The organism is Roseateles sp. FW305-36, from assembly GCF_058787015.1.
The window spans coordinates 111,717-221,513 of record NZ_JBYSZK010000005.1 but is presented as its reverse complement, the minus strand read 5'-3'; the positions used below and the strand labels follow the sequence as shown (position 1 = coordinate 221,513).

General features: G+C 68.5%; 104 protein-coding genes, 1 tRNA gene and 1 pseudogene (2 of these 106 running past the window's edge). 50 read left to right on the top strand and 56 right to left on the bottom strand.

What is annotated here, in order from left to right; translation table 11 throughout:
• Window positions 1-1,674, top strand: the 3' portion of a protein-coding gene (locus AC3WOE_RS11645) for a methyl-accepting chemotaxis protein (protein ID WP_492690593.1). It extends 96 nt beyond the left edge of the window; the window shows 1,674 of its 1,770 coding nt (coding positions 97-1,770); the start codon falls outside the window, past its left edge; the stop codon is at window positions 1,672-1,674.
• A gap of 16 nt (window positions 1,675-1,690) precedes the next feature.
• Here the strand turns inward: AC3WOE_RS11645 and ampC are convergent, their stop codons facing one another.
• From ampC to AC3WOE_RS11610, 7 genes are all read right to left on the bottom strand, one after another.
• Window positions 1,691-2,842, bottom strand: a complete 1,152-nt coding sequence (ampC, locus tag AC3WOE_RS11640; protein ID WP_492690592.1) for a class C beta-lactamase — start codon at window positions 2,840-2,842, stop codon at window positions 1,691-1,693.
• 5 nt (window positions 2,843-2,847) lie between these two features.
• The gene (locus AC3WOE_RS11635; protein ID WP_492690591.1) at window positions 2,848-3,993 is read right to left on the bottom strand and encodes an FAD-dependent oxidoreductase; all 1,146 of its coding nucleotides are present in this window, start codon (window positions 3,991-3,993) and stop codon (window positions 2,848-2,850) included.
• 2 nt (window positions 3,994-3,995) lie between these two features.
• Window positions 3,996-5,726, bottom strand: coding sequence for a M56 family metallopeptidase (locus tag AC3WOE_RS11630; protein ID WP_492690590.1), 1,731 nt, complete (start codon window positions 5,724-5,726; stop codon window positions 3,996-3,998).
• 73 nt (window positions 5,727-5,799) lie between these two features.
• Window positions 5,800-6,189 (bottom strand): BlaI/MecI/CopY family transcriptional regulator, encoded by a 390-nt coding sequence (locus tag AC3WOE_RS11625; protein ID WP_492690589.1) that lies wholly within the window; start codon window positions 6,187-6,189, stop codon window positions 5,800-5,802.
• A 52-nt stretch (window positions 6,190-6,241) separates the two neighbouring features.
• A complete protein-coding gene (gene rapZ, locus AC3WOE_RS11620; protein WP_492690588.1) occupies window positions 6,242-7,156 on the bottom strand; it encodes an RNase adapter RapZ in 915 nt (304 codons plus the stop codon).
• Entirely contained in the window at window positions 7,153-8,844 is a 1,692-nt protein-coding gene (recN, locus tag AC3WOE_RS11615; RefSeq protein ID WP_492690586.1) for a DNA repair protein RecN, read from the bottom strand. Before recN ends, rapZ begins: the two co-directional genes overlap by 4 nt.
• Window positions 8,845-8,858: 14 nt before the next feature.
• Window positions 8,859-9,725: an NAD kinase gene (locus tag AC3WOE_RS11610; RefSeq protein ID WP_492690584.1), complete on the bottom strand. Its 867-nt coding sequence runs from the start codon at window positions 9,723-9,725 to the stop codon at window positions 8,859-8,861.
• A 67-nt stretch (window positions 9,726-9,792) separates the two neighbouring features.
• Between AC3WOE_RS11610 and hrcA the strand changes: the two genes are divergently transcribed.
• Window positions 9,793-10,800: a heat-inducible transcriptional repressor HrcA gene (hrcA, locus tag AC3WOE_RS11605; RefSeq protein ID WP_492690583.1), complete on the top strand. Its 1,008-nt coding sequence runs from the start codon at window positions 9,793-9,795 to the stop codon at window positions 10,798-10,800.
• Between the two features lie 44 nt (window positions 10,801-10,844).
• Window positions 10,845-10,921 (top strand) — tRNA-Ile (locus AC3WOE_RS11600).
• A 400-nt stretch (window positions 10,922-11,321) separates the two neighbouring features.
• On the opposite strand, the gene AC3WOE_RS11595 is transcribed toward AC3WOE_RS11600, so the two are convergent.
• Window positions 11,322-12,290: a substrate-binding periplasmic protein gene (locus AC3WOE_RS11595; RefSeq protein WP_492690581.1), complete on the bottom strand. Its 969-nt coding sequence runs from the start codon at window positions 12,288-12,290 to the stop codon at window positions 11,322-11,324.
• A 49-nt stretch (window positions 12,291-12,339) separates the two neighbouring features.
• Here AC3WOE_RS11595 and AC3WOE_RS11590 point away from each other — a divergent pair.
• A pseudogene (locus AC3WOE_RS11590) lies at window positions 12,340-12,606 on the top strand (integrase core domain-containing protein); the annotation flags it as partial.
• Here the strand turns inward: AC3WOE_RS11590 and AC3WOE_RS11585 are convergent.
• From AC3WOE_RS11585 to mgtA, 3 genes are all read right to left on the bottom strand, one after another.
• A complete protein-coding gene (locus AC3WOE_RS11585; RefSeq protein WP_492690580.1) occupies window positions 12,603-13,202 on the bottom strand; it encodes a GNAT family N-acetyltransferase in 600 nt (199 codons plus the stop codon). The pseudogene AC3WOE_RS11590 and the gene AC3WOE_RS11585 sit on opposite strands and share 4 nt — an antisense overlap.
• Window positions 13,203-14,126 (bottom strand): sensor histidine kinase, encoded by a 924-nt coding sequence (locus tag AC3WOE_RS11580; RefSeq protein ID WP_492690579.1) that lies wholly within the window; start codon window positions 14,124-14,126, stop codon window positions 13,203-13,205.
• Window positions 14,127-14,269: 143 nt separating this feature from the next.
• Window positions 14,270-16,978 carry a magnesium-translocating P-type ATPase gene (mgtA, locus tag AC3WOE_RS11575; RefSeq protein ID WP_492690578.1) on the bottom strand — a complete coding sequence of 903 codons (2,709 nt, stop codon included), beginning with the start codon at window positions 16,976-16,978 and terminating at the stop codon, window positions 14,270-14,272.
• Window positions 16,979-17,168: 190 nt separating this feature from the next.
• On the opposite strand from mgtA, the gene AC3WOE_RS11570 reads away from it, so the two are divergent.
• From AC3WOE_RS11570 to AC3WOE_RS11555, 4 genes are read left to right on the top strand one after another with little or no spacing between them, the layout of a single operon-like run.
• Complete coding sequence (locus AC3WOE_RS11570; protein ID WP_492690576.1) at window positions 17,169-17,819, top strand: BON domain-containing protein; 651 nt, start codon at window positions 17,169-17,171, stop codon at window positions 17,817-17,819.
• A gap of 13 nt (window positions 17,820-17,832) precedes the next feature.
• Window positions 17,833-18,336 (top strand): DUF1269 domain-containing protein, encoded by a 504-nt coding sequence (locus AC3WOE_RS11565; protein ID WP_492690574.1) that lies wholly within the window; start codon window positions 17,833-17,835, stop codon window positions 18,334-18,336.
• Window positions 18,337-18,377: 41 nt separating this feature from the next.
• Window positions 18,378-19,343, top strand: coding sequence for a DnaJ C-terminal domain-containing protein (locus AC3WOE_RS11560; protein WP_492690572.1), 966 nt, complete (start codon window positions 18,378-18,380; stop codon window positions 19,341-19,343).
• 2 nt (window positions 19,344-19,345) lie between these two features.
• Window positions 19,346-19,693, top strand: coding sequence for a chaperone modulator CbpM (locus tag AC3WOE_RS11555; protein ID WP_492690571.1), 348 nt, complete (start codon window positions 19,346-19,348; stop codon window positions 19,691-19,693).
• A 69-nt stretch (window positions 19,694-19,762) separates the two neighbouring features.
• Here AC3WOE_RS11555 and AC3WOE_RS11550 read toward each other — a convergent pair whose 3' ends face one another.
• From AC3WOE_RS11550 to AC3WOE_RS11540, 3 genes are all read right to left on the bottom strand, one after another.
• Window positions 19,763-20,158: a hypothetical protein gene (locus AC3WOE_RS11550; protein ID WP_492690570.1), complete on the bottom strand. Its 396-nt coding sequence runs from the start codon at window positions 20,156-20,158 to the stop codon at window positions 19,763-19,765.
• A 130-nt stretch (window positions 20,159-20,288) separates the two neighbouring features.
• On the bottom strand, window positions 20,289-20,849 hold the full coding sequence (locus tag AC3WOE_RS11545) for a DUF1439 domain-containing protein (RefSeq protein WP_492690568.1): 561 nt from the start codon (window positions 20,847-20,849) through the stop codon (window positions 20,289-20,291).
• A 55-nt stretch (window positions 20,850-20,904) separates the two neighbouring features.
• Window positions 20,905-21,540: a TetR/AcrR family transcriptional regulator gene (locus tag AC3WOE_RS11540; protein WP_492690566.1), complete on the bottom strand. Its 636-nt coding sequence runs from the start codon at window positions 21,538-21,540 to the stop codon at window positions 20,905-20,907.
• Between the two features lie 123 nt (window positions 21,541-21,663).
• On the opposite strand from AC3WOE_RS11540, the gene AC3WOE_RS11535 reads away from it, so the two are divergent.
• The 7 genes from AC3WOE_RS11535 to AC3WOE_RS11505 are packed head-to-tail and all read left to right on the top strand — an operon-like array spanning window position 21,664 to window position 28,215.
• Window positions 21,664-22,983 (top strand): NAD(P)/FAD-dependent oxidoreductase, encoded by a 1,320-nt coding sequence (locus AC3WOE_RS11535; RefSeq protein ID WP_492690565.1) that lies wholly within the window; start codon window positions 21,664-21,666, stop codon window positions 22,981-22,983.
• Window positions 22,980-23,756, top strand: coding sequence for a DUF1365 domain-containing protein (locus AC3WOE_RS11530; RefSeq protein WP_492690564.1), 777 nt, complete (start codon window positions 22,980-22,982; stop codon window positions 23,754-23,756). Before AC3WOE_RS11535 ends, AC3WOE_RS11530 begins: the two co-directional genes overlap by 4 nt.
• A gap of 2 nt (window positions 23,757-23,758) precedes the next feature.
• Window positions 23,759-25,018: a class I SAM-dependent methyltransferase gene (locus AC3WOE_RS11525; RefSeq protein ID WP_492690563.1), complete on the top strand. Its 1,260-nt coding sequence runs from the start codon at window positions 23,759-23,761 to the stop codon at window positions 25,016-25,018.
• Window positions 25,015-25,587 (top strand): chalcone isomerase family protein, encoded by a 573-nt coding sequence (locus AC3WOE_RS11520; RefSeq protein ID WP_492690561.1) that lies wholly within the window; start codon window positions 25,015-25,017, stop codon window positions 25,585-25,587. The genes AC3WOE_RS11525 and AC3WOE_RS11520 overlap by 4 nt, the downstream gene beginning before the upstream one ends.
• Before the next feature lie 12 nt (window positions 25,588-25,599).
• Complete coding sequence (locus AC3WOE_RS11515) at window positions 25,600-26,877, top strand: MFS transporter (RefSeq protein ID WP_492690559.1); 1,278 nt, start codon at window positions 25,600-25,602, stop codon at window positions 26,875-26,877.
• Entirely contained in the window at window positions 26,874-27,419 is a 546-nt protein-coding gene (locus tag AC3WOE_RS11510; protein ID WP_492690557.1) for a DUF3833 domain-containing protein, read from the top strand. The genes AC3WOE_RS11515 and AC3WOE_RS11510 overlap by 4 nt, the downstream gene beginning before the upstream one ends.
• Window positions 27,420-27,423: 4 nt before the next feature.
• Window positions 27,424-28,215 carry an SDR family NAD(P)-dependent oxidoreductase gene (locus AC3WOE_RS11505; RefSeq protein WP_492690556.1) on the top strand — a complete coding sequence of 264 codons (792 nt, stop codon included), beginning with the start codon at window positions 27,424-27,426 and terminating at the stop codon, window positions 28,213-28,215.
• Window positions 28,216-28,429: 214 nt separating this feature from the next.
• Here the strand turns inward: AC3WOE_RS11505 and AC3WOE_RS11500 are convergent, their stop codons facing one another.
• Window positions 28,430-29,500 carry a glycoside hydrolase family 53 protein gene (locus AC3WOE_RS11500; protein WP_492690554.1) on the bottom strand — a complete coding sequence of 357 codons (1,071 nt, stop codon included), beginning with the start codon at window positions 29,498-29,500 and terminating at the stop codon, window positions 28,430-28,432.
• Between the two features lie 120 nt (window positions 29,501-29,620).
• On the bottom strand, window positions 29,621-32,218 hold the full coding sequence (locus AC3WOE_RS11495; RefSeq protein ID WP_492690553.1) for a TonB-dependent receptor: 2,598 nt from the start codon (window positions 32,216-32,218) through the stop codon (window positions 29,621-29,623).
• 226 nt (window positions 32,219-32,444) lie between these two features.
• On the opposite strand from AC3WOE_RS11495, the gene AC3WOE_RS11490 reads away from it, so the two are divergent.
• The 4 genes from AC3WOE_RS11490 to AC3WOE_RS11475 all read left to right on the top strand — a co-directional run bounded on the left by AC3WOE_RS11490 (window position 32,445) and on the right by AC3WOE_RS11475 (window position 36,815).
• Entirely contained in the window at window positions 32,445-33,137 is a 693-nt protein-coding gene (locus tag AC3WOE_RS11490) for a hypothetical protein (RefSeq protein WP_492690552.1), read from the top strand.
• A 229-nt stretch (window positions 33,138-33,366) separates the two neighbouring features.
• Entirely contained in the window at window positions 33,367-35,472 is a 2,106-nt protein-coding gene (locus tag AC3WOE_RS11485) for a dockerin type I domain-containing protein (protein WP_492690550.1), read from the top strand.
• A gap of 40 nt (window positions 35,473-35,512) precedes the next feature.
• Window positions 35,513-36,079, top strand: coding sequence for a cohesin domain-containing protein (locus tag AC3WOE_RS11480; protein ID WP_492690548.1), 567 nt, complete (start codon window positions 35,513-35,515; stop codon window positions 36,077-36,079).
• 100 nt (window positions 36,080-36,179) lie between these two features.
• Entirely contained in the window at window positions 36,180-36,815 is a 636-nt protein-coding gene (locus tag AC3WOE_RS11475; RefSeq protein WP_492690546.1) for a response regulator transcription factor, read from the top strand.
• Here AC3WOE_RS11475 and AC3WOE_RS11470 read toward each other — a convergent pair.
• From AC3WOE_RS11470 to AC3WOE_RS11455, 4 genes are all read right to left on the bottom strand, one after another.
• Entirely contained in the window at window positions 36,801-38,507 is a 1,707-nt protein-coding gene (locus tag AC3WOE_RS11470) for a sensor histidine kinase (RefSeq protein WP_492690544.1), read from the bottom strand. The genes AC3WOE_RS11475 and AC3WOE_RS11470 overlap by 15 nt on opposite strands.
• Before the next feature lie 88 nt (window positions 38,508-38,595).
• A complete protein-coding gene (gene chrA / locus AC3WOE_RS11465; RefSeq protein WP_492690543.1) occupies window positions 38,596-39,930 on the bottom strand; it encodes a chromate efflux transporter in 1,335 nt (444 codons plus the stop codon).
• Entirely contained in the window at window positions 39,927-40,799 is an 873-nt protein-coding gene (locus tag AC3WOE_RS11460) for a sugar phosphate isomerase/epimerase family protein (RefSeq protein ID WP_492690542.1), read from the bottom strand. Before AC3WOE_RS11460 ends, chrA begins: the two co-directional genes overlap by 4 nt.
• Window positions 40,796-41,191, bottom strand: coding sequence for a VOC family protein (locus tag AC3WOE_RS11455; protein ID WP_492690540.1), 396 nt, complete (start codon window positions 41,189-41,191; stop codon window positions 40,796-40,798). Before AC3WOE_RS11455 ends, AC3WOE_RS11460 begins: the two co-directional genes overlap by 4 nt.
• Window positions 41,192-41,339: 148 nt before the next feature.
• Between AC3WOE_RS11455 and AC3WOE_RS11450 the strand changes: the two genes are divergently transcribed.
• Both AC3WOE_RS11450 and AC3WOE_RS11445 read left to right on the top strand, forming a co-directional pair.
• On the top strand, window positions 41,340-41,927 hold the full coding sequence (locus AC3WOE_RS11450; RefSeq protein ID WP_492690539.1) for a TetR/AcrR family transcriptional regulator: 588 nt from the start codon (window positions 41,340-41,342) through the stop codon (window positions 41,925-41,927).
• Between the two features lie 90 nt (window positions 41,928-42,017).
• The gene (locus AC3WOE_RS11445) at window positions 42,018-42,506 is read left to right on the top strand and encodes a hypothetical protein (protein WP_492690537.1); all 489 of its coding nucleotides are present in this window, start codon (window positions 42,018-42,020) and stop codon (window positions 42,504-42,506) included.
• A 6-nt stretch (window positions 42,507-42,512) separates the two neighbouring features.
• On the opposite strand, the gene AC3WOE_RS11440 is transcribed toward AC3WOE_RS11445, so the two are convergent.
• The gene (locus AC3WOE_RS11440) at window positions 42,513-43,667 is read right to left on the bottom strand and encodes a serine hydrolase domain-containing protein (protein WP_492690535.1); all 1,155 of its coding nucleotides are present in this window, start codon (window positions 43,665-43,667) and stop codon (window positions 42,513-42,515) included.
• Between the two features lie 424 nt (window positions 43,668-44,091).
• On the opposite strand from AC3WOE_RS11440, the gene AC3WOE_RS11435 reads away from it, so the two are divergent.
• Window positions 44,092-44,961 (top strand): TauD/TfdA dioxygenase family protein, encoded by an 870-nt coding sequence (locus tag AC3WOE_RS11435; protein WP_492690534.1) that lies wholly within the window; start codon window positions 44,092-44,094, stop codon window positions 44,959-44,961.
• Between the two features lies 1 nt (window position 44,962).
• On the opposite strand, the gene AC3WOE_RS11430 is transcribed toward AC3WOE_RS11435, so the two are convergent.
• Entirely contained in the window at window positions 44,963-47,569 is a 2,607-nt protein-coding gene (locus AC3WOE_RS11430; protein WP_492690532.1) for a carbohydrate-binding protein, read from the bottom strand.
• 328 nt (window positions 47,570-47,897) lie between these two features.
• On the opposite strand from AC3WOE_RS11430, the gene AC3WOE_RS11425 reads away from it, so the two are divergent.
• Window positions 47,898-48,056, top strand: coding sequence for a DUF3309 family protein (locus AC3WOE_RS11425; protein WP_492690531.1), 159 nt, complete (start codon window positions 47,898-47,900; stop codon window positions 48,054-48,056).
• Window positions 48,057-48,094: 38 nt separating this feature from the next.
• Here AC3WOE_RS11425 and AC3WOE_RS11420 read toward each other — a convergent pair whose 3' ends face one another.
• Window positions 48,095-48,673 carry a Rossmann-fold NAD(P)-binding domain-containing protein gene (locus AC3WOE_RS11420; RefSeq protein ID WP_492690530.1) on the bottom strand — a complete coding sequence of 193 codons (579 nt, stop codon included), beginning with the start codon at window positions 48,671-48,673 and terminating at the stop codon, window positions 48,095-48,097.
• A gap of 215 nt (window positions 48,674-48,888) precedes the next feature.
• Between AC3WOE_RS11420 and AC3WOE_RS11415 the strand changes: the two genes are divergently transcribed.
• Window positions 48,889-49,641 carry a Crp/Fnr family transcriptional regulator gene (locus AC3WOE_RS11415; RefSeq protein WP_492690529.1) on the top strand — a complete coding sequence of 251 codons (753 nt, stop codon included), beginning with the start codon at window positions 48,889-48,891 and terminating at the stop codon, window positions 49,639-49,641.
• Window positions 49,642-49,913: 272 nt separating this feature from the next.
• Here AC3WOE_RS11415 and AC3WOE_RS11410 read toward each other — a convergent pair whose 3' ends face one another.
• Together AC3WOE_RS11410 and AC3WOE_RS11405 are read right to left on the bottom strand one after the other, a co-directional pair.
• Window positions 49,914-51,968: a PAS domain S-box protein gene (locus AC3WOE_RS11410; RefSeq protein ID WP_492690528.1), complete on the bottom strand. Its 2,055-nt coding sequence runs from the start codon at window positions 51,966-51,968 to the stop codon at window positions 49,914-49,916.
• Between the two features lie 157 nt (window positions 51,969-52,125).
• Entirely contained in the window at window positions 52,126-52,857 is a 732-nt protein-coding gene (locus AC3WOE_RS11405; RefSeq protein WP_492690526.1) for a winged helix-turn-helix domain-containing protein, read from the bottom strand.
• A 106-nt stretch (window positions 52,858-52,963) separates the two neighbouring features.
• Between AC3WOE_RS11405 and ggt the strand changes: the two genes are divergently transcribed.
• From ggt to AC3WOE_RS11365, 8 genes are all read left to right on the top strand, one after another.
• A complete protein-coding gene (gene ggt, locus AC3WOE_RS11400) occupies window positions 52,964-54,685 on the top strand; it encodes a gamma-glutamyltransferase (RefSeq protein ID WP_492690525.1) in 1,722 nt (573 codons plus the stop codon).
• 61 nt (window positions 54,686-54,746) lie between these two features.
• Window positions 54,747-55,226, top strand: coding sequence for a hypothetical protein (locus tag AC3WOE_RS11395; RefSeq protein WP_492690524.1), 480 nt, complete (start codon window positions 54,747-54,749; stop codon window positions 55,224-55,226).
• A 10-nt stretch (window positions 55,227-55,236) separates the two neighbouring features.
• Window positions 55,237-57,261 (top strand): alkaline phosphatase, encoded by a 2,025-nt coding sequence (locus AC3WOE_RS11390; RefSeq protein WP_492690523.1) that lies wholly within the window; start codon window positions 55,237-55,239, stop codon window positions 57,259-57,261.
• 23 nt (window positions 57,262-57,284) lie between these two features.
• Window positions 57,285-57,848, top strand: coding sequence for a TVP38/TMEM64 family protein (locus AC3WOE_RS11385; RefSeq protein ID WP_492690521.1), 564 nt, complete (start codon window positions 57,285-57,287; stop codon window positions 57,846-57,848).
• Window positions 57,849-57,892: 44 nt separating this feature from the next.
• The gene (locus AC3WOE_RS11380; RefSeq protein WP_492690520.1) at window positions 57,893-59,032 is read left to right on the top strand and encodes an MFS transporter; all 1,140 of its coding nucleotides are present in this window, start codon (window positions 57,893-57,895) and stop codon (window positions 59,030-59,032) included.
• 58 nt (window positions 59,033-59,090) lie between these two features.
• Window positions 59,091-59,861, top strand: a complete 771-nt coding sequence (locus AC3WOE_RS11375; RefSeq protein WP_492690518.1) for a class I SAM-dependent methyltransferase — start codon at window positions 59,091-59,093, stop codon at window positions 59,859-59,861.
• Window positions 59,862-60,024: 163 nt separating this feature from the next.
• On the top strand, window positions 60,025-60,828 hold the full coding sequence (locus AC3WOE_RS11370; RefSeq protein ID WP_492690517.1) for a DUF2520 domain-containing protein: 804 nt from the start codon (window positions 60,025-60,027) through the stop codon (window positions 60,826-60,828).
• A gap of 126 nt (window positions 60,829-60,954) precedes the next feature.
• The gene (locus AC3WOE_RS11365) at window positions 60,955-61,509 is read left to right on the top strand and encodes a protein phosphatase CheZ (protein ID WP_492690515.1); all 555 of its coding nucleotides are present in this window, start codon (window positions 60,955-60,957) and stop codon (window positions 61,507-61,509) included.
• On the opposite strand, the gene AC3WOE_RS11360 is transcribed toward AC3WOE_RS11365, so the two are convergent.
• Window positions 61,506-62,327: a M90 family metallopeptidase gene (locus tag AC3WOE_RS11360; protein ID WP_492690513.1), complete on the bottom strand. Its 822-nt coding sequence runs from the start codon at window positions 62,325-62,327 to the stop codon at window positions 61,506-61,508. The genes AC3WOE_RS11365 and AC3WOE_RS11360 overlap by 4 nt on opposite strands.
• Window positions 62,328-62,406: 79 nt before the next feature.
• Between AC3WOE_RS11360 and AC3WOE_RS11355 the strand changes: the two genes are divergently transcribed.
• Entirely contained in the window at window positions 62,407-63,570 is a 1,164-nt protein-coding gene (locus AC3WOE_RS11355) for a YbfB/YjiJ family MFS transporter (RefSeq protein ID WP_492690512.1), read from the top strand.
• Between the two features lie 7 nt (window positions 63,571-63,577).
• Here the strand turns inward: AC3WOE_RS11355 and AC3WOE_RS11350 are convergent, their stop codons facing one another.
• Window positions 63,578-63,823 carry a hypothetical protein gene (locus AC3WOE_RS11350; protein WP_492690511.1) on the bottom strand — a complete coding sequence of 82 codons (246 nt, stop codon included), beginning with the start codon at window positions 63,821-63,823 and terminating at the stop codon, window positions 63,578-63,580.
• Window positions 63,823-64,080, bottom strand: a complete 258-nt coding sequence (locus tag AC3WOE_RS11345; RefSeq protein WP_492690509.1) for a hypothetical protein — start codon at window positions 64,078-64,080, stop codon at window positions 63,823-63,825. The genes AC3WOE_RS11350 and AC3WOE_RS11345 overlap by 1 nt, the downstream gene beginning before the upstream one ends.
• A 244-nt stretch (window positions 64,081-64,324) precedes the next feature.
• On the opposite strand from AC3WOE_RS11345, the gene AC3WOE_RS11340 reads away from it, so the two are divergent.
• Both AC3WOE_RS11340 and AC3WOE_RS11335 read left to right on the top strand, forming a co-directional pair.
• Window positions 64,325-64,501, top strand: a complete 177-nt coding sequence (locus tag AC3WOE_RS11340; RefSeq protein WP_492690508.1) for a hypothetical protein — start codon at window positions 64,325-64,327, stop codon at window positions 64,499-64,501.
• 5 nt (window positions 64,502-64,506) lie between these two features.
• Window positions 64,507-64,839, top strand: a complete 333-nt coding sequence (locus tag AC3WOE_RS11335; RefSeq protein WP_492690507.1) for a hypothetical protein — start codon at window positions 64,507-64,509, stop codon at window positions 64,837-64,839.
• Here the strand turns inward: AC3WOE_RS11335 and AC3WOE_RS11330 are convergent.
• The 9 genes from AC3WOE_RS11330 to ylqF all read right to left on the bottom strand — a co-directional run bounded on the left by AC3WOE_RS11330 (window position 64,836) and on the right by ylqF (window position 75,201).
• Window positions 64,836-65,531, bottom strand: a complete 696-nt coding sequence (locus AC3WOE_RS11330) for a hypothetical protein (protein WP_492690506.1) — start codon at window positions 65,529-65,531, stop codon at window positions 64,836-64,838. The genes AC3WOE_RS11335 and AC3WOE_RS11330 overlap by 4 nt on opposite strands.
• Window positions 65,532-65,542: 11 nt before the next feature.
• The gene (locus AC3WOE_RS11325; protein WP_492690505.1) at window positions 65,543-67,822 is read right to left on the bottom strand and encodes a TFIIB-type zinc ribbon-containing protein; all 2,280 of its coding nucleotides are present in this window, start codon (window positions 67,820-67,822) and stop codon (window positions 65,543-65,545) included.
• Window positions 67,823-67,852: 30 nt separating this feature from the next.
• On the bottom strand, window positions 67,853-68,539 hold the full coding sequence (locus AC3WOE_RS11320) for a hypothetical protein (protein ID WP_492690504.1): 687 nt from the start codon (window positions 68,537-68,539) through the stop codon (window positions 67,853-67,855).
• Between the two features lie 20 nt (window positions 68,540-68,559).
• A complete protein-coding gene (locus tag AC3WOE_RS11315) occupies window positions 68,560-69,585 on the bottom strand; it encodes an SPFH domain-containing protein (RefSeq protein ID WP_492690503.1) in 1,026 nt (341 codons plus the stop codon).
• A 246-nt stretch (window positions 69,586-69,831) separates the two neighbouring features.
• A complete protein-coding gene (locus tag AC3WOE_RS11310) occupies window positions 69,832-71,034 on the bottom strand; it encodes an acetyl-CoA C-acetyltransferase (protein WP_492690502.1) in 1,203 nt (400 codons plus the stop codon).
• 16 nt (window positions 71,035-71,050) lie between these two features.
• A complete protein-coding gene (locus AC3WOE_RS11305) occupies window positions 71,051-72,205 on the bottom strand; it encodes an acyl-CoA dehydrogenase family protein (RefSeq protein ID WP_492690501.1) in 1,155 nt (384 codons plus the stop codon).
• Between the two features lie 12 nt (window positions 72,206-72,217).
• Window positions 72,218-72,769, bottom strand: a complete 552-nt coding sequence (locus AC3WOE_RS11300) for a HutD/Ves family protein (protein ID WP_492690500.1) — start codon at window positions 72,767-72,769, stop codon at window positions 72,218-72,220.
• A 9-nt stretch (window positions 72,770-72,778) separates the two neighbouring features.
• On the bottom strand, window positions 72,779-74,170 hold the full coding sequence (locus tag AC3WOE_RS11295) for a wax ester/triacylglycerol synthase domain-containing protein (protein WP_492690499.1): 1,392 nt from the start codon (window positions 74,168-74,170) through the stop codon (window positions 72,779-72,781).
• 65 nt (window positions 74,171-74,235) lie between these two features.
• A complete protein-coding gene (ylqF, locus tag AC3WOE_RS11290; protein ID WP_492690498.1) occupies window positions 74,236-75,201 on the bottom strand; it encodes a ribosome biogenesis GTPase YlqF in 966 nt (321 codons plus the stop codon).
• A 109-nt stretch (window positions 75,202-75,310) separates the two neighbouring features.
• On the opposite strand from ylqF, the gene AC3WOE_RS11285 reads away from it, so the two are divergent.
• Entirely contained in the window at window positions 75,311-75,709 is a 399-nt protein-coding gene (locus AC3WOE_RS11285) for a cold-shock protein (protein ID WP_492690497.1), read from the top strand.
• Window positions 75,710-75,798: 89 nt separating this feature from the next.
• Here the strand turns inward: AC3WOE_RS11285 and AC3WOE_RS11280 are convergent, their stop codons facing one another.
• From AC3WOE_RS11280 to AC3WOE_RS11255, 6 genes are all read right to left on the bottom strand, one after another.
• Window positions 75,799-76,116, bottom strand: coding sequence for an energy transducer TonB (locus tag AC3WOE_RS11280; RefSeq protein WP_492690496.1), 318 nt, complete (start codon window positions 76,114-76,116; stop codon window positions 75,799-75,801).
• Between the two features lie 29 nt (window positions 76,117-76,145).
• Window positions 76,146-77,693, bottom strand: coding sequence for a methyl-accepting chemotaxis protein (locus AC3WOE_RS11275; RefSeq protein ID WP_492690495.1), 1,548 nt, complete (start codon window positions 77,691-77,693; stop codon window positions 76,146-76,148).
• 212 nt (window positions 77,694-77,905) lie between these two features.
• Window positions 77,906-79,189, bottom strand: a complete 1,284-nt coding sequence (locus tag AC3WOE_RS11270; protein WP_492690494.1) for a c-type cytochrome — start codon at window positions 79,187-79,189, stop codon at window positions 77,906-77,908.
• Window positions 79,186-79,881 carry a c-type cytochrome gene (locus AC3WOE_RS11265; protein WP_492690493.1) on the bottom strand — a complete coding sequence of 232 codons (696 nt, stop codon included), beginning with the start codon at window positions 79,879-79,881 and terminating at the stop codon, window positions 79,186-79,188. The genes AC3WOE_RS11270 and AC3WOE_RS11265 overlap by 4 nt, the downstream gene beginning before the upstream one ends.
• A gap of 45 nt (window positions 79,882-79,926) precedes the next feature.
• Complete coding sequence (locus AC3WOE_RS11260) at window positions 79,927-81,339, bottom strand: aminotransferase-like domain-containing protein (RefSeq protein WP_492690492.1); 1,413 nt, start codon at window positions 81,337-81,339, stop codon at window positions 79,927-79,929.
• Window positions 81,336-82,010 carry a YggS family pyridoxal phosphate-dependent enzyme gene (locus AC3WOE_RS11255; protein WP_492690491.1) on the bottom strand — a complete coding sequence of 225 codons (675 nt, stop codon included), beginning with the start codon at window positions 82,008-82,010 and terminating at the stop codon, window positions 81,336-81,338. The genes AC3WOE_RS11260 and AC3WOE_RS11255 overlap by 4 nt, the downstream gene beginning before the upstream one ends.
• 27 nt (window positions 82,011-82,037) lie before the next feature.
• Between AC3WOE_RS11255 and AC3WOE_RS11250 the strand changes: the two genes are divergently transcribed.
• From AC3WOE_RS11250 to AC3WOE_RS11240, 3 genes are read left to right on the top strand one after another with little or no spacing between them, the layout of a single operon-like run.
• Window positions 82,038-83,081: a type IV pilus twitching motility protein PilT gene (locus AC3WOE_RS11250; protein ID WP_492690490.1), complete on the top strand. Its 1,044-nt coding sequence runs from the start codon at window positions 82,038-82,040 to the stop codon at window positions 83,079-83,081.
• Window positions 83,082-83,102: 21 nt separating this feature from the next.
• Window positions 83,103-84,239, top strand: coding sequence for a PilT/PilU family type 4a pilus ATPase (locus tag AC3WOE_RS11245; RefSeq protein ID WP_492690489.1), 1,137 nt, complete (start codon window positions 83,103-83,105; stop codon window positions 84,237-84,239).
• Window positions 84,240-84,241: 2 nt separating this feature from the next.
• On the top strand, window positions 84,242-85,132 hold the full coding sequence (locus AC3WOE_RS11240) for an NAD(P)-dependent oxidoreductase (protein ID WP_492690488.1): 891 nt from the start codon (window positions 84,242-84,244) through the stop codon (window positions 85,130-85,132).
• Window positions 85,133-85,158: 26 nt separating this feature from the next.
• On the opposite strand, the gene AC3WOE_RS11235 is transcribed toward AC3WOE_RS11240, so the two are convergent.
• From AC3WOE_RS11235 to AC3WOE_RS11225, 3 genes are all read right to left on the bottom strand, one after another.
• Entirely contained in the window at window positions 85,159-85,773 is a 615-nt protein-coding gene (locus tag AC3WOE_RS11235) for a BON domain-containing protein (protein WP_492690487.1), read from the bottom strand.
• A 19-nt stretch (window positions 85,774-85,792) separates the two neighbouring features.
• Entirely contained in the window at window positions 85,793-86,371 is a 579-nt protein-coding gene (locus AC3WOE_RS11230; RefSeq protein WP_492690486.1) for an SIS domain-containing protein, read from the bottom strand.
• 104 nt (window positions 86,372-86,475) lie between these two features.
• On the bottom strand, window positions 86,476-86,868 hold the full coding sequence (locus AC3WOE_RS11225) for a YraN family protein (protein ID WP_492690485.1): 393 nt from the start codon (window positions 86,866-86,868) through the stop codon (window positions 86,476-86,478).
• On the opposite strand from AC3WOE_RS11225, the gene rsmI reads away from it, so the two are divergent.
• Entirely contained in the window at window positions 86,861-87,790 is a 930-nt protein-coding gene (gene rsmI / locus AC3WOE_RS11220) for a 16S rRNA (cytidine(1402)-2'-O)-methyltransferase (RefSeq protein ID WP_492690484.1), read from the top strand. The genes AC3WOE_RS11225 and rsmI overlap by 8 nt on opposite strands.
• On the opposite strand, the gene AC3WOE_RS11215 is transcribed toward rsmI, so the two are convergent.
• Both AC3WOE_RS11215 and AC3WOE_RS11210 read right to left on the bottom strand, forming a co-directional pair.
• Window positions 87,768-88,949 carry a PQQ-dependent sugar dehydrogenase gene (locus AC3WOE_RS11215; RefSeq protein WP_492690483.1) on the bottom strand — a complete coding sequence of 394 codons (1,182 nt, stop codon included), beginning with the start codon at window positions 88,947-88,949 and terminating at the stop codon, window positions 87,768-87,770. The two genes, rsmI and AC3WOE_RS11215, sit on opposite strands and share 23 nt — an antisense overlap.
• A gap of 115 nt (window positions 88,950-89,064) precedes the next feature.
• On the bottom strand, window positions 89,065-89,418 hold the full coding sequence (locus AC3WOE_RS11210) for a hypothetical protein (RefSeq protein ID WP_492690482.1): 354 nt from the start codon (window positions 89,416-89,418) through the stop codon (window positions 89,065-89,067).
• Between the two features lie 134 nt (window positions 89,419-89,552).
• On the opposite strand from AC3WOE_RS11210, the gene tldD reads away from it, so the two are divergent.
• Window positions 89,553-91,016, top strand: a complete 1,464-nt coding sequence (tldD, locus tag AC3WOE_RS11205; RefSeq protein ID WP_492690481.1) for a metalloprotease TldD — start codon at window positions 89,553-89,555, stop codon at window positions 91,014-91,016.
• Window positions 91,017-91,084: 68 nt separating this feature from the next.
• Window positions 91,085-91,213 carry a hypothetical protein gene (locus AC3WOE_RS11200; RefSeq protein WP_492690480.1) on the top strand — a complete coding sequence of 43 codons (129 nt, stop codon included), beginning with the start codon at window positions 91,085-91,087 and terminating at the stop codon, window positions 91,211-91,213.
• Between the two features lie 4 nt (window positions 91,214-91,217).
• Here the strand turns inward: AC3WOE_RS11200 and AC3WOE_RS11195 are convergent, their stop codons facing one another.
• Window positions 91,218-91,997 (bottom strand): fumarylacetoacetate hydrolase family protein, encoded by a 780-nt coding sequence (locus AC3WOE_RS11195; RefSeq protein WP_492690479.1) that lies wholly within the window; start codon window positions 91,995-91,997, stop codon window positions 91,218-91,220.
• Window positions 91,998-92,256: 259 nt separating this feature from the next.
• Here AC3WOE_RS11195 and AC3WOE_RS11190 point away from each other — a divergent pair, with 259 nt between their 5' ends.
• Window positions 92,257-93,381 carry a 3-deoxy-7-phosphoheptulonate synthase gene (locus AC3WOE_RS11190; protein WP_492690478.1) on the top strand — a complete coding sequence of 375 codons (1,125 nt, stop codon included), beginning with the start codon at window positions 92,257-92,259 and terminating at the stop codon, window positions 93,379-93,381.
• Between the two features lie 14 nt (window positions 93,382-93,395).
• The gene (locus AC3WOE_RS11185; protein ID WP_492690477.1) at window positions 93,396-93,707 is read left to right on the top strand and encodes a hypothetical protein; all 312 of its coding nucleotides are present in this window, start codon (window positions 93,396-93,398) and stop codon (window positions 93,705-93,707) included.
• On the opposite strand, the gene AC3WOE_RS11180 is transcribed toward AC3WOE_RS11185, so the two are convergent.
• A complete protein-coding gene (locus AC3WOE_RS11180; RefSeq protein ID WP_492690476.1) occupies window positions 93,704-94,324 on the bottom strand; it encodes a 2OG-Fe(II) oxygenase in 621 nt (206 codons plus the stop codon). The two genes, AC3WOE_RS11185 and AC3WOE_RS11180, sit on opposite strands and share 4 nt — an antisense overlap.
• A gap of 105 nt (window positions 94,325-94,429) precedes the next feature.
• On the opposite strand from AC3WOE_RS11180, the gene htpG reads away from it, so the two are divergent.
• Together htpG and AC3WOE_RS11170 are read left to right on the top strand one after the other, a co-directional pair.
• Window positions 94,430-96,310 carry a molecular chaperone HtpG gene (htpG, locus tag AC3WOE_RS11175; protein WP_492690475.1) on the top strand — a complete coding sequence of 627 codons (1,881 nt, stop codon included), beginning with the start codon at window positions 94,430-94,432 and terminating at the stop codon, window positions 96,308-96,310.
• A gap of 140 nt (window positions 96,311-96,450) precedes the next feature.
• Window positions 96,451-97,230: an alpha/beta fold hydrolase gene (locus tag AC3WOE_RS11170; protein ID WP_492690474.1), complete on the top strand. Its 780-nt coding sequence runs from the start codon at window positions 96,451-96,453 to the stop codon at window positions 97,228-97,230.
• 19 nt (window positions 97,231-97,249) lie between these two features.
• Here AC3WOE_RS11170 and AC3WOE_RS11165 read toward each other — a convergent pair whose 3' ends face one another.
• A complete protein-coding gene (locus AC3WOE_RS11165) occupies window positions 97,250-98,194 on the bottom strand; it encodes a patatin-like phospholipase family protein (RefSeq protein WP_492690473.1) in 945 nt (314 codons plus the stop codon).
• A gap of 36 nt (window positions 98,195-98,230) precedes the next feature.
• On the bottom strand, window positions 98,231-98,974 hold the full coding sequence (locus AC3WOE_RS11160; RefSeq protein ID WP_492690472.1) for an SDR family oxidoreductase: 744 nt from the start codon (window positions 98,972-98,974) through the stop codon (window positions 98,231-98,233).
• Window positions 98,975-99,093: 119 nt separating this feature from the next.
• Here AC3WOE_RS11160 and AC3WOE_RS11155 point away from each other — a divergent pair, with 119 nt between their 5' ends.
• Both AC3WOE_RS11155 and AC3WOE_RS11150 read left to right on the top strand, forming a co-directional pair.
• Window positions 99,094-99,990: an AraC family transcriptional regulator gene (locus tag AC3WOE_RS11155; protein ID WP_492690471.1), complete on the top strand. Its 897-nt coding sequence runs from the start codon at window positions 99,094-99,096 to the stop codon at window positions 99,988-99,990.
• 194 nt (window positions 99,991-100,184) lie between these two features.
• Window positions 100,185-100,745: a GNAT family N-acetyltransferase gene (locus AC3WOE_RS11150; protein ID WP_492690470.1), complete on the top strand. Its 561-nt coding sequence runs from the start codon at window positions 100,185-100,187 to the stop codon at window positions 100,743-100,745.
• A gap of 9 nt (window positions 100,746-100,754) precedes the next feature.
• Here AC3WOE_RS11150 and AC3WOE_RS11145 read toward each other — a convergent pair whose 3' ends face one another.
• Genes AC3WOE_RS11145 through AC3WOE_RS11135 form a run of 3 tightly spaced genes read right to left on the bottom strand, consistent with a single transcriptional unit; the run spans window position 100,755 to window position 106,379 of the window.
• Window positions 100,755-102,251 (bottom strand): M81 family metallopeptidase, encoded by a 1,497-nt coding sequence (locus AC3WOE_RS11145; protein WP_492690469.1) that lies wholly within the window; start codon window positions 102,249-102,251, stop codon window positions 100,755-100,757.
• 1 nt (window position 102,252) lies between these two features.
• Window positions 102,253-104,151, bottom strand: coding sequence for a serine hydrolase domain-containing protein (locus AC3WOE_RS11140; RefSeq protein ID WP_492690468.1), 1,899 nt, complete (start codon window positions 104,149-104,151; stop codon window positions 102,253-102,255).
• Window positions 104,152-104,165: 14 nt separating this feature from the next.
• Window positions 104,166-106,379, bottom strand: a complete 2,214-nt coding sequence (locus AC3WOE_RS11135; protein ID WP_492690467.1) for a TonB-dependent receptor — start codon at window positions 106,377-106,379, stop codon at window positions 104,166-104,168.
• A gap of 183 nt (window positions 106,380-106,562) precedes the next feature.
• Here AC3WOE_RS11135 and AC3WOE_RS11130 point away from each other — a divergent pair, with 183 nt between their 5' ends.
• Window positions 106,563-107,282 carry a helix-turn-helix domain-containing protein gene (locus AC3WOE_RS11130; protein WP_492690466.1) on the top strand — a complete coding sequence of 240 codons (720 nt, stop codon included), beginning with the start codon at window positions 106,563-106,565 and terminating at the stop codon, window positions 107,280-107,282.
• Here the strand turns inward: AC3WOE_RS11130 and AC3WOE_RS11125 are convergent.
• Window positions 107,269-108,564, bottom strand: a complete 1,296-nt coding sequence (locus tag AC3WOE_RS11125; RefSeq protein ID WP_492690465.1) for a peptide MFS transporter — start codon at window positions 108,562-108,564, stop codon at window positions 107,269-107,271. The genes AC3WOE_RS11130 and AC3WOE_RS11125 overlap by 14 nt on opposite strands.
• A 116-nt stretch (window positions 108,565-108,680) precedes the next feature.
• Here AC3WOE_RS11125 and AC3WOE_RS11120 point away from each other — a divergent pair, with 116 nt between their 5' ends.
• Window positions 108,681-109,797, top strand: the 5' portion of a protein-coding gene (locus AC3WOE_RS11120) for an NAD(P)/FAD-dependent oxidoreductase (RefSeq protein ID WP_492690464.1). It continues 32 nt past the right edge of the window; the window shows 1,117 of its 1,149 coding nt (coding positions 1-1,117); it begins with the start codon at window positions 108,681-108,683; its stop codon lies beyond the right edge, outside the window.

Genomic DNA, 109,797 nt, shown 5'->3' with positions numbered 1-109,797 from the left:
ATGCTCGCCAAATCCATCAACTACTACGCCGAGTACTACCCCAACAACATCCTGCCGTCGCTGCGCATCATTCACATCATCGATGGCGGCATCTCCGATGCCCGCAGGTTCGAGCAGCAGCACATCCTGACGGACGACGACAAGGAAAAGAAGGCGATCGGAGCCCAGATCGCCAAGGCCCGTGATGACGTCAGGCAGCGCCTCAAGGACTATGAGCTGCTGGCCGCCGACGACGAGGACCGAGGCCTGCTGAAGGTGGTGCGCGAAGGGGCCGAGGTCTATTTCGCCGGGGAGGAAAAGATCCTCAAGGCCTCCGATGAAAGTGCCGCCGACCCGACCCAGGGAACGGCCGCGCGCGAGATGAACCTGGCAGCGCGCGCCGTCTTCCTGCCGCTGCGGCAGAACGTCGCCAAATGGTGGGACTACAACGAGAAGCTGGCCGCCGCGACGACTGAAGCTGCCGAGAGTGCCTACCGCCGCGTGTTGGTCATCTTCGCCATTGCCTCGGCGGTGGCCCTGGCCATCGGCGTCTTCGCGGCGCTGTGGATCACGCGCTCCATCACCGGCCCGGTGCAGCGCGCCTCCGCGGCTGTCAGTGCCGTGGCGGGGGGGGACCTGACCCAGCGCCTGCACAGCAGCTCGCGCGACGAGCTTGGCCAGCTGCTGAGCAACCTGGACGACATGACGCAGAACCTCGCGCGCATGGTGTCCGGTGTGCGCACGGGCTGCGACCAGCTGAACGTTGCGGCGGCCGAGATCGCCCAGGGCAATGCCGACCTGTCGGCACGCACCGAGAGCCAGGCCTCCAGCCTGGAGGAAACCGCCGCCTCCGTCGAACAGATGGCGGCGCAGATCAAGGCCAATGCCGACAATGCCCGCCAGGCCGACCAGCTTGCCAACCACGCGTCCGAGGTGGCGGGTGCTGGTGGCGTGGCCGTCGGCGAGGTGGTCACGACCATGGATGCGATCTCGACGTCCAGCCGCAAGATCAACGACATCATCGGCACCATCGACGGCATCGCTTTCCAGACCAATATCCTGGCCCTGAACGCGGCCGTCGAGGCGGCACGAGCCGGTGAACAAGGCCGTGGCTTTGCCGTCGTGGCCGGCGAGGTGCGCCTGCTGGCCCAGCGCAGTGCCGAGGCGGCCAAGGAGATCAAGAGCCTGATCGGCGACAGCGTCTCCAAGGTCGAGAGCGGCAGCAGCCAGGTGCTGGCGGCGCGCGAGACCATAGCCCAGATGGTCAACGAGGTGCGCAAGGTGACCGACCTGGTCGGCGAGATCACGGTTTCCAGCCGCGAGCAGAGCGAGGGCGTGGGCCAGATCAATGCCGCCGTCAGCCAGCTCGATCAGGCCACGCAGCAGAACGCGGCCCTGGTGGAACAGACCGCCGCGGCAGCCGAGAGCATGCGCATGCAGACGGCCAAGCTGACCGAGGCGGTGGCGGCCTTCCGCGTGGAAGCGCATATGGCGGCCCACGCGAGCGCGCCGCGCAACGCGCCCAAGCCGGCGCCCAGGCCCATAGCCCCGCCCAAGGCCGCTGCGCCAAGGCCGGCCGCCAAGCCCGCGGCGCCGAGGCCCACGCCTGCCACTGCCGCCGTCGCGGCACCGACACCCCAGCCGGCACCTGCACCGGCACCCAGTAGCAGCGAAGGCGACTGGGAAACCTTCTGAGCGCGGGCGGGCCTCTTCAGTCAGGCGCTGCGGTCAGCGCCTGCAGGATGGACCACGCCGCCTCGACGCGTGCCGGGATCGGGTAGTTCCGATTCGCGAGCAGCACAAGACCCACGCGCCGCGAGGGAACGAAGGCGACATAGGCGCCGAAACCTCCCGTCGAACCCGTCTTGTTGAAGAGTCGAGCCTCGTTGGGTGTCGTGCGAGCCAGCCTGTACGCGGGCTGCGCGTCGAGGATCATCTCCTCCGAGTTGCCGCCCAGCAACCATTCGCGCGAGACGGGAAAGGGGTATTGCTCCCATCCCAGCCCCTGGATGAGCGGGCCTGAGCGGAAGTGCCCGACCTGCGTGGCTTCAACGGCGCGGCGCATCGCGGGTGCCAACGAGCTGGGGTCGATGTTCGCCTGAACGAAGCGCAGCAGGTCCGAGGCGGTCGTCCTGACGCCGTAGGTGGGCTCGGCGAGCGGCCCCGGCTGCATCCTGACCTGTTTGTCGTCCCGATGGCCCCAGGCGTAGTCCTGCCTTGCATGGTCGGGCACGCGGACGTGGCTGTGGGCCATGCCGAATGCAGGGAACAGCCGCGTCTCGAGCGCCGACGCGAAGTCCTCGCCGAGCGCCTTCGCCGTGGCGAGGCCCAGCAGGCCCAGGCTGGGGTTGGAATAGCTGCGCACGGCGCCTGGACTGGCAGTCGGCTTCCAGTCCCGGAAGTAGGTCAGGGTCGTGGCATCGGCTGCCACCGCATCCGGAAACTGAAGCGGCAGACCGCCGGCGGTGTAGGTGGCCAGATGCAGTACCGTGGCCTTGTCGATGGCGGTGCCCTTCAGCTCGGGAAGGTATTTGCCGGGATGGTCGTTCAGCGACAGCTTGCCGGTGCTCTGAGCGTAGGCCGCCAGCGTGGCCGTGAAGGTCTTGCTCACCGAGCCGATCTCGAACAGCGTGGTGTCCGTGACGGGCGCCGGGGCCTGCTTCGACGTGACGCCGAAGTTGAAGACGTAGGCGCGGCCGTCGACGGTCAGCGCCGCGGCCATGCCGGGGATGTCATGGCGTGCCATCACTGGAAGGATGGCGGCTTCAACGGCTGCGCGGACGCGGCCATCGTCGATGGCGTGCGCCGCGACGGGCACCAGCAACGCGCAGAGGACGAGCGACGTCCTCGTGAAGTGCTGCATGAGCCTCACCCGGGCTGGAACAATGTGGCCAGACGTCGCACGGCGTCTTCGGTCTGGGCTCGGTCGGGCGTGAGGTCGGCGTTGCCGAAGTCGTGCTCGCCCATGGCGGCGACCAGCAGCCCGTCGCGGCGCGGCAGCACGACGAGGTTGTGGCCGCGGTAGATCAGCGCGTAGTCCACCTCGGGCTGGGGAATGAGGCGCGCCGTCTGGCCGCGCACCGGCGTCATGCTGGCATCGTTCAACAGCTTGCGGGCGCCGTCCCCCATGCAGTTGACGACGGCGCGCTCCGGCAGCCTGGCGAAGTCGCGCGGCTGGTGGAATTCGCGCTGCACCAGCTCGCCGCCATCGCGGGCGAAGTCGTCCAGCAGCAGGCGCTGGTAGGCCGGGATGTTGAAGACGAGTTGGGTGAAGCGGCGCACATGCGGTTTGCGGAAGGGGTGCTCGTCGGCCGCGAGTTCCTTGCCATGCGGCCGCAGGTCGGCAATGCGCGAGGACAGCTCGGGATAGTCGGGCTCGCTGCCGTGGGCGGCGTAGCTGGGCAGGGGCTGGTCGAAGCCTTCGTCGGCGACCACATAGCCGTCATGCCATTCGACCGGGCCCGACGGCAGGCCGAGATAGCTTTGGTGCACCTTGAAGGAGGCGCGCGCCATGGCTTCCCAGTCCGCCGTCCAGGCCTCGCTGGCGTGTGCTTCGGTGACGATGCGCGAGTCCGGCGTCCACAGCCCCGTCGCCGCCGAGGAGTGCACGCGCGGCGGGCGGTCCTTCGCATAGAGCCTGACCTTGTAGCCGGCCTGCTGGGCGGTGCGGGCCGTCGTCAGGCCGATGGCGCCGCAGCCGACGACGGCGATGCGCTCGCCCGGGCGCGCGCCGCTGGCCTGGATCAGCGCCAGAGCTCGTTGCGCCGAACCCCAGGACAGCGACCAGCCGCTGCCGCCATGGCCGTAGTGGTGGACCAGCGTCTTGCCGAAGCGTTTCTCGGCCTCGATGCGCGGACCCTGGGCGCGAAAGGGACGGATGCCGACGGCGATGTCGACGATGCGGTCGACGCTGGCGCGCATGGCGGCCGGCCGGCGTGGTGCCGCGAAGTCGAGGGCCAGGGCGGGCAGCGCGAACGCGACGCTGCCGGTCGCGAGCAGGTGGCGGCGCTGCACGATCAGGAGGCCTGCTTGGTCAGTGACTTGCGGATCAGCGCCGCGTCGCGCAGGCGATTGGCCGAGCCGTCGGCGTCCAGCAGCACGACGGTGACCGGGCGCTTGCCATTGAGGATGCGCATGGCCAGGCAGCGGCCGGCTTCCTCGGTGTAGCCGGTCTTGGACACGCGGATGTTCCAGCCCTTGGCGCCCACCAGCCGATTGGTGTTGCGCAGTTCGCGGGTACGGCCGTCGACCGGCACCTTGGCCTTCTTGACGCTGGTGATGCGTTCGATCTCGCCATAACGCGCCGCGGCGGCGGTTACGGCGGCCATCTCGGTGGCCGTCGAGGTGTTGGCGGGCGACAGGCCGGTCGGGTCGGTGATGGCCGTGTGCTTCAGGCCCAGGGCGTGGATCTTGGTCTGCATGGCCTTCACGAAGCCGGCCTCGCCACCCGGGTAGGTGCGGGCCAGCGCCGCGGCGGCACGGTTCTCGGATTCCATCAGCGCCATCTCCAGCGCGGCCTGGCGGCTCATCTGCGTGCCGACGCGCACGCGGGACTTGCTGTGCTTCAGCGTGTCGACGTCGTCATTGGTGATGCGCAGCTTCTCGTTCGGGTCGAGCTTGGCGTCCAGCACCACCATCGCCGTCAGCAGCTTGGTCAGCGAGGCGATGGGCACGACGGCGTCGGCGTCGCGGGCCATCAGCACCTTGCCGGTGGCGTCATCGATGACGACGACATGCTTGGCATTGACGGGAAGCCGCAGTTGCTGGGCCGGCGGCATCTCATCGGCAGCCGTCGTGGCCTGGGTGACCGGCGCCGGCGCCTCGACGGGGTCGCGGCCCTTGGCCTGCACGACGAAGCTGGTGGCCGCGATCAGCAGGGCCGGCAGGGCCAGTTTCCAGCCGGTGGCCTGGGGACGGGGGGCGAGCAGGCGCTCGATGCGGGCCAGCAGGTCACCGCCGCGGGCGGCCTGGGCGAGGGATGAGGTCATGGGAGCTTGATCCAGTTCAGAGAGTGCATGCAGGGCAACGGCCAAGCGGCGGGAGTCACCGATGAGTTCGGCCGAGATTTCGTCGGCCACCATTTCGCGCTCATGGCGCATGCGGGCCGAGAGCCACCAGACCACGGGGTGGAAGAAGAGCAGGGCCTCTACGGCGCTCTGCAAAAGGTTGGCGAGATAGTCCCAGCGCCGCACATGGGCGAGCTCGTGGGCGAGCAGGGCTTCCAGCAGGTCGACCGGCAGCTTGCTCAGCAGTGCGGCGGGCAGCAGCACGCAGGGCCTCAGCGCGCCCAGGGCGATGGGGCCGGCCAGCTCGGGCAGGAGGCGCAGGCTGACGGCGCGCTTCAGTCCCAGGCGGCGGGCGAGGGCATCGAGCCGCGCCTGCCACTCGGCCGGCGCCGGCGTGCTGCGCCGCCGTGCGCGCCCCACCCAGGCCAGGCCCAGCGCAACGCGGGCCAACATCAGCGTGGTGCCCAGGGCCCAAGCGGTGACCAGGGCCGGCATCTGTTCGGCCAGAGGCGACAGTTCGCCGATGAACTCCGCATCGGCCGGCGCCAGGTCAAGGCACTGGGCCAGCGGCAGGCCGAGGCAAAGGCCCAGGCCGGCGGCGCATACCGCGTAGCGCCAGCGCGCCGAGGCGCCGCGCATCAGGGCCAGCAGCGCAGCGGCGGCGACGCCGACGATGGCGCCCTGCCATAGGAAGTTCACGAGGGCCCAGCCCCAGGCATTCATGGCGAGGTCCAGATTCATTGGTGCACCCTTCGGCCTGCGGCCTGTACCGCCAGGCGGGAGCGAACTTGCTTGGGACGGCCCGGCGCGGCGTTCATGCGGTCTTGTCTCCGTTGCCGCCGAGCAGCTGACGGATCTCCGCGCGTTCCTTGGCGTTGACGTGGTTCTTCAGCGCGGCAAGCACCAAGGCCTTTCCCGAGCCGGCAAAGGCCTTGGCGATGAAATCCTTCATCAGCGATTGCTGCAGCTTGTCCTGGGCATGGACGGGGGCGTAGAGCTGCGGGCGCTGGCTCTCGTCGCGGCTCAGCAGGCCCTTGCCGTGCATGACCTGCAACTGGCGCAGCACGGTGGCATAGCTCGCGTCCGGGCGCTCGGGCAGCAGGGCCTCGTGCACGGCCTTGGCGTCGGCCGGCCCGAGGCGCCACAGCACCTGCAACAGATCCAGCTCGGCCGCCGTCGGTTTGGCGGAGGGTGTCGAGTTCATGTGTTCAGAATATCTGTTCTAGAACTCAATGTCTAGAACAAACATTCTGAAACTAGCGAGCGTCCAATTCGCGGTGGCGCTTCAGCACGTGGCCATGATGGCCGAACTGGCGCGCCAGCATCTCCACCAGATAGACCGAGCGATGCTGGCCGCCGGTGCAGCCGATGGCGACGGTCAGGTAGCTGCGCTGGTCAGCCGCGAAGTTGGGCAGCCAGCGCGACAGGAAGCCGGCGATCTGGCCCATCATCAGGCCCACCTCGGGCTGGGCCGCCAGATAGGCCGCCACCGGTGCATCGCGGCCCGTCAAGGGACGCAGCTCACGGTCGTAATAGGGATTGGGCAGCACGCGCACGTCGAAGACGAAGTCGGCGTCGCTGGGCACGCCATGCTTGAAGGCGAAGCTCTCGAAGACGAGGGTGAGCTTGGCGCCGGCATTGGGCCCGACGAGATCGCTCAGCCAGGCGCGCAACTGGGCGGGGCGCAACTGGCTGGTGTCGATGACGGTGGAATCGGCCTTGAGGCCGTAAAGCAGCTCGCGCTCCAGCTTGATGGCGTCCAGCAGCAGGCGGTGGCCGTCCTCGGCCACGCCATCCAGGTTGCCGAAGCCGGTGTCGCGGTCCTCGCGCAGCGGATGGGGGCGGCGCGTTTCCGAGAAACGCCGCATCAGCGCCTCGTTGCTGGCGTCCAGGAAGATGGAGCGCACCGGCACGCCGGTGGCGCGCAGGTCTTTCAGCAGCGGCAGCAGCATCGGCAGCGAACTCGCCGAGCGCACGTCCACGGCGATGGCGACGCGGCGCTCGCCGCGCTGTTGCTCCAGGCGCAGGAAGTCCAGCAGCAGCTCGGCAGGCAGGTTGTCGACGCAGAAATAACCCGCGTCCTCCAGCGCATGCATGGCCACCGACTTGCCGCCGCCGGACATGCCGGTCAGCAGCACCACGTCGCCCTGCAGGTCGGTGTCCATGTTCATGACTTCGCCTTCTTCGGCTTGGCCGTGGACGCGTCCAGCATCTCCTGCGCATGCGCGAGGCTGGTGGACGACAGGCGTTCCCCGCCCAGCATGCGGGCGACCTCGGCCACGCGGGCCTCGCCGGAGACCGGATTGACCGAGCTGACCGTGGTGCCGCCCTGCAAGGCCTTGGCGACGACGAGATGGCGGTCGGCGCAGGCGGCGACCTGGGGCAGGTGGGTGACGGCCAGCACCTGGCGTTGCCCGTCGGCCGAATGACCGAGCTGCTTCATCAAGCGGCCCACGGTCTCGGCGACCGCGCCGCCGATGCCGACGTCGATCTCGTCGAAGATCAGCGTGCCCGGCGCATTGCCGGTGGCCGCTTGGCTGGTGGTCACGGCGATGGCCAGCGCGATGCGCGACAGTTCGCCGCCCGAGGCCACCTTGGCCAGTGGCCGCGGCGTGCTGCCGGCGTGGCCGGCGACGAGGAATTCGGCGGATTCGAGGCCGAAGCTCTGCGGGCCTTCGGTGGCATTCAGCGCGATGTCGAACTGGCCACCAGCCATGCCGAGCTGTTGCATGGCCGCGGTGACGGCCGAGGCCAGCAGGGGCGCGGCCTTCTTGCGGGCGCGGCTGGCGGCCTGGGCTTCGCTGTCGAAGGCCTTGCGCGCGGCGGCCAAGGCTGCTTCGAGCTGGGCCGTGTCGCTGGCGGCATCGAGTGCGGCGAGTTCTGCGCGCCATTGCGCCAGCAGGGCCGGCAGCTCCTGCGGCTGGCGGCGGTAGCGGCGCGACAGCGTCATCCAGGCCGACACGCGCTCGTCCAGCTCGGCCAACCGGGCCGGGTCGAGGTCGGTCTTGTGCAGATAGGCCGACAGCGTGTGGCTGGCGTCCTGCAACTGGGCCTGCACGTCGCGCAGGGCCTGCACGGCGGGCAGCAGGCGGGCGTCATGGTCGAGCACGCGCTCGAGCTGATCCAGCGCGCCGCCGGCCAGCGACTGGGCGCTGGGCTCGGCTTCGTCCAATGCATCCAGGGCCGACTTGGCCGCGTCGATGAGGGACTGGCCGTGCGACAGCCGCTCGTGCTCGGCGTTCAGCTCCGTCCACTCGCCCTCGGCGGGCGCGAGGCCGTCGAGCTCGCCGATCTGCCAGGCCAGGCGTTCGCGTTCGCGCTGGGCTTCGGCCTGCAGGCCCTGGGCCCTGGCCAGGGCTTCCGAGGCCTGCTTCCAGGCGGCGTGGGCGCGGACCAGCGGCGCCGTGTCCAGGCCGGCAAAGCCGTCGAGCAGCTCGCGCACCGAGGCCGGGCGCGTCAGGCCCTGCCAGGCGTGCTGGCCGTGGATGTCGAGCAGGTGGTCGGCGAGTTCGCGCAGCTGGGTCAGCGTAGCCGAGCCACCGTTGATCCAGGCGCGGCTCTTGCCCGCGGCGTCGATGACCCGGCGCAGCAGCAGCGTGTCTTCACTGTCGAAGCCGGCTTCGTCCAGCCAGGCGCGCAGATGGGGCGGGGTGTCGAACTCGGCGCAGATCTCGGTCTTGGCGGCGCCTTCGCGCACCACGCCGGCCTCGCCACGGCCGCCCAGGGCCAGCTGCAGGGCGTCGATGAGGATGGACTTGCCGGCGCCGGTCTCGCCGGTCAGCACGGCAAAGCCGGGCTCGAAGTCGAGCTCCAGCGCGGGGACGATGACGAAATCCTTCAGGCTCAGGTGCCGCAGCATGGGTCAGGCTCTAACTAAACATACCAACGCAGTTTGCGTCTCAGGGTCGCGTAATAGCTCCAGCCCTTGGGGTGCAGGAAACGCACCTGGTGCTGGCTGCGCCGCACGGTGATGGTGTCGCCGTGCAGCAGGCTGGCGAGGCTTTGCATGTCGAAGTTCACCGAGGCATCGCGCCCGGCCACGATCTCCATGCGCACCTCGCCCAGGTCGGGCAGCACGATGGGCCGGTTGGACAGGGTGTGGGGCGCGATCGGCACGATCAGCCAGCCGGCGATGCTGGGGTGCAGGATGGGCCCGCCGGCCGACAGCGCATAAGCCGTGGAGCCCGTGGGCGAGGCCACGATGAGGCCGTCGGCGCGCATGTTGGCGACGAACTGATCGCCGACGTTGACCTTCAGCTCCACCATGCCGGAGGTGCCGCCGCGGCTGACGACCACGTCGTTCAGTGCCAGGCCGGAGAAGATGGACTCGCCGTCGCGCCAGACCCCGCCTTCCAGCATGGCCCGGGGCTCCACCTCGTAGTCGCCTGCCAGCACCGGCGCCAATGACTCGCGCCAGCGTTCGATGGGAATGTCGGTGATGAATCCCAGCCGGCCCTGGTTGATGCCCACCAGCGGGATGCCGTGGCGGGCCATGTCGCGGGCGAAGCCCAGCATGGTGCCGTCGCCGCCGATGACGACCGCCAGGTCGCATTGCCGGCCGAGTTCGTCGTTGGACAGGGCGTCGTAGTCTGTCAGGCCGGTGTTGAGCGCGGTGGCCGCCTCCAGCGAGACGTCCAGGCCCTGGCTGCACAAAAATTGGGCAATCTCTTGCAGCACCGGCTTGATGCCTGGCGCTTGATGCTTGCCCACGATGGCGACATGTCTGAAGCGCTCGGCCATGCGGCAAATTACACCACAGGGGGTTTGCATATCCGGGGTGGAACAGCGCTGTCCATAGAATGCAGGAATGCTCGACGAGCGATCCAAATCCCTGCTGAAAACCCTGGTCGAACGGTATATCGCCGACGGCCAGCCGGTCGGCTCGCGCACGCTGTCCAAAGCCTCGGGCCTGGAGCTCAGCCCCGCGACCATCCGCAACGTGATGGCCGACCTGGAAGAGCTCGGCCTCATCGCCAGCCCGCACACCAGCGCCGGCCGCATTCCCACGGCGCGCGGCTACCGCCTTTTCGTCGACACCATGCTGACGGCCCAGCCCGGCCTGATCGGCGTGGAGACGGCCCAGTTGCAGCCCGACCAGCCCCAGCGCGTCATCGCCAGCGCGGCGCAGATGCTGTCCAACCTGTCGAGCTTCGTCGGCGTCGTCACCTCGCCCAAGAAGCCCAGCGTCTTCCACCACATCGAATTCCTGCGCCTGGGCGAGCGGCGCGTCCTCGTCATCCTCGTCTCGCCCGACGGCGACGTGCAGAACCGCGTCATCTTCACCGCCCAGGACCTCAGCCAGGGCGAACTGCAGGAGGCCAGCAACCGCCTGAACGCCGGCTATGCGGGCCTGACGCTGGAGGCCGTGCGCGAGCGCCTGCGCCATGAGGTCGACGCGCTGCGCGGCGAGATCGCCGGCCTGATGAGCGCGGCCGTGCAGGTCGGCAGCGAAGCCATGCAACAGCAGGAAGAGCGCGTCGTCGTCTCGGGCGAGCGCAACCTGCTGACCGTGCAGGACTTCAGCCACGACATGGGCAGCCTGCGCCGGCTCTTCGACCTGTTCGAGCAGAAGACTCAGCTGATGCGCCTGCTGGACAACTCCAGCCGCGCCGAGGGCGTGCGCATCTACATCGGCGGCGAGAGCCAGGTCGTGCCCTACGAGGAGCTGTCCATCGTCAGCGCGCCCTACGAGGTCGACGGCCAGGTGGTCGGCACCCTGGGCGTCATCGGCCCCACGCGGATGGCCTACGACCGCATGATCCAGATCGTCGACATCACGTCGCGGATGGTGGGGCAGGCGCTGAGCCAGCGCTGAGTGCGCCGTTCCGGCGCTGACTAGAATGCGCGCCTCCTCTCCGGGGGCCGTTAGCTCAGTTGGTCAGAGCAGAGGACTCATAATCCTTTGGTCATTGGTTCAAGTCCAATACGGCCTACCAATAAAATCAATAGGTTAGATTCGAATCTTGGCAGGCGCTTTGGTGCCTGTGTCAACGAAGTGTCAACGCCTGGGTTTGGAGACGCGTCAAGCTGCGCCGTCCTTAGTCGTGCCGTCCGAGATGTTGTCCTGATGTCCGTTGCAGGCTGGTCAGAGTCATTCGCGCCTGACAGGCTGAGCGACCGCCGCGATCATCAGCGGCCGTTCGACTGTCAGCGGCACGCAGGGCCGCTGCACCTCGGAGACCGGTCGTTCGACAGCCAGGGCGGCACTCCAAGATCGAACGTCCGGTCCGACGCGGCGCGGCCGGACGGAACGACGCCGTGCAAACGTCTGCAGGACCAGTCTGGGCACCGGAAAGCCGTCATCGCTTAAACATTCAGCGAAGACCGGGCCGGGTCCTAGTCGGGCTGTCGACGTGCCAGAGACTTCGCCATCGCTGGGCCAGCGAAGCGAGCAATGATCGATTCCAGTGTGCCGTCGGCACGCATGCTTTTCATCGCAGCGTGGATCCTTTCCGCGTCTGCTGCGGCTACCCGGCTGCGTGAAAGAACCAGGCCGAGGACTGCGTTATCGCCGGGCGCTATGTCGAGCATCTGCACTTTGCCGCCGAGATGATTTCGCTCCAGCAGGGGCGGCCAAACAAGGGGCTGCGTCAGAAAGGCGCTCACGCGTCCTGCGGCAAACACCCGGGCCAGAACCTCCAGGTCGGCCACAACGTCAACACGCCCTTCGCGCTGCAGCGTGGCAATCCATGGGTCAATCGTGTCACCGTGAACGAAGCCCTTGACGACCCCGAGGCGAAGGGTCTTGTCAGCCGAGAAATCCTGCCGCGTCTTGATCCTGGAGGCCAGTTCGTTCCTGACGACAAGATAGTTGCGATTGTTGAAGATATATGGAATGAATAAGGCGAACTTCTGGCGCTGTGGCGTCTCAATGCCAGACACGGTCATGTCCAACTGCCCGCTTTCGAGTGCCGACCAAGTTCGCACTCGGGAATCCAGGAAGAGCACCAGGATGCATCCGGTTCGCCTGGCCAACTCTTCGACGACGCCCCTGTCGATACCTGTGTATTCATCGGTTGAGTCCTTGAAATACAACAGGCCGGTCTCATAGAAGGCCACCTGGTAGGGGCCGCAGGTAAACGGTTGGGCCGACGATCCAGCGCTTGCGAAAATTCCCCCGGCCACGAGCACAACCCACGTCTTCAAAGAGTTGACCATTGCGGTTCTCCTCACGCCATTGCCCCTGCCGATGATGAACATGCAGCCCGACAAAAATGAAAAATCAGCCGTCGCCGATGGCCAGAATACATTGAGTCTAACCACCGGACTCGCCTTGTGCAGGTCCTTCTGCGAGACAAATGGCATTGGATGCCGCTGACATCGAGACGAGCAAGTCGGTCTATCTTTGTGACGCAAGCTCATGAGGCGCTTGGGGCTGCGCCACTTGCGCACACGACCCTATACGCCGCGCACGAACGGCAAGGCCGAGCGCTTCATCCAGACGCTGCTGCGCGAGTGGGCTTACGCCTATCGCTACCCGAACTCAGAGGCCCGCGCAGCTGAACTGCAGCCATGGATGCATCACTACAACTGGCTTCGGCCACACTCCGCCACTGAGAACCGCCCTCCCGCCTCCAGACTCGGCGCTCGGGGAACCTACGTCTCGGGAAACTACAGCTAGCTCTGCAGCATCGACACTGAGGCGGCGGGCCGCAGGACGCGCGCGTAGCGCATGGGCCCGCCAATCGGCGCTCGCAGGTCGACGTGGAAGCCCATGCTGCTGGCCAACGCGCGCATGGCGGTGTTCTCATGCAGCACGTCGCAGACGATACGCTGGGTGCCACGGCGCCTGACAGTGGCAATGAGATGCGTGAGCATCAGGTGCCCCAGGCCTTGGCGCTTGAGGTCGGACCGCACGGTGATGCCGAATTCAGCCTCGACGTTGCCTGCATCCGAAACGGCGCGCGATGAGGCCACTTCCTCCAGCGTGCCGTCGGCACCGGCTGCCAGCGCCATGAGCGCCACTTCGGTGGCCGCGTCCGGGTGCACCAGCCGCAGCATCTCCGCATGCGGCACTTCGCGCCTCGGGCTGAAGAACCGCAGCCGCAGATCCTCCGGGTCCAGGCGAGCGAAGAAGGCGGCGTGCCGAGCTTCGTCACTTGGCACGATGGCCCGTATCAGCAGCGCATGGCCTCGCCAGTCGACGGTCTGTGCGGCCGAGCCGGGCCTCACAAGTCCCGCTGGCATTGCCAGGCATTCATCGACGGGGCGCGCCATTCATGGGCCGCCGCGAATCCGCATGCTTTGGCGCCCTGCCGACGCCCACGGACCTGTAGCCGCCGCGCCCACGCGGCCTGCAGCAAAAATCGTCAGGCCCTCAAACGCGCCCTCATGACGCGCCGGCAGCTTGATGCGTGTCGTCCTGCCCATACCGTTCGCATGCGCGATTTGCATCGTTCCGCCCAGCAGGCCGCAGAGCCGATTGACAATGGACAGGCCGATACCTTCGCCCAAGGTCGGGCCCGCCGTTGCCGGCACGAGGGAGGCTTGATGCTCTGCCAGGTCGCTGTCGCCCGGGCTGAAGGGGGTGTCACCGACTTCGAAGTACCAGTGGCCAGGCTCCGCAGCGCTGCAAGGGCCGCACGTCAATGTCACACCGCGAGCGCGTGTGTACTGGATGGCGTTGAGCACGAGGTTTTGCGCGATGCGCGCCACCATCAGCGGATCGGTTCTTGCGGCGAGATTGGCCGGGCCTTTGAATTCGAGTTGGAGCCCGCGCAGGCTGGCCATGATCCGCAGGCTGCTGCACGCCTCGCCGAGCGTGGCAGCGATGTCGATATCGCGGATGACGGGACGCTCCTGCATTGCATCAAGCCAAGACAGGTCAGCCACGCCGTTGAGCAGTTCACGCAGGCCTGTCACGTTGCGATCCAGCATGGCCAGCAGCTCAAAACGGCGAGCTTCGCCGACCGGCTTCTGCAGCGTGGCGGTGACGCTCGTGACGACACTGAGCTTGCCGCGCAGATCGTGAACGGCCTGCCGCCATAGCGCCGAAGCCCGCTCGGCGGCTTCGGGCCTCGAATCGTCGGCGATGCCTCGCCACGCAACCTGCGATCGAGCAAGAGAACTCTGCAAGCCGGGCAGAGCCGTCATACCTTGAGTAGGGCCTATCGCGTCAAAGGGTGGGCGTTGCGTGTTCATGAAATCACCTGCTGCATCAGCCAGTGAAGCATCACGGAGATGGATGCGCTGCGTCGGTGCGGTGCCGTACGTTCACGTCCACCGGAAGGGCGCCAGGGGTGCGGTCGACGATGCGACTTCACCGCAGCAAGCTTGAGGCATGGTCATTGCCATCCAAAGTGCCGGATGTAGACGCCTTTCATCAGCGTGGTCAGCGTGCAATATCCCAGCAAGATGGCCGCCAGCCAGGCGTAGTAGGCCGCCGGCAGCGCCTGCAGCTTGAAATAGCCGGCCAGCGGCCCCATGGGCAACCAAAGGCCAATCGCCATGATGGCCAGCGTCGCCGCCAGCAGCGGCACGGCGGCATGGCTCTGCACGAAGGGCAGCTTGGGGCTGCGCACCATGTGCACCACCAGCGTCTGCGTCAGCAGGCCCACGACGAACCAGCCTGACTGGAACAGCGTCTGCTGCGCCACGCTGTTGGCACCGAGCCCCCACCACATGACGGCGAAGGTGACGAGGTCGAACAGCGAGCTGATCGGGCCGAAGAACAGCATGAAGCGACCGATGTCGGCAGGGTTCCACTTCAGCGGCCTGGCCACCATCTCAGGGTCGACGTTGTCGAAGGGAATGCCGGTCTGGCCGATGTCGTATAGCAGGTTCTGCACCAGCAGCTGCAGCGGCAGCATCGGCAGGAAGGGCAGCAGCGCGCTGGCCGCCAGCACGCTCAGCACGTTGCCGAAGTTGCCGCTGGCGGTCATGCGGATGTACTTCAGCATGTTGCAAAAGGTGGTGCGCCCCTCCACCACGCCCTGGTCCAGCACCAGCAGGCTTTTCTCCAGCAGGATGATGTCGGCCGCCTCCTTGGCGATGTCCACCGCGCTGTCCACCGAGATGCCAATGTCGGCCGCGCGCAGCGCCGGTGCATCATTGATGCCGTCGCCCATGAAGCCCACCACGTGGCCGCCGGCCCGCAGTGCGCGCACCAGGCGCTCTTTGTGCAGCGGTGTGAGCTTGGCGAACACGCTGTGGGCCTCGGCGGCGGCCTGCAGCGCGGTGTCGTCCAGCGCCTCGACCTGGGCGCCCAGCAGGACCGCGTCGGTGGGCAGGCCGACCTGGCGGCACACGTGAAGGGTCACCGCCTCGTTGTCGCCGGTCAGCACCTTCACCGTGATGCCGTGGGTAGCAAACTGCTTCAGCGCCGGCGCGGCCGACTCCTTGGGCGGGTCGAGGAAGGCGACATAGCCGATCAGCGTCAGGCCGGTTTCATCGGCGACCGAATAGGTGGTCTGGCTCGGCGGCAGCGCCTTCACGGCCACCGCCACCACGCGCAGCCCCTCGGCGCTCAGGCCCGCGGTGACAGCCTGGGTACGCGCGCGCAGCGCGTTGTCCAGCGGGGCCTCGGCGGCACCGGCCATGCGCACCTGGGTGCAGGCGGCCAACACCTCCTCGACCGCGCCCTTGCAGATCAGCTCATGGCGCCGGTCCTGCCCACTCACCAGCGCGGCCACCACCACCGACATGCGCCGGCGCTCGAAATCGAAGGGAATCTCGTCCACCTTGCGGTAGGCGTCATGCAGCTTCAGCTCGGCCGCCACGTCCACGCGGGCAAGCACCGCGCGGTCCAGCAGGTTCTTCAGCCCGGTCTGGTAATGGCTGTTCAGGTAGGCGAAGTTCAGCACCTCATCCCTGTCCTGGCCCCAGGCGTCGGCGTGGCGGGCCAGCGCGATCTGGTCCTGCGTCAGCGTGCCGGTCTTGTCGGTGCACAGGATGTCCATCGCGCCGAAGTTCTGGATCGCGTCCAGCCGCTTGACCACCACCTTCTTGCGCGACAGCGCCACCGCGCCCTTGGCGAGCGTGCTGGTGACGATCATGGGCAGCATCTCGGGTGTCAAACCCACGGCCACCGATAGCGCAAACAGGAAGGCCTGCAACCAATCGCCCTTCGTGAAGCCGTTGATGACGAAGACGATGGGCACCATCACCGCAGCGAAGCGGATCAACAGCCAGCTGACGCTGTTGAGACCAGCCTGGAAGGCGTTGGGCGCCGTCTCGGTGGCGCTGGCGTGCGCGGCCAGCGTGCCGAAGTAGCTGCGCACGCCGGTCGCCACCACCAGTGCCGTCGCCGTGCCGGAAACCACATTGGTGCCCATGAAGACGAGGTTGCGCTGGTCAAGTGGGCCGGTGCCGGCATCGGCCGCACCCTGCACGAACTTCTCTACCGGCAGCGACTCGCCCGTCATCGCCGATTGGGCGATGAAGAGGTCACGCGCTCCCAGCACGCGGCAGTCGGCGGGGATCATGTCGCCCGCCGACAGGGCCACCACGTCGCCCGTCACCAGCTCGCGCGCGGGCCGCTCCTGCGCGGCGGCGCCGGGGCGCAGCACGCTGGCAGTGTTGCTGACCAGCGCTCGCAGCCCCTCGGCGGCGCGGAGCGAGCGGCCTTCCTGCACGAAGCGGATGCCGGTGGACAGCATCACCATCGCGGCGATCACGACCGTGGCCCGGGCGTCGGCGCTCGAGAATGAGAGCAGCGCCAATGCGGTCAGCAGCAGGTTGAAGGGATTGAGATAGCAGCGCCACAGGCGCAGCCAGCCGGGCAGCGGCGGCTCGTGCTGGATCTCGTTCGGCCCATCGCGCGTCAGGCGCCGCGCGGCTTCGGTGGCGTCCAGCCCGTCGGGCATGGATTGCAGCCGCGCCAGCGCCGCAACGGGTTCATCCCGCGCCGCGACGAGCAGGGCCTGTCCCAAGTTCGCTTCGACGGCGGCGGCAGGCGCGGGGGCCCCTCCCACCACGGGCCTGCGCTCGAAATGGCTCTTGGCGTGGCGACGGCGCAGGAAGCTGCTGAAGCCTTGAGTCAGCAATGCGTACATCACGGTTTGGCCATCGCGTCCCAGAAAAGATGGCTGTGCAGTTGGTGCCGTGAGCCTAGCTAGCGGTCGGGACGCTGACTGTGCGCCAGCGCACATGCCGATCCGCATGCGCCGCACGTTCGTTGACGCACAGACGAACAGGCGCCCTTGCCGCAGGCTCGTCCTGTCTCAACTCGCCGGATCGAAGCCCATGAAAACCGATTTGCAATTGCAGCAGGACGTGATGGCCGAACTCCGATGGGAGCCCGCCGTGAATGCGGCGCTGATCGGGGTCGAAGTGCGGGATGGGGTCGTGACCCTGGCGGGCGAAGTCGGCAGCCATACCGAAAAGCTGAATGCCGAGCTCGCCGCGCAGCGTGTCGCCGGTGTCCAGGCGCTGGCCGTTGACCTGAAGGTCACGCTGCCGACGCTCGTGGATCGCACCGACACCGACATCGCTCGTGCGGCCAAGGATGTCCTGAGTTGGACCGATTCGGTACCGGCCAATGCCATCCACGTGCTGGTCGAGGATGGCTGGATCACCCTATCCGGGAGAGTCGAATGGCAGTTCCAGAGGCAAGCAGCCGCGGGCAGCGTGCGCTACCTGTCGGGCGTGACCGGGATCAGCAACCAGATTGCCATCGAACCGGTGCTGAGAGCGCATGGCGTCAGGGCCGAGATCGAGGCGGCGATCAAGCGCCGCGCCGTGAATGGCGCAAAGACCGTCCTGGTCAATGTGAAAGGCGGCGATGTCACGCTGTCGGGGAGCGTGCGCAGCTGGGCTGAACGCGACCTCGTCAATCGATCCGCCTGGGGCAGCCCAGGTGTACGGCAGGTGATCGACCACATGAGGATCGTCTGACCCGAGGCGCGCCATGACTCACCCTGATTCGTTGTTCTTCGTCTTTGACACACATCCCGCTGCCGAAGACGCGATCCGCACGCTCGGGAACGCCGGCTTTGACATGGACAAGCTGTCGCTGGTGGGAAAGGGCTATCACAGCGAAGAACAGCCCATGGGGTTCTACACCGCGGGCGACCGCATCAAGGCCTGGGGTGGTACGGGAGCCTTCTGGGGCGGTGTCTGGGGCATGCTGCTGGCGCCTGCGGTCTTCTTCCTGCCAGGGTTGGGTTTGCTGGGTCTGGCCGGCCCCTTGGCGGCGATGCTGGTCAGTGCGCTGGAAGGTGCCGCCGTTGTTGGTGGGCTTTCAGCGCTGGGCGCGGCACTGACGCTGGTCGGCATGCCCAAGGATCAAGTCATCAAGTACGAGACGGAACTCAAAGCGGACAAGTATCTGCTTGTGGTGCACGGCGGCCCGGACGACCAGCAACGAGCGCGCAGACTGCTCGAACAACTGGCCTCGCTCGACCCGGCCTGAGTGCGGCTTGGCCCGGGCGCGGCACTGACTCCAACCACCACGTGGAATTCAAGGACTACTACCAGACGCTGGGCGTGACCAAGATGGCCACGGCGGACGAAATCCGGCGTGCCTTTCGCAAGCTCGCGCGCAGGCACCACCCGGATGTCAGCAAAGCGGCGGACGCGACAGAACGGATGGCAGAACTCAATGAAGCGAATGCCGTCCTCTCCGATCCCACACGGCGCACGGCGTACGACTCCCTGGCCTCCGGCCTGCAAGGTTGGACAGCAGGCGATTTCCGGCCGCCACCGAATTGGGACGCCGGCTTCGAGTTTCCGGATATCGCTGCCGAGCCTGGCAATCACAGCGACTTCTTCGAGCAGTTGTTCGGGCAAGCGGCACGCACCTATCGTCGCGAAGCGCAGGCCGGCCCTTTCGACGGCGCTCAAGCTTCCGTGCGCGGCGCTGACCACCACGCCCGGATCGAGCTCGACATCACGGATGCCTATCGCGGCGCCGAACGAACGCTCTCGCTGCGAAGCGCAAGGCTGGACGCGTCCGCCCACGTTGTGAGCGAAGTGCGCAGCTTGCAGGTCAAGATTCCGAAGGGAATTCGCGAAGGGCAGTACATCCGCCTGGCTGGGCAGGGAAGCCCGGGCACCGGCGCCGCATTTGCCGGCGATCTGCTGCTCGAGGTGGTGTTCAAGCCAGACCCGCGCTGGCGGGCGGAAGGCGGTGACGTGCACCAGCGCGTGCCACTCTCGCCCTGGGAAGCCATGCTGGGCGCCAACGTCTCCATCCGCACTCCCAGCGGCGAAACCGAGGTCAACATTCCCGCCGGCTGGAGGTCGGGGCGCAAAATTCGGCTCAAGGGGCGCGGCATCCCAGGCCCGATACCTGGCCACCTCTACCTTGATCTGGAGCTCTCGCTTCCGCCGGTCGACAGCGACGCGTCGCGCGCCGCCTACGCGGCGATGGCAGACGCATTCCAGACGTTCGAGCCCCGCACCCCACAGGAGCTCTGACGATGCAACAACCCTCAGCCATCGCCATCCAATCTGCTGAGCTGCTCTTGGGCGCGGCCTTCAGCGCGCAGGAGTTCGCCCATGCGTGCGGCGTCAGCCTGGAATGGGTGGTCGAGCGGGTCGAAGCAGGTGTCTTGCTGGGCGACGCCAGCAGCGGTGCATGGCGTTTCGACTGCGTCATGCTCATCCGTGCCCGCCGCATCGCACACCTGGAGTCCACGTATGGCGCCGATCCGCAGTTGGCGGCAGTGACGGCAGATCTGATCGAAGAGGTGAACGTTCTGCGGCAGCGTATCGAAGCATTGACGCACCACTCATTGACGGCAACCTTTCGCCCTATGGCGCCTTGATGCTGGCCTGCAAGAAATGAGCGATCGGGGCTGCAGAGGCGACAAGTGCGAGCCTGTAATGCTTGGGCATCAGGGTCTGGGTCGAAGCGCGGCAGCCGCCGGCAGCCGCCGCTGCCAGTTCTCCACCGCATTGACCACGCCATCCCAGGCACTGCGGTCATAAGTCACCGCCGCAAACAGGTTGTCCTTTGTTGGCTGCTGCCGTACCGCCGTGTTGGCGAGTCGCTCCAGAGGCTCTCGCGCAGCGGCGGCGCAGCCGCTGAGGTCGTGGAAGGCGGAGCTGACACGATGGAAGAGCACGCCGCGCTGGAGTTCGGTGGCCTTCAAGGAGGCGGCTTCCAGCGCGCGCATGAAGATGCGGGCCTGGCCGTCGCCGAGCAGCTCGACGCAGAACTCGCGGCGCCAGCCGGTCAGGGTTTGCTCAGAGGTCAGCGAGATCTGGTGGTCTTCGATGTTCAGGGTCATCGAGTCAGTCTGCATGACGCATTGCCGGCCCTGCCCATCGGATGTATCGCGATGCTTCAAGGCTGCGGCCTCGTGGCCTTCCTGCTAACGCGAGGCGGGCACAAGTTGCGCGCTGTTTCCTGCCGGACGGCTAGGAGCCCGAGCCGATGAAGTTGATCCTCAGCTTGCCATTGACGACCTTGACGTCGCGCACCGTCATTTTCGCCAGCGTGCCCTTGGCCGTGCTGGCGTCGATGGTGTAGATGGGGCGGGACTGCAACTGGGCATTGATGACGCCGGGCCCGCGCTGCTTGACGATCTCGGCGTAGTCGTCGCGCAGGCCGGCCAGTTCCAGCGTCGTGATCTGCAGGTCATCGAGAAAAAGCTGGCCCTCTGCAGGCACGTAGCGCGGCCGGCCCGAGAAGCCCACGTGGCCGGACCGCTCCTGGCCGCCCAGCCGGACCTTGGCGTCGACGACGAGGCCGATGCGGTCCTCGCCCTCGGTCAGCATGACCACGGGGTTGGACAGGTCCAGGCAGACGATGACGAGCTTGCAGTGATGGGTCGGGAAGCGCGGCGCGATGCGAGCCTGCAACTCGGCCTGCTCGATGTCGAGATGGCCGTCGGACATGCGGCCGACGACGGCGCAGGTGGCCAGGGCTGCGACAGCGAGCAGGGCGGCGGTGATCGCGGCGAGGCGGCGGGTCATCATCCGGCCAGTGTGCCGTGCCGGTTCAGGCGATGCCGTTGGTCATCGCAAGGATCTGTTATCGCTGCGCGAGCCCGTCGAAGGTGGTGGACGTGACCCAGTCCAGGATCTGTTCGTGCGTGTACTGCCCCGAGTCCTTCAGCAGGGCCACGACCGGATCGCAGGCGCGGGCGAACAGGGTGTAGAGCACCAGTTCGGGCGGCAGCAGCGGCGCCAGTTGGCCGCTGGTCTGGGCTTCGGCGATCCAGATGCTGAGCCGGTTGCTCAGGGCCAGCAGGCGGTCCATATAGGCATCATTGGACTGCAGCGATGCGCTGAGGCTGGAGTTGTGGGCGGGCAGGGAGGGCATCTCGCCCTCGAGTTGGGTCTGCATGGCCCAGCGCGCCACGGCCTTGAGCTGGGCGATGGGCGGCACCGGCTGCCCCACCGCGGCGCCGACCTCGGCGCGGCCGCGCAGTTCGTCGACGAAGGCCAGGGCGCGGTCCAGCGCGCCCACCATGGCGGCACCGGCCAGCTCCTCCTTGGACGTGAAGAACTTGTACAGGCTGGCCTTGGCCAGGCCCGCCTCGGCGGCCACCTCGTCCACCGTCATGCCGTCATAGCCCTTGGTGGCCAGCAGGCGGTTGACGGCGCCCACGATGGCGTCCTGGCGCACGCGCTGCATCTGATCTCGTATCGACGGACGGGCTCCCATGCTTTGCATTCTAGACCGTGCAGGCCGTTGCGAAAACCCCATAGTGCAAATTTTGAACTGATGAGTTATTGTTTGAACCGTGCAGTTCAATGTTTGCTCTGCGCAGTTCATTACGAGGTCATCATGCAGCGCATCGCCGTCATCGGATCGGGTATCGCAGGGTTGGCGGCGGCCCGGCGGCTGAGCGCAGCGGCGGGCGAGCGCCGCGTCAGCCTGTTCGAGGCTGGCGCACATTTCGGCGGCCATGCCAACACCGTCGATCTCTGCCTGGACGGCATCGAGCATGGCGTGGACACCGGCTTCCTGGTGTTCAACCGCCGTACCTATCCGAAGCTGATCCAGCTGTTTGCCGAGCTGGGCGTGGCCGCGGCCAATTCGGAGATGTCGTTCTCCGTGCAGCTGCCCAAGCCGGACGGGCGCGCAGGCCTGGAGTGGAGCGGCAGCTCGCTGGCCACCGTGTTCGCGCAGCGCCGCAACCTGCTCAAGCCCGGCTTCTGGCTGATGCTGAAGGAGATCCTGCGCTTCAACCGCCTGGCGACCCGGCTGGCCGGGGCGGATGCCGATGCGGCGGAGCAGGGCTCGGTGGCGGAGTTCCTCGACAGTCACGGCTTCGGCAGCCGCTTCCGCGAGCACTATCTGCTGCCCATGATCGGCTGCATCTGGTCCTGCCCGACCGACCAGATGCTGCAGTTCCCCATCGGCACGCTGCTGCGCTTCTGTCACAACCACGGGCTGATCCAGGTCAGCGACCGGCCGCAATGGATGACGGTGCGCGGCGGCTCGCGCCAGTATGTGCAGCGCATCGTGTCGCAGCTCGAGGATGCGCGGCTGAACACCCCTGTGCTGGACCTGCAGCGCTCGGCGCGGGGCGTGCGGCTGCTGACGGCACGGGGCTGGGAGTCCTTCGATGCCGTCGTGCTGGCCTGCCACAGCGACCAGGCCCTCGCCCTGCTCGGTGACGGCGCGAGCGAGACGGAGCGTGCGGTGCTGGGCGCCATCCGCTACCAGCCCAACCAGGCGGTGCTGCACAGCGACGCTGCTGTGCTGCCGCAGCGACAAGCCGCCTGGGCGGCCTGGAACTACGAGCGCGCGACCGATGCGGGCACCGAGCGGGCCCAGGTCTGCCTGCACTACCTGCTCAATCGCCTCCAGCCCCTGCCCTGGCAGCGGCCGGTCATCGTGTCCCTCAACCCGGCGCGGCCCATCCGCGAGGAACTGGTCCATCAACGCATCGAGTACAGCCATCCCATCTTCGACCTGGCCGCCTTGCAGGCGCAGGGCCGCATCGACGAACTGCAGGGCCGGCAGCGGACGTGGTTCTGCGGTGCCTGGTGCGGCTATGGCTTCCATGAGGATGGCTTGAAGGCGGGCCATGCGGCGGCCGACGGCGTGCTGCAGGCCTTGGGCAACTGGATGCCCGAACCCGAGATGAGCGCCGCATGACCCAGCCTGAGCAAGCCTCGATGGGCTTCGGCGCGGTCTGGCACCGGCGCCTGCGGCCGGTGGCGCACGAGTTCCGCTATGGCAGCTATTTCCTGCTGCTGCCGCTGCGCAGCCTGCGTGCCCAGCCCAGCGATGCGCTGAAGCGCAACCGCTGGGGCTGGCTGAGTTTCCACGACCGCGACCATGGTGCCGGCGGCGACGACGCGCTGGCCTGGTTCGAGCAGTTGCTGCAGGGCGAGGGCATCGCCGACGCCGACGGCGAGATCTGGCTGCAGACCTATCCGCGCGTGCTCGGCCATGTCTTCAAGCCCGTCAGCTTCTGGTACGCCCACCGCGCCGACGGCTCGCTGGCGGCCGTGCTGGCCGAGGTCAACAACACCTTCGGCGAACGTCACGCCTATCTGCTGGCCGGGCCGGCGCTGGCCTGGGGCAGCGAGAGCGCGGCGCGCAAGGTCTTCCATGTCTCGCCCTTCTGCAGCGTGGACGGCGAATACCGCTTTCGCTTCGAGCGCCTGACCACGCCCGAGGGCCGGCCCGCTCACGCGATGGCCCGCGTGGACCTGCACGACGGTCAGGGCCTGCTGCTGCAGACCAGCCAGGGCGGTGCCGTCGAGCCGCTGACGGCCGCCAGCGTGCGCCGCGCCTTCTTCGGCATGCCGCTGATGACGCTGGGCGTCGTGCTGCGCATCCATTGGCAGGCGCTGCGACTGTGGATCAAGCGCGTGCCCTTTTTCGCCAAACCCCAAGCGCCCCGGCGCTTCGTGAGCCGATGAGCATGAATCCCCCACCCATTTCAACCACCACCCTGGCCAGCCCTGCGCAGCCGCCGGCCGCGGCGCGCCGGCTGCTGCGGCTGCTGGAGCGATTGCCCGTCGGCCAGCTGGAGCTGCGCCTGCCCGACGGCGCGCTGCTGCGCTTTCCCGACCGTGCACCCGCGGCGGACGAGCCGCGCGCGGTGCTGCAGCTTCACGATTGGGCGATGTTCGAACGCACCCTGCAGTCCGGCGACATCGGCTTCGCCGAGAGCTTCATCGCCGGCGACTGGGACAGTCCCGACCTCAGCCAGCTGCTGCGCCTTTGCCTGGCCAATCGCGAGCACATCGAAGGCCTGATCTACGGCCGCTGGTGGGGCCGCCTGGCCTACCGCTTGCGCCATCTGCTGCGTCGCAATTCACGCACCGGCAGCGCCCGCAACATCCACGCCCACTACGACCTCGGCAACGACTTCTACCGCCTCTGGCTGGACCCGGGCATGAGCTACAGCGCGGCCTGGTTCGAAGGCCGGGACGCGCGCGGCGCCGACCTGCAGCTGGCCCAAGACGCCAAATACCGTCGCGCCTTGCGCGAGGCGCGCGTCGAGCCGGGCTCGCGCCTGCTGGAGATCGGCTGTGGCTGGGGCGGCCTGGCCGAACTGGCCGCGCGCGAGTTCGGGGCCGAGGTCAAGGGCGTCACGCTCTCCGCCGAGCAGCTGAGCTGGGCCGAGCAGCGCGTGCGCGATGCGGGCCTGCAGCAGCAGGTGCAACTGCGCTACCAGGACTACCGTGACCTGCCGGCGCAGCATGCCGCCGAGCCCTTCGATGCCGTCGTGTCTATTGAGATGTTCGAGGCCGTCGGCCACGAGTACTGGGCCGGCTACTTCAAGACGCTGAATGCCTGCCTCAAGCCGGGCGGGCGGGCCTGCATCCAGAGCATCACCATCCGCGACGACCTGTTCCCGCGTTATCTGCGCTCGACGGATTTCATCCAGCAATACATCTTCCCCGGCGGCCTGCTGCCCAGCCCCTCGGCCTTCGAAGCCGAGGCGCGCCGCGCCGGCTTCGTCGTCGAGAACCGGCTGGCCTTCGGCCGCGACTATGCCGAGACGTTGAGGCGCTGGCGCGATGCCTTCGTGGCCCGGCTCGACACCGTGCAGCGCCAGGGCTTCGATCGCCGCTTCCAGCGCATCTGGGCCTTCTATCTGGCCTACTGCGAGGCGGCCTTCGACGCGGGCAACACCGACGTCGTCCAGTTCACCCTCAGGAAGCCCGGCGCATGAAGCCCGCAACACCGGCGCGGCGCCAGGCCCTGGCCCGGCTCGCGGCGGCAGCCGCCTTCAACCCCCTTGCCATGTCCCAAGTCATCGCCGCCCCCCAACCTCCCGCCGAGCTGCTCGCCGAACTGCCCCAGGTCCGCTTGCAGGGCAGCGGCGTGCTGCGCTTCTTCGGCCTGCGCGTCTACGAGGCCCGGCTGTGGACCGCACCCGGCTTCGAGGCCGACGACTATGCCCGCCGGCCTTTCGGCCTCGAGCTGGCCTACGACCGCCGCCTCGAAGGCCAGGCCATCGCCGAGCGCTCGGTGGCCGAGATGCGCCGCGTCGGCAGCTTCGACGACGCCAATGCCAAGCGCTGGCTGGCGCTGATGGTCAGGGCCTTCCCCGACGTGGCCGCCGGCGACCGCCTCCTGGGCCTGAACGACGGGCAGGGCGAGGTGCGCTTCTTCCACAACGGGCGGCTGACCGCGCAGACCGTCGACGCCGACTACGCCCGCCTGTTCTTCGGCATCTGGCTGGCGCGCCAGACCTCGGCGCCGGCGCTGCGCGAGGCCCTGCTCGGCCAGGTGCGCTGAACGCCCGCAGCCATGACCGCATCCGCCCTCGCCGCAGCACCACCCGCTCTGGGCTCTCGCCGTGGCCTGGCCTATGCGAGCCTGGCGGTGCCGCTGGCCTTCGTCTCCCTGCCGCTCTACGTCCATCTGCCCTATCACTACGCTTCGGTGATCGGCATGCCGCTGGCCACGGTTGGCGCGGTGATGCTGGCGGTGCGCCTGCTCGATGCCTTCGTGGACCCGGCGCTGGGGCGCATGGCGGACCTGCTGTTTCGGCGTGGCTCGGCCTGGCGCGCGGCCGCCACCGGCAGCGTGGCGCTGGCCCTCGGTTTCGCGGCGCTGTGGACGCCGCCGTCCACCCAGTCATCCCTGGTGCTGCCCTGGCTGGTCGTCGCGCTGCTGCTGTGCACCTTCGCCTACAGCGGCGTCAGCATCGTGCACCAGAGCTGGGGCACGCGCTGGGGTGGCGGGCCCGAGCTGCGCGCCCAGGTGATGGGTTGGCGCGAGGCTGGCACGCTGGTCGGCGTGCTGCTGGCGAGTGCCCTGCCGGCCTGGCTGGGCTGGACCTGGACCAGCGTCGCGCTCGCCCTGCTGCTGGTCGCCGGCCTGCTGGGCCTGGGTCGGCTGGAACTGCCCTCGCATGGCGACGTGCATCTGCCTTCGACCGCGGCTTCGCCATGGCGCAGCGCGCCCTTTCGCCGGCTGCTGGCCGTCTTCATGCTGAACGGCATCGCCAACGCCGTGCCGGCCACGCTGCTGCCCTTCTTCATCGCCGACCGCTTGCAGCTGCCGCATTGGCAGGCGCCGCTGCTGCTGGCCTATTTCGGCGCGGCCGTGCTCGGCCTGCCGCTGTGGGTGCGCGCCGCCGGCCGCTGGGGCCTGGCGCCGGTGTGGCGGGCGGGCATGGTGACCAGCGTGCTGGCCTTCGCCGCCACGCCGCTGCTGACCGCCGGCGACGGTGCGGCCTTCGCCGCCATCTGCCTGTGCAGCGGCTTGGCGCTGGGTGCTGATCTCGCCTTGCCGAGTGCGCTGCTGACGGGCGTCATCCATCACGGTGGCGCGGGCCAGCGCGACGAAGGCGTCTACATCGGCTGGTGGACCTGCGCCACCAAGCTCAATCTCGCCCTGGCCGCCGGTCTGGCCTTGCCGCTACTCGCGGCCCTCGGCTATCGCAGCGGCAGCGCCGACGCGTCCAGCCTGCAAGTGCTGGCCTGGGCCTATGGCGGCCTGCCCTGCCTGCTCAAGCTCGCGGCCGCCGCGGCCCTGTGGCGGGCGGAGGGCCTCAACCCGAACTGGAAGGAACGCGGATGAATGCCATCACTCGCCGAGGTTGGCTGGCCGTGGGCGCTGCCGCGGCCCTGGCCGGCTGTGCCGGTCCCCAGGTGCAGGACTACGCCAACGAGAAGCCGGCCCTGGACCTGCGGACCTTCTTCAACGGCGAGCTGACGGCCAAGGGCCTGTTCACCGATCGCGCCGGCCGCGTCGTCAAGCGCTTCACGGTGACGATGAGCGGCCGCTGGGACGGTGACAGCGGCGTCCTCGACGAACATTTCCTGTACAGCGACGGCAGCACGCAGCGGCGCGTGTGGCGGCTCAGGTCGCTCGGGCAGGGGCGCTACAGCGGCATGGCCGATGACGTCGTCGGCGAGGCCGCGGGCGACAGCGCCGGCAATGCCTTTCGCTGGGCCTACACGCTGGCCCTGCCGGTGGACGGCAAGGTCTGGAACGTGACGCTGGACGACTGGATGTTTCTCATCGACGAGGGCACCGTGCTGAACCGCTCGGCGATGAGCAAGTTCGGCCTGCATCTGGGCGACGTGACCCTGGTCATCACCCGCAACGGGAAGGGCTGAAGCCATGCCATTGTTCTCGACGGGGCTGAACCCCGCGATGAAGGACTGGACCGGCCGTTGGGTCTGGATCATCGGCGCGTCGACGGGCATCGGCCGGGCGACGGCGTCGGCCCTGCAGGGGCGAGGTGCCCGCGTCATCGTCTCGGCACGCGACGCCGATGCGCTCGCGGCCTTTGTGCAGGGCCACGCCGGCAGCGTCGCCCTGCCGCTGGACGTCACTCAGCATGAGCAGCTGCGCGAGGCCGCCCGGGCCGTGTCCCGGCATGCCCAGGGCGCACCGGCCCTGGTCGTCTACTGCGCCGGCCACTATCGCGAGCAGCAGGCCAGCCGCTTCGACCATGCGGAAATGGAGAAGCACCTCGCCGTCAACTACCGCGGCGTGCTGAACATGCTGGACGTGGTGCTGCACATGCTTGCGGCGGCGCGGGCCGGGCACATCAGCCTCGTCGGCAGCGTGGCGGGCTACCGCGGGCTGCCGAAGTCGCTGGCCTACGGCCCCACGAAGGCGGCCTTGAACAATCTGGCGGAAAGCCTCTATCTGGACCTGCAGCCCTTCGGCATCGGCGTGTCCATCGTCAACCCGGGCTTTGTAGAGACGCCGCTGACGGCGCAGAACCAGTTCGAGATGCCCGCGCTGATCTCGCCGGAAACGGCCGCCGAGCACATGCTGCGCGGTTGGGCGCAAGGGCGCTTCGAGATGAACTTCCCGCGCCGCTTCACGTTCTGGATGCGGCTGCTGCGCTGCCTGCCTGATGCCTGGTATTTCGCCGTCGTGCGCCGCGCCACCGGCGCCTGATCCTCCCCGCGGGGAGGCAGGCTTCGGCGGCAACCACCGGACTCACAGCTTGTAGGTCAGCCCCACCTTGAAGCGCGGGCCGAACTGGAAGTGGGTCTGGTGCCAGAGGTTGAATGGGTCGGTGTAGGTGACGCGCTGGTCCCTAGGGCGGCCGCGGGAACTTGGCGCTCAAGGTGGTGAGCGATCGCGGCTGCCGGTCACAGGCCTGGGCGCGTCAATGGCGGAAGGCCTCCATCGCGGCCGTGAAGCGTTGGGTCGAGTCCAGCGCGCCCAGCGAGTAGTGCGTCCACGACTGGATCGCTTCGGGCTCCCAGTAAAAGACGCCTAGACCCAGGTCGCCCAGCGCCTGGTTGCGCTGGATCAGGTCGGCGAGCATCGCCTTGGCTTCGGTGGGCTGGTCGTACGGGAAGCCGGTCTCGACGATCATGACCGGCTTGTGGAACCGGCTGGCCAGATCCGCCATGGTCGCGCTGACCTTCGGGGACTCGGTGCGCCAAACCTTGGACGGCGTGTAGCCCGGGTAGTAGGACAGGCCGATGACGTCGACTTTGCCGCCCTGGGCGGCGTAGTTGTCGAACCACCAGCGCGCCTGGGCCGTGTCCCAGCCGTTGTCGATATGGATGACGACGGCGGCGTTCGGATACACGGACTTCACCGCGTCGTAGCCCGAATTAGTGAAGGCGGCCAGCTGATCGAAGTGGTCCACCTTGCCCTCGGGCCACAGCAGGCCCTGAGTGATCTCGTTGCCGACCTGGACCCAGGCGATGTCGATGCCATTGGCCTTCAGGTAGGCCAGCGTGTCACGCGTGTTGGCGTAGACGTCGGCCTTCAGCGCATTGACGCCGTGGGGCGCCCACGCGGCGGGCTTGGTCTGCTTGCCGGGGTCGGCCCAGTCGTCGCTGTAATGGAAGTCGATCATGAGCTTCTGGCTGCGTGCCTGGGCGCGCAGGGCCTTGGCCAGCGTGTCGTCGCGGCCGTTCCAGCCGCCTTTGGGATCGACCCAGACGCGCAGCCGGATGGCGTTGATGCCGTAGCCCTTCAGCAGTTCGAACGGGTCGGCCTTGGCGCCGGAGGCGTCGTTGAAGGCGAAGCCCAGGCTCTCCTGCTGCGTGACCCAGCCGACATCGGCACCGTAGGCGTAGTTGGCAGCGACGGGCGCTGCAGGTGATGAGGACGCGGGGGATGGCGATGGTTCCGCCGCGCTGGCCGTCGTGCCGCCACCACCGCCTCCGCAGGCACACAGGGTTGCGACGAGCAGGGTCGACAGGCTGGATTTGAAGGACATGGCTGAACTCTGTTGTGTTGGCGGCGGAAAAAGAAAACCCGCCGGCGATGTCATCGAGATCGCGGGCGGGGCTTTGCAAGCCTCCTCAAGCGCGCGGTGCGGGCACCACGCGCTGCGGCGTCACAGTTTGTAGGTCACGCCCACGTTGAAGCGGCGGCCAAACTGGAAGTTCTCCTGACGATACGGGTCGTTGGAGTAGGTGTAGATGACCTTCTGGTTGGTCGCGTTCTCGATGCCGAAGCGCACCGAGATGTGGTCGCCGAGCTTCTGCGACAGGTTCAGCGACACCCAGGTCTCGGCACCGTTCTGCTGGATCAGCGTCGAGTCCCAGGTCGGCGCGCGGTTGTAGGCCGTGTGGCGGTTGGCCGACAGGCGGGCCTCGAAGCCGTTCTGCTCGTACCAGACCGTCAGGCCGCCGTTGCCCCGCATCAGGCCGTTGGCCGTGATGGGCGCGAAGGTCTTGCCGCTCTGGTCGCCGTTCTCCTTGATGCTGCCCGTGCTGTAGGTGTAGTTGCCCATCAGCCCGAGGCCGTTGGCGAAGGACTGCTGGTAGACCAGCTCCAGGCCGTGCACGTCGCCGCCGTCGCGGTTGACCTGCTGCGTGCAGTAGGCCGCCTTGCCGCCATAGGTGCAGGCTACCGACGCGAGGCCGATGTAGTCCTTCACCTGCTTGTAGAACAAGCCGGCTGAGAAGAAGTTGCCCTTGCCAAAGTAGTGCTGGTAGGCGACGTCGAGCTGGTCGGCCATCATGGGCTTCAGGCGCGGGTTGCCGCCGGAGACGACGGTGGGGTTGACGCCGTTGGGGTCGGTCGTGACGGTCTGCGCGGAGGTCATCACGTCCAGCGGTGCGCGCGACAGTGCGCGTGACAGGCCGAAGCGCAACTGGTTCGTGTCGTTCTCGTCCAGGCTCAGCACGAGGTTGAGGCTGGGGAGCGCCTTGGTGTAGGCGATGCCATCCTGCGTGGGCGTCACCACGTTGTTGATCAGCGAGTTGCCGTAGCCCGTCTGGCTGGTGTGCACGATGCGCAGGCCGACGTTGCCGCGGTAGCTCAGGCCCCCGACGGTGCCGTTCAGGTCGCCCTGTACGTAGGCGGCGGTGCTGCTTTCCTTCGCGCGCCAGTCCTTGGTGGTGAGGTCGCTGGTGGTGGGTGTGCGGCCGGCGGCGCTCAAGGTCGAGGCACCGAAGAGCTTGGTGATCTCATCCTCGACGTTGTTGAAGGCGACGAAGTCGGGGCGGCCAGACACGGTCACGCGCTTCAGGTCGCTGGGGTTGAACTGGGCCCAGCCGTAGTCCCACGAGGTCTGCTCGTAGTGCTTCTCGCGCTGCGTGGCACGCAGGCCGAACTTGAGCTTGTTCAGGTCGCCGAAGTTCAGTCGGCGCGTGACGTTGACCTGCTCCGAATCCAGCTTGTCGTGCAGCGTGCCGGCCGTGGTCGGGCCCCAGGTCTCGCCCGTCCAGTTGTTGAAGTTGGTCGGGTTGCCGCTGTCGGCGCTGAAGCTGTAGGTGCTCCAGCCGTCCTTGGGGAAGTTCCAGGTCAGCTTGCCCGTTTGGGGCGAGTTCATGTCCAGCTCGACGGCCGTCCAGAGCGTGTCGCGGTCGGCGGTGGAATGAGCCACGTCGGCGTCGATCTGCCAGTCGTCGAGCTTCCACTTGGCGTTCAGGCCGGTGGCGAAGTCCTTCATGTCCTGCTTCCACAGGCCGTTGATGGTCGTCAGCTTCGCATTGGCCAGCGTGCCGCCGGTCACGTAGCCGCCGCTGACGGTGGGAGCCCCGCTGTACGCGGCCGCGCAGCCGTTGTTGGCCCACTGGCAGGTGTCGGCGGTGTGGATGTATTGCTGCTCCTTGATGTCGGAGCGGGCCGCGTAGATGTCGCCGGTCAGGGAGAACGTGCCATTCGGCTTGTATTCGACCTTGCCCAGCACGCTGGAGCGCTTGTTCGTGCCGTTCTTGATGGCGTTCTGGAAGCCCCAGGACTCGATGGCGGCATTCTTGTTGCCGTTGCCGCTGTCGAAGCCCCAGTTCTGCACGCCGTCCTGCAGCACCGGCTGGTCGTAGTAGCTGAAGGCCAGCGCCACGCCGATCGTGCGGTTGGCGAATTGGTCGACGTAGATGCCGCCCAGGCGCGGCGACCAGGTCTTGGCGCCGTCGATCTTGGCGCCGAGCTGGTAGTAGTTGGCATCGGCCTTCAGCGACAGCTCACGGCTCTTGTAGCTCAGCGGGCTGACGGTCTGCAGGTCGATGGTGGTGGCGATGCCGCCTTCGGCGATGTCGGCCTGCTGGGTCTTGTAGATGGTGGCGCCCGACACCGATTCGGACGGGAACATCTCGAAGCGCACGGCGCGGTCGGGTTCGGAGGACGCGAACTCGCGGCCGTTCAGCGTGGCGCCGACGAAGCGCGGGCCCAGGCCGCGCGCGACGATCTGGCTGGCATTGCCGCGGTCGATGCCGGCGGCCATGCCGGGCAGGCGGGCGAGCGATTCGGCGATGGTCGTGTCGGGCAGCTTGCCGATGTCCTCGGAGGCGATGACCTCGACCATGCTGTTGGACGCTTCCTTGATGTCCAGCGCCTTGCGCACCGAGGCGCGGATGCCGCTGACGACGACGGTTTCCAGCTTGGCATCGCTGTCATTGGAGGGCGTCTGGGCCGCGGCGGGCAGCAGGGCGAAGGCCGGCAACAGCAGGGCGAGCCGGGTCGGCTTGAAGGGGTTCTTTGGCATGGGGTCTCCGTAGACTTTTCTAGTGGGCGCGGCTCTCTTTGGGGCCGGCTGAAAAAATGGTACGGAGCGGTTACATGCCAAACGTATGACTTCTTTGAGCGCAGCTATGTTGATTTCGGAAGGCGTTGCGCGGCGGCCCTCAGCTATCCGCCGGCGAGATAGAAGATCGCTGAAAAGGAATAGCTCGCTGCGGGTTCACCCGGAGCGTGGAGTAGATTCCCCCGCCATGAATCGCCTGCAGTCCGAGTTGCACCGTCTCTACCTCTTGCCCTCGTCCGAAGAGGGGGGGCGACTGACCGACGACGCGGGCCAGGTGCGGGCCCTGGTCATGGAATTGACCGGCCCGGCCGACTGGGAGCCGCTGTCCGGGGTCTGGCGTGGCGTGCAACTCGACCTCGAACTGCCGGCACCGGCGATCGCAGTGTCGGGCACCGATGGGTTGCAGCTGTGGTTCTCGTTGCAGCAGCCCGTCAGCGCGTCACGCGCCGCGGACTTCCTGGCTGGCTTGAGGGCCCGCTACCTGCCGGGCCTCGCGCCGGCCACCCGGCTGCGGCTGAGCCCGCCGGCAAGGGCGGCAGCGGTGCCCGCGGAACAGCCGTCCACGGGCAACTGGTCGGCCTTCATTGCATCCGATCTCGCGCCGGTGTTTGCCGACACGCCCTGGCTGGACATCCCGCCCGGCGTCGAAGGGCAGGCCGACCTGCTGGTGCGGCTGCAGAGCATCAAGCCTGAGGCCTTCGATGCCGCGCTGCGTCGGTTGCAAGCTATGGGTTCAGCGGCGGCGCCCGTCGTGCCGCCAACGGGCAACGACGTCGACCCGAGACGCTTCCTGCAGCAGGTGCTGAACGACGAGACGGCGGCGCTGGCGTTGCGTGTCTCCGCGGCGCAGGCCCTGCTGAAGTGCAGTCGAGACGATTGAGTGGTCGCCGGGAGGCGGATGTTGGCAACGACAACGTCGGCGCAAGCATGTCGCAGACGAGAAGGCCGGCAGTTCATCCGAACGGATGCCCCCAAACCATCCGTCTGTCGGCTGGGCAACGTGTGGGGGCCTTCCTAGACTGCCCTGCAACGGTTGGATTGAGTGCTGGCCAAAGCCGCTGACGCGGCGGATGGGTGGCCGGCCCCGTCCCGTCGACAGGGAGAGTTCCATGCTGACTTCCGCGTTTTCGACTATCGGCCGGCGCCTGGCCGCGCTGCTGGCGCTCATCGGGGCGCTGCTTTGCTGCCCATCCCCCGCGCGCGCCCACAACGACGGCGCCTATTGGCACGACTCCGGACCTGCTGCGCACAACCCCCAGTGGATGCTGACGCTCAGCGCCTCGAAGAAGCTCACCGAGCTGTCGTTGCCGGGCACGCATGACAGCGGAACCTTCCACGGCGTGGGCGGCCCCATCGCGCAGACGCAGACCATGACCATCCGGGAACAGCTGGATTCGGGCATCCGCTATCTGGACATCCGGCTCAAGTACTACGACCTCCTTGCACTGCAGGACTGCAACCAGTACTACCAATCGTCGAACTGCGCGCTGCTGGTGTTTCACGGCGGCGTCGACATGTTCCTGAATTTCGAGAGCGGCGTACTGCAACCCACCGTCGCCTTCCTGAAAAGCAACCCGTCGGAACTGGTCATCATGAGCGTCGTCATGGAGACGGCCGACTGCAAATGCGACCCAGCGCCCGCACTCGACGCATTGCTGGACCAACCCGCCGTCATCGACGGCGTGGCCACGGGTCAAAAGTATGCGGACTATCTGCTGCCCGCCACTTGCCCGGGTCCGGCCACATTGACCTTGGGCCCGGTCCCCCCGCTCAATTCGAAACCCGATCCGAACTCGTGCGATGCACGCGGCAAGGTCCTGCTGACCCACCAGTACATGGGTCCCTTGTCCACCCGTCACTACTACCGGCCCATTGTTTCGATGGGATATACGGGCGTGCTGTTCGACAAACTCCGCAGCAATCTGGACCTCTATGCCCGGCTCTGGCTGCCCGTCAAAAGCCATCTGGCAGACGCCGCCAACATCACCGACAGCGGCCAGCTCTATTACGTTGGCAGCGGTGGCTCAGATGGCGGGTTTCCCTATTTCTTCGCCAGTGGCCATTCCAGCGCCGAGACGGGTGCGCCGCGCCTGTCGACGGGGCTGGTGGACGGCGCCAGCGCCGACGCCTCCACCTTTCCCGACTTCCCGCGCACCGCATGCGCCCTCGGCCTGTGCACCATCTCCTACGAGGGCATGAACACGCTGATCGCGGACTACGTGATGCGCCCGGAGTTCCACGTTGCCGGCCGCCGCATCGGCATCATCCGTGCGGACTTCCCGGGGTCGCGCTTCATCACGGCGGTCGCCAGCGTGAACTCAGGCGTCAACTTCAATCGCCCGAGCTTCGGCTACGCCCTGGTGACGTCGGACAGCCGGCCCTACACCCCCGGGTCATGGACCAACCGGCAGGTCGTCATCACGCCGCAGTGCGATGTCTTCTGCACCGGCAACCGCGCGGTCGTGTCGGAGGACGCGCCCAACGGCTTCAACTACACGGTGACGGGTGGCGGCTACAGCGTCAGCTTCGCGATCAGCCCGGTCCGGATCGACCAGAAGCCGCCGACCATCACGGCGGCCGCGACGACGCAGCCCGGCGCCTCGGGCTGGTACACCAGCGACGTGGTCGTGCACTTCAGCTGCGCCGACACGGGTGGCTCCGGCGTTGCCGAATGCCCGGGCGACCAGGTGCTGAGCAAGCAGGGAACGGTGTCGTCCAGCCTGAAGTTCGCCGGCGACGTCGCTGGCAACAAGAGCGACGGCAGCAACATCGTCACGGTCAAGATCGACAAGACACCCCCCGCCGTCGTCTACCGCGGCAACCTGGGCTCCTACTCGCCGGGGCAAAGCGTCGACATCCGCTGCGAGGCCATGGACAAGGAATCCGGCGTGGCGTCGACGACCTGCGCAGACATTCGCGGCCTGGCGTCTTCGTTCGGCCCGGGCAGCCACAAGTTCAGCGCCAGCGCCACCGACGTGGCCGGCCTCACGGGCACGGGGAGCGTCACCTTCACTGTCGTGGCATTGCCGGGCGACGTGAACTTCGACGGTGCCATCAACTGCCAGGACCAGGCCGCCGTGAAGGCCGCCTTCGGCAAGCGCACCGGCATGCCCGGCTTCGACGCCCGAGCCGACGTGAACGGCGATGGCGTGGTCGACATCCGCGACCTGGCGTTCGTCGCACAGAAGCTACCGGCGGGCACGACCTGCCCCTGACCGCCCGCCAACGCAACGCACACCATCCAAGGAGAGCGAAATGATGAAACCGACGGGCCTGTGGGGAGTCGTCCTGGCGCTGCTGGCTGCGCCCGCCCTGGCGACGACCCTGACCTTCGCCGCCCCGCCTGCCGCCGTGCGGGCGGGCGACAGCTTCACGCTGGACGTGGGCGTTGCCGACGTGGCGGACCTGTACGCCTTCCAGTTCGACGTCGGCTTCGACCCGGCGATCCTGCAGGCCAGGGCCGCGCTGGAAGGCGATTTCCTCTCCGCCGGGGGGCGCACCACGCTCTTCTGGCCCGGCAGCATCGACAACCTCGCCGGCACGGTGTCGTTCGCGGCCAATACCCTGGTCGGGCCGGGGCCGGGTGTCACGGGCAGCGGCTGGGTCGTGCACCTGTCGTTCCAGGCGCTCACGGCGGGGCGCAGCGAGCTGACCTTCGGCAACGTCGTGCTGCTCGATTCGGCGCTGGCAGAGATCGCCGCGACGCCCCTCGGCAGCGCCGTCAGCGTGACCAGCGTGCCCGAACCCGCCTCAGTGGCGCTGTATGCGATGGGACTGGCTCTCCTCATGATGAGCACCCGGCGGATGCGAAACCGCCCTTGAGATCGATCGCGCCGCGCTGGCCGCAAGGGGGTGAGCCGCGTCCCCGAATCCAGCGCCAACCTGGCCAGAACCCCTGATTTGGCGGCATGATCGCGCGGCCATGACCGCGCCATTGCACGCACTGCACCTGCTCATCGTCGACGATCACCCCGTCGTGCGCGTCGGCATGGCGCAGCTGCTGCGCACGCAGCGCGAGGGCTGCGAGGTGAGCGAGGCCGACAGCCTGCCCGCCGCGCAGGCGCTGCTGATGGCCCGGCCCGACGTGGCCCTTGTCGTGCTCGACGTGCACCTGCCCGGCCTCCCGCCGTTGCAGGCGCTGCAGCAGCTGCGCGCGGAATGGCCGCTGCTGCCGGTGCTGCTGATGTCGGCCGACACCGACCCGCTGCTGGCCACGCGTGCCCTCGACGAAGGCGCCGCCGGCTGGCTGCCCAAGAGTGCCGACGTGGGCGTGCTGCTCGGTGCGCTGGAGCTGGTGCTGGCCGGCGGCTGCTATCTGCCGCCCTTCCTGCTGCAGCGTGGCGCCGACGTCGCGGAAGAAGCCCTCACGCAGCGCCAGGCCGAAGTGCTGGCCCAGCTGGTGAAGGGGCGCAGCAACAAGGAGATCGCCCGCGAGCTGGGCATGGGCGAGCCGACCGTGAAGGGCCACCTGGTGACGATCTTTCGCATCTTGCGCGTGCGCAACCGTGCCGAGGCGGCGCTGGCCGGGCAGGCAAGGCTGGCCTCAATGCGGTTCTGAAGGCGCGCTGAGCCAGGCACGCAGCGCCGCCGGCGGCAGCGGCTTGCGCGCCGGCTGCACGCGCAGGGCCTGCAGGGTCTTGGCGCTCATCGGCAGGGTCTCGCCGCTGATGAGCAGGGCCGGCAGCCTGGCGCCGAAGGCCTCGCGCAGGGCCGTGATGGCGCGCAGCCCGTCACCCTCACCGAGCCGCCAATCACTGATGAGACGCTGCGGCCGGGCACCGGCCGCGCGCATGCGCTCGAGCAGCGGCGCCACCGCGGCTTCGGCCCAGACCTCGCAACCCCAGGTGCGCAGCAGCGTCACCGTGGCCTCGCGCACGGCCTCGTCGTCTTCCACCAGCGCCACGCAGCGGCCCTGCAGCGGCTGGCCTTGGGGCACCGTGCGGGGCTCGGTCAGCAGGCGCGGCTCGTCCTCCGGCAGGCTGGCCGCGAAGCAGCTGCCATGGCCGAGGCGGCTGCGCAGGCTCACCGGGTGGTCCAGCAGCCGCGCCAGCCGCGCCACGATGGCCAGGCCCAGGCCATGGCCGCGACGTCGGTCGCGCCCCGGGTTGGCGAGCTGCACGAACTCCTGAAAGATGCGTTCGTGGTGCTCGGGCGGGATGCCCGGGCCGGTGTCCCAGACGGCGACCTGCACGCGGCCCGCGCGCCGTCGCGCCGCCAGCAGCACGCCGCCCTGCGCGGTGTGCGTCAGCGCGTTGGACAGCAGGTTGCGCAGCAGTCGTTCGAGCTGCTGCGCGTCGCTGCGCACCCAGAGCTGCGTCGGGCGCAACCGCCACTGCAAGCCCTTGGCCTCGGCCAGTACGGCGTACTCGGTGGACAGGCGCTCGAACAAGGGCTGCAGCGGCAGCGAACGCCACTGCGGCAGCAGCGCGCCGCTGTCCAGGCGCGACACGTCGAGCAGGCTTTCCACCAGGCCGTCCAGTGCCTGGGCCATGGCCTGCAATTGCTGCGCCGTCTGCGCCGCGCGCCGGCCCTGCAGTTCGTGCGCGGCCTGCGCGGCCAGCAGGCCGAGCGCGTGCACGGGCTGGCGCAGGTCGTGGCTGGCAGCGGCCAGGAAGCGCGTCTGCGCCTCGCGCGCCGCCTGGGCCTGGGCCAGCAGGGCCTCACGCTCGAAGCGCAGCGCGTGGCTCTCGCGCAGCAGCCGGGTGTGGCGCAAGGTCAAGGCCATTGCCAGGCCGACGGCGGCCAGCACCAGCAACGCGTTGTAGGCGCCGCCCCAACTGCGCTGACCCAGGAAGAGCGTGATCAGCGCCGTGGCCACGGGGGCGATCAGCATCACGAAGGCGCGTGGCTGCGGCGCCATCACGTTGATGCTGGCCACGCAGGTGAGGCAGGCCAGCATGGCGGCGTACATCTGTGTGGCATCGAGCCGCGCGTCGAAGGCCATCACCAGGGCCAGGGCCCACAGCCCGCCGGTCGCCAGCGCCCCCAGCTCGGCGCGCCGCTCCCACGGCAGGGCGTCGGCCGTCTCCGGCAGTCGCGCCACCTGGGTCTTCCACCAGGCGCGCAGCACGATCAGCACCGCGAACGCCAGGCCCCAGGGCAGCAGCACCGGCAGCGCCACGCGGTCGATCTGCGTGCCCATATGCAGCAGCACCAGCAGCGCCGCGGCCACCAGGCTCACGCCGCTCTGGGCATAGAACAGCCGCAGCATCGCGCGGCGCGTGCGTTCGTCCTGGGGGTGAGGCAGCATGGCTTGCATCATGCCTAGCCATGGACGAACTGGCAGCCCTACGAAAGGATAGCCGCAGGCCCCAGGCGGCCCGCCCGGCGCGTGGTCTTCACTGACCGGAGAGCCAGGACGCGGCCAGGCCCAGCGCGGCGCACAGACCCAGCAGCGGCATCACGCCGAGCTTGAAGCGGAACAGCGCCACGCCGGCGCCGACCGCGATCAGGGCCGAGATCCCGTCGAAGCGCCCGCCAAAGCCCTGCGGCCACAGCACGTGATACGCGAAGAACACCGCCAGGTTCAGGATGACGCCGACGACGGCCGCCGTGATGGCTGTCAGCGGCGCGGTGAATTGCAGCTTGCCGTGGGTGGATTCGATGACCGGCCCGCCGGCCAGGATGAAGACGAAGGACGGCAGGAAGGTGAAGAAGGTGACGACGCTGGCGGCGGCCGCGCCGGCGAGGAACAACGCGTCGGGCCCGAAGAGCTGCTTCGTCCACCCGCCGACAAAGCCGACAAAGGCCACCACCATGATGAGCGGCCCCGGCGTCGTCTCGCCCAGGGCCAGGCCGTCGATCATCTGCGTGCCGGTCAGCCACTGGTGCTGCTCGACGGCGCCCTGGTAGACATAGGGCAGCACGGCGTAGGCGCCACCGAAGGTCAACAGCGCGGCCTTGGTGAAGAACCAGCCCATCTGCGCGAGAGCACCTTGCCAGCCACAGGCCAGCACCAGGCCGGCCATCGCGACAAGCCACAGGCCCAGGCCGATGCCCAGCACCCGCACCAGGCGGCCGCGACTGAAGCGGGCATGGCGTGGCGTGGGGGTGTCGTCGTCGATCAGCGCCGGGCCGTAGCTCTGCTTCGCGGCGTCATGACCGCCACCCAGGGCGAAGACCTGCGGCGCGCGTCGGCCGCCGACATGGCCGATGAGACCGGCGCCAAGCACGATGAGAGGGAAGGGCGCGTCCAGCGCAAAGATGGCGACGAAGGCTGTGGCGGCGATGCCCCAGAGCCAGGCGTTCTTCAGCGCCCGCGTGCCGATGCGGTGGGCCGCATGCACGACCAGGGCCGTCACGGCGGGCTTGAGTCCGTAGAACAGCCCCGCCACCAGCGCGAGCTTGCCGAAGGCCAGGTAGACCCAGGACAGCGCGACGAGGATGAACAGCGAGGGCAGCACGAACAGTCCACCGGCCACGATGCCGCCCCAGCCGCGGTGCATCAGCCAGCCGATATAAGTCGCCAGCTGCTGGGCCTCGGGTCCCGGCAACACCATGCAGTAGTTCAGCGCATGCAGAAAGCGCTGCTCGCTGATCCAGCGGCGCCGCTCGACCAGCTCGGTGTGCATGATGGCGATCTGCCCGGCCGGCCCGCCGAAGCTGATGAAGCCGAGCTTGAGCCAGAAGCCCAGGGCCTCCCAGAAGGCGATGGGCGCTGGTGCCGCTGTCACTGCTTCAGCGTGTTCAGCCAGCGCAGGCTGGTCTCGATGCTGGCCAGCGCGGCGGCTGGCTGGTCGTGCTCGACGAAGAAGTGCTCGATGCCGCGGCTGGCCGGGTCGGCCAGCAGGCCGGCGAAGTCCACGACACCGGGGCCGACTTCGGTCATCTGCGCGAAGGCGTCGTCCATCTTGAGGCTGAGCACATCGCCGCCGACCAGCGGCGGCAGGGCCTTGAGCTGCTTGAGATGGACCATGGGGAAGCGGCCCGGGTGGGCACGCATCAGCGCCAGTGGGTCCTGCCGCGCCGCCACGGCCCAGCACAGGTCCAGTTCCATCTTCACCAGCTGGGCATCGCAGTCGGCCAGCAGCAGGTCATAGGGCCGCTGGCCCTCGAGCGTCGCGAACTCGAAATGGTGGTTGTGATAACAGAACTGCAGGCCGGCGCGGCGGCACAGCTCGCCGGCGCGGTTGAAGCTGTCGGCGCGGCGCTTCCAGCCGTCGAGGTCGCGCCACCGGGCCTCGTCGACCCAGGGAAAGACGAGGTGGCGATGCCCCAGGGTCTTGGCGGCGTCGATGATGGCGGCGCCTTCGGGGCCGAGCAGGCGGTCGTTCACATGGGCCGACGGCGCGGCCAGGCCCAGTTCGTCCAGCCAGCCGCGGATGCGCTGCGGCGACTGGTCGAAATAGCCGGCGAACTCCACCTCGCGATAGCCTAGGGCGGCGATGCGCTGGAGGGTGCCGCGGAAGTCGCGCTTCAGCTCATCGCGAACGGTGTAGAGCTGCACGCCAGGCCGGGCGATGCGCGGGGCATCGGCGGCCCAGGCCGGAGCAAGGCCGGCCGCGAGCAGGCCCTGCAGGACGAGGCGCCGGTCCACGTTCATGCAGGCACCCGGTAGATGGCGCAGAGCTTGTTGCCGTCGGGGTCGCGCACATAGGCGAGGTGGAAGTTGCCGAGGCTGTGCTCGCGCAGGCCCGGAGGCTCCTCGATGGAGGTGCCGCCGTGGGCGACGGCGACGTCGTGCAACTGCTTCACCTGCGCGGGCGAATCGCACTTGAAGGCGACGGTGCCGCCGTTGGCAAAGCTGGCCGGCTCGTCATTGATGGGTTGGCTGATGGCCAGGGTGCTGCCGTTGTGGCGGTAGAAGAGGCGCACATGGCCCGAGGCTGCGACGTTGCGCACGGGCTGGCCGGCGCCGAGAACGCCCAGCACCGCGTCGTAGAACTGCTTGGACCGCTCGATGTCGTTGCTGCCCACCATGATGTGATTGAACATGTCGTCTCCTCGCTGTTGGCGTCCTGCGCTCGGCGGGCAGTCTATGCGCGAGCGCCGGCGGGCCGCCGGGACGCTCGCCAAGTTCGACGGTTTTGACAAGTTGTCTACCAACTAGTAGACTGGCTGCATTCGACAGCTCCGACATGCCGTGACCGCAGAACTCTCTCCCAAGGCCGCCGAGATCGTCGCTCAGACGCGCGCGCTGTTGGTCGCCGGCGGCTACAACAGCTTCAGCTATGCCGACCTGGCCGAGCGGGTCGGCATCACCAAGGCCAGCATCCACCATCACTTCCCGAGCAAGGCCGTGCTGGTGACGACCGTGGTGGCCCTGTACCGCGAGGAGGCCAGGCAGGGGCTGGCGTCGCTGGAGCGCGAGATCGACGACCCGCTGGCGGAGCTCAATGCCTATGCGGATTACTGGGCCGCCTGCATCCGCAGTGGTGAGTCGCCTTTCTGCATCTGCGCCATGCTGGCCACCGAGATGCCGACCATCCCCGAAGAAGTGGCCGTCGAGGTGAAGGCGCATTTCCAGTACTTGAACACCTGGGTGGCTTCGGTCCTCAAGCGGGGCGCGGCGCTTGGCCAGTTCCAACTGCTCAACAGCCCCGTGGTGTCGGCCCGCGCCTTCATGGCCGTCGTGCATGGCGCCATGCTGATGTCCCGCGCCCTGGACGATCCCAAGGCCTTCGCCATCATCGTCCAGCCCGCCATCCTGAAGCTGACCGAGCCGAGCTGAGCCCGCTTTCATCCATGGGCGGCTCGACCGCCTTTCCTTTGATCCATCAATCTATCAACTAGTAGGTTAACTTCCAATCGGAGCCATGTCATGCCTCACCCGCTTTCATCCCTCGGTGCCGTGCACACCGTCATCAGCCTCGTGCCGGTGCTGGCCGGCCTGTATGGATTCGTCCGCTTTCATCGCATCCAGACGTCGGAGCGGTCCGGCCAGGTCTACCTGTTCGGGCTGGCCCTGTCGGTGCTGACCTCCTTCGGGCTGTCCAGCACCGGTGGCATCAATGCCGGCCATGTGCTGGGCGTGCTCGCGCTGTTGGCAGCCTTCGGCGGCACGCTGCTGGTGCCGCGGCTGCGCTTGCCGGGCCGACTGGCGCCACACCTGAAGACGCTGGGGCTTTCCGCGAGCTTCTTTCTGCTGCTGGTGCCGGGCATCAACGAGACGCTCACCCGGCTGCCGGCGGCGGGGCCGTTGGCCACGGGACCCGACGATCCGCTGGTGCGGACCTCGCTGCTGGCCTGGCTGGTGGTCTTCCTGGTCGGCTTCGCGCTGCAGGTCAGGGAAACCCGATCGGCGCGATGACGCAGCTCAGTTCAGGCCCGCCGCCCGCGCCGCCAGCGTGCCCAGCTCGCCATACAGCGGCAGCACATTGGTGCCGGCCGTCGGGTGGACGCGGTTGGACAGCAGCACGAAGAAGCTCTTGCTGGCCGGGTCCATCCACAGGGCGCAGCCCGTGAAGCCGGTATGGCCGAAGCTGGTGGGCGGATACAGACTGCCGCGCGGCCGGGAGTAGGGCGTTGCGATGTCCCAGCCCATGCCGCGCTTCTCGGCAAGCTGAGGCAGAGATTGGGGCATGGTCAGCAGCACCACGCTGTCGGCCGACAGCAGGCGCCGGCCATCCTGGGCCACACCGCCGCCCAGCAGCATGCGGGCGAAGCGGGCCAGGTCGGCCGTCGTGGTGAACAGGCCCGCATGGCCGGCCACGCCGCCCATCTTGCGGGCCGTCGGGTCATGCACCTCGCCGCGCAGCACTTGGCCGTCCGGCAGCTTCTCGGTCGGCGCGATGCGACCGGCCGCCATGCGGCGCAGCGGTAGATAGCCGCTGTCCTTCATGCCCAGGGGCCGGAAGATCAGCTGCTCGGCCAGGCGGTCCAGCGTGGTGTCGCTGACGCGTTCGACGAGGAGGCCGAGCAGGATGAAGTTGACGTCGGAGTAGCGAAACTGCGTGCCGGGCGCCGCGGCCAGCGGCAGGGCGCAGGCGATGCGCAGCGCGTCCTCCCGGCCCGCCCAGTCGCCGGCGCCGTTGCGTGGCAGGCCCGAGGGCAGGCCCGAACTGTGCGTCAGCAGCTGGCGCAGCGTGATGCCGGCCTTGTCCTCGCCGCCGCAGCCGGGCAGGTAGCGCTGCAGCGGCGCCTCGACGTCGAGCTGGCCGCGCTCGCGCAGCAGCTGCACCAGCGTGGCGGTGACGATGGGCTTGGTCAGCGAGGCAGCGTCGAAGACGGTGGCTTCGTCCAGCGGCTCGGGCGCGGGATCGACGGCGCGCTGGCCGTAGGCCCGATGGTGGCTGCCCTGGCCGATGCGCTCCATCCACAGCGCGGCGCCGGGCAGGGCGCCCAGGGCGATGAAGCGCTCGACGGCGGCGTCGGCCTCGGCGAGGGGCGCCGGCGCGAGGCCGGGAGGGTGGGCACAGCCGGTCAGCAGAACCGCTGCCAGCAGCCCTGCGGCGGCAAGAAGGGCTTTCATGGCCGCTGATTCTCCGGGCCTTCGACCGCGCTCAACCGCGGCCTGCGATCTCAGGGGAAGGTCTCGGCATGCAAGCGCGCGGCATCGACGGCGTCACGGTCGTGCCAGAGGCAGTGCGTGTTCTTGGCGGTCATGCAGCTCTCCTGGCGGGCCGTGAACCCTCACCGCAGCTCATACCTTTCGATGGTTTCGGCATGCGTTCAGTCGCGAACTTGATTGCTCTGAGGGACCGCGCGGCGTTAAGGTCGGGCTGTACTGTTTGTCTCCTCCGCCCCTCCGGGTGGATTCAACCCTTCGGGCCGTTCCGGGCCGGAGGGTTTTTTCTTGCGGCGCAAACCGCATGAGGGCCCCGGTTTTGCGTCGTTGGCCGACGGCCGTGCTTGGGCCATCATGGGCCTTTCATCGACCCTGGCGTGGCCGCAGCATGAGCAGCGAAACCCTGACCCGCATCGACATCCGCCCGCTGCCCGGCAGTTTCGCCGCCGAGGTGCTGGGCCTGGACCTGAGCCAGCCGCTGGGCGACGAGGACTTTCGCCGCATCCACCGGGCGCATCTGGACCACCATGTGCTGGTCTTTCGTGACCAGCGCATCACGCCCGAGCAGCAGATCGCCTTCAGCCGCCGTTTCGGGGCGCTGGAAATCCATGTGCTGCACCAGTTCCACCTGCAGGGCCACCCGGAGATCCTCATCGTCTCCAACATCGTCGAGAACGGCCAGCCGGTCGGCCTCGGTGACGCTGGCCATTTCTGGCACTCGGACCTGTCGTACAAGGAAATGCCCAGCCTGGGGTCCCTGCTGCTGGCCCAGGAGTTGCCCAGCGAGGGCGGCGACACGCTGTTCGCCGACCAGCACGCCGCCTGGGAGGGCCTGCCGCCCGAGTTGCAGGCGCGCGTGCGCCACCTGCGGGCCGAGCACTCCTACCTCGCCAAGTACGAGGAATTGCGTGAGCGCAACCCCTGGCGACCCAAGCTCAGCGCCGAGCAGATAGCGCGAGTGTTGCCTGCCGTGCAGCCGGTGGTGCGCACCCATCCGGAGACGGGGCGGCTCGGCCTCTTCGTCAGCGAGCATTTCACGACCCGCATCGTCGACCTGCCCGAGGACGAGAGCCGGGCGCTGCTGGACGAGCTGTTCGCCTGGACGGCCCGGCCCGAACTGCAATACCGCCACCACTGGCAGCCCCACGACATGGTGTTCTGGGACAACCGCTCGGTGCTGCATCTCGCGGCCGGCTGCCCCGACCATCTGCGGCGGCGCCTGCACCGCACGACGGTCGAGGGCGACCGGCCGTACTGACCTACTGCGCTTTCACCTGCAGCCAGTTGATATTCCACTCCTTGCCGACGGACTTCAGGCGCAGGGTGTGGTTGCCGGCCGTCATGGCGAAGGCGGCGCTGGTCTTGGTGACCCAGGTCTGCCAGCCGCCGGTGTTGGGCACTTCCATCGCATTGACCACCTTCACGCCGTCCACCCAGACTTCGAAGCCGGTGCTGCCATTGGCGGTGGCCAGGCGGTAGTCGAGGCTGAAGTTGCCGGCCGTGGCGACGCTGATCTTGAACTCGATGTAGTCGTCGGGGTCGAAATAGCCGACGTCCTGGCCGCCGCCGGTGTCGCTGCAGTTCTCCAACTGGACGCCGCTCATGGCGGTGAAGGCCTCCGCCTGGAGGGTGGCCGGCACGGCAACCGACTGGATGGCGGTGCTGGCGGCGTCGCTGTAGTAGCTCTCGTTGACGGCGGTCAGTGAGGTCACGACATAGAAATAAGTCGTGCCGCTCGCTGCCGTGGCGTCCGTGTAGCTGGCGGTGGCGACCTTGTCGGCAATCTTCGTGTAGCTGCCGCTGGCGCCGTTGGCGCGGTAGACGTTGTAGCCGGTGACCTTGGCGTCGGCGCTGGCGGTCCAGCTCAAGGCATTGCTGTTGTTGCCCTCCACCAGCTTCAGGCCCGCGGGCCGTGCCGGCAGCTGGAAGATTTCCGGCGCCGTGGCGCTCGCCAGCCATTGGGTCAGGCCCGAGTGAGGCTCCAGGGCCTGGGTGGCGAAGCTCTTGAACAGGGTCTCGATCTCGGTGACGGTCGCGGTGGCGAAGTCCACCTTGCCCGTCATGTCGATGACGTCCTTGCCCTGCACCGGCTCCTTGTCCAGCAGATACATCTCGGCCCAGGTGTTGGCGCTGCCGTTGTCCTTGAACACGCCGTTCAGGGCATAGGTCTGGCCGCCCTGCAGCGTGATGGCCTGGTAGACGCCGCCGTTGACTTCCCCGGTCACGCCATCCGGGCGGGTCACGCGCAGAACGCCGCCATCGCTGCCCGTCGGGGTCTTGCCCGCGGCCGTGGCGTTGAAGTCCAGGTTCAGCTTGCCGCTGATGGTCAGCGCGGTCCAGCCGCTGTTCGAGCCGAAGCCGCCGTTGGTGACGACTTCCGCGTTCGTGGCGGTGTTGGTGATGCTGATCTTGTCGAAGCTCACATCGGGGTTGCTGCCGCTGTTGGCGCCGGTCTTGATGACGAAGTAATAGGTCTTGGCGCCGGTGCCGCCCACCTTGATGGTCGGGGCCTTGACCGCGCAGGCATTGGCGAAGCTGGAATCCCAGCCGGCGCAGTCCCAGGTGCTGGCCTTGGCGACCAGGCCGACGCCGCTGTCGAAGTTGGTGTTCGCCGCGTTGGTGACCATGCCCCAGGTGCCCTTGCCCGAGCCGCCCGCCGGGCTGACCAGCTTGTAGGACCAGGAGGTGGAGGCCCAGCCGTAGCCCGCGTAGGTGTCGTAGCTGGCGCGACCGATCTGGCCGCCCAGGTCCAGGCCGGCGCCCTGCCAGGGCTGGAATTCGCCCACCAGCAGCGGGATCTTCAGATCGCCAACCTGCTTGTTGTAGGCGCACACGCCCGTCGTGCCGGTCGGGCCGCAGCGCAGCCAGTCACGGTGGATCATGTAGGGTGTGTCGCCCGGGCGGTCGCCGAACAGGCCCGGGTAGGGGTGGATCTCGAAGGCGACGTTGGTGAAGCCCTTGGACGTCGGATTGCCGTAGGCGTCGATGCTGCCGTAGTGGCTGGGCAGCAGCACGATGTGCTTGTCGTCGACGGCGCGGATGGTCTTGTAGAGGTCCTCGACGCGCGTCACCATGGCTTCGGGGGTGGAACCCCAGGGCTCGTTGAGCGGGTCATAGGCCGCGACGACCGGCTCGTCCTTGTACTTGGCGGCGATCTGCTGCCACAGCCAGCGGGTGCGCTCCTGCGCGTCGGCATCGGTCCAGTATTTGTTCTGGCCGGCGCAGCCGGTGTGGTCGTTGGGGGTCTGGCCGCCGGCGGCACCGTGCAGGTCGAGGATGACGTAGATGCCGCGCTTCTTGGCCTGGGCGATGCTCCAGTCCAGGTATTTCCAGGCGTCGGCGCGCAGGGTCTTGGGCTTCTTCTCGTCCTCGATGACGCTCCACAGGATGGGCAGGCGCACGACGTTGAAGCCGAAGGCCTTCAACTGGTCCCAGTCGCGCTCGGTGATCCAGCTGTCGCGGTAGAGCTTGATCAGGCGCTCCTTCTCGTCATAGCCGAAGCGCTCGGTCAGCTTGGCCTCGAGGGTGCATTGGTCGGTCACGCCGTTGCCGCCCTGGCCCATCATCCAGAACTCCTGGACCAGCCAGTTGCCCAGGTTGGTGCCCTTCAGCAGCACCTGGCTGCCGCTCGCGTTGACCCATTTGCTGCCGTCGGTCTTGAGCTGGGTGAGGTTGTCGCCGGGAGCAGGGGCCGGCGCCGGTGCTGGCGCGGGTGCCGGGGCAGGCGCCGGGCTGGGAGCGGGCGAACCGCCGCCACCGCCGCAGCCCGTCAGAACGGCAGCACCCATCAGGCCGCCCAGCAATGCGCCGCGCGCGGAACTGCCCAGGTGGGCGGCGGCGCCACCCACGAACCATCGTCTTGCCACGTCTTGTCTCCGTTTTGATTTGGAACCGGTTCCAATCAGTATCCGGGACGTGTTCCGCGACTGTCAACAGAACCTGGGGTGGCTCCTAGGGAGAGGTGGTTTCCCTGCGTGAAATCACGGGTTGCGATGTGGAATCGGTTCCACTATGCGCGCCCGCGGCGCCGCTTCGGCCGGGGGGACGAGCGTCCGGAGTGGCCACGCCGCCGCGTTGCGGCCTACAAGCAGCTCGTCCGAGTCCTACACCTCGGGCGCGGCCCTGCGCAGAGAGTCGTCACAGGCTCGAGTCTTCCTCCTCGAGCCGCCAAGCCCACCCAACAAGGAGATGGCTATGAGCCTCGGTGCCATTCTGCTCATCGTGTTGATTCTTCTGATGGTCGGCGCCATTCCGACCTGGCCGCACAGCCGCGGTTGGGGTTATGGCCCCACCGGCGGCCTCGGCCTGGTGCTGCTCATCGTGCTGGTGCTGCTGCTGATGGGCCGCCTGTAGCGCCTGCAGCGCCTGCAGGTCCGCTCCCGCCGGGCCGCCTAGGCCAGGGTGCAGCTGAGCACCGCCTGCAGCAGGTGGTGGCGGTTGCGGGCCACGGCCTCCTCCCGCGCCGGCGGCTGCGGGAGGCTCGCATCAGCCAGGGGCAGGCCGAGCAGCTCGGCCACGCGCCGGGCCGGGCCCTGGGCGCGCAGCGGGTCCTGCTGCGTTTCCTGGAGGGACATCAGCAGCGCAATGGCCTGCAAGGGATGGGCGGGCGAGGCAATGCCGTCGAACACGGGCACGCCGCAGTCGCGATCGAGCTGGCGCAGTTCGTCGGCACTCAGGCCCTGGCACTCGATGGCGTCGTAGAGCTGGCCCAGCAGGCCGGCTGTGTCACGCGGGTCGCGGTGGCCGGGCTCGCCCGGGGTGCTGGCACGCACCCGCGCCACCTGGGCGCCCAACTCGGTGGCCGCGCGCAGGAAGGCGCTGGCGTCGGCGCTGCCATGGTCGTTGCTGAGCAGGGCGAGATTCTTGCCTCGCAAGGGCGCGGCCGCGCCGCCAGCTTGGGCTGTGGCGCGCTGGAACTGACGGGCGCTGCCGATCAGCGTCTGCAGATCGCTGCGGGTCAGTCCTTCCAATGACCGGAGTGTGTGGTGGTTGAGCATGGCATCCGATGCGTACCAGCCGAGGCTATGCGGCCGGGCCCGGCGCGGGGCTGACGCAGATCAAGGCGCAGCTTGCTGTTTACCGTCGGTTTACCGAGCGTTACCCAGTGAGGTTGGCCATTGGTCGGCCGTTGTTGGCCGATTTCTAAGCTTCTGTCCATCGAATCACGCCCCCCAGGAGCCCCGAAATGCTGACCGCCACGATGACCTCCGCCGCCACCCGCCCCGCTCTGCGTGCGACGGCTGCCGCCGTGCCCCAGCGCATCGCCGACACGCTGCAGGGGCTGCAGACCCATGTGGAGATCACGCGCCGCATCGTCCATGCCGGCGACAGCATCTATCGCAGCGGCGACGACTTCGCCTGCCTGCACGTCATCAACTCGGGCTTCTTCAAGACCATCAACTTCGCCGCCGATGGCCGCGAGCAGGTGGTCGGCTTGCACTTCAAGGGCGACTGGCTGGGCTTCGACGGCATCGCCACCGGCCGCTACGGCTGCGACGCCGTCGCCCTGGATACCGGCGAGGTCTGGAGCGTGCGCTACGACGCCCTGCTGGCCGCCAGCGCCCGCCACGTGCCGCTGCTCGGCCTGCTGCACGCCGCCATGAGCCGCGAGATCAGCCGTGACCGCGACTCCCTGCTGTCGCTGTGCACGTTGTCGGCCGACGCCCGCGTGGCTGATTTCCTGCGCTACTGGGCCGAATCGATGGCGCAATGCGGCCTGCGCACTGACCAGATCACGCTGCGCATGACGCGTGCCGAGATCGGCAACTACCTGGGCATGACGGTGGAGACCGTCAGCCGCGCGCTGACCAAGCTGTCGCGCGAGGACCTGATCGCCTTCACCGAACGCGGCCGCCGCGACATCCGCATCCCCGACGTCGATGCGCTGAGCGGCTATGTGCAGCGCAGCGTCACGCCGATCAGCACGACGCTGCAATGATCTCTTGCGGGCCGAGCGCCGGGCCTGCCATGGGCCAGAGCCCCATGGCCTTCCGTAGGCACAAGCAGTCCGCAGGGACTGCTTGTGTCCGACTCCAGTTCACCTAGCCGGCCCGCCTAGGGCGATGTGCTTGCGGCTCGACGCCGCAAGCATCGCCGTCCCCTCGGGGGCTGAGGCCGGACACATGGCGCCCGGTGGGCGGCATGTGCCTGCCGAAGAGCAGGCGCTTTGGCGACTGCGCGGTCTGCAAGACCGACCGGGCCTGCCCGCGTTCAGCTGGGCAGGATCGGGCGAGGGGCTGCAAGGACCCTGGCCAGCGCCCGCATCAGCGCTTCGCGCGTAAAGGGCTTGCGCAGCAGTTCCCAGGCCGTGGCTTCCTCGGGGTGGAGGAGCTCGGAGGAATAGCCCGACATCAGCAGTACCGCCAGGCCGGGCATCAAGGCCTGGGCGCGCTGGGCCAGCTCGGTGCCGCGCATGCCGGCCCCCAGTGCGATGTCGGTCAGCAGCAGTTCGTGGCAGGGGTGCGGGCCCAGTTCGGCCAGGGCCAGCTCGGCGGTGGCGCAGCCCGTCACTTCGCAACCCAGGGCTTGCAGGAAGCGCGTCACGACCGCGCGCACCTCGGGTTCGTCCTCCACCAGCAGCACCTTCACCCCCGGAGGCACCGAGTCGCCGCCGCCCGCGGCCGCAGCCGCCTCTTCGCGCGCATCGTCGGGGCAGGGCAGGACCAGGGACACGGTGGTGCCGCGGCCCAACTGGCTGTCCAGCATGACGGCACCGCGCGACTGGCGCGCGAAACCGTAGACCGTGCTCAGCCCCAGGCCCGTGCCGCGACCGGCTTCCTTGGTCGTGAAGAAGGGTTCGAAGGCGCGTTCCTTGACCGCGTCGGACATGCCGCTGCCGCTGTCGGCGATGGCGATCTGCACATAGTCCTGCGGTCGGCCGAGCTGCAGTTCTTCGCTGAGCGCCGTCGGCAGGGCCTCGCAGCGCCGCGCCGAGAAGCCCAGTTGGCCGCCCTCGGCCATGGCATCGCGGGCATTGATGGCGATATTGAGCAGGGCCGATTCGAGTTGCCCGGGGTCGGCGAGGACGGGCGGGCAGCCGGGCTGCACCTGCACGCTGATGCGGATGCGCTGGTCCAGCGTGCGGCGCAGCATGCCGGCCAGGGATTCGAGCAGGGCGCCGGCGTCCACCCGCGTGGGCTGCAGCACCTGCCGGCGCGAGAAGGCCAGCAACTTGCTGGTCAGCTCGGCGCCCCGCTTGGACGCGCGCGTGGCCGCGCCGACAAGTTGCGGCGCCACCGCATCGCCGGCCACCGCGGGCAGGTCTTCCAGCACCTGGAGATTGCCCTGGATGATGGTCAGCAGGTTGTTGAAGTCGTGGGCGATGCCGCCGGTCAGCTGGCCCACGCTTTCCAGGCGCTGGGCGTGGTTCAGTGCTTCCTCGGTGTGGGTGCGCTGCAGGCTGGCTGCCAGCAGATTGGCCAGGGACTGCAGGAAGCGCACCTCGTCGTCGCCGAAGCGGTCGGCGTGGCGGGAACGCACGGTCAGGGCGCCGACGGCCTGGCCGCGGTCGTACAGCGGCACGCCGAGGGCGCTGACGAGACCCGCCTCCAGATAGCCCGGCGGCACCGCAAAGCGGGTCTCGGTGGCGTAGTCCGGCACCAGGACATGCGTGGCATGGGCCACGACGAAGCCGGGTGGGGTGTCGGGCTGGTTGGGCAGGCGGCTGCCCACGGCCTCGGGTGGCGCGTTGCCGGCACAGCTGGCGACGCGGAACTCCAGCCGGTCGGTCTCGAGCAGGAAGACGACGGCCGCGTCGGCCTGCAGGGCCTCGATGGCGATTTCGGGGATGCGCTGCAGCAGCAGTTGCGGATCACGGGTGTCCACGGCCATGCGGCCGACCTGGGCCACATGCTCGGCATAGTGGGCGCGCTTGAGGGCCTGCTTGACGCGCGGATAGGCGCCGATGTCGCGGATGGCCGCGACGACCAGCGGCGTGCCCTCGCTTTCCAGCGGGCTCAGCGCGATCTCGACCATCACCTCGCTGCCGTCCTTGCGTCGCGCCACCAGCTCCATCTGCGTGCCCATGGGCCGGGTGCGCGGGTGCTTGGCATAGCCTTCGCGGTAGGCGGCATGGCGCGGGCGGATGGCGTCGGGCACCAGGGCATCGACGGGCAGGCCGACGAATTCCTGCTGCGAATAGCCCAGCAGCCGCGCGGCGGCCGGATTGGCCATCACGATGCTGCCGCTGGGGTCGACCAGCAGCAGCGCGTCGGCATAGGCCGCGAACAGCGAGCGGTAGATGCCTTCGGTGTCGGGCGCGGTCATACAGGTCGTTCCATCGCGGAGTGCCCGGACCGTGGGCCGAGCGCCGGGCCGCTCCCTAGCCGGCCCGCTCCGGCGATGTGCTCGCGGCTCGATGCCGCGAGCATCGCCGTCCCCTCGGGGGACCGGCCAAGGTACTCGTTGGACGAGGGGCTTCGCTTCATGTCACCGCGGGCACAAAGAGATAGCCGGCGCCGCGCACGGCCTTGATCACCTGCGGCTCATCGGCGCTGTCGCCCAGCTTCTTGCGCAGCCGGCCGATCAGCACGTCGATGGTGCGGTCGAAGGGGGCGGCCTCGCGGCCGCGCGTCTGCTCGAGCAGGAAGTCGCGCGACAGCACCCGGCCCGGATGGCGGGCCAGCACCTGCAGCAGGTCGAACTCGCCCGTCGTCAGCACGACCTCGCTGCCGGCCGGGTCGACGAGGCGGCGCGCGGCGGTGTCCAGGGACCAGCCGGCAAAGCGCAGCTGGACGCGATCCACGGCGGGCGCGGGTTGAGCCAGCGGGGCGGGGGGGGCTTCGGCGGGCATGATGCGGCGCAGCACCGCCTTGATGCGGGCCAGCAGCTCGCGCAGGTCGAAGGGCTTGGTCACATAGTCGTCCGCGCCCACTTCCAGGCCGACGACCTTGTCGATGGCGTCGCCGCGACCGGTCACGATGACCAGGCCGCAGCGCCAGTGCTCGCGCAGCTGGCGGGCGATGACGAAGCCGTCCTCGCCCGGCAGGCCGAGATCCAGCAGCACCAGCTGGGGCGGGTCGCTGGCCATCAGCTCCAGCAGCGAACGGCCGCTGTGCAGCTGGCTGACCCGAAAGCCCTGGGCCTGAAGGTAGGTGGCCAGCAGCAGGGTGATGTCGAGTTCGTCGTCGAGGACGGCAACGTGGGGCAGGCTCATGGCGGCAGTCACTTTAACTGCCTGTCTGGGCGTCTAGAACCAGGGGAGTGGCAAGCGCCGGCGGGCCCGGTAAGGTCGGCGCCCACAGCCCGGATGGAGTTCCCTCATGAAGTTGCTGGAATCGCGTTCCTTGTTGACGACGGCCGCCCTGTTCGCGGCGGGCCTGGCCCAGGCGGCCTCGCAGGCCCCGGTGGCGGCCGAGAACGGCATGGTGGTCACGGCCCAGCACCTGGCCACGCGGGTCGGCGTGGACGTGCTGAAGGATGGCGGCAATGCGGTGGATGCTGCCGTGGCCGTGGGTTATGCGCTGGCGGTGGTCTACCCCGCGGCCGGCAACCTGGGCGGTGGCGGCTTCATGACCATTCAGCTGGCCGACGGCCGCAAGACCTTCCTCGACTTCCGCGAGAAGGCACCGCTGGCCGCCACGGCCAATATGTACCTCGACAAGGACGGCAACGTCATCAAGGGCCTGAGCACCCAGGGCCATCTCGCCGTCGGCGTGCCCGGCAGCGTGTCGGGCCTGGAATACGCCCTGGCCAAGTACGGCGGCATGAAGCGTGCCGCCGTCATCGCGCCGGCCATCCATTACGCCGAGAAGGGCTTCGTCCTGGACCAGGGCGACATCGACATGCTGCACACAGCCACCGACGACTTCCGCAAGGACTCGGCCACGGCGGCCATCTTCCTCAGCAGGGGCGAGCCCTTCCAGGTCGGCCAGCGCCTGGTGCAGAAGGACCTGGCGACGACGCTGAAGGCCATTCGCGACCAGGGCGAGGCAGGTTTCTACAAGGGTGCGGTGGCGGCGGCCCTCGTCGCGTCCAGCCAGGCTGGCAAGGGCATCCTGGCCCAGGCCGACCTCGACCAGTACAAGACCCGCGAACTGCCGCCGGTGGAATGCGACTACCGCGGCTATCACGTGATCTCGGCGCCGCCGCCGAGTTCGGGCGGCGTCATCATCTGCGAGATCCTCAACATCCTCGAGGGCTACCCGCTCAAGGAGCTGGGCTTCCGCTCGGCCCAGGCGGTGCACTACCAGATCGAGGCCATGCGCCACGCCTATGTGGACCGCAACAGCTATCTGGGCGACCCCGACTTCATCAAGAACCCGCTGGACCGCTTGCTCAGCAAGGACTACGCGGCCCAGCTGCGCGCCGTCATAGCCCCGGGCAAGGCCGGTGTCTCCAAGGACATCAAGCCCGGCGTGGCGCCGCACGAGGGCAGCAACACGACGCACTACTCCATCGTCGATCGGTGGGGCAATGCCGTGTCGGTGACCTACACGCTGAACGACTGGTTTGGCGCCCGTGTGACCGCGGCCAAGACCGGCGTGCTGCTGAACGACGAGATGGACGACTTCACCGCCAAGGTCGGCGTGCCCAATCTCTACGGCCTGGTGCAGGGTGAGGCCAACAGGATCGAACCGGCCAAGCGGCCGCTGTCGTCCATGAGCCCCACCATCGTCACCAAGGACGGCAAGACGGTCATGGTGGTGGGCACGCCGGGCGGCAGCCGCATCATCACGGCGGTGCTGCACACCCTGATCAACGTCATCGACTACGGCATGGACATCCAGGAGGCGACCGACGCGCCGCGCTTCCACCAGCAATGGCTGCCCGAGGCCACCAACCTGGAGGTGAATGCGCTGTCGCCCGACACGCGCAAGATCCTCGAGGGCTGGGGCCAGAAGTTCGCCGACCCGCAGCCGGCCAACCACCTCGCCAGCATCCTGGTCGGCGCGCCCAGGCTGGGCGGCAAGCCGGTCGGCAAGAACCGCTACTACGGCGCCAACGATCCGCGCCGCAACAGCGGCCTGGCGCTCGGCTACTGAGCTTCGTCATCGATTTGACACAGCATCGCGGGAGCATGCAGCCCTTTTGACTGGGGCTCGCATGCGACTGCCTTCCCTGCTGATCGCCGGTGCGTTGAGCCTGCTGCCGCTGATGGCGCAGGCCGCGCCGGTCGAACTGGCCTTCTCCGATTTCTTCATGCAGCCCATCGGCCCGCGCGGGCTGGAGGCTTCGGCCCAGCTGAAGGCCGCCGTCGGCCACGAGGTGCGCCTGGTGGGCTTCATGGTCCAGCGCGAACAGCCCCAGGCCGGCAGCTTCTTCCTCACGCCGCGCCCGGTCTCCATGGCCGAGCATGCCGATGGCGACGCCGACGACCTGCCCGCGGCCACCGTTACCGTGCTGCTGCCCGACGGCCAGCGGGACCGCTTCATCGCCCACCAGGCCGGTCCCATCGCGCTGACCGGCCGCCTCGAATACGGCCCGGCCGAAGACGAGACCGGCCGCGTGTCCTGGCTGCGCCTGCACATCGCCCCCGACGCCCTGGCCGCCCAGGCCACGGCCGCGGCTCCCCATTCGCACTGAGCTTTCCACGATGAAAACCCAAGCCTTCTTCCTCGCCGCGTTCGCCGCCGGCTCGGCCGTCGCCGCGCCCACCGTCACCCGCCTGACGCCGCCCAGCGAACTCTTCTCCAGCGGCCGCGCCGACCCCGTCATCGCCCGCTTCCTGCCCGGCCAGCGCTTCGACCTGCAGGCCACCGTCAAGCCCGACGCCGGCCAGAAGATCAGCGCCGCGCGCTATTTCATCGATGGCAAGCCGGTGGCAGCCACCGTCGCGCTGCGCGACTGCGCCAGCGGCTGCGTGAAGGGGCTGGCGGCCGAGACGGCCATCGCCACCGTGCGCGCGGTCAGCAGCGACATGGCCGGCAAGCATGAGTTCAGCGTCGAGGCGACGCAGGCCGACGGCCAGAAGGTCACGGCACGAGGCAACTTCGAGGTCGTGCCCTTCACCGCGGCCATGGGCCCCAAGGTCAGGAACATCATCATCCTGCTCGGCGACGGCATGGGTGCCTCGCAGCGCACCGCCGCGCGCATCGTGCACGGCTATGCACAAGGCAAGGCCTTGCAGCCCCTGGCCATGGACAGCTTCACCGCGACGGCCCTGGTCAAGACCTCGTCGCTGAACTCCATCGTGACGGACTCGTCGCCGGGCATGACGAGCTATGTCAGCGGCAACAAGAACAACAACAACGAGGAAGGCGTCTTCCCCGACGATACGGTCGACGCCTTCGACAATCCGCGCGTCGAATACCTCAGCGAGTACCTGCACCGCACCCAGGGCAAGCAGCTGGGCGTCGTCACGACGGCCGACGTCTTCGACGCCACGCCCGCCGGCAATGCCGTGCATACCAGCAACCGCGGCGCCGGCACCGGCATCGTCGACCAGTTCTTCGACGACCGCAGCCACACCGGCCTCACCGTGCTGATGGGCGGCGGCCGCAAGTGGTTCCTGCCGGCCGGCACGCCGGGTTCGGCGCGCACCGACACCAGCGACTACGCCTTCTCGGCGACCGACGCCCACACGGCCGAGATCGTCAAGCGCTGGGGCGTGGCCGCGGGCGCCATGGACAAGGGCCGCGACCTGATCAAGGACTTCCAGGGCGTCGGCTTCCAGTACGCCGCCACCAAGTCCGACCTCGACAAGGCCGACGCCGCCAAGCCCCTGCTCGGCCTGTTCGCCTTCTCCAACATGAACGTGGCCCTGGACAAGATCAACGGCCGCCGCGGCACCGACAAGAACGGCCTGCAGGGCGGCAGCGTCGTCGAGGACTTCGGCCTGCCCGACCAGCCCATGCTGGACGAGATGGCCGCCAAGGCCATCGCCGTGCTCAAGCATTCGCCCAAGGGCTTTGTGCTGATGATCGAAGGCGCGTCCATCGACAAGCAGGCCCACAACATGGACACCGAGCGCTGGATGCTGGACACGCTGGAGTTTGACCGGGCGGTGCGCGTGGCCCAGGACTTTGCGGCCGAGCAGGGCGATACCCTCGTCATCGTGACGGCCGACCATGAATGCTCGGGCGCGGCGCTGATCGGCGGCTCGGTGCTGACCGACGCCAAGCTCATCGAGCAGGCGGGCAAGAAGGGTGTGGCCAATCTGCGCAACGCCGTCGTCGGCACCTACGAGAAGGCCGGCTTCCCGCACTACAAGATCGCGGCCGACGGCTACCCCGAGACGACCGACATCGACTTCCGCCTGCTGGTGGGCTACGGCGCCAACGCCGACCGCTACGAAGACTGGCGCACCAAGAAGACGCCGCAGCGCGACGTGCAGCAGCCCTTCGCCGCCGACGCCCCGCTGAAGTGGTATCCGGCCAATGCCCAGGAGCGCGACGACGCGCTGGGCGACTACCTCGTCACCGGCCAGGTGCCCGGCGAGTCGGCCGTGCACACGGCCACCGACGTGCCGCTGTCGGCCTACGGCCCCGGCGCCCTGGCCTTCACCGGCGTCATCGACAACACCGACGTCTTCTTCAAGCTGGCCCAGGCCGCCGTGAAGGGCGTTGTCGCGCCGGCTGATACTTCGGGCTCCAAGAAGCCGCCCAAGCCCAAGCGTTGAACCCCACCGACACCCCGCTTCCCGTGCGCCGACCCTGGCGCCGGCTGGCGCTGGTGTTGCTGCTGCTGGCGGCGCTGTGGGCGGTGTTCGAGTTCACCGGCCTGCGTGCCCGCATCAACCCCCAGGCCCTGCGCGAGGGCTTCGCCGAACACCGCTTCTGGGGCTTCGTCGCCTTCACGGCGCTGTTCGCCCTGGGCAATCTGATCCAGCTGCCGGGCTGGATCTTTCTCGCCTCGGCCGTGCTGGCCCTGGGCCCGCTGTGGGGCGGGCTGGCCACCTTCGTCGCGGCGCTGATCTCCTGCGCCGCCACCTTCTTCATCGTGCGCGCCTTCGGCGCGAATGCGCTGCGAGAGCTGCCGGGACCGTTGGCGCGGCGCCTGTTCGCGCGGCTGGACGCGCATCCCATCCGCAGCGTCGCCCTGCTGCGTCTGATCTTCCAGACCGTGCCGGCGCTGAACTACGCCCTGGCCCTGTCCGGCCTGCGCTTTCGCGACTACATGCTGGGCACGCTGATCGGCCTGCCCCTGCCCCTCTTCGTCTACGCGACCTTCTTCGACACCCTCGCGGCCTGGATGGGCTGGCATTGACCCTGGCCCGGCAAGGTCTGGCCCCCAGCGGCCATGATGGGCCGATGAGCGCATCCACCACCCGCCAGCTCTGGCTGTTGGCCCTGGCCAATTTCGCCATCGGCATGGGCGCCTTCGTCGTCGTCGGCGTGCTGTCGCCGGTGGCCCTGGCCTTCGGTGTCGACCGCGCGCAGGCGGGGGCGCTGATGAGTGTCTATGCTGCTACCTATGCCATCGCGTCGCCATTGCTGATCGCGGCCACGGGCCGGCTGGATCGCAGGCGGCTGATGTCCATCGGCCTGGCACTGTTCGCCGTCGGTGCCGTGATCGCCGCGCTGGCACCGAGCTTCGCGCTGCTGCTGGCGGCGCGCGCCCTGATGGCCCTGGGTGGCGGCCTGGTCACGCCGGTGGCGGCCTCGGTCGGGGTGGCCCTGGCGGGGCCGGGCCAGCAGGGCCGGGCCCTGGCCATCGTCTTTGGCGGGCTGACCTTCGCGCAGGTGCTGGGCATCCCGGCCGGCGCCTGGCTGGGCTACGCGCTGGGCTGGCAGGCGGCCTTCGTTGTGGTGGCCGCGCTGACGGTGGTGGGCCTGCTCGCCATCGCCACGGCCTTGCCGGGCGGCATCGCCGTGCCGGTGGCGAGCCTGGCCAGCCTGGGCGCCGTGCTGCGCAACGGCCGCCTGATGACCGCCGTCGCTTTCACGGTGCTGTTCATCGGCGGGCTCTACGTCTGCTACACCTTCGTTGCGCCGCTGTGCGAGGCCATCTATGGCCTCAGCCGCGACGGCGTGACCGGCATGCTGCTGCTGTTCGGCCTGGGCGCCGTCGTCGGCAATGCCATGGGCGGGCGGCTGACCGACCGCATCGGGTCCCGCCGCACGCTGGTGCTGCTCTGTCTGGCGCAAAGCCTGTTGATGCCTGCGCTGACCTTGCCGACCTGGCCGCTGGTCGGGGTGGGCGTGCTGATGTTCGTCTGGAGCGTGTTCGGCTGGAGCTTCATGGTGCCGCAGCAGGCGCGACTGGCAGCCCTGGACCCGGCGCAGCTGCCCGTGTTGTTCGCGCTCAACGCGTCGGCCATCTATGTCGGCGCCACGCTCGGCTCGGCCGTCGGCGGCGCGGTGCTCAAGGGCCTGGGCCTGCACATGCTGGGGCCATTTGGCGCCGCCCTGGCCCTGCTTGGTCTGGCGTCGTTGGCATTCCGTCGCTGAGCTTGGACGGCGGCCGAGGCGCACCGGATACTGTTCTTTCCACAAGGAGACACCCCTCATGAAGACTTGGCTGATCGCCACTCTCACCCTGGCCGCTGCGGCCGCACAAGCCCAGGGCAGCGACCCGTTGAAGGCCGCCGTCGCCGCCGACCACCGCCAGGTCGGCAATGTCGCCCGCGACGTCTACCGCCATCCCTACGAGATGCTGAGCTTCTTCGGCATCAAGCCCACCGACACCGTCGTCGAGCTCGCCCCGGGCGGCGGCTGGTGCACCGAGATCCTGGCGCCCTATCTGCGCGAGGGCGGCCAGCTCTACGTCGCCGACGGCGGCAGCGTGCGCTTCAAGGCCAAGATGGAGTCCTTGGGGGTCTACAGCAAGGTCAAGATCACCAGCTTCGACCCCGCCAAGGGCCAGCTCGACATCGCCCCGCCCGGCAGCGCCGACGCCGTGCTGACCTTCCGCAACGTGCACAACTGGATGGGCATGGGCGAGGGCAAGGCCCAGTCGGTGTTCGACGCAGCCTTCAAGGCCCTGAAGCCGGGCGGCGTGCTTGGCGTCGAGGAGCACCGCCTGCCCGCGTCGCGCGCCCAGGACGCCAAGGCCCCCAGCGGCTATGTGCAGGAGGCCGTCGTCATCAAGTTCGCCGAGGCCGCCGGCTTCAAGCTGGCGGGCAAGAGCGAGGTCAATGCCAACCCCAAGGACACGGCCGATCATCCCGACGGCGTCTGGACCCTGCCGCCGACCTATGCCCTGAAGGACAAGGACCGCGCCAAATACCAGGCCATCGGCGAGAGCGACCGCATGACGCTGAAGTTCGTCAAGCCTTGAGGGCCGAGCGCTGGGCCGCTCCCGAGCCGGCCCTCGTCTCCTCGGGAGCTGAGGCCGGACACAGGGCGTCCAGTGGACGGCCTGTGCCTGCCGAAGAGCCGCGGCCCGGGCTGCGGCGCGGCCTGCAAGGCCGGCTGCCGTGCCCGGCGGCCGAGAGGCATACATGATCCACGCCGTTGTCGGTTACGGACGGCTGGCTCGGGCTTTGGTGCCCGCGCTGCGAGCCGTCGGCCAGCAGGTCGTCATTGGCCGGCGCGAGCCGGTCGGTGGCGAGCTGAGCCCGGTGCAGGCCGCCAGGGCGGCCGACTGGGTCTGGCTGACCGTCCCCGACGACCGCATCGCCGCCACGGCGGCCAGCCTGCCCTGGCGACCGGGCCAGCTGGCCCTGCACTGCAGCGGCGCGACGCCGCTGTCGGCCTTGCGCCCGGCCCTGGCCGCGGCGGGTTTCCATCCGCTCAAGCTGCTGGCCGGCGACGCGGGCCTGGCGGGGGTGCATGTCGGCATCGAGGCCGACGCCATCCATGGCCCGGCGTTGGAAGCGCTCGCGCACGCGCTGGGCCTGGTGCCGCTTGAGCTGCCCTCGCCCATGAGTGCCCGCGCGAGGGCGGCCTATCACGCCGCCGCCAACCTTGCCGCGAGTGGCGTGCTGGCGGTATTGGCCGAAGCCGAATCGCTTTGGGCCACCGCCGGCCTGGTGCGGAGCGAGGCCCTGGCCGCGCTGGCGCCGCTGACCCGGGGCGCGCTGGACACGGCCCTGGCGCGCGGCCTCTCCGGCGCCGTCTCGGGCCCGGTCGCGCGGGGCGACACCGGCGTGCTGGGCCGCCATCTGGACGCGCTGGCCGCCGCCGGCCTGGACGCCGATCTGCTGCTGGCCCTGGGCCGGCGCCAACTCGCCCTGGCCGAACAGGCGGGCCGTCTGGATGCGGCACAGGTCACGGCATTGCGGGGCTTGCTGGCAGGCCCCTGAATACGTTTGCAGCCGGTGTGACAAAGGCCGCGTTCGGCTGCTTCTCCGGCGTTTGCATGCCGGAGCTCAACTCCTAAACTGCCTGCAGCCCCGTCGTTGTTGTCGGGCGCATTCAGGGAGTTCCAGATGTCCGACGCATCCATCCAGGCCATGATCCGGGCCGACGCTGCCCAGGTCCTGCACGATGTGGTCGAGGAACTGCCCGACGCGCGTGAGCGGCTGGCCTATGTCCGCAGCATGACCGAGCAGGCCGCCACCAAGGTGCTGAACCTCGTGGAGGCCGCGGCCGACGATGCCGAGGCCGTGCGCAAGAAGGGCCGTGAACTGTCCGATGCGCTGAACCGCCTGGCCCTGTCCACCAACATCAGCCAGGACCGCGCCCGCGCCCTGATGAAGCTTTGCGCCGCCTATGCGGCCGACGCCGCCAGCTTTGCGGCGCGCGAAAAGTCCCTGCACACCGAGATCATGATGTCGCAGGACTTCCAGGATCTCTCCGGCCAGGTCATCAACAAGGTCAGCAAGATGCTGGAGCGCGCCGAGCCGCCGCTCAAGGATCTGGTGGCCTCCCTGCCCGCACCTGCCGCCCCCGCCGGCTCTGCTGAACTCGGCGGCGTGCAGACGCCCGACAAGGCGCTCAAGCAGGACGACGTGGACGACCTGCTGGCCAGCCTGGGCTTCTAGCCCCAGCTCGCCGGGTCGAGCTTGTAGTAGCCGCTCAACTCGGCATACAGCGCCGGGTGGCCGGCGGCCAGTTCGATGGGCCGTTCGAAGAAGACCTCGCTGATCACCGCGAAGAACTCCGCCGGATCGGTGGCGGCGTAGGCATCGATCAGCCCGGGCTCGCCACGCGCCAGCCGCCAGCGCAGCGCATCGAACTCGTTCTGCATCACCGTCGACCAGCGCCGGTAGGCCTCGGCCGACTGCAGGGCCGGTGCGCCGTTGGCCGGCCCGCCCGCCTGGTCGAGCTGGTGGGCGAACTCGTGGATGACCACGTTGTGGCCATCGCCCGGCGTGGCGGCGCCGCGCTTGACCTCATCCCAAGCCAGCAGTACCTGGCCCTGGCTCCAGCTCTCGCCGGCCAGCACGCGGCGCTGGTCCGACAGCACGCCGCCCGACTCCGTCACCGGCCGGTCGACCACGAAGGCGCCGGGATAGACCAGCACCTGGCGCAGTTCCGGGTAGACGCCGCGAGCCGCGCCCAGCAGTGGCAGGCAGGCCAGGGCGGCGATGGTCACGCGCACCTCGTCCGTCACGCGCAGGCCGCGGCAGCCGAGGATGGGTTTCTCGGCGAGGAAGATCTGCATCAGCCCCTTCAGCCTCAGCTGCTGGCGCGCCGGCAGCCGCGACACCAGCGGCACGTTGCGCCGCAGCAGGCGGCGCCAGGCCGGCGGGAAGGGGCGGGCCGCGATGCGTTCACGGCGGCGGCGCACCCACAGCGGCCACAGCGCGATGGACGCGGCGCCGAGCAGGACGAGGCAGAAGCAGATGAACAGCGGCATGGCTCGAAACTGGGCCCGCGGCCACGGTTTGCAAGCCCCCCGGGGCCCGGGGTTTGCCCGCGTCGCTTACGCTGTGGCCATGCCCGAGTCCGAGTTCCGACTGCAAGCCTGGCAGGTGCTGCTGGGCGGCATCTGCGCCCTGGTGCTGACCATAGGCCTGGCGCGCTTCGCCTACACGCCGCTGCTGCCGCAGATGCAGGCCCAGGCCGGCCTGGGCGTGGCCGACGGCGGGCTGCTGGCGGCCATCAACTATGCCGGCTACATGAGCGGGGCCCTGCTGGCCGCGTGGATCGAGAGCCCGGCCTGGCGTCGGCGCCTCTATGTCTGGGCGCTGCCGCTGGCGCTGTTGATCACGGCGCTGATGGGCTGGAGCAGCAGCTTCGGCGTCTGGGCCCTGTCGCGCTATGTCGGCGGCCTGTGCGGTGCGGCGGGCATGCTGCTGGGATCGGGCCTGGTGCAGGGCTGGCTGATGCGCTCGGGACACCGGCCCGAGCTGGGCCTCTATTTCATCGGCCTGGGCCTGGGCATCGTGGTGTCTGCCCTGGGGGCCATGGGCATGACGCGGCTGGAGCTCGGCTGGGCGGCGCAGTGGCAGGGCTTCGCGCTGCTCGGCCTGGCCTTTCTCGTCCCCGCCTGGCTGTGGCGTCCGCCGGTGCCGCCTCCGGTCACCAGGGCCGTGGGCGGCACGGCACCCAGCCGGCGCTGGATGGCGCTGATGGTGGCCGCGTATTTCTGTGCCGGCTGGGGCTTCGTCATCAATGCGACCTTCACGGTCGCCATCGTCGAGAAGCAGCCGCTGCTGGCGGGGCAGGGCCCCTGGGCCTGGCTGCTGGTCGGGCTGGCGTCGACGCCGGCCGTCTTCGTCTGGGATCGCATCGCGCGCCGCACCGGCGACGTGGGGGCGCTGCTGATCGCCTTCGGCCTGCAGATCTTCGGCGTGCTGATGCCCGTGCTGGTCGGCGGCCTGGCGGCGGCGCTGGCCGGCGCCTTGCTGTACGGCGCGACCTTCATCGGCATCGTCAGCCTGACGCTGGCCCTGGTGGGGCGGCGTTCACCGGCCAACCCCGGCAAGGCGATGGCCCGCCTGACCCTGAGCTATGGCGTGGCCCAGGTCAGCGCGCCCGCGTTGACCGGGCAGATGGTGGAGGCCAGTGGCAGCTTCCACGCCGCGCTGTGGCTGACGGCGGCCGTGCTGGCCGCCGGCATGGGGGCCCTGGTCGGCGTGCTGCGCGAGCCCGCCTGACGCCGGCTCACTTGCCCGTCGTCATGCCCATGAAGTTGCGGCGCTGCTCCTCGACGAGGGTGACGCCGGCCTGGGCCGCCTGACGCTGCTCAGCGGAGCGGCATTTCGTCGTCGGCAGGCTGCTGCCGGTGCGGGCCTCGCGCACGCAGACGGGGTCGTCCGCAGCGGCCACCACCGGGTCGTCCTTGGGCGCCGGGGTGGCGGCGCAGGCGGCCAGCAGTGCCAGGCCGAGGCCCGCCAGTGCTGCACGCATCAGGAGCCTGCCTTGCCGGTCTGGCCGGCGCGGATGTTGCGCGTGTTGGATTCCACATCCTGGACGGCGCGGCGCTCTGCCTCACGCTGTTCGGCGCTGCGGCACTTCGTCGTCAGCAGCATGGAGCCGGTGCGGGTCTCGCGGTCGCAGATGGTGTCCTTGTCGGCGTTGGCCAGCGTCGCATCCTTGTCGGCCGGCGGCGTGGAGGCGCAGGCTGCCAGGGCGAGCGGCAGCAGGATGAGCAGCAATCGTTTCATGGCGAAACTTCTTTCGTTTTGAAGCCCGGCAGAATACCGCGGGCCTGACGCCGCAAGTACATGACATCAGACACCTGCGGACAACCCTAGCTTCATGTTGATGACGCCGCGGCCCGCCAGACCCGTCCGGGCGCCGCCCCGGAAACAGTCCGCCACGAAGTAACTCTGTGTGACGCCGTCATCCGCCGCCGTGCCACGGCGGTTAGTGGGGCACGGCCGCGAGGTTTGCGGCACGGAGACCCTCATGAAACGACTGGCTCTGGCCATTGCGCTGATTTCTTCCGCCCTGCTGTCGGGCTGCATCATCGTGCCGGCCCATCGCTATCACCGTGACGGCGGCTACTACCGCGACGGTGGGCCCCGTGATGGCGGCTACTACCGCGGCAGCGCCTATATTTACGGCCAATCCGGCCCGAGGTGAGCAAGATGAAACGACTGACCCTGGCCTGTGCCCTGGCCGCTGCGGCCCTGCTGTCGGCCTGCGTCGTGGTGCCGGCGCACCGGGCCGGCTACTACGACGGCGGTTCGACCGTCATCGTCGACGCGCCGCCACCGGCACCCTATGCCGAAGTCGTTCCCGTGATGCCCTATCCGGGCGCCGTCTGGATCAATGGCTACTGGGGCTGGAGCGGCGGCCGTCACCACTGGGTGCCCGGCTACTACGAGCGCCCGCGCCCCGGCTATCGCTACGAGCCGCATCACTGGGAGAACCAGGGCGGCCGCTGGCATCTGCGGGTGGGCGGCTGGATCAGGCTCTAGCGGGCCAGCGCCAGCGTCATCGCACCGTCTGCAGTTTGGGCCACTTGGAGCTGGACCGAGTCCTGCCCGACTCTCTCGCCGTTCAGGTACAGGCTGGCTTTGACGGGGTAGACACCTTGCTGAACGCCCTGAGGCAAAGTCAGTGCGAATTGCGTTTTGAACGCTCCTGCTGAGGCCGAGGAACTGGCTGGCTTGCGGACTGTCTTGAGCGGCTCCCCACCGGGGCTCATCAGCACGATCTCTTCCTCGACCACTGGCGCTACGCCGTCAGTTCCCCCTGCAACTTCGATATACGAGCTGAGGGTGCTCGTTCCGCCTGGCTGAATCTGGCTGGAGGGATCGAAGCGAGTTTCGAAACGCACCAAGGTGGCCTTTGCCGGCAGGGCGCCGCCGTGGCTATTGGAAAAGTCGTCATTGACCTGCTGTGCCGTCTTGACCTGCTGCGCCCGGTAATTCACTGCAGTGCAGGCCACAGCGCCGATCGCCCCGCCTACCGCGGCACCCGCCACGCGATGCTTCTTGCCGCCGAGCAAGGCGCCGAGCAAGGCGCCGCCCACGGCAGCAGCCACGTTGTTGCAGGGCTTCCCGTCCTTGTCCTTTGCAGGTGCCTGCTGCGCCGTCTCTTGCGCGAGGGCCGTGGCCGCGAAGGAGGCGGCGAGCACAACGCAAAGCCATGTCTTGGTCTTGTTCATGAATGCTCCAGCTATTTGATCTCGATGCTGCGCATCGCATCTGCCTGGGCCGACTCCGCGAGCGAGCGCAGTCGCTGCGCATCCGCGTTCGACGGTCTCAGCTTCAGCACGTTGTTGGCGGCCGTCATGGCGCAGCCGTACTGCTTGCGCTTGAGACAGGACTCGCCTTCATCAAGCATTTGCCGAATCGCGCCTGCCAGCTCGTCTGCTGCCGGCGCGACCGTGGGCGCTGGTGCTGGTGCGGATGTTTGAGTACGACGCATCGACACGTCGGCAGGATTGGCTGGGACGCTGTCCAGTTGCTGCAAGACCGCCGCGATCACGGCACGAAACTGCGCGTTCGGGTGCGAGCCTGCATTTTGTTGAAGCATGCCCACCAGCCGCTCGCGATTGGAGGTGAACCTCACCGCCAGTTTCAAGGCGGCCTGTGCCGTAGCCGGGTCGCCGCTGGTCGCTTCCGACAAATTGCTCCAGGCAGAGGCCCGATCGGGCACGCGCATCAAGAGGTTCCCCAGCACCTTGACGGCATCGTCGCTACGACCTGTGGTCAGCAGTGCGTACCCCAGGTTGTTGGCCACCTCGACGTCACTGGGGTCCGCCTTCAGCCCCCGGTCAAACGCAGCGATCGCCGCACTGCCGTTGTTGTTCCGCAGCGCGGCGAGCCCTTCGGTGTTTGCGGCTCGTGACGCCCGGCGGTCCCCTTCTTGCACCGTTGGGGGGGCACTCTTGAGCGTCTGGTACGCCTGCTCGGCACCCGCCCAATCGTTGGCCTTCACCCTGCCGACAAGGTGAATCAGAGGTTGCCACTCGTGGGTCGCCGCGGCCGCCGGTTGGGTTTGCTCCGTCGCGGCTTGCTGGGTACCGGCGGTGGGTTCATCACGTGGCGCGCTTGCTGCCACGGAAACCGCCACTTCCGACGCGGCCTGCGGTGCTTGCTGGACGACTTCTGCAGGCGCGGTCTGCGCCACCGGCTGCACGGGCGCCGCCTCCTGCGCTGGCACAGCGCTCTGCGCAACCGGGCTGGCCTGGCGATGACCAAACCAGTCACCTACCGTATGGGCCAGAGGCAAAAGCAACGCCATGGCGTAGACAACCGGCAGGACGAACTTGTCGTTGGCCACATCTGCCAGGAACGGCTTCTTGGGCCGTTGCATGGAAGACAGCAAGGCGGCTCTGTCGACTTCGCTCAATCCTTGTGTATTCGAGTTCGCGGCTTTTCGCCCAGCCAGGATGGACTGCCTCAACTTCTTCGAATAGTTGACGAATGCGCTGTGCCGCATTGCGTAATAGGCTGCTGAAAGTCCCACCGCCAGCACCGGCATGCCGTAGGACACGTCCAGCTTGTACCAGGCGAAGCCGCCCGTCACGACTGAAATGACCAGCGGTACTGCAGCCAGTGCAATGGCGCTTTGACGCTTCTGATCAACGGGCAGCGGGTCACTCACATAGTCTTCGGTGTTGGTGCCATTGACCCACACGTTGTACTGCTTGCCCTCGAATTCATAGACGACATGGCAGACCGGCGCCAACACGATCTGGTTGTGCTTCTTGTACTGGCACGTCCAGTGCCAGTCTCGTTGTCGGTCGCCTTGGGCATGCCCCTTGACACCGGCATCGATGACTGCGGTCAGTTTGTCGTCGGCGCGGGCTGCCCACGCAGCTTCGGCCTCTTGCGCCACCTCTTCGACACGCAGACCCGTCGTGTACCGGTCGTTGTAGTCGACGGCCAGGTCTAGATACTCGTTCTTCTCCACCAGGGGCAGCAGCGGCAGCGAGGCCTCCGTCAAGGATTTGCCGCCATAGGCGGTCACGCCGAACAGCCCGGAGTCGGACCCGTTCACTGGTCGCCAGTCCGTGACCGTGCGTGTCCGCGATACGGGAACCTGCCGGCTATGCCCGTTTTCCGTCCTGTTCTCGTAGACCGTGTAGTGCTCGGTTCGGTCGTAGCCGAAGGTCGCGGTCCAGGTGGCGTCGTATCGGCCCCGGAACAGATAGACCGGCACGTAAAAGCGCTCCTTCTTCAGGAAGGTCGCGTGCTCCAGCAGGTGGTCGGGCGTCATGTCGCCGCTGGCCAAGTGCTCGTACACCGAATCCACCAATGCAGTTTCGGAAACGGTCAGAGGAATCACCTGCTCGGGCAGTGTGTCGACCTCCTCGTTGGGCGAGGCGATCTCCGTCACGGCACCGCAATATTGGCATTTCAGCGCTCGGTCGGATGCCGAGTAGTCCAGGTTGGCGCCACAGCCTGCGCACAGCACCCGCATCTTGGCGATTGGTGAGCCGTCGTCCATGTTCTTCTATGCTCCTCTTTGTTGTCGCGCTCAGGCGCGACTCTTGGTCGCCCGGGCTGCGCTCTCTCGCTCCGACAGCAGCGCGACGATCTGCCGCTCGGTCGCTCGAACCTGGGCGGGATCGCCGAGTACGCCTTGCAGGTGGGAGATTTGCTCTGCAATGGCTGCGGTCTGTGGCGTCGTGGTCCCTGCTGGCTCGTTGCAGGCGAAGCGCATGCGTTCCTCCAGCGTTGCAAGCACGCGCACAACGTCGGCGTCGGTCGCAAGCACAGCCATCTTGCGCAGTGCCGCAGCCCAGGAGGTGCGAGGGTCGTCAACCGCGGAGCGGGTTGCACCGGCGGCCTTTTCAACTATGGTGGTGGCGGCTCTCATCCCCAGCCACCCCGCGCAGAGCAGCCCTGCCCACACGACGCATGCTGCCCAGGACGCGTTCGTCGATTGTTGGAGGCCCAGGCGCAGCCCCGCGACCGCCACCGCAAGCAGCCCGCCATACAGTAGGGCGGACGGGCCGATCAGCCAGATGCCGGTAGCATCAGAGCGCGTCGCTCTGGGCTTGGCCGCAGGAACAATTGCCGGCAGAACGAACGAAAGCGCCATCAGCAGCGCCGAGAGTTCGGAAGGCGGGTTCCAGCGCTCGCTGGGGACCATCACGCCCAGCACGCCTAGTGAAGTCAGGGCGAGCGCGCCCAGGGCGCCGAGAAGCCAGAGCTTGCGCATAGACAGGTTCCGTTTAGAGTTTAGGAGGCCAGGATGCGGCGCTTCTCTGCTTCAAACTCGGCGTCGCTGAGGATGCCGTCCGCGCGCAGAGAAGCCAGTTCCCTCAACAGCCGGATGCGCTCGGAGGCATCGACAGCCGGAGCCTGGGCCGGTGCCGGCGCCACTGACATGGCGGAGGCCATCTGGCCGTAGGCTTGGCCGATGGGGGGTGTCATCGCCATCCCCATGCCCAACCCCATGCCCGCCCCCATCACGGTGCCCGCAGCGCCTTCGTTGCCGGCAGCGGTTTCCATCACGTTGAAGCTGCGCTCCTGCTGGTAGGTGTACCCAACAATGCCCATCTCGGCCCGCTTGGCCAAGGCTGCCTTGAGGCTGATGACTGCCGGATCGTCCTCGGGCACATTGATGGAGTGCACGTTGAACTGCGCAAGCGCAACGCCGTACTCCTCCATGTCGGGCGCCAAGGACTCCTTTAGTAGCTTGGAGAGGTCCTCCAGATGTGTGGAGACCTCCAGCACGGAAACGCCTTGCTTGATGATCGCCTTCGCAATCTCGGTCTTGATTCGCGTGATGAAGATGCCGCGGAAGTAGACCGCCAGCGTTTCGACGTCAAATGAGTCGACCACGCCGACCAGCTTCAGCAGGAAGCGTTTGGGATCGGCGATCCGTATGCCGTACTGGCCAAATGCACGGACCGGCACCATGACCTGGTACTTGGGATCCTGCAACTGGATCGCATCCGGCGTTCCCCACCGGATGTCCAGATTGGTGATGCGATTGACGAACCAGACTTGCGCCCTGAAAGGCGACTTGCCGCCGAACGGCAGGCCAATAAGCCCCCTGAGCAGGGGCAGGTTCTCAGTTGTCAGCGTGTGGCGACCGGCGCCGAAAGGACCGTCGTAGACACCTTCGCGAACGACATACGCTTCCTGGGTCTCATTGACGACCAACTGAGTCCAGGTGGACAGTTCGTCGCTCGGAAATTTCCAGGCGAGCCGGGATGGCCCCGCAAACTTCTCCCATGTCACCAAGTCAATGACCGGCATAGTTCTCCCTGAACGTTTGCTCGCGTTTCGATGAATCGTAACGGCGCGAAACATGTTGGACCACCCATTCGAGGGGGAAAGCGCGGCGCCGCGTCGGAATTCGTGACGTCTTGCAGCTTTCTCAGGCGTGACAGCCTTCGTCAAGACGTGGCCGCAGGGGGCCTGAGCTGGGTGTGGACGACCTCATCGATTGGCCAAGGGCTTCTGTCTCGACAAGAGCGGCGGGGGGCAGCCGCGGAGGGTGCCTCAGACCCTTTCGATAACGGTGGCGATACCCATGCCGCCACCGACGCACAGGGTCACGGCGCCGGTCTGGAGGTCGCGCCGCTCGAGTTCATCGAGCAGCGTGCCCAGCAGCATGGCGCCGGTGGCGCCCAGCGGGTGGCCGAGCGCGATGGCGCCGCCGTTCACGTTGACGCGATCCAGGTCCAGGCCGAGGTCGCGTGCCGTCTTCATGGGCACGGCGGCGAAGGCCTCGTTGATCTCCCAGAGGTCGATGTCCGAAGCCTGCATGCCGGCCTGTCGCAGCGCCTTCTGGCAGGCCGGCGTCGTGCCGGTCAGCATGATCGTCGGCTCGCTGCCCGTCACCGCCGCCGCGCGGATGCGGGCGCGTGGTTGGAGCCCTGCCGCTTCGCCACCGGCCTTGGAACCCACCAGCACCAGCGCGGCGCCGTCGACGATGCCGGATGAATTGCCGGCATGGTGGCGGTGCTCGATGGCCGCGGTCTGCGGATATTTGCGCAGGGCCAGCGGGTCGAACTTGGCGCCCAGCTTGAAGAAGGACGGATTCAGCGCGGCCAGGGTCTCGGCCGTGGTCTGCGGGCGGATGGTCTCGTCCTCGGCCAGCAGCAGCGCGCCGGCTTCGTCATGCACCGGCACCAGGGCGCGCTGGAAACGGCCTTCGGTGCGTGCCACGGCTGCACGCTGGTGGCTGCGGGCCGCATAGGCATCCAGTTCCTCGCGCGTGAAACCTTCCAGCGTCGCGATCAGGTCGGCGCTGATGCCTTGCGGCACGAAGCCGATGGCGTTGACGACGCGCTCGTCCAGCAGCCAGGCGCCGCCGTCGCTGCCCATGGGCACGCGGCTCATGCTCTCCACGCCGCCGGCGACGACCAGCTTCTCGAAGCCGCTGGCCACCTTGGCCGCGGCGAGATTGACGCTCTCCAGCCCCGAGGCGCAAAAGCGCGACTGCGTGACCCCGCCGACCGACTGCGACCAGCCGGCGTCCAGCACGGCGATGCGGGCGATGTCGCCGCCCTGTTCGGCGATGGGCGTCACGCAGCCGAGGATGACGTCGTCGACGAGGGCGGTGTCCAGCCGGGTGCGCTGCTGCAGGGCCTGCAGCACGCTGCGCACCAGCCAGATCGGCGTGGCGGCGTGCAGGGAACCTTCGGCCTTGCCCTTGCCGCGCGGCGTGCGGCAGTGGTCGTAGAGGTAAGCGTCAAACATGGTCGTCTCCAAAGCCTCACATCGAGCGTGAAGCAAGCTCTTTCATGATCTCGTTGGTACCGCCGTAGATGCGCGTCACGCGGGCGTCGGCCCAGAGCTCGGCGATCGGCGTCTCCAGCATGTAGCCGTAGCCGCCGAACAGCTGCAGGCAGGCGTCGGTCAGGCGCGAGGCGAGGTCGCTGCACCAGGCTTTCACGAGCGCGGCGCGGGCCGCGTCGAGCTCGCCCTTCAGGTGGGCCGAGATGGCCGCGTCGACCAGGGCACGTGCGGCCAGCACGTCGCTCTGGGCCTGGGCCAGCACGAAGCGGGTGTTCTGGAAGCTCCAGAGGGTCTGGCCGAAGGCCTCGCGCTGCTTGGCATAGGCAACGGTGTCGTCCAGGGCGCGTTCCATCATCGCGACGGCCTGCACCGCGATGACCAGGCGCTCCTGCGGCAGTTCGCCCATCAGCTGGCCGAAGGCCAGGCCTTCGTGCGCACCCACCAGGTGGGTGGCCGGCACGCGCAGCTCGTCGAAGAAGAGCTCGCTGGTGTCCTGGGCCTTCAGGCCGATCTTGTCCAGGCGCCGCCGCGTCAGGCCGCGCGTGTCGGCGTCGATCTCGGCCACGATCAGCGACAGCCCGCGGGCGCCCGGTGCATCGCCGGTGCGGCAGACGATGACGATGAGGTCGGCGTTCTGGCCGTTGGTGATGAAGGTCTTCTGGCCGCTGATGACGTAGTGGTCGCCGTCCAGCCGGGCCCGCGTGCGGATGGCCTGCAGGTCCGAGCCCGTGCCCGGCTCGGTCATCGCGATGGCGCCCACGCGTTCGCCCGTGGCCAGCGCCGGCAGCCAGCGGGCCTTCTGCGCGTCGTTGCCGTGGTGCAGCAGATAGGGCGCGACGATGGCCGAGTGCACGCTGCCGCCGAAGCCGCCGAGATTGGCTCGCGCCGCTTCCATGACGATGATGGCCTCGTGGCCGAAGTCGCCGCCGCTGCCGCCCCAGGCTTGCGGCATGGCCGCGCACAGCAGGCCCTGGGTGCCGGCCTCGCGCCAGTTGTCGCGCTCCATCAGGCCCGCGTCACGCCAGCCGGCGGCGCGCGGCAGCCAGCGCTCGGTGAAGAAGCGCGCGGCACTGTCCTGCAGCAGGCGGTGCTCTTCGGTCATCCACGTCGAGGGGAAGAGGGGCAGGGGCATGTTCGGATTTGTCTAGATCGCAGGGGCGCTGAATTCCAGCCATAGGCCCGGCTGGTCGAATGTCATCCGGGCCTGCGGCGCGGCGTCCAGCCAGAGCAGGGTGCGGCGTTTCAATGCCGCGCTGCGGCCATCGTCACAGGACCAGTGGCCGGCCTGCAGCGTGAACAGGCCGCAGGACCGCTCTTGCGCGCGCCAGGGCTGGTCCGGCAGCGCCCGGTGCATGGCGGCCCGCCCGCCCCGGCTCATCAGGTTCAGGTCGCGGATGGGGCCCTGCAGCAGACTGCCGAAGGGTGGCGCGGCGCCATCGAATCGCAGCGGCGCGTCGAGCGGCGTCAACGTCACGGTCCGGTGCGCGAATTCGAGCTGCATGCCCCGGCCTTCGACGAGGCTCAGCCAGCGCTCGACACCGGGGTAGTCCGAGAACGGGCCGTCCTTTTCGACGTCGGCCATGGAGATTCGCAGCTGCCAGGCCGCCTCGTCCGGCAGGGCCAGCAGCGTGCGCGTGCTGCCGCCGCCGTTCTTCCAGGCCGTTGGCGCGATCGCTTCGGCATCGATGAGGTGCATCGCCGCGGCCTAGATGCCGACCGCCTCCTCGAGCGTCGCGATCTCCTCCTCGACATAGGCCGCCAGCCGGCCCAGGTTGGGCAGGGCGTCGGTCGCGATCAGGCCGAAGTACAAGGTGCCGGCATAGCTGAACAGCGTGATGTTGAGCAGATGGGTGGCCGGCAGCGTCGACACGGGGTGCATCTCCAGCAGCGGCGCGCCCTTCAGATACAGACGCTCGGCCGGCCCGGGCACGTTGGACACCAGGGTGTTGCCCATGGGCGTGACGACGTCGGCCAGCTTCAGCATGCCGGCGATCTGGCCCAGCAGGCCGGTCAGGATGGTGTAGGTCTCGACGGCCTCGGGCGCGACGGCGTCGATCATGGCCCGCACATTGCGCAGCGAGTAGCCGACATTGCGCAGCCGCACATAGGCGTCGTCAGTCGGCGGCGACAGGTCGACCAGGATGATGCCGATCTTGTTGCCGCCGCCCTTCTCGCCCTCGCGCCGCAGATTGACCGGCATCTGGATGGTGATGGGGCGGTCCAGCTCGATGCCTTCGTCGGCCAGGTAGCGGTGCATGGCGCCGTCCAGGCAGGTCAGGGCGACGTGGTTGAGCGTGGCGCGCGACACCTTGCGGATGGCATCGATGCGCACCATGGGAACGGCCGCCGTGGCGAACTGGCGGCCGGGTGTGGCGTTGCCGGTGAAGGGCGTGCCGCCGCTGGCCATGAAGGGCAGGGCGATGGCGTTCTTGGTCAGCTTGACGGCCTCCAGCGCCAGCATGGCCGTGAGCCGGCCGATGCCGACAGCGCGCTTGCTGTTGGCGGTGAGCTGCTTCCAGACGGTGCCTGCCACGGCCTGGTCCAGGCGCTTCTTGCCCCTCAGGCCAGCACTGCGGCGCGTGTGATCGAGGGTCCAGACCGGTGTGACCGTGTCGTCCTCCGGCGTCGTGCGCAGCGACTCGACGCCCCAGCGCGTCATGGTGATGCCGTCGGCCACCGCGTGGTGCATCTTGTAGTAGATGGCGAACTGGCGGTCCCAGAGCCCGGCGATGACGTGCACCTCCCACAGCGGGCGGCTGCGGTCCAGCACGGGTTCGTGCAGCTCCGAGGTCAGCGCATACAGGGCGTCGCGGTCATTGGCGCCGGCCTTCATCTTGTGGAAGAAGACGTGCTGCGACAGGTCCACCGACTCGGCCGTGCTCCAGCTCGGCATCAGCGTCGGCGAGACGAAGTTGATGACCTGGTCGAAGGGCGGCTGGACGTCGGTGTGCTCGAGGAATTCCTCGTAGAGCTGCTTGGCAAAGTTGGCGCCGCCGCCCTTGGGGATCTGGTGAATGTGCAGGCCCGCCACATGCTTGGGGCTGGCCTCGCTCTCGGCGATGAAGAAGGCGAGGTCGAGCAGGGAAAGGCGGCTCATGGTGTCTCCGTCGTTCTGTTGCGGCCCAGCATAGGCGGGCCCGTGCACCGGTCAAGGCCGGGGATTCACGCGCTTGTGTCGGCGTCGCCGCTTGTTGCCTTGCGCTTGCCGCTGCGGCGTTCCTTGTCGGCCAGGCGTGCCGCTTCCGCCGCGGCGGCCTTGCGGTCTTCCTCTTCGGCCAGCGCCCGGCGCCAGGCCGTCATTTCTTCCGGCGTCTCCAGCGTGATGCGGCCCAGCGAGCCGCCGCGGAAGTCCATCAGCACGGCCTCGGCGGCCTTGTGCATCTGCACGCCGCCGCCCCGCACCTTGGCACCGCGCTTGATGCCGACGGCCTCCAGCACGGCGTCGTCGGCGCCGAGTTCGGCCAGGCCGTAGCGCTCCTTGAGCCGCTCGGGGTAGTGGCGCTTCAGCACCGCGATCAACTCCAGCGCCACTTCGGCCTCGTCGAAGGCATTGCGGCCGATGGCGCCGCTGGCGGCCAGGTGGTAGCCGCTCTGCTCGATGGCGATGCGCGGCCACAGCATGCCGGGCGTGTCGAACAGGTAGAAGCCGTTCTCCAGCACGAACTTCTGCTCGAGCTTGGTGATGCCGGGTTCGTCACCCGTCTTGGCGGCGCGCTTGCCGACCAGGGTGTTGATCAGCGTGCTCTTGCCGACGTTGGGGATGCCGCAGATCAGCACGCGCAGCGGCTTGTGCATGTCGCCGCGCAGCGGAGCGAGCTCGCGGCAGGCCTTGATGAGGGCCCGGGCCGGCGCCTTCTCGCCCGCATCCAGCGCAATGGCGCGGGTGTGGGCCTGGGCGTTGTAGAAGTCCAGCCAGGCGGCGGTCTGGGCCGGATCGGCCAGGTCCTGCTTGTTCAGCACCTTCAGCGACGGCCGGCCGGTCGTCAGCGCGGCCAGCAAGGGGTTGCTGCTGGAACCCGGCAGGCGCGCGTCCAGCAGCTCGATGACCACGTCCAGTCCCGCCTTGACGCGATCCTTGATCGCCTGGCGGGTGGAATTCATGTGGCCGGGGAACCAGTTGATGGGCATGCGCTGAAGGGGGCGGAATACGGGAGGGGCGGATTGTCGGTGGCTTACATCCGGTTGCGGCCACCGGGCCGACCTCCCCCAAGATCTGGGGGTAGTCGTTGAGGTGAGTATGAGATTCGAAGGAGTACTGAGCGCCTGGAACCACGATGCGGGTTATGGCGCCATCCGGCCGAGCGGCGGGGGCGAAGAGGTGTTCGTCGCGCTGGCGGCCTTCCCGACCGATGGCGAAGGCCCGCGGCCGGACGAGCCTTTGAGCTTCGAAATTGTGACGGGGCGTGACGGCCGCAAGCAGGCCGTGAATCTCAAGCGCCTGTCGCGCAGCCACCTCAGCCCGGCCCTGCGGGAAGCCAACGGCGGCGCCCGCATCCGCGCCCGCCAGGCGCAAAAGAAACGGCGCCTGGGCCTGATGGCCGGTGGCGCCGTGGTCATGGTGATGCTGGTGGCGGGCGGCATGCACTGGTGGCACCCGGCGGAGCGGGTGGCAGAGTTGCCGGTGATGAAGCGCTGAGGGTCGTCAGTCCTCAAGCCAGCCGGCTTGCATGCCGGCTGTCCTGACGCAGGCAAGAAAGGCCGCGCAGGCGGCCTTTCTGTCCAGTGTCAGTCCTCGTTCTTGAAGACGAGCTTGACTTCGTGGGTGCCCTTTTCGCCCGGCTCGAACTTCCATTCCATCAGGGCCGACTTCACGGCGCGGTCAAAGACACGCTTGGGCTCGGCTTCGACGATCTCGACGTCGCTGACCTTGCCGTCGGCTTCGATGGTCAGCTTGGCCTTGACCGAGCCGGCGGAGATGCCCTTCTTGGTGGCCTCGGCCGGGAACTCCGGCGGCACCTTCTTGATGACCTTGGGCGTGGCGTGCGCGGCCAGGGCCAGCATCAGGCTGGCAGCGAGGACGGTGGCGGAACGCAGGAATGACATGGCGAACCTCGGGAAGTGGGTGATGGGGTTCAGGCGGCGCGGAAGAAGCCGACCGCCTCGATCAGGCGGGTCGAGCTGTCGCGCAGCGCGTCGGCCGAGCGGCTGAGATCGCCGACCAGGCTGGTGTTCTGCTGGGTGGCCTTGTCGAGCTCGTTCATGGCGCCGTTGACGACGCCCACGCCCGTGGCCTGCTCCTGGGCCGAGTGCGAGATCTCTTCGATCAGCTGACCCATGTTGTTGACTTCGTCGACGACGCTGCGGATGGTGACGCCGGCGTTGTTGACCAGGGTGGTGCCGTTCTCGACCTTGACGGTCGATTCCTGGATCAGCACCTTGATTTCCTTGGCGGCACCGGCCGAGCGCTGGGCCAGGGCACGCACTTCGGCGGCCACCACGGCGAAGCCGCGGCCATGTTCGCCGGCACGGGCGGCTTCCACCGCGGCGTTCAGGGCCAGGATGTTGGTCTGGAAGGCAATGCCGTCGATGACGCCGATGATGTCGCCGATCTTCTTGGAGCTGGCGCTGATCTCTTCCATGGTCTCGACGACCTTGGAGACGACGGCGCCGCCATTGCTGGCCGACTGGCGGGCCGTCACGGCGATGCCGGCGGCGCGGCGGGTCAGCTCGCTGGCGCCCTTCAGCGTGGAGGCGATCTCCTCGACCGAGGCGGCGGTGTTCTGCAGGCTGGCGGCGGAACGCGTCGTGCGTTCGGCCAGGTTGGAATTGCTGTCGGCGATGGAGCCGGAGTTCTGCGCCACTTCGCTGGCGGCGGTGGACACATCGCGCACGACGCCGGACAGGGCGGTCTGCATGTCCTTCATGGCCTGCAGCATCTGGCTCAGTTCGTCGCGGCCTTCGACCTGGATGTCCTGGGTCAGGTCGCCGGCGGCGATGGCTTCGGCGGCCAGTTGGGCCTTGCGGGCCGGGCCGACGATGGAGCGGGAGATGACCAGGAAGCCACCCACGCCCAGGGCCACGGCGGCCAGCACCAGCACGGCGGTCAGCATGACGGCGTTGCGAGCGCGCTCGTTGCCGGCGGTGGCCAGGGCCTTGCCGCTCTCGAACTGCATGTCGACCAGCTTCTTCAGGCCTTCCTGCAGGGCAGCCTGGGCGGGGCGCAGGTCCTGGATCAGGCTTTCGCGGGCCTCGTCGGGCGTGCCGTCGACCTGGATCTTCTGGAACTTCTCGAGGGCGGCCAGGAACTTGGTCTTGTGGCCGCGCACTTCGGCGACCGCAGCCTTCTCGGCGTCATCGGTGACCGCTTCTTCCAGGCTCTTGAGCTGCTTCTCGCCCTCTTCCAGGGCGTCGGCAATGGCCTTCTTCTGCTTCTTGATGGCGCCGGCGGTGTCCAGCAGCAGCAGGTCGCGCACGGCGCGCGAAATGATGTTGACCTGACTCTCGAGGCCATTGGCGGCGCCGATCTTCACGAGGCTGGAGTTCGCGGTGCGATCCAGGTCCTTGGCCAGGCTGTTGGCACTGTTGCCGCCGAAAAAGCCAATGATGATCAGCAGCACGATCAGCAGACCGAAGCTCACCAGAAGGCGCTGGCCGATGCGCAGTTGCGTCAGGAAGTTCATGCGGTATGGGTCCTTGCGGTGGTCTTCGGGTATCGGCGGCGGGCTGCCGCGCTTGAATTCAACGACGACTGTAGGCCTCTCGGCCCTGTTTTTGTGGCCCTACCCAGGGGCCGGCGCGCAGTGTGTCGCGACCTGTGACCATTTGCTTCATGCTTGCGGCAGGCTTGCGTGAAGTCGTTCACGTCGCTTCCCCGTGCTCCGGGGTTGCGCTGTCAGTGTTGGGCGGCAGCGGCGCGCAGCCGCAGGACCTCGACGGCGTCGATTTCACCGGCGCGGTGGCCGAAGGACTGGCGCAGATGGCTGGCCAGGGCGGCCAGGTCCTCGGCGCCGAGCACGCCCGCGAAGGGCGGCATGCCATAGGGGCGGGGATGGCCCGCCGTGGCCGGCGCGAAGCCGCCGCGCTCGATGACGCGGATCAGGTTGGCCGCGCTGGCCTGGGTGATGGTGCGGCTGCCGGCCAGGGCCGGGTAGGCCAGGGCACCGCCGTCGTCGCGCCGGCCCTCGCCGTTGGCGCCATGGCAGGCGGCGCAGTGGTTGCGATAGAGGCCGGCGCCGTGTTCGCGGCGGCGCGGATCGGGGTCGGCCGGATCGGGCCGGGCCACGCCGATCTCGGGCAGGGCGCGCAGATAGCTGCTCATGGCGGCCAGGTCGGCGTCGTTCAGGGCCGCGGTGCTGCCCAGCACGACCTCGCCCATGGGGCCGAGGGCGGCGTGGCCGTCGACATGGCCGTCGCGCAGCCAGCGCTGCAGGGTTTCGGTCGGCCAGCGCTGAACGCCGGCCTCGGCCGGGTCATGCAGGGACGGCGCCACCCAGCCCAGGCCGGCCAGCAGGCCGCCGCGGAAGTCGGCGGCGCCGTGGTCGCCGCCCAGCGCATTGCGGCCGGCATGGCAGGCGCTGCAATGGGCCAGGCCCTGGGTCAGATAGGCGCCGCGGTTCCAGATGGCGTCGCGGGCCGGGTCGGCCTGGTAGCTGCCAGGCTTGAAGTAGAGGACCCGCCAGGCGGCGACGGCGAGCTGGCTGCCCAGTTCTCCATTCATGGGCCAGCGCAGTTCATGCTCGCGGCGGGGGGAAGCCACCGCGGGTTGCGTCTGCAGCCAGGCATGCAGGGCGTCAGCGTCCTCGCGCGTGACCCGGGTGGTGTTGACGATGGGGTGGGCCGGCACCAGCAGGCGGCCGTCGCGGCTCTGGCCGAGGTGGATGGCGCGCCAGAAGTCGTCGGCGCTCCAGCCGGCCAGGCCGGTGGCGTCGGGCGTCAGATTGGACGAGAAGACGGTGCCGAAGGGGGTCGGGATGGGGCGGCCGCCGGCCAGGCGCCCGCCGCCGCGTGCGGTGTGGCAGCCGGCGCAGTTGCCGACGGCAGCCAGATAGGCGCCGCGCTCCAGGTTGACGGGCGCGGTGGACCGGGGCGTCGTGTCGGTCAGGTTGCGTTGCCAGGCGAGCAGCGCCCACGGCGCGGCCAGCACCAGCAGCAGGACCGCGATCAGCACGCGCCTCATGGTTGCAGGCCCCCGCATTGAACCGGCGGTCGGGTGGCCAGCGCGGCAGCCGGATGCGGGTCGGCTGGCAGGGCCTGGCCGGCCAGGAACTGGGTGACGGCGTTGATCTCCGGCTCGGTCAGGGTCTTGGCGATCTGGGCCATGCAGTCGGGCTCTTTGGCCCGCCGCTGGCCGCTGCGCCAGGCGCCGAGCTGGCCATTCAGATAGTCACGCGACAGGCCGAGCAGGCCGGGGATGGCCGGCTGGGTGCCCGTCAGGCGCTCGCCATGGCAGGCCACGCAGGCGGGCAGCTTGCGGGCGGTGTCGCCCTGGCGGATCAGTTGTTCGGCGCGGGCCAGTTCGGGTGCCGGCAGGGCCGGTTTCTGCGGCGGCGGGTAGGGCAGGTCCAGCGACGCGAAATGCCCGGCGAGTTCCTTCAGATAGGCGTCGGACAGCGGCGCGATCAGCTCGCTCATGAGGCCGTAGTCGCGGCGGCCATCGCGGAAATTCAGCAGCTGGTTGTAGAGGTAGCCGGCCGGCTTGCCGGCCAGGCGGGGGTAGTAGCCGTCCGGTGCCGCGCGGCCTTCCTTGCCGTGGCAGCCGGTGCAGGCCAGGGCACGCTGGGCCAGCGTGTCGGGGACGCGGTCGACGGCGCCGGCGGGCAGGCACAGGGCCAGCAGCAGGGAGCACAGGGAGCGGAGCGGGAGAGGCATCGGCTTTCATCTTGCCCGGCTTGGCGGCCCGGCGTAAGGAGCAGATCAGGTCTGGGGCGACCGTATCAGTTCGCCCAGGCGCGCCACGGCGGTTGCCAGCGCGGGTGTCCAGGGCTGGCCGCTGTTCAGGCGCAGGCAGGTGCGGAAGTCGCCGTGGGCGGAGAACAACGGGCCGGGCGCCAGGCTGATGCCCTCGGCCAGCGCGGCGCGCTGCAGGGCCAGGGTGTCATGACCCGCCGGCAGCTCCACCCAGATGAAGTAGCCGCCCTGGGGCAGGCTCACCCGCGTGCCGGCCGGGAAATGCTGCCGCACCGCCGCAATCAGCGCCTGCTGCTGCATGGCCAGGGCCCGGTGCAGGCTGCGCAGATGGCGGTCGTAGTCGCCGCCTGCCAGGTAATGGGCGACGGCGGCCTGGGCCGGCCAGGAGCCCGACAGGCTCTGGCTGAGCTTGGCGCGGCGCAGGGCCGGCGCGAAGCGGCCCGCGGCCACCCAACCGACGCGGTAGCCGGGCGCCAGCGTCTTGGAGAACGAGCCGCAGTGCAGCACCTCGCCGCGGGTTGCGTAGGCCTTGGCGGGCGGCGGCGGGCTGCCGTGGTGCTGCAGTTCGGCGTAGACGTCGTCTTCGATCAGCGGGATGCCGTGGCTCTCCAGCAGTTCGACGAGGACGCGCTTCCTGTCCGGCGGCATCAGGCTGCCGAGCGGGTTCTGGAAGCTGGTCATCAGCCAGCAGGCGGTGGGCCGGTGGCGCTCGATGAGGGCGGCCATGGCGTCCAGGTCGGCGCCTTCAGCCCGGTCGGCGGGCACCTCGACGGCGCGCAGGCCCAGGCGCTCCAGGGCCTGCAGGGCGGCGTAGAAGCAGGGCGACTCGATCAGCACCGCATCGCCCGGGCGGGTCAGCAGCTGCAGCGACAGGTTCAGGCCTTCCAGCGCGCCGTCCGTCAGCACGATCTCGTCGGGCGCGATGCTCAGGCCCTGGCGCAGATAGCGCAGCGCGATCTGGCGACGCAGGCCCTCGTGGCCGCCCGGCAGCTGTTGGGTCAGGTCGGCTGGCCTGATGCCGCGACTGCCGGCCGTGAGGGCGCGGCGCAGCGCGTCCAAGGGGAAGAGATCCGGGCTGATGAAGGCCGAGCCCAGCGGCGCATGGATCTCGTGTCCGCCCGTGCCCAGCAGCTGGAAGACCAGTTCGCTGACGGCGACGGGCTGGGCCTGGTCGGCGGCCGGCCGGGCGGGGGGTGTCGTCTGCGGCGCGACGAAATAGCCCGAGCGCTCGGCCGCCCGCACCAGGCCCAGGGATTCGAGGCGGTGATAGGCCTGGAAGACGGTGGCGGCGCTGCAGCCGCGGCTGGCCTGGGTCTGGCGCACCGAGGGCAGGCGATCTCCGGGGCGCAGGGCGCCCGTGTGGATGAGTCGGGCCAGCTCGTCGGCCAGCCGGCGGTAGCGGGGCGGCTCGGCGCTCACCGCGCGCCGAAGACGGCGGTGCCCACGCGCACCATCGTCGAGCCGGCCCGGATGGCGTCTTCGAGGTCGGCGCTCATGCCCAGGGACAGGGTGTCCAGGGCCAGGCCTTCATCCTTCAAGTTGTTGAAGAGGCGGACCATGGCCTGGTGCTGGGCCAGGGCGCCGGGGCCAGGCTCGGGAATCGCCATCAGGCCGCGCAGCTTCAGCCGGGGCAGGGCGGCGACCTGGCGGGCCAGCGGCGCGACCGCGGCCGGCACGAGGCCGCTCTTGCTGGCTTCCTCGCTGATATTGACCTGCAGGCAGACATTCAGCGGCGGCAACCCGGGCGGGCGCTGCTCGGCCAGGCGCTCGGCGATCTTGAGCCGGTCGACCGAATGCACCCAGTCGAAGCGTTCGGCGACGGGCTTGGTCTTGTTGGACTGCAGGGGCCCGATCAGATGCCACTCGATCTGGCCGCGCAGATCGTCCAGCTCCTCGACCTTGGCGAGACCTTCCTGGACATAGTTCTCCCCGAAGGCGCGGGCCCCCGCGGCGAAGGCCTGGCGGACGTCGGAACCGGGAAAAGTCTTGCTGACGACCAGCAGCTGTACCGCATTGGGTGGACGGCCGGCTGAGACACATGCCTCAGCAATGCGGGTTTTGACGGCTTGGAGGGAATCCGAGATGGCCATAATGAAACGAGCACTCCACGGAACATCATGGACATCACTCAGCTGTTGGCATTCTCGGTCAAGAACAAGGCCTCCGACCTGCACCTCTCGGCCGGCCTGCCGCCGATGATCCGCGTGCACGGCGATGTGCGCCGCATCAATGTCGAGGCCCTGGACCATCGCGCGGTCCATGACATGGTCTACGACATCATGAACGACTCCCAGCGCAAGGTGTACGAGGAGACGCTGGAAGTCGACTTCTCCTTTGAGATCCAGGGCCTGGCGCGCTTCCGTGTCAACGCCTTCAACCAGAACCGCGGCTCGGGCGCCGTGTTCCGGACCATTCCGAGCAAGATCCTCAGCCTGGAACAGCTCAACGCGCCCAAGGTCTTCGCCGAACTGGCGCTGCGCCCGCGCGGCCTGGTGCTGGTGACCGGCCCGACCGGCTCGGGAAAGAGCACGACGCTGGCCGGCATGGTCAACCACCTCAACGAGAACGAATACGGCCACATCCTCACCATCGAGGACCCGATCGAGTTCGTGCACGAGTCCAAGAAGAGCCTCATCAACCAGCGGGAAGTCGGCCCGCACACGCACTCGTTCAGCAACGCGCTGCGCTCGGCCCTGCGTGAAGACCCGGACTGCGTGCTGGTGGGCGAAATGCGCGACCTGGAAACCATCCGCCTGGCGCTGACCGCGGCCGAGACGGGTCACCTGGTGTTCGGCACCCTGCACACCTCGTCGGCCGCCAAGACCGTGGACCGCATCGTCGACGTCTTCCCCGCCGCCGAAAAGGAAATGGTGCGGGCCATGGTGTCCGAGTCGCTGCAGGCCGTCATCTCGCAGAGCCTGTGCAAATTGAAGGACGGCACCGGCCGCGTGGCCGCCCACGAGATCATGCTGGGCACCTCGGCCATCCGCAACCTGATCCGCGAGAACAAGGTCGCGCAGATGTACTCCTCCATCCAGACCGGCAATTCGCAGGGCATGCAGACCCTGGACCAGAACCTGACCGACCTGGTTCGTCGCAACATCATTTCGCCGGCGGAAGCCCGTGCGAAGGCCAAGTTCCCGGAAAATTTCCCGGGCTGATCGGCGCAAAGGACACCCACCATGGAACGCGATCAGGCCTCGAAATTCATCAACGACCTGCTGCGGCTGATGCTGTCGCGCAAGGGCTCCGACCTCTTCCTGACTGCCGAGTTCCCGCCGGCCATCAAGGTGGACGGCAAGCTGACCAAGGTCTCGCCCCAGCCGCTGACGGGTCAGCACACGCTGCAGCTGGCGCGGTCGATCATGAACGACAAGCAAGCGGCCGAGTTCGAGCGCACCAAGGAGTGCAACTTCGCGATCTCGCCGCATGGCATCGGGCGCTTTCGCGTCAATGCCTTCATCCAGCAGAGCCAGGTCGGCCTGGTGCTGCGGACGATTCCCTCCACGCTGCCGACCATCCAGTCGCTGGACCTGCCCGTCGTGCTGCGCGAGGTGGTGCAGCACAAGCGCGGCCTGGTCATCGTCGTGGGCGCCACCGGCTCGGGCAAGAGCACGTCGCTGGCCGCCATGATCGACGAGCGCAACGAGACGACCTATGGCCACATCGTGACCATCGAGGACCCGATCGAGTTCGTGCACCCGCACAAGAACTGCATCGTCACCCAGCGCGAGCTGGGCCTGGACACCGACAGCTGGGAAGCCGCGCTGAAGAACTCACTGCGCCAGGCGCCCGACGTCATCCTGATGGGCGAGGTGCGCGATCGCGAGACCATGGAGCACGCCGTCGCCTTCGCCGAGACCGGCCACCTCTGCATGGCCACCCTGCACGCCAACAGCGCCAACCAGGCCCTGGACCGCATCATCAACTTCTTCCCCGAAGACCGCCGCCAGCAGCTGCTGATGGACCTGTCGCTGAACCTGCGCGCGCTGATCTCCCAGCGCTTGCTGCCGCGCCGCGAGGGCAAGGGCCGGGTGGCCGCCGTCGAGATCCTGCTGAACTCGCCGCTGATCTCCGACCTGATCTTCAAGGGTGAGATCAGCGAGATCAAGGAACTGATGAAGCGCTCGCGCGAGCTGGGCATGCAGACCTTCGACCAGGCCCTGTTCGACCTCTACGAGTCCGGCAAGGTGACGTATGAAGACGCGCTGCGCAACGCCGACTCGGTCAACGACCTGCGCCTGCAGATCAAGCTCAACAGCGAGCGCGCCCGCGCCGGCGACCTGTCCACCGGCACTGAACATTTGACGATTCTCTGAGCATGAGCACCCGCAGCTACGACCCCGTTCCCGCCCGCCGCGTCGCCTTCCTGGGCCTGGGCGTCATGGGCCATCCCATGGCTGGCCACCTGGCGCGCGCCGGCCACCAGGTCACGGTCTACAACCGCACCACGGCCAAGGCCGAGGCCTGGACCCAGGAGTACGGCGGCGCCTTTGCGGCGACACCGGCCGCAGCCGTCAAGGGCGCCGAGTTCGTGTTCTGCTGCGTCGGCAACGACGACGATCTGCGTTCGGTCGTGCTGGGCGAACAGGGCGCGCTGAGCGGCATGACGTCCGGCGCCGTCTTTGTCGACCACACGACGGCCTCCGCCGCCGTGGCCCGCGAGCTTCACGCCGAGGCCGCCAAGCGCGGTGTCGCCTTCATCGATGCGCCCGTTTCGGGCGGCCAGGCCGGCGCGGTCAATGGCGCGCTGACCGTCATGTGCGGCGGCGACGCAGCACCCTTCGACACGATCAAGCCCGTTGCCCTGGCCTTCGCCAAGGCCGTGACCCTGCTTGGCGGCCCGGGCTCGGGCCAACTGGCCAAGATGGTCAACCAGATCTGCATTGCCGGCGTCGTGCAGGGCCTGTCCGAGGCGGTGCGCTTCGGCCAGAACGCGGGCCTGGACATGGCCCAGGTGCTGGACGTCATCGGCAAGGGCGCGGCGCAGAGCTGGCAGATGGACAACCGCGGCAAGACCATGGTCGAGGGCAAGTTCGACTTCGGCTTCGCCGTCGACTGGATGCGCAAGGACCTCGGCCTGGTGCTCGACGAGGCCCGCCGCAATGGCTCACGCCTGCCGCTGACGGCCCTGGTGGACCAGTTCTACGCCGACGTGCAGGCCATGGGCGGCAAGCGCTGGGATACGTCCAGCCTCATCAAGAGGCTCTGAACCGCGCCGTCGGCGCGGTTCGGATTTCAGGACGACTTTTTCGGCGACAGCCGGGCGAGCTCTTCCTCGCTGATGATCTCGAACACCCGCACGACCTTGCGCACGCCGTTGACGCCGCGCGCGATGTCGGTGGCGCGATTGGCTTCGCGTTCGGTGACGCGGCCCATCAGGAAGACCTCGCCGCGTTCGACGACGACGTAGAAGGCGTTGCTCAGCAGGTCGGGCGCGTCGATGAGCGAGGCCTTGACCTTGCTCTTCAGCAGCACGTCGTTGGAGCGGCCGTTCAGCGCGCTGGGCATGGTGACGGCGGTCTCGTTGACCACGCGGGTGACGGTCTCGACACCGCCGACGATGCGTTCCAGCGCCTCGCGATCAGCGTCGGTGCGTGCCTCGCCGGTGATCAGCGCGACGCGGTTGTAGCTGTTGATGTTGGTGTGGACCTTGTCGCCGAGCTGCTCGCGGATGCGGGCGCCGGCCTTGAACTCGATGGTCTCGTCCTCGAGCTGGGTGGCCGAGGTGCGGCGGTCGGTCGCGACGCTGACGCCGCCCACCATCGCGCCGCCGATCAGCAGCGGTGCGCAGCCGGTGGCCAGCGTGCTGGCGAGGACGGCGGCGGTCAGGGTGAGGGTGAGTTTTTTCATCGGTTTTCCGTCAAAGGGGTTATTCGTCGCTGCCGAGCAGTTGCAGGTCGACAGCGTCGGCCAGGGCGTGCAGCAGCACGCGCTGGGCCTCGACAACGCGCGGCTCGCGGCCGTGGCTGACACGGATCTGGATGTCGGTGTCCTGCAGCAGGCCGCGCCACTCGTCGGTGGCGCCCGGGGGCTGGGCGGTCAGCGCAATGATGCTCATCTCCTGGGCATGGGCCACGGCCAGGGCGGGCTGCCAGGCGTCGCGCTGCTCGCGCAGCGGCTCGATCATCACCAGCACGTCGCCCGGATGGCCATGAGCCTGCAGCAGGCGGGCGAGGTCCAGGCCGGCAGCCTCGCGGGCCTGGGCGGCCAGGCTCCAGGCGGCCAGCCCGGGGCGCTCCTGCTCGAAGCGGCCGGCCAGCCGCGCGGCCAGGTAGTCGGCGTCCATGCTGGCCAGGCCCTGGCCGGCGCAGAGGATGCGGTTGCCGCCGGTGATGGCGTCCACCACCATCTGCGCGGCCATCGCCAGGGGCCGTGCCAGTTGCTCGGCGGCTTGGTAGAGCAGGTCGGCGCTTTCGAAGAACTGCTGCTGGATTCTTTGTTCAATCATGCGAGCCGAATCATAGTCAGCGCTTGAACGGCGCCTTTTTGATTGCGGGCCGAGCGCCGGGCCGCTCCCTGGCCGGCCCGCCTTGGACGAGGGGCTCTATTGTTTCAGCCCGCGTCGAAGGCCCCTTGTAACCAGGTGAGTTCGGCGCCGTCGATGGCCACGACGTCGAAGCGGCAGGGTGGCGGGCTGGCGTGGCGCAGCAGATAGTGCTGGGCGGCGTAGATGAGGCGCTGCTGCTTGGCGGAAGTCACGCTGGCGGCCGCGCCGCCGTGCGACGCATCCATGCGGGCGCGTACTTCCACGAACACGAGGGTGCCGTCGCGGTCGGTCATGATGAGGTCGACCTCACCCGCACGGCGGCTGGGGCCGGCGCCGACTCGATAATTCCGCTCCAGCAGGCGCAGGCCGGCGGCTTGGAGATGCGCCAGCGCAGCATCCTCGGCCGCGTCCCCGCGCGTCTTGGTATCCGGTTTTGATCGAGAGCCCCAGTTGAACATTGCCATTTCCGATCAGTCACTGCTGCGCCAGGCCGCTGCGGCTGCGGCCGGCGGCCAGCAGTATCCGGCCGCCACCCTCTATCTCGTGGCGACGCCCATCGGCAATCTCGCCGACCTGAGCCTGCGGGCGATCCACTTGCTCGGCCTCGTGGATGCGCTGGCCTGCGAGGACACACGCCAGGGCGGCGGCCTGCTGCGCCATCTGGGGCTGCACAAGCCGCTGATCGCCGTGCACCAGCACAACGAGCGTGAAGGCAGCGCCGGCGTCATTGCGCGGCTGGCGGCGGGCGAGCGCGTGGCCTATGCGTCCGATGCCGGCACGCCGGCCATCTCCGACCCCGGCGCCGTCCTCGTGCAGGAAGTGGTGGCCGCCGGCTACCGCGTGCTGCCCCTGCCGGGCCCGAGCAGCGCGGCGACGGCGCTCAGCGTGGCCGGCGACACTGCGGCGACGGGCTTTGCCTTCGCGGGTTTCCTGCCCACCAAGGCCGGCGAGCGCCGCACCGCCCTGCAGGCCGTGCTGGCCGTCGAGGGCCAGAGCCAGGTCGTCTTCGAGGCGCCGCACCGCATCGTCGAACTGATCGCCCTGTTGGCCGAACTGGCGCCGGCGCGCCGCGTGACGGTCTGCCGCGAGCTCACCAAGCAGTTCGAGAGCATCCATACCGCGCAAGCCGAGACGCTGCCTGCGTGGATGGCCGCCGACTCGCAGCGTCAGCGCGGCGAGTTCGTGCTGGTGCTGCATGCCCATGCACCCCAGGCTGCGGCCGATGACGATCTGCCGGCCGAAGCCCTGCGCGTGCTCGCCCTGCTGGCGGCGGAACTGCCGTTGAAGCAGGCCGTGGCCCTGGCGGCGCAGATCAGTGGCGCGCCGCGCAACCGCCTCTACGACGCCGGCCTCAAGCTCAAGCGCGGCGGCGACGAGTGAGCAGGCTGCCCGCCGCCAGGCCCAGGGCCAGCAGCAGGGCGGGGGCCGGCTCGGGCACGGCGACGGCCAGCCGGTAGATGTCGCCGTTGATGCCAACGGCGTAGAGCGAGCCGTCGCCGCCTTCGCCGAAGCTGGTCAGCGTGTTGGCGCCGAAAGGCGAGGACAACTGCGTTGCCGTGTTGCCGCTCAGGCTCCAGATGTGGCCGTTGCCGAAGTCGCCGAAGACGTATTTGCCGTTCAGTCCGGCATCGGCGCCGCCGCGATAGACGTAGCCGCCGATGATGGAGTTGGCGCCGTCGACGTGGCCGTAGTCGAACACCGGGCCGGTCAGGTTGGCTGGCACGGGATCGCTGATGCCGGGCGTGGCGATCGTGCCCTCGCGCACCCGCCAGCCGTAGTTGGCGCCGCGACCCAGGCCCGAAGCGGCGGAGGCGAAGTCCACCTCCTCGCGGGTGTCCTGGCCCACGTCGCCTATCCACAGGTCGCCGGTCTGGCGGTCGAAGCTGTTGCGGTAGGGGTTGCGCAGGCCGTAGGCCCAGATCTCGTCGTTGCCTGCCACGCCGACGAAGGGATTGCTCGCCGGCACCGTGTAGCCGCCGCCGGCCAGCGGCGTCACGCGCAGCAGCTTGCCGAGGTTGCTGCTGAGGTTCTGCGCGTTGTTGTTGGGGTCGTAGCCGCTGCCGCCGTCGCCGGTGGCGATGTAGAGATTGCCCGGGTCGGCCGAGCTGAAGCCGATCCAGCCGGCCTTGTGGTTGCTGAAGCCGCCCGTCTGCGCGACGGTGAGGATGGTGCGGGCGCTGGCGACGTCGACACCACCCGACGCGTTGGTCGTGTAGCTCGCGACGACGGTGTTCAGCGTCGTCTTGTCGATGTAGTCGACGTAGAAGCGGCCGTTGCTGGCGAAGCCGGGATCGAAGGCCAGGCCGAGCAGGCCGCGCTCGCCCGCGGTGTTGACGCTGGCTGAGAGGTCCAGCCAGGTGGACACGCTGCCGCCCAGCTGGGTCTTGATGCGCCCGCCCTTCTCGACGACGAAGAGGCGCGCATCACCCGTGGGCGCCGTCAGGAAGACGGGTTGGCTGTAGCCCGAGCCCACGAGGTCGTAGGCGAGGGCGGTTCCGGCGCTGGCCAGGGCCAGCGAGGCGATCAGCAAGGACTTCATGCGACGCTCCGGTGCAATACCGATGCGTCGCATGCTGGCCGGGCACCGGGCCCGGCGACATCCCTAGCAGGGGCCTGCCGGGGACGGATTTGTTAGCAGCCGTATGGCGGGGTTCTCAGCCCGGCGCGCTGGCGGCGCGGGCGTTGTGCTTCTTGCGGTGGATGTCGCGGCTGGCGCCGTCCTGCATGGCCGTGATGCGGCGACGCTCCTTGGCCGTCACGGTGCCGTCGGCCTTGGCCTTGGCCTCGGCGTTGTCGACGCGGCCCTGCTCCTTCTCGAGGCGCTGGGTCTCGTGGGCGGTCAGGCTGCCGTTCTCGGCGCCCTGGGCGATGCGGGCCTGCTGGCGGGCTTCGCGCTTGTCGATGCGCGGCGTGTTGGTGCCGGGGGCCGAGGCGGCGGGGGCCTGGGCAAAGGCGCTGGCGCCGGCCAGGGTCAACAGGGCAATCAGGGCTTTGTGAGTGGTCTTCATCGAGGGCTCCTTGGGGTGTTGGGTTGCAAGGCCCGTCCACAACGAAGCCCTTGTAACAGCGGCCGACATGACTCGCGTAAAGAAGCTTGTCCTTCCCTTGCAATGCCTGACGAGAGGCTTTCTAGAATCGGGTCATGATCGCCGTCGAACCCACCCTGGCCCGCCTGGCCACCGCCCGCTCGCAACTGCTGGAGCCCTTCGGCCTGACCGAGGCCTCGCTGTCGCAGGCGTTGCGCCTCATCACCGAGCATCGCGTCGATGACGCCGACCTCTATTTCCAGACCACGCGCGCCGAGGGCTGGAGCCTGGAGGAGGGCATCGTCAAGAGCGGGTCCTTCAGCATCGACCAGGGCGTCGGCGTGCGCGCCGTGGCGGGGGAGAAGACGGCATTCGCCTATTCGGACGACATCTCGCTGGACTCGCTGCTGGATGCGGCGCGCACCGTGCGCACCATCGCCGCGGCCGGCCAGAGCAAGAAGGTGCAGGTGCCGTCGCAGGGCCGCGTGGCCGGCAGCCGCGAGCTCTACGGCGTGTCCGACCCCATCGCGAGTCTGGACAGTTCGGCAAAAGTCGCGCTGCTGGAGCGCACCGAGAAGATGGCCCGCGCCAAGGATCCGCGCGTCGCGCAAGTGATGGCCGGCCTGGCGGCCGAGCATGAGGTGGTGCTGATCGCCCGCGCCGACGGTACGCTGGCGGCGGATGTGCGCCCCCTGGTGCGCCTGTCCATCACGGTGATCGCCGAGAGCAACGGCCGCCGCGAGGTGGGCTCGGGCGGCGGCGGCGGGCGCTTTGGCCTGGCCTATTTCACCGACGAGATGATCGCCAGCTATGTCGAGCAGGCCGTGCATGCGGCGCTGACGAATCTGGAGAGCCGCCCCGCGCCGGCCGGCGAGATGGTCGTCGTCGTCGGCCCGGGCTGGCCCGGGGTGCTGCTGCACGAGGCCGTGGGCCATGGCCTGGAAGGCGACTTCAACCGCAAGGGCTCCAGCGCCTTCGCCGGCCGCATCGGCCAGCGTGTGGCCGCCAAGGGCGTGACGGTGCTGGACGACGGCACCCTCCCCGACCGCCGCGGTTCGCTCAACGTCGACGACGAGGGCTGCGCCAGCCAGCGCAATGTGCTGATCGAGGACGGCATCCTGAAGGGCTATATCCAGGACGCGATGAATGCGCGCCTGATGAAGGTCGCCCCCACCGGCAACGGCCGCCGCGAAAGCTATGCCCATGTGCCCATGCCGCGCATGACCAACACCTACATGCTGGGCGGCAAGGACGACCCCCAGGAGATCGTCGCGTCGATCAAGAAGGGCCTGTACGCCACCAACTTCGGCGGCGGCCAGGTCGACATCACCAGCGGCAAGTTCGTGTTCTCCGCCAGCGAGGCCTACTGGGTCGAGAACGGCAAGATCCAGTACCCCGTCAAGGGCGCCACCATCATCGGCAACGGCCCCGACGCGCTGACCCGCGTCAGCATGATCGGCAACGACATGGCCCTGGACACGGGTGTGGGCGTCTGCGGCAAGGAAGGCCAGAGCGTGCCGGTGGGGGTGGGGCAGCCGACGCTGCGGATCGATGGGCTGACGGTGGGCGGGACGGCCTGATCTTGCAGCGCTACGAGCTGTGGCAGGACGGTGAGCAGCTGAGTTTTTTCCCGGCATCGCATGAGGGCATGCGGCGCCTGCTCGGGCCTTCAGCCGTCAAGCTGTGGGAGTGCGAGGCGGCCAGCTGGGAAGAAGCCCAGGCGTTGAAGCATGAGCACCTGGGCTGGGAACCCTACCTGCCCTTGCAACAGCCCTAGAGACTCACGCCACCACCTTCACGCTCAACAGCGGCAAGCCCGCAATCGATCCTTCCATCAGGTCGCCGGGCACCACCGGCCCCACGTTCTCCGGCGTGCCGCTGAAGATGATGTCGCCCGGCATCAGCTCGAAAGCCTGGGACAGCTGGGCGATCTGCTCGGCGACGTTCCAGATCATCTGGTTCAGGTTGGCGTCCTGCTTGACCTGGCCGTTGACCTTGAGCGTGATGGCGCCCTGCGTGAAATGGCCGACCTGGGCGACGCGGTGGATGGGGCCGATGGGCGCGGAGCGGTCAAAGCTCTTGCCGATCTCCCAGGGCTTCTTCTGGTCGCCCATGCCGCGCTGCAGGTCGCGGCGCGTCATGTCCAGGCCCACCGCGTAGCCGTAGACCAGGTCCAGGGCCTTGTCGACGGGGACGTTGCGACCGCCCTTGTGCAGAGCCGCCACCAGTTCCAGCTCGTAGTGGTAGTTCCTGGTCAGCGGTGGATAGGGGTGGTTGGTCGAGCTGCCCGGCGCCACGAACTGCACCGCGTCGCTGGGCTTCTGGAAGAAGAAGGGCGGCTCGCGCGTCGGGTCCGAGCCCATCTCGCGGGCATGGGCGGCGTAGTTGCGGCCTATGCAGTAGATGCGCCGCACCGGGAAGACCTCGCTGCTGCCCGCAATGGGCACCGAGGGCTGGGCGACCGTGAAGGGCGAGGCGGTCGAAGGGGCCGTCGGGGGGCTCGCGCAACCGGTGGCCGCGAGGCCGGTGACGGCGGCGCCCAGGGCATGGCGTCTTTGCATGGGGGTCTCCAGGCAGTGAGACGACGATTGACGGCGAAGCGTTGACCTGGGTCAAGCCGGGCTTGCCCGCTGCCGAAAGCTCATTCCGGCCGGCGTGCTAGATTCCGTTCCCATGTCCCGCGCCGCATTTTTTAGCTTTTGGTTTTTTCCCCGCCCCGGCGGTGGAGAGTCCTGAGCGCGCGCGCTGAACACAGAACTCCCCAAAAACCGCCGAGGCCGCCAAGCCCGGCGGTTTTTTGTTTGCTGAAAGGCCCTTGCCGTGAACGCCAAAGTCTCCTCCGTCGAACCCGAAGCCCAGCGCTGGTACTCCCAGGACGACAAGACCAGCGCCACCGATGACGAGCGCATCGTCGACGTCACGCCGCTGCCGCCGCCCGAGCACCTGATCCGCTTCTTCCCCATCCGCGGTACGGCGATGGAAAACCTGATCGGCCAGACCCGCCAGCGCATCCGCCGCATCATGAGCGGCGAGGACGACCGCCTGCTGGTCGTCATCGGCCCCTGCTCCATCCACGATCCCAATGCGGCCATCGAGTACGCCCGCCGCCTCAAGGCCGAGCGCGAGAAGTACGCCGACACGCTGGAAATCGTCATGCGCGTCTACTTCGAGAAGCCGCGCACCACCGTCGGCTGGAAGGGGCTGATCAACGACCCCTATCTGGACGAGAGCTACCGCATCGACGAGGGCCTGCGCATCGCGCGCCAGTTGCTGCTGGAGATCAATCGCCTGGGCGTGCCGGCCGGCTCGGAGTTCCTGGACGTCATCTCGCCGCAGTACATCGGCGACCTGATCGCCTGGGGCGCCATCGGCGCGCGCACGACCGAGAGCCAGGTGCACCGCGAGCTGGCCTCGGGCCTGTCGGCGCCCATCGGCTTCAAGAACGGCACCGACGGCAACATCAAGATCGCCACCGATGCCATCCAGGCCGCGGCGCGTGGCCACCACTTCCTGTCGGTGCACAAGAACGGCCAGGTCGCCATCGTCGAGACGCGCGGTAATGCCGACTGCCACGTCATCCTGCGCGGCGGCAAGGCGCCGAACTACGACGCCAGGAGCGTGGCCGAGGCCTGTGCCGACCTGGCCAAGTCCAAGCTGCCCGAGCGCCTGATGGTGGACTGCTCGCACGCCAACTCCAGCAAGCAGCACCAGCGCCAGCTGGACGTGGCCCGCGACATCGCCGGCCAGATGCGCGAGGGCGGCAAGAGCATCTTTGGCGTCATGGTGGAGAGCCATCTGAACGACGGCGCCCAGAAGTTCACGCCGGGCAAGGACGACCCCGCGGCCCTGGAATACGGCAAGAGTATCACCGACGCCTGCCTGGGCTGGGACGACTCCCTGGCCGTGCTGGACGTGCTGTCCCAGGCAGTCAAGGCGCGGCGCTGACACAATCGGCGGCCATGCAAGCCCGGATCACCGTCATCTTCGAGACCGGTGCGCCTGTCGACATCCAGCTCGACGGCACCGAAGTGTTGAGCTTCGAGGCGGCGCGCCGCTGGCTGGACGAGAACTTCGTCCGCCTGGAATGCGAGCCTCTGCGTGGCTCCGGCAAGGTGCTGCTGGCCGACAAGCTGGTCGGCATCGCGCTGGCCGCCGGCCCGACGGCCTTTGCCGACCAGGCCTGGGCGCTGGACTACGCCCGTGCCGCGGCCGGCGCCCTGTCCAAGGCGCTGATCAAGGTCGACGTGCCGCGCCTGGCGGTTTCGTATTAGCGGCCTGCTTCGGCGTGCAGCTCGTCAAGGCTCGGGAAAGTGGATGTGCTGGCGCCGGTCAGCGGGAAGTACATGACGTCGCTGCGCAGCATGTATTTGGTGCCTGCCGTAACGACCGAGCCGCGATGGCGCAGCCGGTGCGGGAAGAAGACCACGTCGCCTTCCTCGCCCTGCACGTCAATCAACTGGCCGTCCGCGTCGAAGGTGGTGGCACCGCCCTCGTAGCTGCCGTTGAGGTAGATCAGCAGCGTCAACAGGCTGCGCTCGCCGTTGCTGCGGTCATAGGGGCCGTCCACATGCCAGTCGAACTTCTGCGCGGCCGTGTAGCGGTAGAAACGGAAGCGCTCGTTGAGGCCGGCGATGCCGCGCGCCATCCAGACCGGCGGCAGGTCCAGCGCCACCTGGCGCCACACGGCGTGGGCGAGGTCGTCGCTGTCGAAGATGACGCGGTCGTTGTTGCGCACTTCGCTCTCCAGCTTCGCGCCGGTCAGCGTGTTGATGGTGGCCGGCTCGAAGCCGAAGCCTTCGGCCTGGGCGATGAAGCGCCGGCAGTCGTCGGCGGCGAAGACCTGGGAGAGCCGGTGGATGCCGTGCCCGTAGTTGTGGAGAGTCGCCATGGCGGGAATGGGTTTACGCTGCCGGGCCTTGAAACCCGACGGACTGGCCCCAACTGGGCGCCCGTCGGGCGAAACAGCCCCAGATCCTCAAGATTCTCCATTGCCATGACCAAGCAAACCCACGCCTTCCAGGCCGAAGTCAAGCAGATCCTGCACCTCGTCACGCACTCGCTGTACTCCAACAAGGAAATCTTCCTGCGCGAGCTGGTGTCCAACGCCAGTGACGCCTGCGACAAGCTGCGCTTCGAGGCCCTGGACGACGCGGCGCTGTGGGAAGACAACCCCAACCTCGAAGTGCGCGTCAGCTTCGATGAGGCGGCCAAGACGCTGACCATCAGCGACAACGGCATCGGCATGAGCGCCGACGAGGCCGCCTCGCATCTGGGCACCATCGCCAAGAGCGGCACGCGCGAGTTCATGGCCAAGCTGGAAGGCGACCAGAAGAAGGACGCCCAGCTCATCGGCCAGTTCGGCGTGGGCTTCTATTCGGGCTTCATCGTTGCCGACCGCATCACCGTCGAGACGCGTCGCGCCGGTCTGCCGGTCGACCAGGCCGTGCGCTGGAGCAGCGAAGGCACGGGCGAATACGAGCTCGAGACCATCACCAAGGCCGGCCGCGGCACCGACGTCATCCTGCACCTGCGCGATGGCGAGGAAGAATTCCTGAAGACCTGGCGCGTCAAGTCGACCATCGCCAAGTACAGCGACCACATCTCCCTGCCCATCCTGATGAAGAAGGAAGAGTGGGACGCCGACAACGCCAAGCAGGTCATCCTCGACGAGTGGGAGCCGGTCAACAAGGCCTCGGCCCTGTGGAGCCGCAGCAAGAGCGAAGTCACCCAGGAACAGTACGAAGAGTTCTACAAGCAGATCAGCCACGACAGCGACGCGCCGCTGGCCTACACCCACAACCGCGTGGAAGGCCGCAGCGAGTACACGCAGCTGCTCTACATCCCGGCCAAGGCGCCCTTCGACCTGTGGAACCGCGACAAGCGCGGCGGCGTGAAGCTCTACGTGAAGCGCGTCTTCATCATGGACGACGCCGAGGCGCTGATGCCGGTCTACCTGCGCTTCGTCAAGGGCGTCATCGACTCGGCCGACCTGCCGCTGAACGTCTCCCGTGAGCTGCTGCAGGAAAGCCGCGACGTGAAGGCCATCCGCGAGGGTTCCACCAAGCGCGTGCTGGGCATGCTGGAGAGCCTGGCCAACAGCGAGGATGAGGCCGAGCGCGCCAAGTACGCTGCCTTCTGGACCGACTTCGGCCAGGTGCTGAAGGAAGGCATCGGCGAAGACCATCAGAACCAGGAGCGCCTGGCCAAGCTGTTCCGCTTCGCGTCCACGCATGCCGACAGCGGCATCAGCCTGGCCGACTACCTGGGCCGCATGAAGGAAGGCCAGGAGGTCATCTACTACATCACCGCCGATTCACTGGCCGCCGCCAAGCACAGCCCGCAGCTGGAGCTCTTCCGCAAGAAGGGCATCGAGGTGCTGCTGCTGGTGGACCGCGTCGACGAGTGGATGCTCAGCCACCTCTACGAGTTCGAAGGCAAGACCCTGCAGTCCGTCGCCAAGGGCGCCGTCGACCTGGGCAAGCTGCTCGACGAAGACGAGAAGAAGAAGGCCGAAGAGACCGCCGAAAGTCTGAAGCCGCTGCTGGACAAGCTCAAGGACGCCCTGAAGGACCGTGCCAAGGACGTGCGCGTGACGACCCGCCTCGTCGATTCGCCCGCCTGCATCGTCGTGGAAGAGGGCGACATGAGCGGCCACCTGGCGCGCCTGCTCAAGCAGGCCGGCCAGACCGCGCCCGAATCCAAGCCGACGCTGGAGATCAACGCCGAGCATGCGCTGGTGAAGAAGCTCGAGGGCAATGCCCACTTCGACGACCTGGCCCAGGTGCTGTTCGACCAGGCCGTGCTCGCCGAGGGCGGCCACCTGGAAGACCCGGCCGCCTATGTGAAGCGCGTCAATGCGCTGCTGACGGGCTGACGCCGGGCATGGGGTCCAGTTCGCGATCACCGGCGGTGAAGGCGAACTGGCGAGCGCGCTAATGGTCGGGCGCGCCGGCTAATTGATGCGCCGCCCGGCGCTCTTTACGCTGCCCGAGGCAACCACACCTCGGAGACAGCATGGCCATTCCTACACGCATCCTTGCAGCGTTGATCGCACTTGCCGCCGGCCTGGCGGCGCTGCCGGCGGCGCTCGCTCAAACCCCGCCCAAGGTCAGGAACGTCGTCCTCGTCCATGGCCTCTATGCCGATGGTTCGAGCTGGGCCAAGGTCATTCCGTTGCTGCAAAAGGCCGGGCTGAACGTGACGGCCGTGCAGAACCCGACCACCTCGCTGGCCGACGATGTCGACGCCGCGCGTCGCGCGCTGGCCCAGCAGGACGGTCCCACCGTGCTGGTCGGCCATTCCTACGGCGGCATGGTCATTTCGGAAGCGGGCGCCGACGCCAAGGTGTCGGCCCTCGTCTATGTCGCCGCGCGTGCGCCCGACGCCGGCGAGGACTATCCGGCTCTCGCCAAGACCTTCCCCGCGGCACCCGCAGGCAAGGGCCTGATCTGGGGCAGCGATGGCTTCGGCCAGCTGTCCGAGGAGGCCTTCGTCCGCGACTTCGCTGGCGACCTCGATCCGGCTCTTGCCCGCGTCTACTACGCGACCCAGCAGCGCGTCGGCCGGCCGGTCACCACGGCGAAGACGACGGTGGCGGCGTGGCGCGCCAAGCCGTCCTGGTATGTCGTGTCCAGGCAGGACCGCACCATCGATCCTGACTTCCAGCGCTTCATGGCCAAGCGCATGGGCGCGACGACCACCGAGCTCGACGCGAGCCATGTGTCGATGATTTCGCGGCCGGAAGAGATCGCGCAGGTCATCCTGGCGGCGTCGCGCATCCAGCCGGCGCAGTGACCGCGCGGCGGCGCTGAGGTCATCCGCCTTGCGAAGCCGCGACCGCCTTGGCCCCCAGTCGGGGCTTGAGGCGCTCGAGGGCTGCGGCTGCTGCGGTGTAGCCTGCGCTGATGGCGGCTCGCTGTTCGTCCTTGGCCGACAGGCCCGACACGCTGACCACGGGGGCGATCAGCAGGTCGGCTTCGGCCATCTCGGGCGCGGCCACCAAACAGCTCTGCACCCGCATGACGCGCAGCAGGATGGCCGGGGCGGCCAGGCCTTCGCTGCCCGGCCCCTGGCAATAGATGTCCACGGCGATGACGACATCGGCCCCCAGCGCCCGCGCGGCACGCACGGGCACGAGGCTGCTGATGCCGCCGTCCACCAGATGCCCGCCCGGATAGGGCACCGGCACATTGATGCCGGGCACGGCGGCGGAGGCCTGGGCCGCGGCGCCCGGCGAGCCGCTGTCCAGCAGCACGGCGTGGCCGCTCTGCAGGTCGGTGGCAATGGCTGCGAAGCGGCGCGGGAAGTTCTGGATGGGAGCGCCGGCCGTGATCTGCTCGACCCAGCGCGCGATGTTGTCGCCGCGCATGAGGCCGCTGCGGCTGGCGGTGAGGTCGACCAGCGACGCCAGCTTGACGTTGCTCGCGATGGTCTCGATCTGCGCCGCCGACAGGCCGCTGGCATAGGCCGCGCCCACCACGGCGCCGGCCGAAGTGCCGACGACGATGTCGGGCTGGATGCCGGCCTCCTCCAGCGCGCGCAGCACGCCCAGGTGGGCGAAGCCGCGCAGGCCGCCGCCGCCCAGCGCGAGGGCGACGGTCGGGCGGTGCGGGTCTGTCCTCGTGGGCGGCGTGATGTCCGTGACCGGGCGCGGGCTCAGCGGCCGGGGCGCCGTCGGTGGCAGGCTGGCGCAACCGCCCATCCAGATCGCCGACAGGACGGCCAGGGCGAGGGTGCCGAAGAAGGGGGATCGCTTCATGGAGACTCCCGGGATGGGGGTGAGGGCTGGCGGGCCTCAGGCCGCGTTGGCCAGGGCGATGGCGTCGGCCCCGGCCGCGAAGTGCAGGCGCTCGGAGCGGTCGTGGGCGGCCTGCCAGACCGCCTCGGCCACGTCCTGCTCCGTCGTCACCGCGGCCGGCTGGGCGAAGGCCGCGAAGATGGGCTGGGCGAAAGGCTGATAGATCTCGGGGATCAGCCCCTGGATGCGCGCGGCGCCGTTCTCGGCGAAGCGGGTCGTCGGTGCATAGCCCGGCTCGACCAGCTTGACGCGCACGTTGAAGGCGGCCAGTTCGTGGGCCACCGAGCCGGTCAGGCCAGTGATGGCCGTCTTGCTGGCCGTGTAGACGCCGGCCAGCGGCATGGCGGCCAGCGTGGCGCTGGACGTCACATTGACGATGACACCGGCGCGGCGCTCGCGGAACTGCGGGATGACGGCCTGCATCAGGGCCATGACGCCGAAGGTGTTGGTCTCGAACACCTCGCGCGCGGTGGCCAGGGGCGTCGCCTCGAAGGCCCCGACCACGCCGATGCCGGCGTTGTTGACGAGCACGTCGATGGGGCCGGCGGCCCAGACGGCCGCGGCGATGCTGTCGGGCCGGGTCACGTCCAGGGCCAGCACGCGCAGGCGGTCCGATGCGGGCAGCAGGTTTTCGTGCGGGGTGCGCATGGTGGCGATGACCTTCCAGCCCTGGGCGAGGAAGTGATGGGCGGTGGCCAGGCCGTAGCCCGAGGAGCAGCCGGTGATGAGGACGGTTTTCATGAGGGGTTCCTTGCAGGGTGGGTAGAGAGGACCTCACGATATCCAGCGGTTTCAGGACGATATATATGCAATCGTCTTGGGATTTTTAGCCAAAGTCCAAAGTGCGTCAGAATCCGGCCATGAGCGACCCCCTCACCGAAGTGGTCCGGCTGCTGCAGCCGCGGGCCGTCTTCGCCAACCCCATCAGCGGCAAGGGCGAGTGGGCGGTGCGCTATGCCGAGTACGGCCAGCCCAGCTTCTGCATCATGTTGACGGGCAGCTGCCTGCTGGCGGTGGACGGGCATGAGCCGGTGACGTTGGCGGCGGGTGACTTCGTGCTGCTGCCCAGCACGCCGCCGTTCACCATTTCCAGCTTCGGCCCAGCGCCTGTGGTTCACATCGACCCCAGGTTGGTGCCGGGTGGCAATGGCGAGCGGCGCCATGGTGACTTGGAAGGCGAGCCCGACATGCGCTCCCTGGGCGGGGCCTTTTTGTTCGGCGGCGCCGATCCCGGGCTGCTGGTCTCCCTGCTGCCGCGGGTCGTCCACGTCCAGGGCTCGCAGCGCCTGGCCCAGCTCGTAGGCATGGTGGGCGAGGAGTACGAAGGCCGGCAGCCGGGCAACGAATACATGCTGTCGCGCCTGGTGGGCATGCTGCTCGTCGAGGCCATGCGCTGGACGACGGCGGGCAGTGCCCCGCCCGGGCTGCTGCGCGGGCTGGGCGACGAGCGGCTGGCGCCGGCCCTCAGGCAACTGCACGCCCGGGTCGACCACGCCTGGACGGTGGAGCAACTGGCCCAGGTCGCGGCCCTGTCCCGCTCGGCCTTCTTCGACCGCTTCACCCGCACGGTGGGGGCCTCGCCCATGGCCTATCTGCTGGGCTGGCGCATGGAGATCGCCAAAGGCCTGCTGCGCCAGCAGGGCCTGGCCGTCGCCGAGGTGGCAGAGCGCGTCGGCTACGGATCGACCAGCACCTTCAGCGTGGCCTTCTCCCGCCACGTCGGGCAGTCGCCCAGCCGGTTTGCTCGCGCGGGCTAGCCGGCCCTCCGCATTCCCGCGGGCCTGGCTTTGCCGTCTTTACGTGGTTTTGTGACGGTTTTGAGACAACTCCCGGCATCGCGGGACTTCCGCCCAGGCCGGCTCGCCGCTAATCTCCTACGGGTTTTTACCGAGTTTCTGACTAGATGGTCCAGTTTGAGTTCAGCGAGCCCGTTGCGCCTGTTCCGGCAGCCATGGTCACCCGCCGCCTGGTGCTGCGCCCGCCTCGGGACGGCGATCTGGACATGCTGGCGGATCTGCACGCCGACCCGGCCGTGAACCGCTTCTGCGCGGCTGCGACGCCACAGGGCCGCGAGGCGGTGCAGGCGCAATTGCAGAGCTGGATCAACCACTGGCAGACGCGCGGCTTCGGTCACTGGGCCATCGCCGAGCGCGAGCAACCCGACAATCTGATCGGTTTCGGCGGCCTGATGCACCGCAGCGTCGCCGGCCACGCGGGCCTCTACCTCTACTACCGCATCACGCCCCAGGCCTGGGGCCGCGGCCTGGCGTCCGAGATGGCCCAGTACGCGATCACGCAGGCCTTCGAGCAGCACCACGAAGGCGCCGTCGTCGCCGCCGTGCTGCCGAGCAACGCCCCCACCCGCAAGACCCTGGAGAACCTGGGCCTGCGCATCAAGGGCTCGCTGGCCGATGGCCCTGGCAGCGCCGCGGCCCTGCTTTATGAACTGGGCGCTGACCGCTGGGCCACGCTGCCGCGCGGCGAGCCCGAGGCGGTCGCCTTCGCCGCCTGACCTCAGCGATCAATCAATCGGCCAGACCGGCCGCGGCAGGTGCTTGAAGGGCAGGCTGCCGATATTGGCCTGCAGGCTGCCGGGTGAGTCGGCATAGACCACCGCCGCGGCCATCGCATCGAAGCCCGAGCGGAAGTGCTGAGTCGACTTCACCACCACCAGTCGCTTGGCCGCCGGGTTGATGCCCAGCTGGGTGAAGCATTCGGCCGAGAACACCTGCTGGCGGATGCTGTTCAGCACGATGTCGATGCCTTGCGCTCGCACCGCCACTGACGGGCCGAGCGGATCGGTACCGCCCGGCGTCAGGCTGCGCTGACGCGCATCGGCGCGGCAGGCCAGCACTTCCACTTCCAGATCCACCGGGTCGCCCGACATCGGTCCCACCTTGCCGCCTATGCGCAGCGGCAGCCGCGCGCCGACGCCGGCCGAGGTCGCGATGGCCACGGCCTGCGGGTCCCAGATCATGCCGAGGGCCACGTCGCGGATGCCGCGCTCCAGCAGCTCGCGCAGCACGAAGGTGCTGTCGCCTGCCGCGCCGCCGCCGGCGTTGTCGGCCGTGTCGGCGAGCACGACGGGACCGGGGCGGGCAAGACGCATCTCGGCTTCGGCCGCATCCAGTGCATCCTTCAGCGGCAGCCGTTTGGCCGCGGCCGTTTCGCGGATGCCATAGAAGGCCTCGGCGAGTTCCTCCAGCAAGTCCTCCGCCACGCCCACCGCGGCCGGCGAGTCCTCTGCCAGCACCAGCACGGTCGCGCAGGTGTGGGGCGTGTCCGCCCAGGGAAAACCGTGCAGCACCGACACCGACAGGATGCCCGGCAGACGGTCCTCGCTGTCCTTGAGCCGCGCGACGAAGTCGCTCATCGGCGCGACCGTGGTGCCGAAGATGCCCAGCAGCGGCACGCGCTTCCAGTGCGCCTTGATCGCCAGGTCGCCGCGAACCATGGCGCCCAGCATGGCGTGCAGCTCCTCGCCGCGGGCGGCGTAGTCGATGTGCGGGTACTCCTTGCAGGCGACCAGCGCCGCGCCCGACTCCAGCATGGCCGGGCTCAGGTTGCAATGCAGATCCAGCAGGGCGCCCAGCGGCACCTTGGGGCCGATGAGCTCGCGCACCCGCATCAGCAGATCGCCCTCGCAGTCGTGATAGCCCTCGGCCAGCATGGCGCCGTGCAGCACCAGCAGCACGGCGTCGACCGGCCCCTGGCTCATGGATGCGCGCAGGTCGCCCAGCAGCTCGTCGCGCAGAGACTCGTAGTCGGCGCGGGACAGCGGCCCCGACGGCTGGGCTTCGGCATACAGCCCCGGCAGCAGTGTGTCGCCCTGGCGCGCCGCGGCCGCGACGACGCCCATCAGGTTGGGCTGGGCCGCCACCTGCTGCAGCGCGCGTGGGTCGCTGCGGTGGATCAGCACGCCTTCGCGGAAGGACTGCACGCTGGTGGGCAGGGGCGAGAAGCTGCTGGTCTCGTGCACCAGCCCGCCGAGGAAGAGCCGCATGGGCTTCGCGTTCATTTCAGTACCACTGGTTGAAGCTGATCAGATGATGGTTCAGGCTGACGATCAGCAGCACGGCGAAGGACAGGACCCAGACGATGGCCAGGGCCTTGGTCGCCTTGCCAACCGTCTTCAAGACATTGCGAGCGTAGAGGCCAGACACGATCAAGCCACCGACGGCCGACACTGCCAGCGCCAGCTGCGCCAGCGGCAGCAACAGCGCCGTGTCGCCCAGGCTTTCCAGCAGTGACACCACCACGCCCCACAGCCCCAGGGCCACCATCACGCCGACGCTGGCGCTGCGCACCCAGGTGACCTGCCTGGGTGGTGGCACGGCCACGTGGTAGCGGCGGCGCAGCACGGCGGCGATGGGCCAGAGCAGCACGGTCAGCAGCAGCGTGACGATGGACAGGCCCGTCAGCACGAGCACCGTGGTGCTCGCCATGAAGGGCACCGGCTCGAAGATGAAGGCGAAGACATAGGGCTCCAGACCCCAGTGCCTGACCTTGCCGTTCTCGACCACGGCCTGCAGCCGGCGCTTGCCGTGCTCCTCCTCCCAGAAATAGGGCTTCACTTCGCGGTAGTTGCTACGCGAGCCGGCCAGCTCGATGGACAGGCGGCCGTCCTCCAGGGCCTGGACCTTGACCGGGCTCAGCAGCTGCAGCACCGACAGCCAGGTCGAGTCCTCGCGGCGGGTGTTGCGGTAGTTGCCGGCCATCTGCTGGGCATGCTGCTTGGCGGTGGCCTCGTCCACTTCCGGCTTGGTGGCCGGGCGCTGGTCGGGCAGGTAGCGATCGGCGAAGGCCTCGAACAGCTTGTCGCGCAGCCAGCCGCCCTGGCGTTCGTGGCCGGGTGCGTTGACCGAGATGTAGAGGCCGATGCCGTCGTCCACAAACAGCAGCAGGTCGCTGTGGAAGAGCACGGTGTCGCCGCCATGAGCCAGCACGCGGTGGCCGTTGATGTTCTGCTCGTAGAAACCCAGGCCGATGCCCAGCAGGCCGGGCAGCGGCCGGGTCAGCTGGCTGTGCATCAGCTTGACCGTCTCGGGCTTGAGGATCTGGGCGTCGCCGAGCTTGCCCTGTCCCAGGTAGGCCAGCATGAAGCGGCCCATGTCGGCGCCGGTGGACGACAGGCTGCCGGCCGGCGGCATGCTGATGACTTCGAAGCCCTTGGGCTTCTCATCCCAGGTCATATAGCCCTGCGACATCTGGCCCTTCAGCGCCTCGGGCAGGGGCTGGCGGAACGTCGACTGCTTCATGCCCAGCGGTGCGAAGACCTGCTGGTCCATGTAGTCGTCGAAGGACTTGCCGCTGACGCGCTGCACGATATAGCCGGCCAGCGAGGTCGCGTAGTTGGAATAGCCGGGCGTCGTGCCGGGGTCGTAGACATAGGGCGGGATGTAGGCCTTGAGCACCTTGCCGAGGTCGGGGCCGGCGCTGTCATAGGTCAGCAGGTCGCGCGCCGTTTCCTCCAAGCCCGTCGTGTGCGTCATCACATGGCGCAGCGTCAGCGCCTTGCCGTTGCGGCCCGGGATGGTGAAGTCGATGTACTTGTTGAGGTCGGCGTCGAGGTCGAGCTTGCCCTGCTCGACCAGTTGCATGACGGCCGTCCACGTGAAGAGCTTGGACACCGAGCCGGGGCGGAACAGGGTCTTGTTGGGGTCTACGGGCAAGTTCCTGTCCCAGTCGGCCAGGCCATAGCCCTTCTGCAGCAGGGGCTGGCCGTCCTTGACGACGACAACGACGGCACCGGGCACGCGCGCGTTGCGCAGGGCCGTGGGCACCATGCCGTCGATGAAGGCTTCGACGTCGACGGCCGTCAGCGGCGTGGCCGGCTTGGGCTGGGCAAAGGCGGCCGGCAGCGCGCCGACGCAAAGGGCCAGCGCGGCGATGCGCAGGCGGTTGAACAACGGCTTCATGAGGGCTTCCAGGGTCAGAAGTTGAAGGTCAGGTTGGCGCCGACGGTGCGCGGGGCCACCGTCGTGACGTTGAGCGGCAGGCCGAAGGCGGTCAGCGCGGTGTCGGCAGCGACGATGGCGCGCTTGTCGGTCAGGTTGCGGATGAAGGTGGACAGCTGCCAGCGGCCCATCTCCAGGCCCCACTGGGCGTCCGCCAGCGTGTAGCCCGGCTGGCTGAAGTTGGGCACCGAGCTGCCGGCCGAGTCGTAGCCGGCATTGCGCTGGCCGACGCGGCGCACATTCAGGCCGGCATAGGACGGGTTGCCGGCCAGGTCGAAGGCATAACGAGCGCCCAGCGTGAAGGCCAGCTTGGCCGTGTTGGGCAGGCGCGAGCCCGAGGGGCCGAGGGCTTCGGAGCCTTCGGTCAGCTTGGGATCGGTCCAGGCCAGGCTGCCGTCCAGGTTCCAGTGCGCATCGAGCTTGTAGTGAGCCGCCAGTTCCAGGCCGCGCACGCGGGCCTTGCCGGCGTTGACGACGATGGTGCTGGCGCCCACGGCCTTGGGCTGCTGCAGGTCTTTCCAGTCGATGTTGAAGACGGCGGCTTCGAAGTTGAGGCGCTTGTCCAGCAGGTCGGCCTTGTAGCCCAGCTCATAGCTCCACAGCGTGTCGTGGCCGAAGGTCATCGGCGTGCCGGGGATGACCTGGCCGTTGGCGTCGATGGCCGGCGAGTTGGGGCCACCAGGCCGGTAGCCGCTGGCGGCGCGGAAGTAGACGTTGCTGGTCTTGTCCAGGGCATAGCGCAGCGTGGCCAGATAGGTCTTGGCCGTGTCGTCGCTGGGCGCCGATGAGTTCAACTGCTCGTTGACGTAGACGGTGTAGACCTGATCGTTCTTGGCCATGCGCGCGCCCAGGGTCAGCGACCAGGTCGGGTCGATATTCCAGGTCAGGTCGCCGTAAAGGGCGCGCTCGCGGTACTCCGAAGGCTGGCCGGTGGTGGTCAGCGTCATGTCGCCGCCGCCACCCGCCACCTGCGCCCACAGGCGCTGGCCGACGTTGCCGGTCTCCTTGGTGCGATAGAAGCCCAGCAGCCATTCGATGGCGCCGCGCTGCGAGGTCAGGCGCAGTTCCTGGGTTTGCTTGCGCAGTCCGAAGGCGTTGTCCAGCGAGACGAAGTCGAAGGCCGGGTTGCCGCCCAGCAGGGCCGTGGCGTCCTGGCCGGTGGCGCTGTCCAGGCGCTGGGCCGACGCGATGGCGTTGAAGCGCGCCCAGCCGAAGTCGTATTCGAAGTCGGCGGAGCTCAGACGGGTCTTCAGCTTGTAGGCCTCGCCGGTGTCGAGATGGCGGGTCAGGTCGCCGTAGACGGGCTGGCCCTTGGCGGCGTCGTATTCGATGGTGTTGAGGCCGTTGCGCTGGATGTCCTGCTGGGTGTGGGCCAGGCGCAGCTTCATCTTGGACATCGGCTCGAGCAGCAGCGACACCCGCGCGCCGCGCGTGTTGCCGTCGTTGATGTGCTCGCCCGCCGCCTTGCCGACGGCGTCGATATAGCCACCTTCATGGTCATTGAAGGCCGCGACGCGCAGGGCGGCCACGTCCTGGCTCAGCGGCACGTTGAGCACCGCGTTTTCGGTATGGCCCAGGCCGCCGCCGCGGGCCTGGCGCACGCCCACGCCGACCTTGCCGGAGAACTGCGAGCTGTCGGGCTCGTTGGTGACGTACTTCAACAGGCCGCCCATGGCGCCGGCGCCATACAGCGTGCCCTGCGGGCCGCGCAGCACCTCGATGTGCTTCAGGTCCAGCAGCGACAGGTCCAGGGCCGTGTTGGCGCCGCCGACGAAGGCGCTGCTGGAGCCGAAGGCGACGTCGTCGACATACATGCCGACCGTGGCGATCTGCTGCTCGCCGACGCTGACGCCGCGCATGGTGACGGCATTGCGGCCGGGGCCGCCGGAGCTCTTCACGTCGATGCCGGGCAGGCCGCCCACGTAGTCGCTCAGCGACGTGGCGCCGGCGCGCTCCATCGGATCGGCGCCCAGGGTCTCGACACGCAGCGGCACGTCGCGCACCGGCTCGCGGCGGCGCGTGGCCGTGACGGTCACGACGTCGAGTTTCTCGACATCGGCCTTGCTGTCCGCAGCGGCGGCCGTGGTCTGCGCCCACAGCGGCGACGCGCACAGCGCGGCCATGCCGGGCAACAGCAAGGCGGCGAGCTTGCGGGGCTTCAAACGAGTGGGAGGGACGGACCGGCTCATGGCAGCTCCAGGATGGTGTTGGGTTGTTTGATCCACTAAGTTTCCAATTTGGAAAATTCTTTCCCATTGGTGTAAACCTTAGATTAAATGCAGAACCAGGCTCAGGGCAAGCGAGCAGACGGCCCTCAGGTGGGCATGGCCTAAGATGAAACGACTCCCTTCCTCAGTGCTCTTCCCAGAGACATGGCCCCTTCCAGTTCCTCTCCCGGCGACCACATCCGCAGCGTGCGCAAGCGCCTCGGCCTGACCCTGGCCCAGGTGAGCGAGCGCACCGGCATGGCGGTGTCGACGTTGTCCAAACTGGAAAAAGGCAATGTCTCGCTGTCCTACGACAAGCTGATGCTGCTCAGCCGCGGCCTGGGCGTGGACATGGCCGAGCTGCTGCACGACGCGCAAGGCGCACGCCCCGCGCCCAGCGGCGGCGGCCGGCGCGTGGTGCACCGCGCGGGCGACGGCCAGGTGGTGGACACCCAGAGCTACAAGCAGACCTATCTCGCGGCCGAGCTGCTGAACAAGCGCTTCACGCCGCTGATCGCCGAGGTGCGCGCGCGCACGCTGGACGAGTTCAAGGCCGAGTTCGGCGACCTCATCCGCCATCCCGGCGAGGAGTTCGCCTTCGTCATCGAGGGCGAGGTGGCCTTCCACTCCGAGCTGTATGCGCCCGTCATCCTGAAGCCGGGCGACTCCATCTTCTTCGACAGCGAAATGGGCCACGCCTACCTGAAGGCATCGGAGGGCACCTGCCGCCTGGTGGCCACCTGCGCACCGCGCAACGGCCATGGCGACGTGATGACCCAGCACTTCGTCGAGGCCTCGCAGCGCCTGGTGGCGCCGGAACCGTCCGCGCCGGCCAAGACGGCAAGGGCTGCCGCCAAGCCCAAGGCAAAGGCTACGCGGCGCTAGCCGCCTTCGCGCTCTCCACACGCCGCAGCCAGGGCCGCAGCGCAAAGAGGGCCGCGGCGGCGACGCCCGCGATCACCGCCAGCAGGGCGAAGAAAGTCGCCGGCCCCAGCGGCTCCCAGGCGCGCCCCACCAGGCCGGCCAGGAAGTTGCCGCCGAAGGACGCGAGAAACCACGCCGCGATGACGGTGGCGCCCATGCCGCGCGGTGCCAGGCGGGCGAACAGGCCCAGACCTACCGGCAGGATGTAGAGCTCGCCGAGGGTGTAGAGCACGAAGAAGGCAACCACCCACAGCATGCTCACCGGCGTGCTGCCTTGCGCGGCCACGAGCAGCGCCAGGGCCAGATAGGACAGGGCGACGCCGACAGCGCCGGTAGCCATCTTGGCCAGGGCCGACAACTCGCGTCCGCGCTCGGCCGCGCGGCGCCAGCTGCCGATGACGAAGGGCGTCAGCAGCAGCACGAACAGCGAGTTCAATGACTGCACCCAGGTCATGGGCATGGTGAAGCCCCACAGCGAGCGGTCCACGCCCTTCTCGACCCAGACCGCCAGCGTATTGCCGCTCTGTTCGTAGGCACTGCGGAACACGACGACGGCCAGGGCCACGCCCAGCAGCGGCAGGAAGCTGCCCAGGCCTCGCTGTGCAGGTCGCTCCTGGTTCGGCTCGGCAGCACGCGACTTGTCCTGCGGCAGATGGCGCGAGCCCATCATGTAGATGGCCAGGCCCGCGCACATGCCGATGCCGGCGGCGCCGAAGCCCACATGCCAGCCATACAGCTCGCCGAGCGTGCCGCAGACCAGCGGTGCCAGCATGCCGCCCAGGTTCACGCCGGCGTAGTAGACGTTGTAGGCGCCGCCGCGACGTGGGTCCTTCTCGTCGTAGAGGTCGCCGACCTGGCTGGGCAGATTGGGCAGGAAGAGGCCGTTGCCCAGGGCGATCAGCACGAGGGCCGGGAAGAAGGCCGTCTCGAAGGCCAGCACGAAATGCCCCAGCGCCATCAGCGTGCCACCGATGAGGATGGCGCGGCGCCGGCCCAGCCAGCGGTCGGCGATATAGCCGCCGAAGATGGGCGTCAGATAGACGCCCGCCGTGTAGGCGCCGTAGATGGTCGATGCGTCGGCCTGCTGGAAGCCGAGGTGGCGGATCATGTAATAGATCAGCAGCGCCTTCATGCCGTAGAAGGAGAACTTCTCCCAGGTCTCGGTCAGGAATAGCACCACCAGGCCGCGAGGCTGGCCGAACCACTGCGCGGATGCGCGCGCGGGCTGCAGGGAAGCGTCCACTCGATCTCCTCAGAACCTTGCAAGCGGCGCCGGATGCGCCGATTTCGTCATTGCCCAACGTTTTTCGTGATGGTACATTTATTTTCCGTTTTGGAAAATTACTGCAGCAAGCCAGCATGGGCCAAGAGACAAAGACGAAGAACGTGGATTGCATCGTCATCGGTGCCGGCATCGCGGGCGCCTCGGTGGCGGCCTCGCTGGCCGGCGGCGCGAGTGTGGCCGTGCTGGAGGCCGAGCCCCATGCGGGTTACCACTCCACCGGCCGCTCGGCGGCGCTGTACTCGGCCCTCTATGGCAACGCCACCATCCGCGCGCTGACGCGGGCCAGCCACGGCTACTTCCTGACGCCGTCACAGGGCATGGTCAAGGACGCGCTGCTGCGCGAGCGGCACACCCTCTTCCTCGTCGGCGCCGGCCAACTCGATCTCGTCGCCAGCTTCACGGCCGATGCCGATGTGCGCGAGCGCACGACGACGCTGGGCGTGGACGAGGTGCTGGCCCGCGTGCCGCTGCTGCAGCGCGAGCAGGTGGCCGGTGCGCTGCTCGACGTGACCTCGGCCGACATCGACGTCGATCTGCTGCACCAGGGCTTTCTGCGCCGTGCGAAGGCCGCAGGTGCTGAGCTGCACCTCGGCTCCGGCCTGCAGGGCCTGGAGCGCGAGGGTTCGAACTGGCTGGCCCACACGGCCGCCGGCAGCTTCCGTGCCGGTGTCGTCATCAATGCGGCCGGCGCCTGGGCCGACGACGTGGCCGCGCTGGCCGGTGTGGCCCCCGTGCCGCTGCAGCCGCTGCGCCGCACGGCCGTCCTGATCGACCTGCCCGAGGGCGTAGACGCGGCGCTGTGGCCGGCCGTCGTCGCCATCGACGAGAGCCAGTACTTCAAGCCCGATGCCGGCCTGCTGCTGATCTCGGCCGCCGACGAGACGCCCAGCCCGCCCTGCGACGCCCAGCCCGAGGAGCTGGACGTGGCCATCGCCGTGGACCGCTTCGAGACCCTGACCGGCAAGCCGGTGCGCCGCGTGCGCCACCGCTGGGCCGGCCTGCGCGTCTTCAGCCCGGACCGCTCGCCCGTCGTCGGCTTCGAGGCGTCAGCGCCCGGCTTCTTCTGGTGCGCGGGGCAGGGTGGTTATGGCATCCAGACTTCGCCGGCCCTGGGCCGGGCCGCGGCTGCCTTGGCGCTGGGGCGTGGCCTGCCGCAGGACCTGGCCGACATGGGCGTCACGGCCCTGCAGC

Excerpts from the sequence above, each read along its gene's own strand:
- ampC (WP_492690592.1), bottom strand. The coding sequence starts at position 2,842 with ATGCAGCACTTCACGAGGACGTCGCTCGTCCTCTGCGCGTTGCTGGTG.
- AC3WOE_RS11630 (WP_492690590.1), bottom strand. The coding sequence starts at position 5,726 with ATGAATCTGGACCTCGCCATGAATGCCTGGGGCTGGGCCCTCGTGAAC.
- AC3WOE_RS11625 (WP_492690589.1), bottom strand. The coding sequence starts at position 6,189 with ATGAACTCGACACCCTCCGCCAAACCGACGGCGGCCGAGCTGGATCTG.
- rapZ (WP_492690588.1), bottom strand. The coding sequence starts at position 7,156 with ATGAACATGGACACCGACCTGCAGGGCGACGTGGTGCTGCTGACCGGC.
- recN (WP_492690586.1), bottom strand. The coding sequence starts at position 8,844 with ATGCTGCGGCACCTGAGCCTGAAGGATTTCGTCATCGTCCCCGCGCTG.
- AC3WOE_RS11610 (WP_492690584.1), bottom strand. The coding sequence starts at position 9,725 with ATGGCCGAGCGCTTCAGACATGTCGCCATCGTGGGCAAGCATCAAGCG.
- hrcA (WP_492690583.1), top strand. The coding sequence starts at position 9,793 with ATGCTCGACGAGCGATCCAAATCCCTGCTGAAAACCCTGGTCGAACGG.
- AC3WOE_RS11595 (WP_492690581.1), bottom strand. The coding sequence starts at position 12,290 with ATGCCATTTGTCTCGCAGAAGGACCTGCACAAGGCGAGTCCGGTGGTT.
- AC3WOE_RS11585 (WP_492690580.1), bottom strand. The coding sequence starts at position 13,202 with ATGGCGCGCCCCGTCGATGAATGCCTGGCAATGCCAGCGGGACTTGTG.
- AC3WOE_RS11580 (WP_492690579.1), bottom strand. The coding sequence starts at position 14,126 with ATGAACACGCAACGCCCACCCTTTGACGCGATAGGCCCTACTCAAGGT.
- mgtA (WP_492690578.1), bottom strand. The coding sequence starts at position 16,978 with ATGTACGCATTGCTGACTCAAGGCTTCAGCAGCTTCCTGCGCCGTCGC.
- AC3WOE_RS11570 (WP_492690576.1), top strand. The coding sequence starts at position 17,169 with ATGAAAACCGATTTGCAATTGCAGCAGGACGTGATGGCCGAACTCCGA.
- AC3WOE_RS11565 (WP_492690574.1), top strand. The coding sequence starts at position 17,833 with ATGACTCACCCTGATTCGTTGTTCTTCGTCTTTGACACACATCCCGCT.
- AC3WOE_RS11555 (WP_492690571.1), top strand. The coding sequence starts at position 19,346 with ATGCAACAACCCTCAGCCATCGCCATCCAATCTGCTGAGCTGCTCTTG.
- AC3WOE_RS11550 (WP_492690570.1), bottom strand. The coding sequence starts at position 20,158 with ATGACCCTGAACATCGAAGACCACCAGATCTCGCTGACCTCTGAGCAA.
- AC3WOE_RS11545 (WP_492690568.1), bottom strand. The coding sequence starts at position 20,849 with ATGATGACCCGCCGCCTCGCCGCGATCACCGCCGCCCTGCTCGCTGTC.
- AC3WOE_RS11540 (WP_492690566.1), bottom strand. The coding sequence starts at position 21,540 with ATGGGAGCCCGTCCGTCGATACGAGATCAGATGCAGCGCGTGCGCCAG.
- AC3WOE_RS11535 (WP_492690565.1), top strand. The coding sequence starts at position 21,664 with ATGCAGCGCATCGCCGTCATCGGATCGGGTATCGCAGGGTTGGCGGCG.
- AC3WOE_RS11530 (WP_492690564.1), top strand. The coding sequence starts at position 22,980 with ATGACCCAGCCTGAGCAAGCCTCGATGGGCTTCGGCGCGGTCTGGCAC.
- AC3WOE_RS11525 (WP_492690563.1), top strand. The coding sequence starts at position 23,759 with ATGAATCCCCCACCCATTTCAACCACCACCCTGGCCAGCCCTGCGCAG.
- AC3WOE_RS11520 (WP_492690561.1), top strand. The coding sequence starts at position 25,015 with ATGAAGCCCGCAACACCGGCGCGGCGCCAGGCCCTGGCCCGGCTCGCG.
- AC3WOE_RS11515 (WP_492690559.1), top strand. The coding sequence starts at position 25,600 with ATGACCGCATCCGCCCTCGCCGCAGCACCACCCGCTCTGGGCTCTCGC.
- AC3WOE_RS11510 (WP_492690557.1), top strand. The coding sequence starts at position 26,874 with ATGAATGCCATCACTCGCCGAGGTTGGCTGGCCGTGGGCGCTGCCGCG.
- AC3WOE_RS11505 (WP_492690556.1), top strand. The coding sequence starts at position 27,424 with ATGCCATTGTTCTCGACGGGGCTGAACCCCGCGATGAAGGACTGGACC.
- AC3WOE_RS11500 (WP_492690554.1), bottom strand. The coding sequence starts at position 29,500 with ATGTCCTTCAAATCCAGCCTGTCGACCCTGCTCGTCGCAACCCTGTGT.
- AC3WOE_RS11495 (WP_492690553.1), bottom strand. The coding sequence starts at position 32,218 with ATGCCAAAGAACCCCTTCAAGCCGACCCGGCTCGCCCTGCTGTTGCCG.
- AC3WOE_RS11490 (WP_492690552.1), top strand. The coding sequence starts at position 32,445 with ATGAATCGCCTGCAGTCCGAGTTGCACCGTCTCTACCTCTTGCCCTCG.
- AC3WOE_RS11485 (WP_492690550.1), top strand. The coding sequence starts at position 33,367 with ATGCTGACTTCCGCGTTTTCGACTATCGGCCGGCGCCTGGCCGCGCTG.
- AC3WOE_RS11480 (WP_492690548.1), top strand. The coding sequence starts at position 35,513 with ATGATGAAACCGACGGGCCTGTGGGGAGTCGTCCTGGCGCTGCTGGCT.
- AC3WOE_RS11475 (WP_492690546.1), top strand. The coding sequence starts at position 36,180 with ATGACCGCGCCATTGCACGCACTGCACCTGCTCATCGTCGACGATCAC.
- AC3WOE_RS11470 (WP_492690544.1), bottom strand. The coding sequence starts at position 38,507 with ATGCTGCCTCACCCCCAGGACGAACGCACGCGCCGCGCGATGCTGCGG.
- AC3WOE_RS11460 (WP_492690542.1), bottom strand. The coding sequence starts at position 40,799 with ATGAACGTGGACCGGCGCCTCGTCCTGCAGGGCCTGCTCGCGGCCGGC.
- AC3WOE_RS11455 (WP_492690540.1), bottom strand. The coding sequence starts at position 41,191 with ATGTTCAATCACATCATGGTGGGCAGCAACGACATCGAGCGGTCCAAG.
- AC3WOE_RS11445 (WP_492690537.1), top strand. The coding sequence starts at position 42,018 with ATGCCTCACCCGCTTTCATCCCTCGGTGCCGTGCACACCGTCATCAGC.
- AC3WOE_RS11440 (WP_492690535.1), bottom strand. The coding sequence starts at position 43,667 with ATGAAAGCCCTTCTTGCCGCCGCAGGGCTGCTGGCAGCGGTTCTGCTG.
- AC3WOE_RS11435 (WP_492690534.1), top strand. The coding sequence starts at position 44,092 with ATGAGCAGCGAAACCCTGACCCGCATCGACATCCGCCCGCTGCCCGGC.
- AC3WOE_RS11425 (WP_492690531.1), top strand. The coding sequence starts at position 47,898 with ATGAGCCTCGGTGCCATTCTGCTCATCGTGTTGATTCTTCTGATGGTC.
- AC3WOE_RS11415 (WP_492690529.1), top strand. The coding sequence starts at position 48,889 with ATGCTGACCGCCACGATGACCTCCGCCGCCACCCGCCCCGCTCTGCGT.
- AC3WOE_RS11410 (WP_492690528.1), bottom strand. The coding sequence starts at position 51,968 with ATGACCGCGCCCGACACCGAAGGCATCTACCGCTCGCTGTTCGCGGCC.
- AC3WOE_RS11405 (WP_492690526.1), bottom strand. The coding sequence starts at position 52,857 with ATGAGCCTGCCCCACGTTGCCGTCCTCGACGACGAACTCGACATCACC.
- ggt (WP_492690525.1), top strand. The coding sequence starts at position 52,964 with ATGAAGTTGCTGGAATCGCGTTCCTTGTTGACGACGGCCGCCCTGTTC.
- AC3WOE_RS11395 (WP_492690524.1), top strand. The coding sequence starts at position 54,747 with ATGCGACTGCCTTCCCTGCTGATCGCCGGTGCGTTGAGCCTGCTGCCG.
- AC3WOE_RS11390 (WP_492690523.1), top strand. The coding sequence starts at position 55,237 with ATGAAAACCCAAGCCTTCTTCCTCGCCGCGTTCGCCGCCGGCTCGGCC.
- AC3WOE_RS11380 (WP_492690520.1), top strand. The coding sequence starts at position 57,893 with ATGAGCGCATCCACCACCCGCCAGCTCTGGCTGTTGGCCCTGGCCAAT.
- AC3WOE_RS11375 (WP_492690518.1), top strand. The coding sequence starts at position 59,091 with ATGAAGACTTGGCTGATCGCCACTCTCACCCTGGCCGCTGCGGCCGCA.
- AC3WOE_RS11370 (WP_492690517.1), top strand. The coding sequence starts at position 60,025 with ATGATCCACGCCGTTGTCGGTTACGGACGGCTGGCTCGGGCTTTGGTG.
- AC3WOE_RS11365 (WP_492690515.1), top strand. The coding sequence starts at position 60,955 with ATGTCCGACGCATCCATCCAGGCCATGATCCGGGCCGACGCTGCCCAG.
- AC3WOE_RS11360 (WP_492690513.1), bottom strand. The coding sequence starts at position 62,327 with ATGCCGCTGTTCATCTGCTTCTGCCTCGTCCTGCTCGGCGCCGCGTCC.
- AC3WOE_RS11355 (WP_492690512.1), top strand. The coding sequence starts at position 62,407 with ATGCCCGAGTCCGAGTTCCGACTGCAAGCCTGGCAGGTGCTGCTGGGC.
- AC3WOE_RS11350 (WP_492690511.1), bottom strand. The coding sequence starts at position 63,823 with ATGCGTGCAGCACTGGCGGGCCTCGGCCTGGCACTGCTGGCCGCCTGC.
- AC3WOE_RS11345 (WP_492690509.1), bottom strand. The coding sequence starts at position 64,080 with ATGAAACGATTGCTGCTCATCCTGCTGCCGCTCGCCCTGGCAGCCTGC.
- AC3WOE_RS11340 (WP_492690508.1), top strand. The coding sequence starts at position 64,325 with ATGAAACGACTGGCTCTGGCCATTGCGCTGATTTCTTCCGCCCTGCTG.
- AC3WOE_RS11335 (WP_492690507.1), top strand. The coding sequence starts at position 64,507 with ATGAAACGACTGACCCTGGCCTGTGCCCTGGCCGCTGCGGCCCTGCTG.
- AC3WOE_RS11330 (WP_492690506.1), bottom strand. The coding sequence starts at position 65,531 with ATGAACAAGACCAAGACATGGCTTTGCGTTGTGCTCGCCGCCTCCTTC.
- AC3WOE_RS11325 (WP_492690505.1), bottom strand. The coding sequence starts at position 67,822 with ATGGACGACGGCTCACCAATCGCCAAGATGCGGGTGCTGTGCGCAGGC.
- AC3WOE_RS11320 (WP_492690504.1), bottom strand. The coding sequence starts at position 68,539 with ATGCGCAAGCTCTGGCTTCTCGGCGCCCTGGGCGCGCTCGCCCTGACT.
- AC3WOE_RS11315 (WP_492690503.1), bottom strand. The coding sequence starts at position 69,585 with ATGCCGGTCATTGACTTGGTGACATGGGAGAAGTTTGCGGGGCCATCC.
- AC3WOE_RS11310 (WP_492690502.1), bottom strand. The coding sequence starts at position 71,034 with ATGTTTGACGCTTACCTCTACGACCACTGCCGCACGCCGCGCGGCAAG.
- AC3WOE_RS11305 (WP_492690501.1), bottom strand. The coding sequence starts at position 72,205 with ATGCCCCTGCCCCTCTTCCCCTCGACGTGGATGACCGAAGAGCACCGC.
- AC3WOE_RS11300 (WP_492690500.1), bottom strand. The coding sequence starts at position 72,769 with ATGCACCTCATCGATGCCGAAGCGATCGCGCCAACGGCCTGGAAGAAC.
- AC3WOE_RS11295 (WP_492690499.1), bottom strand. The coding sequence starts at position 74,170 with ATGAGCCGCCTTTCCCTGCTCGACCTCGCCTTCTTCATCGCCGAGAGC.
- ylqF (WP_492690498.1), bottom strand. The coding sequence starts at position 75,201 with ATGCCCATCAACTGGTTCCCCGGCCACATGAATTCCACCCGCCAGGCG.
- AC3WOE_RS11285 (WP_492690497.1), top strand. The coding sequence starts at position 75,311 with ATGAGATTCGAAGGAGTACTGAGCGCCTGGAACCACGATGCGGGTTAT.
- AC3WOE_RS11280 (WP_492690496.1), bottom strand. The coding sequence starts at position 76,116 with ATGTCATTCCTGCGTTCCGCCACCGTCCTCGCTGCCAGCCTGATGCTG.
- AC3WOE_RS11275 (WP_492690495.1), bottom strand. The coding sequence starts at position 77,693 with ATGAACTTCCTGACGCAACTGCGCATCGGCCAGCGCCTTCTGGTGAGC.
- AC3WOE_RS11270 (WP_492690494.1), bottom strand. The coding sequence starts at position 79,189 with ATGAGGCGCGTGCTGATCGCGGTCCTGCTGCTGGTGCTGGCCGCGCCG.
- AC3WOE_RS11265 (WP_492690493.1), bottom strand. The coding sequence starts at position 79,881 with ATGCCTCTCCCGCTCCGCTCCCTGTGCTCCCTGCTGCTGGCCCTGTGC.
- AC3WOE_RS11255 (WP_492690491.1), bottom strand. The coding sequence starts at position 82,010 with ATGGCCATCTCGGATTCCCTCCAAGCCGTCAAAACCCGCATTGCTGAG.
- AC3WOE_RS11250 (WP_492690490.1), top strand. The coding sequence starts at position 82,038 with ATGGACATCACTCAGCTGTTGGCATTCTCGGTCAAGAACAAGGCCTCC.
- AC3WOE_RS11245 (WP_492690489.1), top strand. The coding sequence starts at position 83,103 with ATGGAACGCGATCAGGCCTCGAAATTCATCAACGACCTGCTGCGGCTG.
- AC3WOE_RS11240 (WP_492690488.1), top strand. The coding sequence starts at position 84,242 with ATGAGCACCCGCAGCTACGACCCCGTTCCCGCCCGCCGCGTCGCCTTC.
- AC3WOE_RS11235 (WP_492690487.1), bottom strand. The coding sequence starts at position 85,773 with ATGAAAAAACTCACCCTCACCCTGACCGCCGCCGTCCTCGCCAGCACG.
- AC3WOE_RS11230 (WP_492690486.1), bottom strand. The coding sequence starts at position 86,371 with ATGATTGAACAAAGAATCCAGCAGCAGTTCTTCGAAAGCGCCGACCTG.
- AC3WOE_RS11225 (WP_492690485.1), bottom strand. The coding sequence starts at position 86,868 with ATGTTCAACTGGGGCTCTCGATCAAAACCGGATACCAAGACGCGCGGG.
- AC3WOE_RS11215 (WP_492690483.1), bottom strand. The coding sequence starts at position 88,949 with ATGAAGTCCTTGCTGATCGCCTCGCTGGCCCTGGCCAGCGCCGGAACC.
- AC3WOE_RS11210 (WP_492690482.1), bottom strand. The coding sequence starts at position 89,418 with ATGAAGACCACTCACAAAGCCCTGATTGCCCTGTTGACCCTGGCCGGC.
- tldD (WP_492690481.1), top strand. The coding sequence starts at position 89,553 with ATGATCGCCGTCGAACCCACCCTGGCCCGCCTGGCCACCGCCCGCTCG.
- AC3WOE_RS11200 (WP_492690480.1), top strand. The coding sequence starts at position 91,085 with ATGCGGCGCCTGCTCGGGCCTTCAGCCGTCAAGCTGTGGGAGTGCGAG.
- AC3WOE_RS11195 (WP_492690479.1), bottom strand. The coding sequence starts at position 91,997 with ATGCAAAGACGCCATGCCCTGGGCGCCGCCGTCACCGGCCTCGCGGCC.
- AC3WOE_RS11185 (WP_492690477.1), top strand. The coding sequence starts at position 93,396 with ATGCAAGCCCGGATCACCGTCATCTTCGAGACCGGTGCGCCTGTCGAC.
- AC3WOE_RS11180 (WP_492690476.1), bottom strand. The coding sequence starts at position 94,324 with ATGGCGACTCTCCACAACTACGGGCACGGCATCCACCGGCTCTCCCAG.
- htpG (WP_492690475.1), top strand. The coding sequence starts at position 94,430 with ATGACCAAGCAAACCCACGCCTTCCAGGCCGAAGTCAAGCAGATCCTG.
- AC3WOE_RS11170 (WP_492690474.1), top strand. The coding sequence starts at position 96,451 with ATGGCCATTCCTACACGCATCCTTGCAGCGTTGATCGCACTTGCCGCC.
- AC3WOE_RS11165 (WP_492690473.1), bottom strand. The coding sequence starts at position 98,194 with ATGAAGCGATCCCCCTTCTTCGGCACCCTCGCCCTGGCCGTCCTGTCG.
- AC3WOE_RS11160 (WP_492690472.1), bottom strand. The coding sequence starts at position 98,974 with ATGAAAACCGTCCTCATCACCGGCTGCTCCTCGGGCTACGGCCTGGCC.
- AC3WOE_RS11155 (WP_492690471.1), top strand. The coding sequence starts at position 99,094 with ATGAGCGACCCCCTCACCGAAGTGGTCCGGCTGCTGCAGCCGCGGGCC.
- AC3WOE_RS11150 (WP_492690470.1), top strand. The coding sequence starts at position 100,185 with ATGGTCACCCGCCGCCTGGTGCTGCGCCCGCCTCGGGACGGCGATCTG.
- AC3WOE_RS11145 (WP_492690469.1), bottom strand. The coding sequence starts at position 102,251 with ATGAACGCGAAGCCCATGCGGCTCTTCCTCGGCGGGCTGGTGCACGAG.
- AC3WOE_RS11140 (WP_492690468.1), bottom strand. The coding sequence starts at position 104,151 with ATGAAGCCGTTGTTCAACCGCCTGCGCATCGCCGCGCTGGCCCTTTGC.
- AC3WOE_RS11135 (WP_492690467.1), bottom strand. The coding sequence starts at position 106,379 with ATGAGCCGGTCCGTCCCTCCCACTCGTTTGAAGCCCCGCAAGCTCGCC.
- AC3WOE_RS11130 (WP_492690466.1), top strand. The coding sequence starts at position 106,563 with ATGGCCCCTTCCAGTTCCTCTCCCGGCGACCACATCCGCAGCGTGCGC.